The sequence below is a fragment of the Brevibacillus sp. FIR094 genome (genome assembly GCF_050477165.1).
Lineage (GTDB): Bacteria > Bacillota > Bacilli > Brevibacillales > Brevibacillaceae > Brevibacillus.
Window position 1 is genome coordinate 1 of record NZ_JBEAES010000017.1, and the last position, 115,343, is coordinate 115,343.

A 115,343-nucleotide genomic window follows, 5' to 3' on the forward strand; every position below is an offset into this window, starting at 1 on the left:
CCCACCGTTAGGTGGGCGGGCTTTTTACACTGTCTACTCAAAGGGGATATTATCAACCTAGCGAGGCTTTTATTTTTGGGGCTTACTCCACTTTGCCGCTCAGATGTTCATGAATGAGCTTCCATTCATCTGTCTCTGCTTTCGTAAAAATATTCGTAGCTCTGCCACTTCCCGTGACGAATTCCCCATTGTAATAGCCTTGATATTGATACGTATATACACAGCTAGCGGACCTTTGATCGACAGCAATCCATTGGACATCCGTAGCTGCATACACTTCATCCTTGATCAGATGCCATGCATTTTCAAAGTAAGCACGGATCTCAGTCATGGATGTACAAGTCTTGTCGGAAAAATAGTAAATGGCATTCGGATGAAGCACTTTTTCTACATTGGCAAAGTCATGTGTATTGGTAGCGTCAATATATTGCGCTAACGCCTGCTTATACCCTTCCACAAATGATCCCTCTCTCCGCTGGAAATGGTCTATTTATCCATATTTTATAGGATGGCGGCAAAGAAAAAAAGCCCGCCCGATGTAGAAGGGGGCTATTCGGGCGGAAATGGAGGACGTAATGTCCATCGTAGGGTCTGACACATTCATGATAGTTGTCTGATGTTAAGGAAGAGTAGAGAGAACATGAAGCATTTGTTAATTTTAGGTTTTTGTATAAATGCCGAGGGGCAAGCACCCGTTTTTTTCTTTTTAATCGCTGGGATAGACAGGCATCCATACAGGAGAGATGCGGTTGTCATAAGCTGAATGGAGTACCGATCCTTGCCAGCAGATCGGTGCTTCCATCTGACTTCAATGAGAGGAGAGGTAGATTATGGGTTGCGATCGCGGTGGTATCGGCTTTTTTGGTGGCGGGTTCATTTGGATTCTCATTATTATTTTTCTCGTGATTTGCTTCATTGATGACTAATGTAATCTTACAAAGAAAAGACTCTGTGCTCTTATACAAGAGACAGAGTCTTTTTTCAGGTCGCTACTTCAAATGCTGCAAAAACTGACGTGTGCGTTCCTCACGCGGCTTTGCGAACAAATTGGAAGGGGTGTCTCGCTCCACAATGACACCCTGGTCCATGAAAATAACTTCGTCGGCAACATCCCGGGCGAATCCCATCTCGTGCGTGACGACGATCATCGTCATCCCTTCCTGGGCAAGCTCCTTCATCACCTTCAACACTTCGCCAACGAGCTCCGGGTCGAGAGCGGAGGTAGGCTCGTCAAATAGCATGACTTGTGGGTCCATCGCCAGTGCTCGAGCAATCCCTACGCGCTGTTGCTGTCCGCCAGACAACTGTGCGGGAAAATGGTCCAGCTTGTCACCGAGCCCTACCTTTGTCAGGAGAGCAGCGGCTTTCGAACGCGCTTTTTCTTTGTCTTCTTTTTTGACAGTGACGGGTCCCTCCATCACATTTTCAACGGCTGTCATGTGCGGGAACAGATTGTAGTTTTGAAACACCATCCCGGTCTGCTTTCGCAGCTTCGGAATACTCGTTCTCTCTACTTTTTTGGAAAAGTCCAGCTTGACGTCGCCGATCTGGACGCTGCCGCTGGTCGGAACCTCAAGTGCATTCAGGCAGCGAAGCAAGGTTGTTTTCCCGGATCCAGAAGGACCGATGATAACGACTACCTTTCCTTTTTCCACCGAGAGGGAAATGCCTTTGAGTACATGTAAGGTATTGAATTGTTTATGCACATCCGTGATCGTAATCATGCGTTTTCACCTGCTTTTTAGACATAACGGTCCAGCTTGTTTTCGATGCGATCCTGGATAATAGAGAGTATGAAGCAAATCACCCAGTAGATAAGGGCCGCTTCCGCATAGACGAGCAGTGGCTCATATGTCGCTGCAACGACTTCTTGGGCTTTGCGAAACATCTCTGGTACCAGAACGACCGAAGCCAGGGAAGTATCCTTGACCAAACTAATAAACGAGTTGGACAAAGGAGGAATGGAGACGCGAGCTGCCTGTGGGAGCACGACTCTGCGCAGTGCTTGCCAGTAGGTCATTCCCAGGGAGTAGGCTGCTTCCCATTGTCCTTTGTGAATGGACAAGATCGCGGCACGTACTACCTCGGAGGAGTAAGCACCGACGCTCAGAGAGAAGCCGATGATTGCTGACGGTATCGGATCGATCATCAAGCCGATGCTCGGCAAGCCATAAAAAATGATAAACAATTGGACCAATAAAGGAGTGCCGCGAATGATCGATACATAAAAGCGGGCGATGGCAATCAGCGGCTTTATGCCGGATAGGCGTGCCAACGCAGTGAGAACCGCAATGATCAGACCAATGAAAAAGGAAACGATGGCGATTGTCAAAGAATAGAGCAAGGCTCCTTTCAACAGAGGAAGAAAGGAGCTTTGCGCGATATCGATCCATCGGTTCAGGCGTTCTGGGTTTTCAAAGAAGCTACTTAGAGACATCTGCACCAAACCATTTCTCTGATATTTTTGCGAGGGTACCATCTTTCGTCATGTCATCCAGTGCTTTGTTGAATGCATCAACCAGCTCTGTGCAGCTCTTGCGGAAGAGGAAACCGTTTTTCGCTACATTCGGATCTTTTGCGATAATTTTGATAGGAACATCAGGCTTTTGCTTCATGAAGTCCAATAGGGAAATCCCATCGTTAATCGTAATATCTACACGCTTGGAAACAAGCAAGTCGATCGCTTGGTTAAAGCCTTCCACACCGACGATTTCCGCTCCGTTTTTCTTCGCGATATCTGTGAGGTTGCTCGTCAATGTTTGGGCTGCTTTCAGACCTTTAATATCCTCGAAGCCTTTTACGGTCGTGTTGTCTTTATGGGTGACGAGGACCGCTGTGGATACGGTGTATGGATTGGAGAAATCGTATTTTTCCTCACGATCAGGGCGAATGCCTACCTGATTCGCTACGACATCAAAACGCTTGGAGTCGAGTCCAGCGAATATCGCATCCCATTGTGTTTCTTGAAAAACAGGCTCTACGCCGATGCGCTTCGCTACCTCTGTCACGACCTCCACATCATAACCCGTCAGCTTGCCAGACTGATCGTGGAACGTAAACGGCGCGTATGTGCCCTCGGTTCCGATCAGGATTTTCCCGTCGGCTTTTACTTTTTCCAACAAGTTTTGTTCTTTTTTCTCTTCTGTTGGGGCAGGAGCGGCACTATTTTGCGGTGGCTGTCCCGTTGAAGACGACCCGCAACCTGCCAGTGCGACTAACAGAGTGGAAGCGAGAAGGGAAAATAATAGTTTTTTCATAAATTAACCCCCACTAAACCGATGTGAATTCGAATAGGAACATACTAAAAGGGACAGACAATTTTGTCAACGCCTAAGAATTTATTTAAATTCTTAGGCGCATGAAAACTTACCGTATAAACGCGGTCGCTCCCCATGATTTTTCCACGATAAAGGTTTTCTTCACGCCTAATAATTACTTCGAGATATCCTCGCCGAACCATTTAACGGAAATCTTGGAAAGGGTGCCGTCCTGCTGCATCTCATCAAGCGCCTTGTTAACCGCGTCCGTCAGTTCTGTGCTTCCTTTACGGAACATGAAACCGGTTGGTTGGCCTTCTGCATTTTTCGCCACGACTTTGATTGGCGTATCAGGTTTTTGTTTCAGGAAATCAAGTACCGACAAATTATCGTTGAGCACAACGTCCACGCGTTTTTGTGCAATTAGGTCAATGGCTTGATTGAAGTTGTCTACACCGACGATTTCTGCCTCATTGGCGCGTGCGAGGTCAGCGTAGTTGCTGGTCATGGATTGTCCAGCTTTTAACCCTTTGATATCCTTGAAGTCTTTAACGGTGTCATTGTCCTTGTGAGTCACCAAAACCGCGCGGGAAATCGTATATGGCTTGGAGAAATCGTACTTTTCCTGACGATCAGGACGGATTCCTACCTGATTGGCAATGACGTCAAAGCGCTTGGAGTCGAGTCCCGCAAACATGGCATCCCACTGGGCTTCCTGGAACACAGGCTCTACACCGAGCCGCTTGGCTACTTCTGTGACAACCTCCACATCATAGCCGGTCAATTTTCCCGACTGATCATGGTACGTAAACGGAGAGTATGTACCTTCTGTGCCAATGACGAGTTTTTTCTCGGCTTTCACTTTTTCCAGCAAATTTTGCGAAGCTGCTTGATCAGCAGGCGGAGTCGTATTATTTGGTTGAGAAGGAGAACTGGAAGTGCTACAGCCGGCCATTCCCAGTAGCAGACAAGATAGTAAGGTAGACAGTATGACTTTCTTCATGTGGTAATCCCCTTTATGTTAATCGGATTTCATGGATTCATAGTAGTGGTCGTTCATGCCTTTGTCAATCTTTAAATTATTAAATCCTATTTGATTACTATGAATTAAAAGGAGCAATGTTCTATGTAGCTGCGGTGGGGAGAAGAATATTTCCTTCGGAGCTTGGTAGGACTCCACAAGTCGCTACGTCTGGAAATATTCTTCTCTGTCGTAACTAAATAGGTTCTTCTTTCTTTCACTTCTTTAAAAAAATGATGAACTCGGAAAGCTCATAGAGGAAACAGGAGAAAACAGCGAAGCTCTTTGGTACACCGACCGAGACGGAATGCCGAAAGCGAAACATGCTCTTAAGCGTCCACCTCTGAAATACGTCCTGAAATGACCACTTTGGACGCGGTTTCGCTTTTGGCATGGAGGCGGGCAGTCAATCCCACAGCGGGTGGGACAAGAAGCTGAGCGTTTTCTCCTGTTTCCTCCCCACCACTATAGTAACGTTTACACTTGTTATCTCTTTTAAGGATTCTCCAAACATGTGGGGGCTATGTGCATCAGACGAAAACTTGGCGCAGAAGTAGTGGTTGAGGTTCCTCGTCAAGAAGCGTACAATTAGTACGAATTGAAAGGCCCACAAGCAATTACGTGCTTGTTCTTCATAGGAGAGCGCACCGACAAAAGGAGTCACTCAACATGTTAAACGACTGGCGTATGTATACAGATGGAAGTGGAATGGAGCAAAAGCATGTAGCTTGGCATGAAGTGCTGAAGGAAATCGCTCAATTGGACGGAGTAACGCGCACGTTGGTACACGCAGCGTATGGAGACCATGTGGATTTGATCGTAGCAGGTGGGAACAACGGCAAAGTATTGGTGCAATGGAAAGAACACGAGCCTGTTGAGCAGCACTTTGTACTTGCGGCAGACAAGCAATCGGCGGTGATGTCCACGCTCGTCATCGAGGGTAGTGAAGTTGCTTTTCCCCTTTCCTGGTGTGTTCCGCTTGAGCAGGTTGTTCCTTTGTGCGGAGATTTGCTAAGATCATGTGAAAAAGGGGAGCCGACCGAACTCGAATGGCTTCCGGTAGAAATGTAGGCAGGAGGGCAGCATGGAACTTCAAACGTTGCAGCAGTCCATCCTCATCATGGCCGTCATCATTGGGATCGGTAGCTTAATCGGCTACCGGCAACCCTTGACTGCGGACTCCCGCCAACTCGTCATCACGATTATTGTAAATGTTGCCATGCCTTGCATTATTTTAGACGGGATCTTTCAGACAACCATTGATCAGCAAATTTTATACCAAATTTTTGCAATATTCTTCATTTCGATTATCCTGAACTGCCTGGGCATTTTTATCGGCTGGTTAGGTGCGCGTGCCCTTCCGCTTCCGGTGAAAAACGCCGAGAGATCGCGCTATTGTCCGGCTTGGGGAATACAGGCTTCATCGGCTTGCCGCTTTGTGCGGCATTGTTTGGACCAAAAGGAGCGCTTTTGGCGGCTATTTTCGACGCAGGCGTGGATGTTGTGCTATGGACAGTGGGTGTGATGATGCTCCAGGAAAAAGGAAGCTTCTCCTTGAAAGGGCTCAAGACACTCATCAACATCCCGATGATTGCAATCGTGTTTGGACTCGGTTCTGCCATCATCGGGTTTGTGCCACCTGAGCCTGTGAAGCAACTGTTTGGAACGCTGTCCAAGCTCGCCTCTCCGTTAGCCATGATGTACATTGGTATGCTCTTGCCTATGTTTTTGCGCAATAAACCGCAAGTGTCATTGAAGCTTTTGAGTATGCCACTCACGTTTAAATTAGTTGTTTTTCCGCTGATGACGGCGCTTCTTTTGTCCGTTTTTTCAATCGACAGCGATATCGTCAGCGTTTCCCTTGTGCAAGTAGCAATGCCCACCCTGACATTGGCCTCGATCTTGTTCGGGCGCTATGCGGCGGATGAGGAGATGGGTGCCATGACGACGGTTTGTTCCACCTTGCTGGCGCTCTTGTCCATCCCGGTTGTTCTGGTCATGGGAAATTGGCTCTTGCACTAATCTCTCGCCAATCTCAGTCATAGTGAAACGAATCAGAGGTAACCTATGTCTAACAAGTAAAGAATGACGAAAATGATGATCAGGGATGGGGGAACAACAATGAAAGGCAAATCGATTCTGGCTGTTGCACTGACACTCCAGGTGTTAGCGGCTTACCCTATGCAGGCGGTAGGGGCTAGCACAGCACAAACAGCGACAACTGCGATACTGGTAAACGGAGAACAATCTTCCTTGGCAAAAGCACCGATTCTCGTTCAGCAGCGTACGTATGTCTCCGCTGAGGATGCGAGTCGGATTTTAGAAGGTACTTGGAAACAAGACGCAACGAATGGAGAAATGAAGCTGGCAAAAGGCACGCTGACGTTTGAGCTCGCTACAGGAAAAGTAGCGTTGAATGGCAAGTCGCTGCAAGATGGGCAGGGCGCAATCGTGCGTGACAAGCAAGTGTATTTGCCGTTGAGATGGATGGCAGAGCAGGCCGGACATCAAATCACGTGGAATGCCGAGAAAAAGGCGGTGGAAATTATGATGGCCGGGGAAGAGAGTGGCTTTACGCTTGTCGATGTCGATAAGCTGACGGAACAGGAACGTACGTTTATTGACTCGGTAAAAGAACTGCAAGGCATTCACAAGCAGGGGGACCTATATGTCATCGCACGCGGGTCCTCGCCGAATCCTGGCTACGGACTGCAAGTAACCAAAGTCGAGCAGAGCTGGGAGCAGCTTTTTGTGTATGTCAAACAAACGCTGCCTGATTCGGGGAGAATGTACCCGCAAGTGATTTCCTATCCGTATTTGGCGGCAAAAGTGAAGCTGCCACCTTACACGACGATTTCCTTTTTGGATGCAGAGACGAAGAAGCCGCTGTTTGAAACAGATGGCAACGGAAGTCGATAAGAAAATCGGGCAAACGACGCAGAGGGTCTGCTATAGCAGGCCCTCTTGTTTTTGTGTGACTCCTGATGTAAGATATGGTTGTGATTTCCTATCCCTTGAGAAATGGAGGTGTATGTACGTGTTCGGAACTCTGCAAGCATGGTTTGTGGTAGAAACTTCCAGTATGACGCATGATTTTACATTCAACGGGACCAGTCTGTCCTTTTTTGCGCATACAACTGAACGGAGTTTCCATAGGCGTACCATGCATCGATCAGGGGCGGTTTGTTCTTGTCTATAATGGGTAACTGACGTAAGGTCGGTCCCTTTCACGATGCCGCAGGTAATGGCCTGCGGCTTTTTTGCGTCCACTCGCACGTGCGGGGTGGTCTCAAAATTGTGCCGGGGCCACCAGGAAATCCATTATTTTGAACCGTTTACCAACATTTCAAGGAGGAAACAATCATGATTATTGTCGCGACACAGCAATTGCAGAAATCGTACGGAGCAGATCCAGTTTTACAAGATATCACGCTGGAAATAAAGGCAGGAGAACGCGTTGGGATCGTCGGACCGAATGGAGCAGGCAAAACCACGTTGTTCAAGCTGCTGGCAGGTATAGAAGGCCCCGATTCTGGTGAGCTTTTTCGGGCAAAAGGAACGATATGGGCGTACCTGCCACAAACGCCGCAGTATCCGGCTGAGTGGACGGGGGCGGATGTTGTAGCCAGCGCGTTTGCCGATGTTATCAAGCTACAGGAGCAGATGCGCGAGCTCGAGCAACAGATGGGATTGCTTTACGAAAATGAACAAGAGCTAAACCGCCTCATGCTGCGCTATCAAAAGCTGCAAGATGAATTTGAACAACTGGATGGCTATCAGTGGGAGACGAAAATGGCCCAGGTGACTCAGGGCTTGGGCGTTCGTTCAGAACTGTTAGCGACACCTTTTGCCCAACTCAGCGGTGGGGAAAAGACGAAGGCTGGCCTTGCAAAGCTACTCTGCCAACAAAGCGATGTTTTGCTCCTGGATGAGCCGACCAACCATTTGGATGTGGAGTCGATGGAATGGCTAGAGGAGTTTTTGAAAAATTATCAGGGCACGATCCTGATCATCTCCCATGACCGGTATTTTTTGGATGCCGTCGTTACATCTGTCTATCATGTGGACGGAGGAGAAGCCGAATTCTATATTGGCAATTACAGCGCATTCGCTACGGAGCGTGAAGAACGTTTGCTGCGCCAGTTTGCCGCATATCAGGAACAGCAGAAGCAGATCAAGAAAATGAAAGAGACAATCAAACGGCTCAAGGAGTGGGGCAATCGTTCCAATCCGCCGAACGAGGCTTTTCACCGAAGGGCAAAAAGCATGGAAAAGGCGCTGGCGCGGATTGAGCGTATCGAGCGACCGAAAATGGAAGCGGATCGCATGGGCTTGCAGTTTATGAAAACCGACCGAAGCGGGCAGGATGTGCTGAAAGCGACGGGGGTACAGAAAACATTTGGCGGAAAGCAGTTGTTTACGGACGCTAGCTTTTTATTGCGCTTCGGGGAGCGCAAAGCGCTGCTTGGCCCAAATGGCTGCGGGAAATCTACGTTGATCCGCATGCTGCTGGGAGAGCTTGAGCCAGACGCAGGTACGCTCAAAATTGGCAGCAGCGTGAAGGTAGGCTACTTGTCACAGCAAGCTTTGGAAGGGGATCAAAACCAGCGGCTGATTGATGTTTTCCGTGAGGTTGCCAGAGTGACGGAGCCGGAAGCACGACATTTGCTGGCACGGTTTATGTTTTACGGCGAACAAGTTTTCAAGCGGATCGGGCAGTTGAGCGGCGGAGAGCGGATGCGACTGCGCTTAGCCCAAATGATGCATCAGGAAATCAACCTGCTCATATTGGATGAGCCGACCAATCATCTGGATATTGAAGCGCGAGAAACATTGGAGGAAGCGTTGGTGGATTTTCGCGGGTCGTTGTTTATCATCTCGCATGATCGCTATTTCCTGCAAAAGATGGCAGATGGTGTGTTTTGGGTAGAAAATAAACGGCTGGTTCACGATGTGGGTTCCTATGAGGAAGCGCGGGAAAAGCAAAAGCAGCGGATCGCAGCTCGTGCCAGTAAGCCGGAGGAAATAGAGCGAAAGCAGCCAGCAGTCAAGCAAGTCCAAGAGACGGCCGTGGCGAATGCGGCAGCCAAACGTCCGAATCCATACAAGCTAGCAGAGCTTGAGCAAAAAATAGCCTCGTTAGAAGAAAGAAAAGGTGAATTGACAGCCTTGCTCCAAAGTGAAGGAGCAGAATACGAGCAGTTAGTGGCTTGGCAACAATCGATCGATCAGGTGCAGCAGGAGATAGATGGAACCTTTTCGGCTTGGATGGAGCTACAGGAACAGTAGGATGCAATAAAAATAGCACCGCCAGCAAAGTGTTGAATGCTGGCGGTGCTTCATTTTCTGACTCATGATTGCACTTGTGTGCTTGGTTCTGGCAGGCGACGATAGCCGCTGACGAACCAGAGAAGGAGTAGTACCATCAAGACTCCTCCGAGGAAGAACGGACCGCTGTGGGAAACTTGGTAAACCGCTCCCCCAGCTAATGGGCCCAAGATGCGTCCAAGGCTGTCCATCGAGCTGATTGCCCCACTCGTCACGCCTTGTCCTTGCGTCGTCCGTTGGGTGATCATCGCTGTGGCTGTCGCTCTGATCATTCCTTGTCCCGCTCCGAATAACGAGAGGATCAGCGCTAGCACCCAAAAGTTACCTGACAGCGGAATGGCAAAAAATCCAATCCCGTAAAGAATCATCCCAATGACGAGGACGCTTGCTTCCCCTAGTTGCTTGACCATTCTTCCGATGAGCCCGCCTTGTACCGCGGCAGCGATCAAGCCCATGACGAGAAACATATAGCCGAGGTCTTTGGAGGTAAAACCGTACAAATCACTTATGTACAGGGCAAAAGTTGTTTCCAGTCCGGAAAAAGCAAAGGAGACAGTGAACAAAATACCGTACAGCAAGGACATGGAACCGAACAAAGAGACAAGCGGATTTTGCCGCTGTTCTTTTTGCAGATTCGCCCGTTTTTCTTTCGGTAAGCTCTCTGGCAAGGCAAACAGGATCAGGAAAAACGTAAGCAACGCCACGATACCCGAAGCGTAGAAGGGAACAGCAAAGCCAAATTCACTGAGCAGTCCACCAATTACTGGACCGAAAACAAAGCTTAGTCCAATCCCGGCGCCAATGATTCCCATCCCTTTTGCCCGTTCTTCTGAAGGGAAGAGATCCGCTACCATAGCGGTTACGGTTGGCAATGCTGCAGCAGAAACGATTCCACCCAAAATGCGATACAGGAGCATTTCTGTATAACTGTCAGCTAGTCCAAACAGGATAAAGGTGATGGAGAAGCCGAACAGCCCGAATGATATGAGTGGCTTTCGCCCGATTCTGTCTGAAAGTGCTCCCCAAATCGGTGCAAACACCAGCTGCATAATATTGTAGCTGGCAAAAAGCACGCCGATTTGAAACGAAGTCGCACCCAATTTTTCCGCGAAAAAGGGAAGAATGGGGATAATGATGCCAAAGCCGAGCATGATGAAAAAAGCAATAAAGAACAAGAGGGCAAGGTGCTTCTTATTCACTACGTCTACCTCTTTTCGCACAAAAATCTGTTCAAGCTGATTGTTTGCTTTTTCCACCTTACGTGAAGGAAAAGGCGAAGTCAAGCAAGTAGCATGGGCAGTTTTCGCGAGACGTGCTATAATAGAAAAGAAATAAGAATGGCTACTTATATTGTCAAGTATATATCCATGAGGTGTTTGTTACATGTCTACTGCGATGCTTTACTACCTGGCCTGGAATGAAGATGATTGGCTGGATGAAGTGCTCGATCGTTTTCCTGAGATCAATGCCCTTGTACCTTCGGTCAAAACGTTTGAGTTGCTGGCTAAACAAAGAGAGTCCGGAGAAGTTGAGCGAGCTGTCCTCGTTCTGAATGCGGCTGTCGAACAGGAAAGATGCAAGGAGTTTTTACGCTTGTGTCAGGAACACCCACAGCTGTCCGTGGCCCCTTTGTATATCGTCGGATTGAAACCGGAAGAGGAGGAGGCGTGGCAAGAAGCGTATCCACACGCGAAGATCATCGTCATTACCGGCTTTGCTGTCGAGTTTGATTACGATGCCGTCCTCGCCAGGATGGAAATCGATCTGGAGGGAGCTCATTGAAAATAAACCCGAATGAATTCGATTTGAAGGCGTTTCTGCACCGTTTCGGATTGGTTATTTATACAGGCGATCCTGAAGGGGATTTGCTGTTGATAGAAGATGAAATTCGGGAGCTTTATGAGCTGAATGTCATTGACAAGGAAGAGTTCATTGAAGCCATGTCAGCGTTGCGCAGCAAGCGCATGGCTGAGGGAAGAGAATAGAGAGTAAGAACGTGTTTGCCAAGCCGTGTGTGCGGTAGTGGTAAACACGTTTTTTTATTGTCGATACCCAATAGTGAAATGTAATTTCGCAACTTGCTACCTATTTTTTCTGATTAGTCCAGTGTCCGATATCTATTGTGTGGGCATTTTTTCCTTATTTATATATAAATTGGATTTCGGTCGTCATCTCTTAGCACAAGCATCTTCCATCTGTATAGGACCCTTACAGAGAGGAGGAGACTGTATGCCCAATATTGAAGGTATCTCTGTCCAGAAATCGAATGCGGAACGTAAGAGTTATGTGGTTGTTGGTGCCATTTTATCATGCAGCAGCGGAAGTCAGTTAAGTCGGCTGAAAATGCCGTTCAGTCATGGTGTTTTTGTAAAAGGGAAGCCGCAAATGAACATCATGGACTTCGTTCCCAACGTGAATATCATGCCATTTGGAAAGTGCAGCAGCCTAAAGAACCCCGCAGTAGCCTCAGCCACCGCTGCCAATAACGGTGTACTTACGCCAATGCCTTGCACACCTGTGATGACTATGCCGTGGATGGATGGAAAAACGGACAAAGTAGTCGGTGGGCACCCCGCATTACTGAACAAATCCACGAATATGTGTTTCCATTGCGGACTGATCAAGATTGAAGATGATGGGCAGGATTTAGGTGGTGTAACGATAGGGAATCGGTCATCAGCAAACAGTGGCCCTACAGATGTCAGTTTTGGACAAGGACCAGCTTGCGAGAAGCCACAGGAAAAGCCAACCATGTGGGACAACTTCGTCAAAGGAATATCAAAGCTGGGAGATGTTCCTGCTGCAATGCAAAAAGCGGCAAGTGAGCTGCCCGGAGCTTTGGAGAAAGCCGCAATTGATTTGCCGAAAGGTTTGCAAAAGGCGGCAGAGGATTTACCTAAGGGTGTTAACATGTTTGTGAGGGAAGGCTATATTGAGCCGATGCAGGAGGACTTGAATACGTTGCGGGATGATAAAATCAATCTCGCGGACGGACTTGCGGTTGGTGGGCTTGCTTTGCAAGCACTTACTTTTGGGAGAAGCAAAAACATCGGGAATTTACTCGATGCGGCTAAGAAAAAGAAGAAGGGAACTGGAAATGGTAATGGTAATGTATGGACAATGCCAAAAGTTAGGAATCCGTATGAATTTTTAGATAATACTACTGAACATATATTTAAGGGAGAAGTCAAAAACGCTAAAGCATCGGGATGGCACTATGCCGACGAAGTTTTCCCGCCAGGAAACGAGATTATTGAAATTGTTCGAGAGGCAGATAAATATGGAACATCAATAGCAAGAGTAAAAATTAATGGAGTAGAAAAAACGGAGTATTCATCTTTTTTCAGTAATAAATATACGCCAGATGAAGTAGTAGACAAGATTATGGAGGCTCATATGAATAAGAGTAGGCAATTAGATTCCTTAGGTAGACCGACTAATAGATATAGAGGACAAGCAGATAACGGAATGACCATTGAAATGTATTTGGCTGGTGATGGAACGAATATAAAAGATATAATTACTGCGTACCCATTGCATGAATCCTTATTACCTTAAATAGGAGGATATAATGAGCGCTCTTGAATTTTCGAAAATGAATTTAAAAGAAAAGATAAGTTGTAGTGAAAATGAGCAAATCATCTGCATAGACGAAAAAAACTTGAATTCTTCTAGGAATCTAAAACAATTGAAATTTATTGCGAATACAAATGGCTTATCGATTAAGATGTTGCTGAATATAGAGCAGTACGCAGAAGGAATCTATATTTCACCTGTATTTGAAAATATGTGTAAGGGCATGACTCTTGACTATGTTGGCATGGATAGCATCATTTTAAAGCTAAGTCAGACCACACAAATTATTAAAGAGAATCTGGAAGCGGATCCTGAAGTCCAAAAACAAATATTATCTAGAGGCCAGAAAATTTTACTTGATTCTTTGATTATTAACGATTTTGAATTGTATTCTAAAATGAAGGATAAACAGAACGTCAATGATTCGAAAGACACCATTATTAAAATTTACAGTCAATCAATTCCTACCAGCATAGAATTTATCAATTACAAAGAGGAGTTATTTTTATTCGGAGTCTCTGGATTTCATTTGGCAGAATTACTCAAAGAACTAAATATAGCAGATTATGAGTATGATAGAAGTGGCTTTTATATAAAATTTAAAGAAGAGTCAATGAAAAGGTCAAATGAAGCAACTAGCTTTTTAGCACATAAATTAGCGGAGGAAGGGTTCATTGCTTCTTCTCTGACGCTTGAATTAATGGATTATATGTGGAATGAGGGTTAATCATCCTGATTCCTCATTGAAGTGACTTGATAACCTTAAAAAGCTCATTCCATTTGGAGGAATGAGCTTTTTTGTGCATTTCGTAAGAAATTCTTCAGAAATCCTTATCCATTTCTTAAGGATTTCTGTCTTCTTTTGAAAGGTTTACCCGTTAGGATAGAGTGCAGAGAGAAAGGAGGCGGCACAGGTGGAGTTTACAGGGTATTACGAGCTATTCTGGGAGATGGTTACAGGCATGCTGGGAAAATTCATTCCTGATGAGATTACAGTCATGACCGTGGGGGCACAGATTGCCAATACAGGAGCGGATTTTTTTACAGCATTTGCAGTCATTTACCCCGTTTTTTTCCTTGTTTCTTGCGCGGGGTACTTACTGGGAGCGAAGGCATTTGGCTGGATGGCCCGGAATCTGGGCTTGCGTGCTGATTTACTGTCGGTGTTGCGCGGGTCAATGGGCTGGTTGCTTGTTTTTGGTATCTTTCTTCCGATTATTCGTCATATCGTGCCTATCCTTGCCGGTGCCAGCCGAATGCCGTTTCGGCAGTTCCTTCTATTCTTTTTGCCGAGCAGTATCGTTTGGACCTTCCATTACTTTGTCGTAGGCTATTGGTTCTCCGATCAACTGGAAATAATGGTTGCGGGAGTTTATCAATATAGCAAAATTACGTTGACGATCGCTTGTTTCGCAGGGTTTTCGTTCCTCATGATTCGCCAGTTGCAGCGCCTTGGTGGAATGAAAGAATCTCGGACGAGTAAGCAACCACCTGTTTCGTAATTTTTACGAATTCCTAGAGTACGGCGTCTACTATCCATGAACATTTCGGATGGCAGGCGCCTTTTTGTTATGTTCTGATATTTTTAAAAGTTTGCTAAAAAAGAAGTTTACATATGGTAATAATGGGGTAGATTACCAAATGTCGTCGTGTCATGAATTTCCATTTTTTCAATTTGTGTGATTGGAGGCTTTTGCATGAGGAGCATAAAAAATGTGCTGGTAACCATTTTGGCTGCCATCACCATCGGTATTTTTATTCTTCAACTAGTGTTTGGTTTTCTCCAGTTTGAGCAAATTATCTCGAATGAAGTAGAGGCAAAGCTACAAATGCAGGTAGCCAAAGAGGCGGCTTATCTGAATGGTATGCTGGACAAGACAGGCAAGCTCTCGGAAACACTCACTTATTCTGTCTCTCATGGCTCCAAAGAAACAATCAAGCATCTCGAAGGGACGCTGGTCGATGTCGTAGCGTCTGAGCCTTTGATTGTGGGCGGGGGATTCTGGATGGAACCATACAGCTTCGACAGCTCGCAAAAGCTGTACGGCAGGTACGCTATCCGCAATAACGACAAAGTAGAGCTCGATCCGGCATACAGCGACGGCAGCTATGATTATCTTGCGCAGGATTGGTACAAGGCGGGGATGGTTGACAAACGATACGTGTGGACTGAGCCGTATGCCGACCCGATTTCCAAAGTTCCTATGGTTACAGCCATTGCGCCCATTAAAGTGGGCGGAAAGATCAGCGGTACGACGACATTAGATATCGGGCTTACGGAGCTTAACAAAAGTATCGAAAATCTGAAGGTTGGCGAAACAGGTTACGGCTTTATCGTTTCCAAGTCGGGCATTTACGTTTCCCATCGCGATGCACAAAAGAACTTGCAAGTGAAAATGACGGACGAGTCTGAGGAGGGGCTTAAGGACATTGCTCAAAGTATTACCGAAGCAACCGCAACGGGGATGACCCAGGCTACCATAGGTGGTCAAAAGCAATACGTCACCTATGCTCCCATCGGGGAAACAGGTATGACGCTAGCTACTGTCATGCCCGCAGCAGAGATTAAGGGGCCGATTACCCAATATCTTTACGTCAGCCTAATTATTTTTGGTGTCTCCATCAGCATTTTCCTCGTGATCTTGTACTGGTTCATCAATCGACAGGTAGCACGTCCACTGTTGCAGCTGAAAGCAGGCATCGTCAATTTGGTGGAAAAAAAGGATTTAACCCAGACGATCCCAATCCGGCGCAAGGATGAGATTGGAGACGTAGCGACAGCGGTGAATGCATTCATTGAAGATCTGCACGGAATGATGAAAAATATTAGCGGCTATACAGGTCAAGTAGGAACAGTCTCGGAAACCTCTGCGATGAAGGCTCATGAAGCACGACTTGCCTTTGGTCAGGTGGCCTCGTCGTTCCAAGAGGTAGCAACCGGCACGGAGAATCAACAGCATAGTGCCGAAGAAAGTGCGCGGGCTATGGAAGAGATGGCGATCGGTATTCAGCGGATTGCCGAAGCCTCCTCCACGATGGCCGAATCATCGAAACATATGGCAAACGAAGCGGTGGCGGGCAACCAATCCGTAGAAAAGGTGTCAGGACAGATGGATTCGATCAACCGATCCGTAAACCATTCTGCTGATGTCGTTCGTTCGTTGGATAGCCGCTCAGCAGAAATCTCACAGATCGTGGAAGTAATCGCAAGCATCGCATCCCAGACGAACCTGTTGGCACTCAATGCGGCGATTGAAGCGGCGCGTGCAGGTGAACAGGGCAGAGGTTTCGCTGTGGTAGCGGATGAAGTGCGCAAGCTGGCAGAGCAGTCCAACGACTCGGCCAACCAAATTGCCAACCTGATTACCGAAATCCAACGGGAAACGACGTCAGCGGTTCAAGCTATGGATGAGGGAACGCGCGAGGTTGAAACGGGAATCCAGATCGTCCATGAAACAGGGGAAGCATTCCGCCGGATCATGGATTCTACCCAGGATGTAGCGGATCAGATTCAGGAAATTTCCTCGGTTGCAGAGCAAATGTCAGCGGCAACGGAACAGGTGACTGCATCTATTTTGCAGTTGTCCTCGATTGCAAAGGAATCTGCCGCAAGTGCATCGAATGTGGCTGCTTCAACGGAAGAACAGCGCATCTCGATGAACCAGCTCTCTACATCCGCAGAGCAGTTAAACCAGATGGCGAAGGAATTACAGCAAATGATCAACCGTTTCACACTCTAATCACTGTTTGCAAAAAAATGCAAAATGATGAACTGCTGCTGTCATGCGACGGGAGCAGTTCATTTATTGACAGAAAAATATAAGTCAGAATATAATGAATACTAAATAAAGCAAACAAAAGCAATGTTTTGCAAACAAAAATCCGAGGCTGGTGGAACAGAATGCAAAACCATAAGTACGACGTTGTGGTGATTGGTGGTGGAGTAGTCGGTACAGCCATTTTACGCGCCCTTTCGTTTTATCAACTGAAACTGCTTTTAATCGAGAAGCAGCCTGACGTTTGTGAAGGGACAAGCAAGGCGAACAGTGGGATTGTTCATACCGGGTTTGATGCAAAGCCAGGCACGGTTGAGGCAGAGTGCCTTCGCCGCTCCCGGAGCTTATGGCCGATGTTGGTTGAGAATCTGAAAATCCCATTCATTCCATGTGGCGCCGTAATGGTGGCGACAAACGAAGAAGAAAAGCAGATAATCGAAACCACCTATGTTCCCAATGCAAAGGCGAATGACGTAGATGTTCACTGGATGTCTGCTGAGGAGATTCTTGAGATGAATCCCGCTGTGACAGCCAAGGTAACAGGCGGATTGGCAGTACTAGGTGAATCAATCTGCGATCCATTCTGGGCCACCAGAGCCTTCGGAGAGATAGCAGTGCTAAACGGTGCGGAGGTTGTGCTTGGGCAAGGCGTCTCCTACATCGAGACTGTACCGGATGGAGAGGACTTGCGCCTTACGTTGGAAAATGGTGAAACGGTCACGACCCGATATGCGGTGAATGCTGCCGGATTATGGTCGGATGAAATTGCTCGGATGGTGGGAGATGAGAGCTTCTCGATATCACCGCGAAAAGGTCAGTTTATCCTGACAGAAGAGGCGATATCCATCTCTTCGATCATCCTGCCTGTTCCTACGAAAACCTCCAAGGGTGTGTTAGTTTCGCCAGTTGTGTTCGGTGGTTTTCTGCTTGGGCCAACGGCGGAGGATCAAGAGGACAAATGGGATCGTTCCACCTCACAGGCCGGCATGGAATCGGTACTGGCAGGCTGTGAGAAACTGGTTCCTGACTCACGGCAGTTATCCACGATTCGTCAGTTTGCCGGGGTCAGGGCCGTTTGCAGCGAAGGAGATTTTGTCATCCGTCCATCCGCAGTACAGCCCCGCATAATTCATGCCGCCGGGATTCGTTCCACCGGACTTTCTGCTTCCCCCGGCATAGCAGAGCTAGTAGCGGAAACTCTCCAGAAAGCCGGGCTTGAGCTGCAAGCAAACGAACAGGCACAGCATGCCCTGCCGGATCTCTTTTCAGAGGAGCAGGAAACAGGAGAAATCATTTGTCTGTGCCGCTCTATTACCCGGAGTGAGATCGTCAATTGTTTGAAGCGTCCACTCCCCCCGCAGACTATTGATGGAGTGAAGCGGCGGACGGGCGCTACCTTAGGAGAATGCCAAGGAAACTGCTGTATTCCCAAAATCATCGATGTTATGGCCGAGACCTATCCTGAACAGACCGGGAAGCAGCCTTTAAAAGGAGTTAGAAACTCTTATCTAGCTGTAACACAAGGAGAGAAGCAGGCATGATGTATGAATTGGTGATCATTGGAGCAGGAATCTCGGGATTGACGGCAGCCATTTCAGCGTGGGAGAGAGGAGTCAGCTCTGTTCTGATGATCGATTACCAGAAGAGAAGAGGTGGCTTCACCTTACCGTATTGGAGCTCTAATGAGTTTGCTCCAGAACGGGAACTGCTGGAAAAAGCTGCGTCGCTTCCCTACGAGATTCACGAACAATCAACTGTCGTCGGTTTTTTCCCAGGGGCAAACGGTCAGCTTCACCAGTTGTACGTCCAATCGCCAATGGGCACCTATTCTATTGAGGCAAAAAAGGTACTGATCGCCTCAGGCTCGCTGGAAAAACCGCGTGAGGCGCACAAAATTCCGGGGACACGTCCAGCAGGAGTCATGACGCCGATGATGGCGATGCAGCTGATCGAGCGAGGATATCAGCCGGGCCGCAAGATGGTGTTGATCGAGAATGGCAGAATCTCTCGCAGTACAGCAGGCCTTCTGGAAAAAGAGACGAGCAATCTGGTCAAATATACTGAGTCAGATTGGGAGCTTACCTCTATCAAGGGATTGTCCCGTGTAGAAGGAGTACAGCTGCGGAATCGGATGACGGATGAGATTGTCGAAGTGGCGTGCGATACGCTCATTTTTGCAAAAGGTCGGGTGCCCTGCACGTTTTTCTTGAAAGGAACGCCAATCGAGCGAGATCATCACGATGCCATTATCGTAGATGCCACGGGGAAAACGAATCTGCCAGATATTTATGCAGCGGGGAGCTGTACCTGCCTTGGCGACGATGATCACACCAATTCGATCGACTTGGCGAAAGAAACAGCCAAGCACCTCTTTTAAGCGATCATCAGAAGGGAGAGTTTATGATGAAGCTATCCGACTCGTTTACCATTCAGGCAAGCAAAGCGGATGTATGGTCCGTCTTTATGGATGTTGAAAAGCTGTCAGGCTGCGTACCAGGATGCAAAGAAGTAAAAATGAGCAGTCCCACTCGTTATGAAGCGAACATGGAAGTGAGAATACAGTTTATGACGATTCAATTCCGCGTCACGGGGGAATTAAAAGAAGCGGTAGAAGGAGAAGCGCTGCAAGTGGAAATGACCGGACAACCAGTAGCGCTGGCAGGACTGTTCCGCAATCAATTGCACCTTCAGCTTAAAGAGGAAGAGCCGGGAACCACACGGGTGCAATACGAGATGGATTTGCAAATGACAGGACGACTGGCATCATTAGGAGATATACTAATGAAAGGGACTGTGAAGAAAAAGGCAGAAGAATTTGCGACGAAGGTCCAGACCCTGTTCCAGTCTAGTCAGGAGATTTACAATTAAGAGAAGATGGTGATCATCCATGCTACAAGAAGAAAGACAGCAGCTGATCCTGCAAATGCTACAAGAAAATCAATCCGTTCGTATTGCAGAGCTATGCAGCCGATTAACGGTGACGCGCGAAACAATCAGGCGTGATTTGTATGAAATGGAGCAGCAGGGACTACTCAAGAAGGTGCATGGTGGCGCTATTCTGAATAAAACCAACGTGGAGCCTCCTTATGCTAAGCGGAGTGGATTAAACTTGGCGGAGAAGGAGGCGATTGCGGTCGCCGCAGCCTCCTTGGTGGAGGACGGCGACGCGATCTATATTGATTTGGGCACGACGACACAATTGTTCGCCAAACACCTTTATCATAAAAAAGGAATTACGGTGATAACCAATGCGCTACTGGTGGCATTGGAACTATCTCATCACCCGGATGCGAAGGTGATCATGAGTGGGGGTGAATTGCGCGCAGGGGATCTGGCCATGTCCGGTCCGATCGCCAGGAAAAGCCTCGAGGGTTTGTTTGTAGACAAAGCGTTTATTGGTGTGGGGGGATTGGCAGCAGAAACTGGTTTTACGGATTACCATGTGGGCGAGTCAGACATCAGGCAGCTGATGCTTACAAATGCCAAAGAAACATATGCACTGGTTGATCATTCCAAAATAAATGTAACCGCTTTTATGAAGGTGGCAGAGCTATTCGACATTGACGTAGTCATTACAGATGAGGAACTACCCCAATCTCTTGCTGGGCGACTTGCTCAGGAAGGATTGCAAGTCATCGTTGCTAAGACATCCGTGTAAAGCAAATGGTGAGGGAGGCAATCAATGGTGAAACAATCGGTACAAGCAAATGATTCGCAAGATATGCAAACGTATCATTATAAGCAAGAATTGAGACGGACATTAAAACTGTTCAGTTCGTTTGCCGTCGCGTTTTCTTTCATTTCCATTACCACAGGCATTTTTAGTAATTATGGATTTGTGCTTAGTACGGCAGGGCCAGCTGGTATCTGGACCTGGCCGATTGTAACCATTGGACATTTATTAGTTGCCATTATTTTTGCAGAGCTGGCTGGACGAATTCCACTGAGCGGTTATTCCTATCAATGGGTGACGCGTCTTGCCAACCCAGGGCTTGGTTGGTTTGCTGGCTGGATTGCCTTTTGCTTTCTCGTTATCGTGGTTCCAACCGTTGACTATGCATTGGCGCCCATCATTGCCGAGATGTTTGGCTGGGATACAGGCGCAAAGACGCTGGTCTGGATCGTGATGGGTACGCTAGTCGTACAAGCTTTATTAAACATTTATGGAGTGAAACTGGCTACTCGCATTAATGATATCGCCGTATACACTGAAGTGATCGGTATGGTTGGGATCGTTGTGGTGCTGGGGGCAGTTGTGATGTACAACGGGGCAAATTGGAGCATGCTGACCGATATCGGTACCGCTGCGACTCAATCAGACGGCTCGTACCTAGGGGCTTTCATCATGGCTGCCCTGATGGGTTCCTTTACATTGGTAGGTTTCGAGGCTGCTGCGAATCTCTCTGAGGAGACGATCAATGCGAAGAAAACGGTTCCTCGTGCCATGATATTATCCGTATTATTAAGTGGTGTGATCGGTTTCTTGCTGTTGATCGTCATTTCTGTTGCCATCACGGATCTGCCGACTGTACTCGGTGCAGCGAATCCGATTCCGTACATTTTGCAAACAAGTCTTGGCTCTGCTGTATCCAGCTTCTTTCTGGTGCTTTGCCTCATCTCCATCTTCGCGTGCGGCTTAATCATCATGGCTTCCGCTTCCCGACTCATCTATGCGTTGTCACGCGACAATGTATTCTTCGCTTCCTCCATCTTCAAGAAGGTATCACCTCAGACTTCCGTACCAACAAACGCAGTTTTACTGGTCTTAATGCTAGGTATTCTCGCTGTGTTATTCGCAGATTCCCTGACCCTTCTGGTAGGGGCCACCTCGGTTCTGCCAGCACTTCTCTATCTGACAACGATTGCTGCCTATGCATGGAAACGCAAGGAACTGCCTAAATCGAAGTACTTTGATCTGGGCAAGTGGCGCACACCGCTCACTTTCCTAGCAATCGCATGGTTGATCTTTGAAATTGGCATCTTGACCATCCCGGAAAATTTCCATAGCGTAGCGATCGTGGCAGCTACCTTGCTGGCAGTTGGCATCATTTTGTATCATTTACTGTTCCGCAAAGGGATTATGGAGGGCCGTATCGGAATTAAAGACAGAACATTCCGATTTGATGAAGAGAAAGAAGATCATTCAGCCTAGAATAATGAAAAAGGAGTCTGCTGTATGGAGAAGTATTTGCTGTCGATCGATCAGGGAACAACTGGGACCAAGGTGCTACTGGTAAATCACCATGGACGGGTTGCTGCCGAAAGCTATCAGAAGCACACGCAATATTATCCACAATCCGGATGGGTGGAGCATAACCCGGAGGAGATCTGGGAAAAGGTCTTGATGGGAGTTGCTGACGTGCTGCTCAAGGGACGTATCGAACCTGAGCAGGTAGAAGCGGTAGGCCTAGCTAATCAGGGGGAAACGGTCCTCTTCTGGGATTCGGTCAGCGGAGAGCCACTTTATCCGGCTGTCGTCTGGTCGTGCCGCCGCTCCGATCAAATCGCCGAGCGTTGGAAGGCGGATGGTGCGTGGGCACAGAAGGTAGCCGAGAAAACCGGACTTTTGATTGACCCGTATTTTTCTGCGACCAAGATTAGATGGATGATGGAGGAAGTGCCTCTGGTGCAAGAAAAGATCCGACAGCGGCAGGCTTATTGCAGCACGCTTGACTCTTGGCTGATCTGGCAGATGACAGGAGGTACCTCGTATGTAACCGATGCGTCCACCGCTGCCCGAACACTGTTGTTTGCCCATCGTCAGGGGAATTGGGATGAGGAAATATTACGGTATTTGGAGATAGAGGAAGACTGGCTGCCGCAGGTCCGTCCAACAGTTGGTTCGTTTGGTCGTACAGACCCGGTTACATTTTGCGGCATTCAAGCACCGATTCTCGTCAGCCAGGTGGATCAACCGGCCGCCCTGTACGGTCATCTCTGCATACAGCCGGGTATGTCCAAATGCACGTATGGCACGGGTTGCTTCGCTTACATGAACGTGGGAAACGAACCGCCTGCTACGAAAGAGAGCGGACTCTTGACGACGCTTGTCTGGAAACGCGGGGCGAAACATACTTATGCACTTGATGGTGCGATTTATGCGGCGGGGTCTGCAATCGAATGGGGTAAGGAGCAGCTTGGGCTGTATCAGGATATAGACGAGCTGCAACGATGGTCGGAGCAGTGGTATGAAGAAGTGCACAAGGGAGAAGCCCCAATCCATCTTTTATTTATCCCGGCATTGAATGGGATCGGCACGCCATACTGGAACTCGGAGGCGAGAGGGGCGTTTCTCGGACTCTCCCAGCATACTGATCGACCGTTGATGGCAAAAGCGATGCTGGAAGGGATCGCTCACCGTGTAGCGGATGTTTTTGTCACAATGGAACAGGCAATCGGACAAAAGATTTCGATCTTGCGTGTAGATGGCGGCTTGACGGACAATCCGTATTTGATGCAGTTTCAGGCAGACCTGCTGGGTGTTCCGGTTGAGGTGCCCCAGATCAATGAAACAACAGCGATGGGGATTGCGTTTCTGCTCGGGGAAGAGTGCGGCTGGTGGTCGGTGAACGATTTGGAAGCGCGAATGAAGGTAGGGCGTCGCTATGAGCCGCAGATGGACGAAGCGGTGAGGAAAAGACTGCGTGCTCGTTGGAACAAGGCAGTTCACCTCTTGTTACAAATAAGTGAAGGGTAACGTAAAAAAAAGAAACCAACTGCCAATGCGAGCGCAATGCTTTTGGCGGATTGGTTTCTTTTTTTATTTCTTCCACTCGAATGCAGGCTCCCAGCCAAAGCTGTCAAACCACTGCTTTCGTCTAAAGTTCGAGAGAGCTTGTCTCACATAAGGAATGACGTTCGGGGGTAATTTATCCATGTCCACCCATACGAGCTCATCGCATTTATTCGGCTCGGCATTGATAATTTCTCCGCGCCATTCAGTGGCAGCGACAAAAAAATCGATGCGCTCATCATTGGAGCGACGATGCATGACGCCTACCATCTCACAGCTGGCTGGATCGATGTCAATTCCGCATTCTTCTTTTGCCTCGCGGATCGCGGCTGTCTTCACTTCTTCATTCCCATCCAGATGTCCGGCGGGAACGCTGTAATTGCCGTCTTCGTAGCCGGTATTGTAGCGGCGTAATAACAAGACTTGCGTACCCCTCACCAGGAAAAGGTGAACGGCTACCTGCATCGCAAAGCGATCATTTTGCATGCGGATTCTCCTCTATTAATGATATTCTTCCGGGCGATGATTCTCGGCAGCCTGTCTACGGCGTTCCAGTCTGTTTTTTTTCAAAATAGGTGAGCTGGTCAAGCCCATAAGCAGCATAATAATTCCAGCAGCACCCAGGACGATTCCGATTATAAGATAAAGCCAATTCATTGAAAAAGACCTCCTTCATTCATGCAAAGCGAACATGATTCTAAATGGGAACTATGCTATAATGGCACAGTGTGTTTTTACCCGATACTCGGTAGTTATTTCTAGAAAACGCAGGGAGGATTTTGCGAGATGACTCAGCATACGTCTGTTGATCAGCTATCCATTAATACCATCCGCACGTTGGCGATTGATGCCATCGAGAAGGCGAATTCCGGTCACCCGGGAATGCCGATGGGTGCAGCCCCTATGGCACATGTACTGTGGAGCCGCTTTATGAAAGTAAATCCGAGCAATCCAAAATGGATTGACCGTGACCGTTTTGTCCTCTCAGCAGGACATGGCTCTATGCTATTATACTCGATGTTGCATCTGATGAAATACGATGTTTCACTGGAAGACCTACATAACTTCCGTCAATGGGGAAGCAAAACGCCTGGTCACCCTGAGTTTGGACACACGGCGGGTGTTGACGCGACAACGGGTCCTCTGGGACAAGGGATCGCGATGGCTGTCGGTATGGCGATGGCTGAAAAGCACATGGCAGCTGTTTACAACCGCGACAATTTTGACATCGTTGACCATTACACATACGTAATCTGCGGTGACGGTGACCTGATGGAGGGTGTATCCAGTGAGGCTTCTTCTCTGGCTGCTCACCTGAAACTGGGCAAAATGATCGTGCTCTACGATTCGAACGATATCTCTCTGGATGGCGAGCTTTCCCGTTCCTTCTCTGAAAACGTAGCGGGTCGCTACCAAGCGTATGGTTGGCAATACATTCGCGTAGAAGACGGCAATGATCTGGCTGCTATTGACGCGGCTATCGCAGAAGCGAAAAAAGATTTGGATCGTCCTACCTTGATCGAAGTAAAAACCGTCATTGGATACGGAAGCCCGAACAAAGGCGGCTCCAGCTCTTCTCACGGCGCTCCGCTTGGAAAAGACGAAGTGAAGCTGACAAAAGCAAACTACGAGTGGCACCATGAAGGTGAGTTCCACGTACCACAAGAAGTGACTGATTTCTATGCAGGCTTGGCTGATGCTGGCGAAAAAGTAGAAGCTGCTTGGCGCGACCAGTTTGCTGCTTACGCAAAAGCGTATCCGGAACTGGCGCTGCAATTCACGACTGCACAAGAAGGACACCTTCCTACTGGTTGGGACAACCATATGCCGACGTACGAAGCTGGCGCAAAGCTGGCGACACGCGTTGCTTCCGGTAATGCGATCAATGCATTGGCAAACAGCGTTCCGTTCTTCCTGGGCGGATCTGCTGACTTGGCACATTCCAACAACACGGTGATTAAAGAAGCGGGCAACTTCCTGCCAGGCTCTTACGATGGCCGCAACATTTGGTTTGGTGTTCGCGAATTCGCGATGGGTGCAGCCCTCAACGGTATGGCTCTCCACGGTGGCGTAAAAGTATACGGCGGTACGTTCTTCGTGTTCTCCGACTACGTGCGTCCGGCGATTCGCCTCTCTGCATTGATGAAGCAGCCAGTTGTCTACGTATTTACACATGACTCGATCGCAGTTGGTGAAGACGGACCGACGCATGAGCCGATTGAGCAGCTCGCTTCCTTGCGTGCGATGCCAGGCTTGACCATTCTTCGTCCGTCTGATGCAGTAGAAACGAACGAGGCTTGGAAATATGCTGTATCCCGCACAGATGAGCCAATTGTACTGGTGCTGACTCGTCAAAACCTGCCAGTCCTGCCTGAGACCATTGAGAAAGCGGCTGAAGGCGTGAGCAAAGGTGCGTATGTTCTCGCAGACGCGCCAAGCGGAAACCCGCAGCTCATCCTGTTGGCAACTGGTTCTGAGGTATCCCTCGTGATGCAAGCGCGTGAGCAACTCCTCGCGAAAGGTATTGAAACACGCGTTGTTTCCATGCCGAGCTGGAACCTATTCGAGCGTCAACCGAAAGAGTATCGCGACGCTGTGATTCCACCGGCTGTAAAAGCACGCGTGGCGGTAGAAATGGGCTCTCCAATGGGTTGGGAGCGTTACGCTGGTGATAGCGGCACAGTCATCGCAATCAATCAGTTTGGCGCATCTGCACCAGGCGAGCGCATCATGAAGGAATACGGCTTCACGGTAGAAAATGTTGTGGCTGAAGCAGAAAAATTGCTGAAATAAATCGTAAACCTTTAGGAAAAAGCCTATCTTCTGTTTCAGGAGATAGGCTTTTCCAGTGACAAACGGAATTTTGTATGGAATGATAGACTACAACCCAAAACAGAAACTTTTTTGAAATGGGACCGTCTATATAAGATGTGGGGGAGAGAGAGAAAACCAGGAGGTAAATAATGGCAGCAAAGGCCAAGAAGAAAGTCAGGAAGAAAAAGAACAACTTGCTGATGATTGCCGTATCGTTTGCAATATTCCTTTTCCTTAGTGTGATTGGGGGCTACTTCGCCCTGTTGTATGCGGGAGACCGGATGATTGAGCAAAACGTACAAAAGCTACAGGACTTAAAAGCAGAACCAACTGTCATATACGACAAAAATGGTAAAGAGATGACGAGTCTGATTCGTCAGAAGAACCGTATATACAAACCGATTAATGAAATGCCAAAGACTCTGATCGATGCTTTCCTCGCCGTAGAGGATAAGCGCTTTTATGAACACAAGGGCGTCGATATGGTCCGGATCGGTGGCGCCATCGTCAATGACATCAAAAAAGGATCGTTAGCTGAAGGGGGAAGTACCATTACCCAACAGCTGGCAAGAAACGTCTTTCTCACCCTAGACCAAACGTTCTGGCGTAAAACAAAAGAAATGAGTATCGCGATTGGCTTGGAGCGCAAGTATTCCAAGGATCAAATTTTAGAGATGTACTTGAACCGCGTTTATTTGGGCGAAGGGGAATTTGGGGTAGAGGATGCTGCCCAGTATTACTTCGGCAAATCGGTAAGCGATGACAAATTTACCGTTGCGGAAGCAGCGATGCTGGCGGCCATTCCAAAAGCACCGACCACTTATTCACCTTTTAACAATCCGGAAAAAGCGAAATTGCGTCGAGACACCGTTATTCGTCTGATGTATGAGCAAGGAATCATTACCGATGAGCAAAAAGAGGTAGCACAAGCAGAGCCGTTGCCGAAAGAACCGCATGAAGTAGCCGGCGCCAGCTTGAAAAAAGGCTATCGCGCATTTTTTGACAATATGGTGGAAGAATCCGAAGCCACGTTCGGCGTGACAGAAGAAGAACTGTACCGCGGAGGCTGGGACATTTACACGACCTTCGATCCGAAAGTACAGGATGCCATGATAGAGGAATATGCCAATGCCAAAAACTTCCCGAAAGACGGCGCCAAGCGCGGTGTAGAATCATCGATGATTGTCATCGACGCGAAAACGGGCGGAATTGCCGGGATGGTGGGCGGACGCAACTATGCGCCAAAAGGCTTTAACTATGCGACAGACATGAAGCGTCAGCCGGGCTCCAGCTTTAAGCCGATTGCCGTGTTCGCTCCAGCAGTCAATAAAGATATCAACAAATGGAACGCGAATTCGCAGCTGAGCAACAAAAGGCAGAGCTTCAATGGCTACGAGCCGCGCAACTACAATAACCGTTACACTGAAACGATGAACATGAATCGGGCGATGATCGACTCTGCAAATATCCCGCCAGTATGGTTATTAAATGAAATCGGCGTAGCAGAAAGCTTGGAATACCTCAAGAAAGTCGGCATTGAGCTGACTCCGAACGATCGAAACCTGGCAATTGCCCTCGGGGGCTTGAGTTTAGGTACATCCCCGCGGGAAATGGCTCAGGCGTACACGCCTTTTGTCAATGGAGGGGTAGTGTCTGAGACGCACTCGATTACGAAGGTGGAGAACAAGGACGAGGGTGTTGTCCGTGAGTACCAGCCAAAACAATCTGAGGCGCTGAAGCCGGAAGCAGCTTGGGAGATTCACACCATGCTGGAGAAAGCGGTTCAGGAAGGGACAGGGAAGGCAGCGCGTATCTCTGGCCGCCATGTTGCAGGTAAAACCGGTACGACCCAATCGATAGCAGGCGACAGCAAAGCAAACAAGGATGCTTGGTTCGTCGGATATACACCGGAATATGTCGGTGCAGTATGGATGGGCTTCGATCCGGAGGACAAACAGCATTTGATGCACCAAGGAAGTAGCATGACAGCGCAAATGTTCTCCAAAGTGTTGGCAACAGCCTTAAAAGGTGTGCCGTCATCGGACTTCGTTCGACCAGCAGGAGCGGTAGAACATAAAGAGGTGGAAGTAGAATCAGAGCTCCAATTGGCTGCAGACATGTCATTGGACCCAAGTACGAATAAATTGATGGTCGTGCTTAGCTGGATTGGTGGAGCTGACGGCGATACGTACGATCTGTACCGCATTAGCGAAAACGGCGAAAGACAGCTCATCTCTGCGGGTATGAAGGAAACCTCTTATGTAGATGTGCTGGATAGTCCGAAACAGTATCAGTATCAAGTCGTTCCAAGAAATGCACAAGGCGAGGAAGGTACACCTTCCAAACCAGTCCCAATAGACTCCAAGAAGCTTGAGAACCTGATTAATGGAGATCCAGGTCATAATGGGGACGGTAATGAGCAAGGACAAAATCCGGGTAGTACCGAAAATGGCAATGGTGAAATTCCACCTGACCAAGGTACCGGAGGAACTGGTGAGCATACAAATAATGGAGATGGTGGGCAATCGCCAAATCCGGGAACAGGTGAGGTTCCACCGGATATCGCGAATCCAGAACCGAGTCAGACAAATGGTTCCTCCAATGAAATCCAATTACCACCTCCTCCACAAGGGGATGGGCAGAACCAGTTCCCAGATGCATCAAACGGCTAAAGATTAGCCCAGCAAGAACGATTCAAAACCGATTCGACTATTTGCACAGCTTCTTTCGCGTGGTACAATACCAATAAATCGGGAGACAGGGGGGACAGTCCATGTCTGGCTACGCACAAAGAGATCTACCCACATTTTTCAAAGAACAGTTACGCCAAACCAAGGTGAATTTTGAGCGAGCTCTTGACTGTAAACACACCGATTTCGATGATCTTTACCCATACATGAACGAACAGCCACAGTTCTTCTGGTACAAACGTTACGTGGCTTGGTCAGAATTGCTGACCGTCGTACGTCTAGCTGAACAATTGGGTATTGAGTGGACAGAGGATTTCAGTGAGCAGCAGGTAGAATTCATTCAAGGTAAAGTTCTGCAAGGAAAAGTGCTCGATTATTGGAACCCAGAAGAAGAGCAAGAAGAATCGATGAGAGAATTGGAAGAAGAAAAATAGATGTGAAAGTAAAACATGGCGCGTTCCCACTTCCGGGAACGCGCTTTTTTGCGTGCACGACGTTCATATTCAAGGTGTCTAATATCCCATACATGTTTAAGAATTTTTGTAAAAAAATGTATACATTCTTATTCTTCTTTTCCGTTATATGCATTGGCACCATAATTGCAATTTTAAGAGCGTGTATTTGTTTCCATTCCAAATGGAGAGAAGGTGAATCTGCACAAAACAAAATACGGCTTCCTCGCAACAAATGAACATACGGTTACCATTCAAAGGAGGTTTACTCATTCATGAAGAAAAAATGCCACACAGTACACACAAGCCGCATGATGGCTGGTGTCCTTCTCTCGACATCATTTCTATTGGGGACGGTTGGTAGTCCTGTCCAAGCCTTGGCAGTCAAAGATTATGCAAGTACGATTGGTAGGGATGGGAGTCAAAACGTTCCGCCTTCAGGAAAATATGCGGAGAGAAGGCTGGACCCGATTACCTCGTTTCAGCATCAATCCAGTGACGAAGCAGGAGGATATCCGCATCCAGTGGAGCCAACCTGGAGTGTAGAGGAGCAAGAGTCTTCTAACGAACAGCCTCGGAGTATGAAGGCAAATATCGAAAAGTACGCGATGTCCGATTTGAACAAGCTCAGCTACGACGAATTAGTCAATGTACTGGTGACGATCAACTGGGAGCAGATTCCTGAATTGTTTGATTTTACATCTGATTCGTATGCCTTTTATAACGATCGTCAGCGCGTTCAAGCCATCATTGACGCATTGCAAGTCAGAGGCACACAATACTCCAGCAGCGATTCCAAAGGAATTGACACTTTGGTTGAGGTGCTTCGCTCTGGATACTACCTCGGCTACTACCATCAGGAATTATCCTATCTCAATCAGAGAAGTGAGCATCAAAAAGTGTTCCCTGCTCTGCAAGCCATTGCAGATAATCCGAATTTCAAATTAGGGACAGATGCTCAAAATGAGGTAATAGGTGCATTTGGTGGACTTATCGGAAATACTTTTGTAAGCGCTTCCCTCGTAGAGAAAGCTGCACCGATCATCCGTCAATACGAAGAACAAATGGATACGTTTATTACGCAGCGGAGTGCGGGTGATGCTGTTTTCCGTATCATGAGCCAGTTTAGCTATATTCTGATGTGGAGAGTGGATGAACCAACCAAGCAACAGGAGTTTTACGGCAAAATAGATACGTATCTGAACGAGTTGGGAAATCTCGCCTTGCATGGCGATACAGATGAAGCGAAAGAATGGGTCCTCGACAATGGTTTTTATCACAGTGCTTATTTGGGAAAATACCATTCCAATCCGAATAAGGGCAACGAGGTCCTCACAGAAGCGTTAGAGCTTTATCCGTATGTGGGACTTCAGTATATGCAGGTAGCGAAGCTGATCCAGACGGTCTATGGCGGAAAAGATGCGCAAGGAAGGGACATCCAGTTCAACAAGATTCGTGAGGATGCCATGGAAAAATATCTGCCTAAAGAATATACGTTTGATGACGGAAGCATCGTCATGAAAACAGGCGGAGACGTCACAGAAGAAAAGGTGAAGCGGTTATATTGGGCGGCAAAAGAGGTAAAAGCTCAGTTTCATCGGATGGGAGGACGAGATGAACCGATGGAAGAAGGGAACCCCGACGATATTTTGACCATTGTCCTTTACAATAGTCCATCCGAGTACAAGATGAACAACCCTCTGTATGGCTATGAAACGGACAACGGGGGTATGTATATCGAGGGAAAAGGAACTTTCTTCACCTACGAACGAACACCGCAGCAGAGTACGTACACACTGGAAGAATTGTTCCGTCATGAATTCACGCACTATTTACAAGGGCGCTACGCTATACCTGGCTTGTGGAATGAAGGCCCGATTTACAGAGAAGAGAGACTGTCGTGGTTTGAAGAAGGAGGAGCGGAACTCTTTGCAGGCTCCACACGAACAACAGGTGTTCTGCCTCGAAAATCCATGGTCAACAATCTGATTCGCTTTGGACAAAATAATTGGTACACGGCGTCTCAAACGTTGCATGCACGCTACGGCACGTGGGACTTTTATACGTATTCATACGCCTTGCAGTATCACATGATGAAAGAGAACTGGAACAAGCTCGATGATATCATGGATTACATAGAGGCCAATAACGTAGACGGTTATGACCAGTTAATCCGTACGCTCAGCAATGATTCAGAGCTAAATCGGGAGTACCACCGTACCATGGAATCGTTGGTAGACAGCTATCCTGATCTGACCGTGCCGCTGGTGTCGGATGATTATCTGGTAACGCCGGACCCGAAAGCAAGTGCAGAAATCTTCCAGGAAATTGAAGATGTCACCGGATTGCAAAATGCGTCTACCAAAAGGCACGATTCAGAGTTCTTCCAAACCTTTACGTTAACAGGGACGTACACGGGTACGCAGGCAGAAGGAGAGAAGGAAGACTGGAAAACGATGAGTCGCATCACAGACGAGTTTCTAACCACGCTTACTTCCCATCCATGGAACGGCTACAAAACCGTAACCGCCTACTTTACCAACTACAGAGTAAATGCATCCAATCAGTTTGAATATGATGTCACGTTCCACGGGGTACTTCCAGAACAAGGAGATGGAGAAAACCAGCCGCCAGTTATTGTCATGAACGGCCCGACAAAAGCAGCCGTAAACAAGGAGGTTGCGTTTAGTAGTAACGGAAGCTCCGATCCGGATGGTAGCATCGTATCTTATCTGTGGGAATTTGGAGATGGCACAAGCAGCAGTGATGCCAATCCTACGCATGTCTACGAAAATCAGGGAGAATATACCGTGAAACTGCGAGTAACGGATGACAAAGGAGCGGTTACTGCGAAATCGATTACTATCACGATCGAGAAGCAGGGTGGAGAAATGGAGGAAAAGGAACAAGAGCCAAACAACAGCTTTTCAGAGGCAAATCTGTTGAAAAGCAATGTGGAGTTGAGTGGTCAAACAAGCAAACAAGACGACAAGGACATTTTTGCCTTGAAAGTACTGGGCAACGGAACAGTGAAAATCAACGTAACGAGTGAGCATGATACTGGTTTGAACTGGGTCGTTCACCACGAGGATGATCTGAATGAATATGTCGCTTACCCCAATACCTCAGGAAAAATGCTCTCCGGTGAGTTTGAAGCATCTCCGGGTACGTATTATTTGTCCGTGTACAACTTTAACGGTGAAACCATTCCATACAAAGTAACCGCGGAGTTGCCAGAAGAAGAATCAGAACCAACCGAAACGGAGCCGAACAATTCATTCGATGAGGCTAATGCGCTACAGTTGGGCGAAGAGATAAGGGGTCAAACCGATCGTACAGATGACAAGGACACGTACATTATTCAGGTTGAAGAGGAAGGAATCGTTCACGTTACGGTAAGTAGCGAGAAGGACGAAGGCTTAAACTGGGTGGTGTTCCATGAAGATGATCTCGATACGTATTTCGCCTACCCAAAAAACGTAGGTAAGAAATTGACTGGAGAATTTGAGGCAAAACCAGGGAAGTATTACTTGTTAGTCTACAACACGAACAACACAACAATTCCGTACACAGTTATCGTAAAGGCAGAGTAATCCCCCATTCATAGGAAAACAAGCCCTCTCTACCCTTTTTTTAAAAGGAATAGAAGGGCTTGTTTCGTTTGATAAGCGTCTGGTAAAAATCAGCGCGTAACGGGATAGCGTTCCGAACGTCTTTTCTTTACGTAGCCTGAGAATCAATGGAGCCAATTGTAAATGACTTGTGGCGTCTCTTCCTCAGGTCCAGCCGGGAGAACGAATGGAACAGGGTTGCTCCAAGGCTGGGCAGGGGACGGAGCATTAGAGATAATGAATTCTGTCCCCAATGAAACAAAGCTGTACAGCTCCTCGACAGCGGCATTGTACAAGCGAACACATCCGAGCGAAACAGATGAGCCGATGCTCTCGGGATGGTTTGTCCCGTGGAGGGCATACCCGTTCTCCTGAAAGACCATGCCCCTCGTTCCATAAATATTGTCATGTCCACGGGGCTGATTGATTTTTTGTTGAATGGTATAGTAGCCTTCGGGTGTAGAGCCGTTTTTGCCTATGGCGACGGGATAGCTGCGTACCAGATGGGAACCGCTGATGAGCTTCATCGTATGTGTCGAGGTAGACAAGTGAAGCTGTAACGGTTCGAAAGGCGCCACAGGCTCCGGATAGCCGGGAAGCGGAAGCACATTGCGCAAGCTGTCCCATGCGGACTCTGGCAAGAAGGCTTTGGGATGATACGGATAGCTTTTTAACAAAAGTCGCTTTGGCGGCACTGGTATTTGCGGCAAATAATTGCCTGGATAAGCGCCAGCCAGATCAGACAGCTGGGTAGGCAACGTACCCGTTTGCTGATAATAGCGATATAAGGCGTTTCGCAAGATCAGCACATGCTGGAGGGTTAGCTGCTCATCCGTGAGTTCTGCTTTACCTGTGGCAAGTGTCGGTTCTTGTTCCAACTGCACAGGTTTATCCCACCATTTTTCACTGAGAACAGTCCGACTCGTCGGATTGTAACGCAAGATGCCTCGGACTTCGCGCGGCTGATAAAACAGCAAGGGACGAAACAACGGCGAACCAGGTACTTCTGGGACAACCATCACTGTAAAAGGCTGCGTAAGAGCAGGACGCCGGGACTCTACATAGCGCCGGACCTGTTCAGATAGCTCACGGGCGCTGAGTGTAGGAGGAACTGCGATGACCTCGACATGTGGCTGCGTTTGTGCTGCTGTCGGTACGGGCTGTTTGGCAGCCTGTGGCGTTGTCTTGGTTGACGCATCCCTCAACAGTCCTGGAGAAAAAGCGAATTGAAAATAGAGAAACAAGAGTGAAGCCAAGAGTAAACGTGTTCGTTGGCCAAACGTATTGCGCTGTCGCTCCCGTAGTAGTCGTTGATAAGCGTCACGCGTCTCGCTGTAGTACGAGCCTTGCTTGGATACCAGACCACGCCTGTACGCTTCGAGAGCCTGTTCCGAGTTTCCTTGTGCCTCCCGTTCTTGGCCAAGGTGAAACCAGCCGATGGCTTCGTTTGGATACTGAGTCGTATACCACCGGTAAAAGGCGAGGTCGCTCTGATCCGGGTATTTCATATGAAATGTACTTTTTTCCTGAAGAAAGGAAACCTTGTCCACGGATACTTCTCCTCCAAATAAATGAGCGTTCAAAAGGCGCCCTTATAAGGATGTATCGGCGGGTGTTGGGAAAATAATGAGAGTGGAGGACAAAAATGGTCTATTTGCGAACGATCAAGCTGCTGCGAGAAAACTTTCCCAACACGAAGGAATATCCGTTTCACTTGCCCTCCTTGCGCAAGCTGGAAGCAATCGAGCTTGAGAGCAGTGTCACTTTTTTTGTAGGAGAGAATGGCTCAGGCAAATCGACCTTACTGGAGTCGATTGCCTATCAATGCGGTTTTAACACGGCTGGCGGATCGCGTCACAACTTTTATGAGGTGCATCGCTCGGAGGCGATTCTGGGTGACTACATACGCCTTTCCTGGCTGCCCAAAATAACGAATGGCTTTTTCCTGCGAGCGGAGAGCTTCTATCAGTTTGCCAGTCATATCGACGAGATGGGCCCTAAAAGCTATCAAAACTACGGCGGACGCTCGCTGCATGAACAGTCGCACGGAGAATCTTTTTTCTCGTTGTTTGCCAATCGCTTCAACGGCAGGGGAATCTACTTGCTGGATGAGCCCGAGGCTGCTCTTTCACCGAAACGCCAGATCGCTTTTTTGTACATGATGCGCGATTTGATTGAGGACGGGGCGCAATTTATTATTGCGACGCACTCGCCGATTCTGTTGGGTTATCCCGGAGCGACTATCCTCAATTTTGACGAATCGCCCGCTCAAGAGGTGAATTATCGCGATACGGAGCACTATCAATTGACGCGCCGTTTCCTGGAGAAGCCCGATCTATTTTTAGATGAAAAATAATTTTCATTCTTCCTGTCACAAAAATCGCCTTGGCGGTTTCTATTAGATGAACGAAGCAGTAGAGGCATTCGTCAATGGCGCACGCAGGAAGGAGGAATCCAGTGGGGGTGCAAGCAAACCTGGTGATGAACCATGCTCGAGTAGAGGATCAAGCAGATACCTTTCAAGAATTGTTTACGACCTATTATCCGTTTGTGGTCAGACAGATCATGCGAATTGTGAAAGATCAACAAACGGCAGAAGATATTGCACAGGATGTATTTCTCTCCTTTTACCATACGGATCGCACGGTAATCGAACATATCCCGGCATGGCTGTCCAAGTCCGCGCTCTATGCAGCGTACAATTATCTTCGTTCAGAAAAACGCAGGTACGCAAGACAAGAGCGGAGTGCATCCGAGCAAGAGCACGTCAGCCCTTCTACAGAAGAGATGTGGCTTGCAAAAGAGTCCCAGAGTATCGTCCGCGATGTGCTAGAGGAGCTAGATGAGCGAGAACGAACCTTGCTGGTCATGAAATATTCCGGATTTCCTTATGCGGAGTTGGCTAAAGCGACTGGGACGCCGATCAGCTCGGTGGGAACACTCCTTGCGAGAGCGAAAAGTAAATTTCGTACCATCTATGGCCGGATGAGGGGGGAAGAGGAATGAAATGTGCTGATACAGGCTTTATCCAGGCGTTCTTGGACGGTGAATGCAGCTCAAAAGAAAGTGAGCAATTCCTGCTTCATCTGGAGAACTGTGAAACCTGCCGCACACAGCTGGACGAACTGTCCGCGTTGGATAGCTGGACGCGTGAAAAGATGGAAGAACATGCTTTTTCCGAGACAAACGATGTGAATGTCAATACGGAAGCAGCGTGGCAGCGATTTTCGCAAACAATCAAGAAAACGACTGACACATATGCACAAGATCGACAAGCGATAACCAATCGAGCAACAATCAGAAGGAGCTGGAATCAGATGAACAAGCAAACTAAAAGATGGGTGACAGGCGCTTCGGCAGCAGCAGTATTGGCTGTATCCCTGTCTTTCCCCCAAGTACAAGCAGCAGCGAACGATTTTCTGTCCATTTTCCGCATGGATAAAGTAGAGTTTGTCAAAGTGACGCAACAGGATTTGCAAGAGATCGAACAATGGATCGCTAACGGCAATGTGGGCGAGATGGAACTGAACGGGATCGGAAAAATTTGGATTGATGAAAACGATCAAGAGAAACTTGAGCAAAGAAGCTACTATTACAACAACAAGGAATCCGCTGAAAAGGCTGGAGTGAAGCTGCCACAGCTGCCGAAGGACGTCACGGTGGATAGCGTAAACATCCAATCTCCTTACACCATGCACATGGAGATCGATGCCGAGCGTGCAAACAAACTGTTGGCTCAATTGCAGGTAGAGGCGCGCTTTGACGAGAAGCTGAGTGGCAAACGCTTCTCCTTGAAGATTCCACAGATGCAGAACATCTGGATGACCGCAGGAAAAGAAAACTTTGGCTACTCAGTCATAGACGCACCTGAGCTAACTGCTCCAGAGGGAGTCGATCTGGCACAGCTTCGCGAGACACTCTTGGCCCTGCCGTTCATTCCAGATCAAGTGAAAAAGCAGATGATTAGCATCGAAGACTGGCAGCATACGCTCCCTGTGCCATACATGGCAGACGGCGATAGCAAGATGAAGGAAGTAAAAGTGAACGGTCAAAACGGAATGCTGATCACAAATAAATACAATACACATCTGATGTGGCAGCAGGATGGACAGATTCACATGCTGCAAGGCAGCGATAAGAACGCTGATGGGCTGTTGGATTTTGCAAAACAATTGAAATAAGTAAACAAATAGTGGGGCATTGGCAGAGTTTTCCTGAAGGGGGAGGGCTCTGCTTTGTCCCGTTTGCAATGGAGAAAGTGAGGTAAGCGATGTCAGATTATGTGATAGAGACCTGGGAGTTGACCAAGCAATATAACGGTAAAGCTGGCTGCAAAAATATTACGCTACAAGTACCGCGCGGCTCCGTATTTGGTTTCCTTGGTCAAAATGGAGCGGGTAAAAGTACCTTTGTCAGGACGATGCTCGGGTTATTGCACCCAACGAATGGCAAAGCGGTTATGCTTGGGCAGCCGATTGGCAGTGTAGAATCGCGAAGAAAGGTAGGGTACTTGCCAGAGCTGTTCCGCTATCCTGATTGGTTGACGGGCCAACAGCTCTTGGAGCATCATGCCGAGTTGTGTGGATTAACACATCGCGAGAGCAAATCAGTGATAAAAAATGTCGTCGAGCTGGTCGGAATGGCTGGACGCGAGCGTGAACGCATCCGGGGCTATTCCAAAGGCATGCAGCAGCGTATCGGGATTGCCTGCGCACTCTTATCCGATCCAGAGCTGATCTTCCTCGATGAGCCGACCTCCGCACTGGACCCAATCGGGCGAAAGGAAGTACGTGAGCTGATCGCGCGGCTGCGTGACCAAGGAAAGACGGTTTTTCTCAACAGTCATCTACTGAGTGAAATGGAGAGCGTGTGCAACTACGTCGGGATCATTCACCGTAGTGAGCTGGTCGTACAAGGCGACTGGCGCAAGCTGAGCACCGTCCAACCACAAATTGAATTGACAGTGGACAAGGATAGCGCGGGCTTTCATAATGGGCTTCCTTCCTTCGTCACAGAGAGTCGTCTCGTAAGACAAGAGGAAAACCGTGATATATGGTTAATGACGCTGGATCAGGACAATCGGGTACCCACTCTGTTGCAACAGGTGATTGCTTCAGGGGCTGGAGTACATGAAGTCGTGCGCAAGCAGCAATCACTGGAAGACGTATTCCTGTACTGGGTGCAGAGAAAGGAGGGGGAACGACATGTGGCCGATCATCAAAATCACATATAGAGAAATGATCTCCAAGCGTATTTTCACGATTACGCTGATCATGTCGCTGGCCTTCCTGCTGCTGTTTGGACTTGCAACAGGCTATGCGATCAAGGAAATGAAGGAATCGTTCGGGGGCTTAAGTCCAGAAGCTTTGCTGCAAAAAAACTTCTTTTCCACGCAGCTCTTGGGGATGGGCTTGTACTTTGGCTCCGTCATTACGGCACTTTTGGCGATTTTGAGCAGTGTCGGGAGCATTGCCTCTGAAATCGAGAGCCATCAGATCGATACGTGGCTGGCACGCGCACTTCCTCGCTACAAGTATGTACTGGGGAAATTTTTCGGGTTGGCAAGTATGTTGGGGCTGTACGCACTCCTGATGTTCTTCGGGTTATTGGGGATCAACCAATGGGTGGGTGAAGGTATGCTGGCTGTTCAGGTAGATGCTGGTCAAATCCTGAAAGCAGCTGCCTTCTTCGTAAGTATGCCGATCATCCTTGTTTGTGTAGCGATGTTCTTAAGCAGCATGACCACTACAGTGACGGGTGGTATTATCCTGATCATTCTGTATGGGATCAGCTTCGTTGGCGGCTTTATTGAGCAGCTCGGTGCGGTCTTTAGCAATAGCTCGCTTACCAACATTGGGATTATTTCCAGTCTGCTCTTTCCGGCAGATTCACTGTTCAGGCAAGCGACGCTTTCGCTATTTGATTCTGCTGACGATCCGCTGTCTTTTGCTTCGCAAGGCATTTTCGGCACGACTTCTCCTCCGAGTACTGCCATGCTCATCTACACCATTTTCTATGGCATCGTGGCGTTGGGGCTGTCCATTCGGGTGTTTCAAAAGCGAGATGTATAAGAGAAACAAAAGAACGGCTGATTCGTGCCGTTCTTTTTCTTTTCGAATGCTGGGTCTATCGTTCCCCGTTAGTTCCATGCTATAAATCTGTTCCTATGCCAATTGTTTCGCAATCTCCCAGGCATGTCCTGCCGGATCGATGAATGAAGCCGTTCGTACTCCCCACGGCCGTTCGATCGGCCCGTTCAGTAGAGCAACCCCACGTTTTTTCAAGTCTTCACAGACCTCATCCACGTCATCGACCCAAATGGTGAGCAGGAAACGCAATCCGGATTCACGTGTTGCGACTGTTCCCGGTTTCATCAATTCGTGTGACTCGGAAATATCCAAAAGGTTCACGCTCATATTCCCGAAATTAAACACCGACGAAACCTGGTCTTCATATACGGCTTGAAATCCGAATACCTCCTGATAGAATGCCTTCACCTTCTGAAAATCCTCAACAAACAGCGTAATGACATCCACATTCCTAGATCCTAAACTCTTCATATGAACACCCTGCTTTCTGCTTGTAAATTGTTGTCATTCATTCAATCATAGCAAATATGAAAATTGATATTTCTTATGAATTGCTTTCTTTTCACTGTTTATAATTTATTTTTCTAATTTTAATACGCTATTTATTCGAACATTTGCAATTGAATTCGGTTCAGCAAATTCCAATATTGTTCAACCATGACCGATGTCGGATACGGCATCGAATGGGTAATCCACCATTCCAATACACCCACTCCCGCTGAAATGAAAAATTGCACCGTAATATCCTTGTTCAATTTCCGATCGAGATTGATCGAATCCAGATGCTGGCTCAGACTTTGCCGGAACATTGTCTCCATTTGGTTTCGGAAAACCGCGTTACCCTTGCTCTTCAGCATTATGGAATAGAAAGATGCATGCTGCTCCAAATATTCAAACGTGCGCTGTAGCGCGGTTTTGGAAGTGAGATGAACCATGCCCTCTTCAGGCATACAATTGCGCAGTAACTGGTTAATTTGATCTTCCATACATTGATCGAGTAGATCGTACTTATCAGCGAAATGCAAATACACCGTTCCTCGATTGACATTCGCTTCCTCCGCAATTTGATTGACCGTCATGCTCTCGAAGTCCTTTTCTGACATCAGCCTCATAAAAGCATTCATAATCGCTTGCCTCGATTTTTGAATACGTCTGTCCATATCGTTCTCCCCTTAATCCTATATAAAATGAACATATTGAAGCCCTCTGTTGAAAAATCAACAACCGGGCTTGTTTTAACCATTGAACATCATCTATCGCTCTGATACGTTTTTACTATATAAACCACATGTTGAAAATTCAACTTATGTTCAATTTAAGAGGAGGCATAATCATGAAAGCTATTGCTTTGACAAGCTTTGGAATCCCCGAAGTACTAGAGGAACTGGAAGTGCCAGTTCCCACACTCACCGATACACAAGTTCTAGTCGAAATGCGTGCCTCCTCCATTAATCCTGCGGATATTTTAATGCGCAGCGGCGCGATTCTTCAGAGTCCGATGGCTGATAAATTTCCGGCTCAACTGCCGATCGTTCTTGGTTTTGATGTAGCCGGCATCGTAAAAGAGGTTGGCGAAAAAGTGCGTCATTTCAAGTCGGGGGATCGTGTCATGGGCTTGGTTCCGATGGGTTCCTACATGGACTACGTTGCGGTGGAGGAAGATCATCTTGCTGTTATCCCGGAGAGTCTTTCCTTCGAAGAGGCAGGCGCTGCGCCTGCGGTTGCCCTGACAGCTTGGCAAGCGCTGTTTGAGCATGGCCGTCTCCAACCGAGACAACGCATCCTTGTTCATGCCGGTGCCGGAGGTGTGGGACATGCGGCGGTCCAGTTGGCCAAGCAACATGGAGCATATGTTATCGCAACTGCGAGGGACTATAATCATGATTTCGTCAAAGGACTCGGTGCGGACGAAGTGTTAGACTACACGAAAGTCGAATTTGCCGCCAAAATAACCGATCCTATCGATATCGTGGTTGATTCCGCTATGGACCCATCCACAATCGGTACCGGGCTACCAGGAGATCGGGGAGAGAAAAACTACTCGGTCATCAAGGATGGCGGCTCCTATATTTCAGTGGCGGCATTTACGATCAATCAATATCCAAAGGTCCGGGGCATTGACGCGCATTTCTTCCATGCAAGACCCAACCGTACCGATTTTGATTCTATTGTTCGCCATATGCAAAAGAACAAGTTGAGTATCCACATCAATGAGACCTATCCCTTTACTGCTCAGGGTCTGCTTCAGGCGTACCGCAAAAGCGAAGAGCTGCCGAAACGGGGGAAAATCGTCATATCGAAAAGCATGGGGTAAACATCTTGCTTAGTGAAATGGCTAATTTCTGAACTAGTGATACCCGTTACTTCAATGATCAATTTGGAAAGGTCGACTCAGAAAGTAAGTCTGGTTCAAGCTTCCAAATATTCATTCCCTTTTTCGTCTCAACAAACGACCATTTCGAGTTCATATAATAATTATTGAACTCAAGATTTGATGGGCATGCGGAGAATACCGGGTAACCAATTTGTGATAGTAAATATCTCATGAGATTCTTATGACGATACTGTTCCTCTACGGCAAACTGATAAAGAGAGATTGTGCCGTTTTTCTTTAGGTAGATTCTTGCTGCTGCGATAATGATGTCTTCTATATTCATAACAACAACAGATCGTCTTTTTACGGCCGCTCGAAGTCCTAATGGGCAAAGAAACTCCTCATTGTACACTGCCTTATTCTCGCGAGTGATATGTTTTGAAAAAAATGACTCAAGTTGTTTAATATCCTCAACAACGGCAAATCTTACGTTCAATTTTTAACCACTTCCCCGAACAGCTTACTTTCCAATCCATACGAAAATATCTCCATCAGGAATTTCCATTACAGCAACATACCCGGATTTTCCAATCGTCTCCAAAAAAGCATGGATGAGAGTTTGCGGAGCAGTACGTACCATTTCCGATGTAAGATAACATGTATTTTTCCCTCTTTCTAAAAATAATAGTTTTCATATTATTGACTTCGGCGAACCTCTTTTTCTGACAGATCATATTTGATCTGTTGTTGAAATCTAAAAAAAGAGGTGATTATTAACGTCTTCCATCTTACTAATTTGCCCGTTAGCGCAGATCGGCTGCCGATCTATACCGGCAGCCGCGTTTTAGTTATTTATTAAGCTATCGAACCTGTTAGCTTAATGAGTCTCATCTAAATTCAAGAGTTAAACCCACTCCAACCTCCAATACATTCGCCACATCTGATAATGCAATTTTCGATTTCAAATCTGTACAATGACATGCATGTAAATATTTCGGTTTGACAGTCTGAAAATATTCCACAGTTTTATTCATCTGATATTCTCCAGGGTTTAGCAGATGAAATCCTCCGATTATATCGAGAATCCTATCGTCTCCACAAACTTTTTTGGCATATTCAATAGTATTGCAGATTCCTGAGTGTGAACATGCAACAATGATGACAAGTCCGTTTTCAGCTTTATAAACCAGTGCAGAATCATCCAGCAGGTAGTCCTCTGAGATTTCGCCATCTCTTGCCAGTTGTCCAATAGCGTTATCCGCTTCAAAAGACATAGTCCTTTCAATTTCACCTAGGAAGACCAACTTCTCCGTCAGCCACACCGGCTTTTTGGTGTATTCCAATTTAAAGTGCCTACTGATTTTCTCAGCAGTTAGCAAACTCCCTATTTCTTCACCATTCAAGAGTTTGCTGTAGAATACATCGGGATGAGCAATAATGGTTGGAAGTCTGAATTCTAATTGTTCAAGTTTCGCTTCAGAAAACATTCGAATGAGCGGATCTAGTCCCCAGGTATGATCGTTATGTCCATGTGACAGCGCAAAGTAATCAAGTTTTCTCAAATCAATTCTCATCTTTTCTGAATTGCGAATGAACACATCTGAGTATCCTACGTCGAACAGTATCCTCTTATCTTCATCTTCGATTAAATAAGAAACAGCTGGCTCACCAACAAAGTAGCGGTCGATGTAAGTATTATTATCAACCAGCACAGTTAATTTCATTGAGATATCCTCCTTATCATGTCGTAAGACCTAATGTCCCTCCACAAAACCAAGCAATTATATTATACCGAAATTTCTGTCACTAAATTTCATTCAAAACAAAATACCTTATCCCAATTGCCACGTGGATTATATTTCCAAACTATCTTATCAGGAACTGTTACTCGTGGTAGAATGCTGTCAGACAGCGCCTTGTGGACGAAACAGGCGCAGAGGGGGAATGATTCAGTGAAGCCTTGTCCTTCTTGTGGAGCACAAATCGAGGCAAACGAAGGATATCTGTTTTGGTGTGAACACTGTGACTGGAATGTAGCCGTCCTATCGAAAGAACGCCAAGGCAAAGCTTGGGAACGCCTTGAGAGGAAAATGCGTGATACATACGGCCAAGCCTTGTTCAAAGAGCTAAAGGGCCGCACCGAGCTCGTAACCAAACAGGGGGTAAGCGAGAGAGTGGCATCCGCGTACTCACTTGTCGTTATCGGATGTTCCGTTGCAGCCTTTCTCTTTTCTTTGTACGGACTTGTCGCCTGGTATAGCAGCCCCTTTATCCTCATAAGCTGTCTGCTAGTCCTCCTGTTCGCATGGTTGTCGCGGCCTCGAGCCCATCCGTTTCCGAAAATGGCCATTCTTTTGAATGCTGATGAACACCCAACCACCATGAAGATATTTGAAACCGTAGCACAAAAGATGGGGGTCGAAAAAAGAATACAGTTCGCGCTCTCTCCTTACTATGAGGCGTATACCACTGAATATGGATGGCGCAGAAGGAGGGTGGTTGTCATCGGTTATCCACTATTGTTTGCGTGCACACCGGGAGAGTTGACCGCACTGCTTGCCCATGAGCTGGCTCATTGCCGTAACAATGACATTAGGCGGAGTGCTCTGGTATCGCATGCACAGCGTATTCTCCTGAATTGGTGCGACTTGCTTGACCCAATCCAAGACGAGGATGATGAATACCATTTTTCATTCATCGCCACGTTCAGCAGGGGGATCATGCGGCTTCTATTTTGGATTCCCTATCGTTTGCTGGCTGTTCTTATTCATCTTTATTGGAATCAGAGTCAACGTGCTGAATATGAGGCGGATCGTATGGCGGCTCAGCTTGCAGGCAGTCAGCATCTCATTTCCCTGTTGCAGATCATCCACATGAACGATGTGGTGGAGCCACTGATCGCGAGACATTCCTTGCAGAAGCAAAGTATGACACTGGGTCAGCATTTGCATGAGACTTTTTCTAAACTGCCTGGAAAGGAAAAAATGCGCATAGTGCGCATCCTGGAAAGAAGTCAACAAAGCATGGACACGACACACCCTGCGACTCATATGCGGATCGCCATGCTGCTGCATAAAGATGCTCCTCCTGCTTATCAGATATCGGATTGGGAATACAACCGGATATGCCAGGAAATGACCGACCACCTACAGGAAAAAATGGAGCATCGAATCATAGATGACTATCGCGCCAAGCTCGCTTAATTTGGCGGACGTAAGGCTTCTCTATTATTATTTCTGTCCAAATTGATTCTCCTTATGGTTGTAATGTGATTGTTGGTTGTTCGGATGCAAAACGCTAAATGGACGAAAAGGCCTTGCCTGGGAGCTCTTCTCTCTCAGGTGGGGCCTTTTCTGAGGAGTCTGCTTCTTCGTTTTCAAATTCTGTTTTAAAATTCAGGCAGACTGACTCTACCAATCAAAACAGCGGTAGAACTATCGATCCCGTTAGTTTTGCGAACTTTTTACACTGTCTACTCAAAGGGGATATTATCAAGTGCGAGGGCTTATTCCTAATTATTAATAGTCTGTGTATACGAAGACATAGTAACCATCTGTTTCGCCATTAGATGTTTTTTTAGGAGACAATATACATTCATGCTCCGATCACCATATGCGCATGTCATGATTTTTATGATGTTAATAGAGCAAATGCGGTTAAAACAGTTTATGCGCATATTCTATTCGGATTTTTACGAACATTGTTATAATGACAGCACAATATGAAAGCGCATTCGTTATGGTTACTACAACATCATTGTAAGCGCATTCTTGCAAGGGGGAACTAGCGTATGCTGGCATTACTTGGATTTCTCATGGTAGCCGTTTTCATGTACTTGATTATGTCGAGACGGCTTTCGGCATTGGTTGCTTTGATTGTTGTTCCTGTTGTTTTTGCGTTGATTAGCGGATTTGGTTCTACAGAAATTGGCGACATGATGCTTTCAGGTATCAAGAAAATTGCTCCTACAGGAATTATGCTGTTGTTCGCCATTCTATACTTTGGAGTTATGATGGACGCGGGTCTGTTTGATCCATTAATTAAGAAAATCGTGAAAATTGTGAAGGGTGACCCACTGAAGGTGATTGTAGGTACAGCGATTCTCGCTACCTTGGTCGCACTGGATGGAGATGGAACCACGACGTATATGATTACCGTTACCGCGATGCTGCCTTTGTATCGCAAGCTGGGAATTAGACCGATGATTTTGGCAGTCGTGCCGATGCTCGCACTCGGTGTCATGAACATGACACCTTGGGGTGGACCGACAGCACGTGTCATGAGTGTACTGCATATGGATGTTTCCGAGATTTTCGTCCCTGTTATTCCTGCGATGATTGGTGGAATTGCGTGGGTTATGATCGTAGCCTGTATTTTGGGCAAACAAGAGCGTAAGCGTCTGGGGATTATTGAGATAGCAGATGAAGATTTGCAATCGCTTGCAGGACAAGAAGTAGCGGCGACAGATGATACTGCTGCAATGAAACGTCCGCGCCTGATCTGGTTCAATCTGTTGTTGACAGTAGCTCTGATGGTCGGTCTGATTACGAGCTTCTTGCCACTGCCGACGATGTTCATGCTCGCTTTTGCCATTGCCCTGTTTATTAACTACCCGAAAATGCAAGATCAGAAAGAGCGGATTGCAGCCCACGCAGCTAACGCACTGGCTACGGTATCCATGGTATTCGCTGCGGGAATATTTACAGGCATCCTGACTGAAACGAAAATGATCGATGCGATGGCGAGCACACTCGTTTCCTGGATTCCGGATTCACTTGGTTCTCATATGCCTCTACTCGTAGCGCTGACAAGCATGCCATTCACGTATTTCATGTCTAACGATGCGTATTACTTCGGGATCGTTCCCATCCTGGCAAATGCAGCAGCAGCTTACGGAATCGATCCGGCGGAAATTGGTCGCGCTTCCATCCTGGGTCAACCGCTGCATGTACTCAGCCCATTGTTTGCAGCACAGTACCTGTTGATCGGAATGGTTGGGGTCGATTATGCGGAAAGCCAAAAGTTCATCCTGAAATGGGCGTTTGGAACATCGATCGTGATGATTGCGCTTGCTCTTCTTACCGGAGTTATCTCATTCTAGTCAACTATAAGAAGTAAGAAATAAAAAGAGGCCTGTTTATGGCCTCTTTTTTCGTCATCGAGCGAAATGAGATACAATGAGAAGAAGAGGAGGGAACGATGTGCGTTTTCACAGCAAGCTGATGTTGATTATTTGCTCGCTCCTTTTTGGTGTGACTGTCATACTCGGTACGATGTTTGAACAGATGCTGGCGGGCGTATTGGAGCATGAGATCGGGACACGCGCACTGCATACCGCCAAGACCGTCGCGCAGATGTCCGAGATTAAACAGGCGTTTGACGCAGAAGATCCTGCCAAGATTATCAATCCAATCGTGGAAAAAATACGCGTGGACACGAATGCGGCTTTTATCACAGTGGGAAATTTGCAAAGCATCCGCTATTCCCATCCTGATCCAGAGCAGATTGGCAAAAAGATGGTGGGAGGCGACAATGAGGCAGTATTTGAGGGGCAATCCATCATCACTGAGACAGTCGGTTCGCTTGGCCCTGGACTCAGAGGAAAGACACCGATCTATGATGAGGAAGGAAAGGTGATGGGGGTCGTTTCTGTCGGCTTTTTATTTGAGGATATAAATGAAACGATCGAATCGTATCGCAATCGAATCTTCGTCATCGGCATCGTCACCTTGCTCTTGGGTGTAGTGGCTACGCTTATTCTTTCACAGAATGTAAAGAAAGCGATATTTGGTTTGGAGCCTGAACAAATCGGGCGATTGTATCAGGAAAATCAAGCCGTGCTGGAATCGATTCGCGAAGGCATTGTGGCGATCAATAAGGAAGGGGCGATCACGCTCGCTAACCAGACCGCTCTCCATATGCTGGGGCAAACGAAGGATAAAGACAGAATCATGGACAAACAGGACGAGCTGGTTCGTTCACTGGGCCTTCATGAGGTCATTGAGACAGGGAAAGCCGAATTTGACCGCGAAACGAATGTGGACGAGCACGTATTAGTCGTGAACCGCGTCCCCATTATCGATAAGGAGCGCCATGTTATGGGGGCGGTAGCAAGCTTTCGCAATCGGTCCGAGCTGTTCGAGGTCACACAGGAGCTGTCACGTGTGAAGGAGTACGCAGAAGTCCTTCGTTCCCAGACACACGAGTATTCTAACAAACTGCATCTCATATCAGGACTCATCCAGCTTGAATCGTATCAGGAAGCCATTGAAACGATCTCTTCTGAGCTAAATGTGCATGTCCACAATACGACGTTTATTATGCAAGAAGTCCCCGACCCATTGATAGGTGGCTTGTTGCTCGGGAAGCTGAATCAAGCCAACGAACGCAAAGTGGAATTGAAAATTGATCCAGAAAGCAACTTCCGTGACATTCCTACCTCGATTGATCGCTCACAGCTCATTGTTATTCTCGGCAATTTGATAGATAATGCGATGGACGCTGTAAAAGCTCCAGATGCATTTGCACCAGAAATCACGATCTTTTTGCTCAATATGGAAGAGGTCTTGCTCATAGAGGTAGAGGACCGAGGGCCAGGCATCTCCGAAGAACATGCTGAACGAATCTTTGAGCTGGGCTTCTCTACCAAGCAACAGCCGAATCATGGCTATGGACTGCACTTAGTCAAACAAGCTGTTTTACATGTACACGGCAATATTACGCATACGGGAAATCCGGTAGGCGGAACGATTTTTACTGTGACGATACCAAAGGATGCACGCACGGCAGAACGGAAGGAGGCCGTTATAGATGATACGGGTACTCATTATTGAAGACGACCTGAGAATCGCAGAGGTAAACCGACGCTTCGTGGAAAAAGTGGAGGGGTACGAGGTGATTGGCATTGCCACGAATGGGCAAGAGGCCAAGGACCAAATGGAAATTTTGCAGCCTGATCTCGTGTTGCTCGACATTTATTTTCCGGATATGGACGGCCTCGATTTTTTGTCGATCATAAAGGAGCAGTTCCCTACAACGGATGTCATCATGCTGACAGCAGCCAAAGAAGTGGATGCGGTTGTAGAGGCGATCCGCTATGGTGTATTCGATTTTATTACCAAGCCACTTATCTTTGCCCGCCTGCAACAAACGTTACGGAATTATCAGGAGTTCAGGCAAAAGGTGAGTGATTGGAAAAAAGACACCGATCAGATCAGTCAAGCCCAAATCGATGAGCTCATTTCTCGGACAGGCCAAAAGAAGACAACTGAGCCAAGGGCAGTCAAAGGCATTGATCAAATTACGTTGGACAAGATTTCAGGCTTTCTCATGCAAACGCAGGAGGCTACGACGGATTTGGTCAGCAAAGAAACAGGCATCAGCCGTTCAACAGCAAGGCGATACCTAGAATATTTAGTAGCCAAAGGAGACGCCATCGCAGACCTTTCGTACGGTGTCGTCGGACGTCCAGAGCGCGTATACAAGAGCGTCGGGCGGCAAAAAGAATAATAAAAAACCCTCCGTGCCCACAAGTAAGCTTCAAAACCTACTTGAGAGTGCGGAGGGTCTTTTTGTATTAAATAGGCATTTAAAAAGTACCGATGAACCAACAAAGCTGGCGAGAAGAAAAAGCTGCTGGCGTGTCAGAGTCGAAGAGAGCTGTGCTTTTTCTTCTCCTCCCCTATGTTGACTCAAACCAGGGTCTACTTAATCACACAGCTCGCTTCCACCCGATAAATGCGCTGCCCACGAGAAGAAAAGCGCTCCTCGTACTCCGTCATCACATTATCTACCGCCAGCTTGGACTGATGCAGGTCAAAGGTGATATTGCGCATCTGGAAGCGCTCCGCAGCGAATTGGTTGAGTGAAAACTCAAAAAGGTTCTCATTGTCTGTCTTCATATGAATCTCGCCGTCTGCCACAAGTACCTGACGATACGTGTTCAAGAAGCTCTTGTAAGTAAGACGGCGTTTCGCATGACGGGTTTTTGGCCACGGATCACTAAAGTTCAGATAGATGCAAGAAATTTCGTGATCGGCAAACAACTCGGTCAACTTAGAAGCGTCGTACTGGACAAAGGCCAGATTCGGAACAGCTTTGTACTCTGTACGCTGGACAGCGCGCAGAACGACCTCCGCCTTCAGTTCAACCGCAATGAAATTGATGTCAGGGTGACGCTCGGCCAGTGTATTAATGAAACGTCCTTTTCCACAGCCGATCTCCACATGAATCGGATTGTTATTCCCGAAGCGTTCCTTCCAATTTCCTTTATAGGAAAGGGGATTGTCTACGAACGTCGGATATTCTCTCAGGGCCGCTTCGGCACCTGGAATGTTACGCAGTCGCATATGTGCCTCCTTCAAAACGAACTCCTATCTACTTTACGATGACTCCCTGCTAGTTGCAAGTAGAGAGAAGAAAGGAAAGAGAGATTCCAGAGGCAGAGTACGTGAAAAAGGAGGGAAAAGGGGTTTTTTGTAAAAGGAACTAGGACAAAAGTCACGTGTGACGCGGGTTTTAATAAATGGGCGCTGGATAAATTTTGCCAATTTAAGAGGGACATTATGGTAAGAAAATAGACTGGAAATTTGAGGAGCGCCTGTTAAATCAAGCGTGAAAGCGTCAAGCGGTAATCGTATCCAGTTGAAAAAATAGTTTTTGGTAAGTTTTTGGTAATTTCATAGAGGGTGGGCTTTGGTAAAGTAGAGAACAAGTGAGAAGTCAGCCAAACTTTGCATAAAATGGTCCCTTGTTGAGCAGGGATCTTTTTCAAAAGAAAAGGGAGGATGAACAGCATGAAATTACATAAAGCCCTCATAGGAATCGTAATGGGAGTAGCATTAGGAGTCACATCGATTGTCGCTCCACTGCCAGGAGAGCAAAATGTAGCCGAGGCTGCATGGACCCAATCCAAGGCGGACAAGGTCATTGCCACGGGAAGAAAGTATATGGGTACTCCTTATAAATTCGGTGCAAGCAGTAATACCACAGCCGTATTTGATTGCTCTTCCTTTACCCAGCGCGTATTGAAAGTAGCAGTCGGCAAGAGCATACCACGTTCTTCTCGCGATCAAGCCAAGGTAGGAACGAGTGTGTCCAAGTCGAACCTGAAAAAAGGAGACCTGGTGTTCTTCAAGGCGAGTACAACGACGACGTCCAAACGGATTACACACGTGGCGATTTATGCAGGCAACAACAAACTCTTACATACATATGGAAAACCAGGAGTGACGTATTCGACCTTTAAGGGCACGTCCTGGGAAAAGCGCTTCGTTTCGGCACGGCGAGTCTTGTAATCTACTCGTCTGGCTCTCTACTTACTAATACGCCTCGCACACTGTAAAGTTGCGATGCGTGAATATGCAAGTTTTGTAAATACGATAGAGAAGAGGGATGATCCTTTGCAGATCATCCCTTTTTGCTTTCGCGCAAAACTCAATCGGATCTCTTTGCAGGCCGAGCGTACTTTTGCCGCCAATAAAAGAAACAGGATGCAAGGAAGAGGGGGATGGAGGCAAGCAACATCACTTCCTTTGCCGTCAGTCCGAATGCGATCAAAAGACTCGTCAGCGCCTGTGAAATCGGCTGCAAACCTAAAGAGGAGAGCGAGACCAAACTCATGACTTTCCCCAACGAGGCTTGTGGTACCTTTTCCTGAACAAAAGAGAGAATCGGAATATTAATGAGAGAAAACGTGACGCCAAGCGTAAAAAGAATAAGCAAGCTTAGCCAGAACTGTTGAGTGAGACTAAAAGCAAAGAAGACAAGCGCTTGCATCATCATGAAAAGAAAGGCGATCTGCAACCTGTTTTGACCCAGTGTCGTGAGTGCGAGCACGATTGCACCGGCAAGCATGCCAAAGGCGAGTGCCCCTTCCAAAAAGCTGTACTGCAGGGTAGAACCAGACAACACTTGATCTACAAAAATCGGCAAGCCGATGTATAAGGGGCCCATCAAAAATACGTTCAGGCAGATGATGGAGGTTAATAGCAAGGGAAGGAAATCTGATTGTCTGACATAATAGAAGCTTTCCTTTATCGATTCCCTGAGCCTTTGCTCTGGTTTTGAAAGAACGGCTGGTTCCTGTTTCGGCATGCACCATGCGGATACACTTGCAACCAGAAGAAGCAGCCCAACAAAGCCGTATAAAAAGGGGTAACTTCCCCACTCAATCACAAAGCCGGCAAGAACAGGTCCGAGGAGCTGTGAGGTTTGGTTTGTCGTTTGCAGCACCGAATTCGCACGCAAAAGGGAAGAAGAGGGTACGATTGACGGCATAAACGAATTTTGAGCTGGCCAATAAAAGGCATCAATGGTACCGAAGAAGAAAGCGAACCAAACAAACAGCGCAAGCGAGGAATACCCCCACCAGATGATTCCTCCAAGCAACAGCATCAAAAATGCTTTCAACATGCTGGAGATCGCTAGAATTCTCTTTTTGCTCATCCGATCAGCGAGCGTTCCGCCTATGAGCATGAAGACGATCCTGGGAATGGTTGCCGCCATAAATACGATGCCTAATGAGGCCTCCTGAGATAAAACCTGGATGATATACCAGGTTTGCGAGAAAAGAAAGAGTGAGATACTGAGTCCAGAACAAAGAGCAGACAACCAAAGAAGGGTAAAAGGTTTCGTAAACAAGCGGGGTGTATCCGCCGAGGGAAGGCTAGATTGCTTGGGGACAGCTTCCATAGAAATCAACTCTCCTTATTTTTAACTGGTTAAAAAATATTAACCGTATGTCCGAAAGAAAAACCTACTCGAATAGGTTTTTCATACACATGTAGAATTATCGTATTACATGTTCCTTTGTTACTCCTGTCCATCCTTTTAAAAAGGGGTTCATCAATTTGAAATCCCGTAATCATCAGGTAGTAATCCTGCTTTGAAGATGGGTCATCCAGGGAGCTTTGCTGCAATTCGTGGAGCAGGTTCCGGTATTTTGCAAAAGGATACAAACGCCTGCTCGCTGACTCTGACTTCAGACTGTAGGGAGATGCGTGGCCATTTCTCGACTTCCGTTGACGTCAGCGCAAAGGCTTCTTCAGGAGCACTGAGCGCTCTTGTTTTCGCCCGTTGCAAGACTTCGACGTAGGATTGCCTGGTAGCCTCTTTCGACTCCGTATACGTGAGCAAATGATCAGCGGGTATGAAGCCTCTTGCCACCGCCTGATAGTATTTCAGAATGTTGCCACCCTTTTCTTCTTTTTTAACCAACTGGATGATGCCGTGCTTCTCCAGCTCACGCAGGTGGTAGAGAATCTTCGCGCGGGAAAGTCCAAAAAGTTGTGAGAGCTGTTGCCCCGTGTGCGGCTTTTCCACCAGACGCATCAGCATTTTCGTACGTAACGGGTCACTGATTACTTTTAGCTGATCGTAGTTTTCGATGATAAAAATCGACTTTTGCTCCAACATATATCACAATCCTTTTAACCAGTTAAATTTTATTAACTTGATTGTAGAAGGGAATCGCTGGAAAAGTCAATACAAAAACCCTTCCTGAGTGACGGTGATTCACAGAGGAAGGGTTTTGCCTTTACTGCAACACTAGATTTTTAAAATACCACCCATGCTCGCATTCGTTACCAGCTTGGAGTAACGAGCCAGATAGCCAGTTTTTACTTTCGGCTCGAATTCTTTCCAGTCTTCTTTGCGGCGAGCCAGCTCGGCTTCATCCACGAGCAGTTGCATCGTGCGCTCCTCGAGGTCAATCGAGATGATATCTCCGTCTTGTACGAAGGCAATTGGACCGCCTTCGGCGGCTTCTGGAGACACGTGACCGATACTGATCCCGCGAGAAGCACCGGAGAAGCGTCCGTCTGTAACGAGAGCGACTTCTTTTCCGAGGCCCATACCCACGATTTGTGAGGTAGGAGCCAGCATTTCTGGCATACCTGGGCCGCCTTTAGGTCCCTCGTAGCGGATGACGACAACGTGACCGGATTTAATTTTGCCAGCAGCGATTCCTGCCAGAGCATCCTCTTGGGAGTCGAAGCAGATCGCTGGACCTTCGTGCTTTTTAATAGAAGGATCGACACCGCCTGTTTTGATGATCGAGCCTTGCTCAGCCAGGTTGCCGAACAGAACAGCGAGACCGCCGGAAGCGCTGTACGGGTTGTCCAGGCGACGAATGACTTGATCGTTTTTGATTTCAGCGTCAGCGAAGTTTTCACCGAGGGTTTTGCCCGTTACGGTGATGCGATCTGGATGGATCGCGCCTGCTTTTTTCGCGATTTCATTCAGAACTGCTGATACGCCGCCTGCCTCGTGGCAATCCTCGATATGGTAGTCAGAGGAAGGTGCCAGCTTGCAAATATGCGGAATGCGCTTCGCTACTTCGTTGATGCGCTCGATCGGGTATTCGATGCCTGCTTCTTGTGCGATAGCCAGTGTATGGAGAACTGTATTGGTTGACCCACCCATCGCCATGTCGAGTGCGAATGCATCGTCGATTGCCTCGAGTGTCACGATGTCGCGTGGCTTAATGTCGCGTTCAATCAGATTTTTCAGTTTTTCAGCAGATGCTTGTACCAGCTCGCGACGTTCAGGAGAGACAGCGAGTACGGTACCGTTTCCAGGTAAAGCCAATCCGATGGCTTCGAGCAGACAGTTCATTGAGTTCGCTGTAAACATACCAGAACAGGAACCGCAAGTCGGGCATCCATATTGCTCCAGCTCTTCGAGTTGCTGGTCGTTGATCAAGCCTGCTTGGTGCGCTCCCACACCCTCGAATACGGAGGAAAGTGAGATGGAGCGACCATCACTCGTTTTTCCGGCTTTCATAGGACCACCGGTTACAAATACGGTTGGAATGTTGACACGAAGGGCGCCCATGATCATCCCAGGTGTGATCTTGTCACAGTTTGGAATACAGATCATGCCGTCAAACCAGTGAGCAGCGACAACGGTTTCCAAACTGTCTGCGATGATCTCGCGGCTCGGGAGGGAGTAGCGCATCCCGATATGTCCCATAGCAATTCCATCGTCAACACCAATCGTATTGAATTCGAATGGAACCATGCCAGCAGCACGAACGGCTTCTTTGACCAGTTTTCCAAACTCCTGCAAGTGTACGTGACCTGGAATAATGTCGATGTACGAGTTGCAAATGGCGATAAACGGTTTATCGAAATCCTCATCCTTTACACCTGCTGCACGAAGCAAGCTACGGTGGGGTGCGCGGTCGAATCCTTTTTTGATCATGTCACTTCGTTGTCTGGCCAATTTAAAAAACTCCCTTCCCATACGGATAATGCCTGTCTTATGTTTTGAACTATCTTATCAATTTTTAATAACAGAAACAACCGTAAAAGTCTGAACATTTGCTCAGTCTCGAATGGTTCGGACAGCAGATCTCGATTGGCATAAGCGTAGGAATCATAGCGAAATCAGCTTGTTTGGGATAAAATAGAAGAATCGATTCTATTTCGGTTGGAGTGAACAAAATGTTAGATGAGTTGAAAAACATCTGGTCGGACGGGAATGAAGAAGAGCGCCGCATTCTCGAGCTGGCTGTTGCTGCCATTCATCAGAAGCGGGAACGGAATAGCGCGTTTATCTCTGGGTTTCTTGGATTAAAGGGAGAGTTCATCGACGAAGAAAGACAGTCGTATCGCTTCGAATTGCCTCTGACCCCATTTATGCATAATTCAGGTCGAGTTGTTCATGGAGGAATTCTCGCGACTTTGATCGATTCAACGATGGGCTCCTTGATCAATCGGTCCTTGCCACCCAATCAATATGCAGTGACCACAGAGCTGAAGATCAATTATTTGCTTCCAGGAATAGGGGAGCGGCTACGCGCAGAAGCGAGCTTTTTGCATCGTGGAAACACGTTGGTCGTCATGGAGGGCAGTGTCTACGATGATCGGGATAGGCGGATCGCCCATGGTACAGGAACGTTCATTGTGCTATCCGGAAATGATGGGAAATAAAAAGCCCTCGCTCCACACCAAAAAGGCGAGGGTCAAGGGTGTTATTTGATGACAACGAGACCACTGTATTCCGAAATATAAGTGAGCATTTTGGTGGAAAGCGGCACGATAAACTCCATGTTTTCTTTTTCGAGGATACCGGATCGCGAAACAATCCGCGCCCATTTGGCTGTCAGCTTGTAGTAATCGGAACCAAATGAGGCATGAACCGTCTCACTCTGATGCCGAAACGTGATAGGGCTAGCGTCCAGCTTCATCGGGACCATGCTGATGATATCCTGCAAAAATAAATGGTAGGTCATATGTGGCTTGAAAAAAACGAGCTCCTTTGTGGTGACAGAGAAGCCGTAGCTATTGTTCATTTGGGTGAATTTGAGTTCACCTTCCATATTTTTCAGCCGAATGAAGTCGGTGTTCATGTTTATCCCCCTCCTTCGGGTGTCTTTCTATGATAGTAATCTTTCCTGTACAAGTGCAAGTGGAAGGTTGTTCAAAAAGTCGTCTTTTGATCACGAAGTAGTCCAGAAAGCGAATTCTTCTTGGTGCTGAAAAGCCGACTTATTGAACTCTTATTTGGAAGGTTGTTCAAAACAGAAAAAGGAGCAAAATGTCATGATCGAAATTGCAAAAGAAGCAGCAAGTGTCGCAGGTGCGTTTTTGAAGGAACGTTTTCTCGAACAGCTCGTGCCCGATGAGGAATTGCATAACGACGTGAAGCTGCCAGAGGATAAAGGCAGTGAAAGGTGCATCATTGAGGTACTGCATCGCCACTTCCCGACACATACCATTTTTTCTGAAGAGGTCGGAATGGTTTCCCGCGAGGAAGAGTATCTGTGGATTATCGGTCCTTTAGATGGAACGAATAACTATTTTATCGGCTATCCGTATTTCTCGATCTCGATTGCGTTGCAGCACAAGGGCGAGCTCGTGCTGGGCGTCGTCTACAATCCGGTAGCGGGTCAAATGTTTTGGGCGGAAAAAGGAAAAGGAGCCTATTTGAACGGAAAACGTTTGAACGTCAATAACCGTCAAGACCTCACACGTGCAGTCGGTACGTACATCCGTGGACGCGACACGGTAACGAAGGAAGAAGAGAGGGCTTTTACGGAACCGTTTGTCTTCCAGACCAAGCGTCTCATGCGAAATATTGCGCCTGCACTGGACTGGTGCTTGTTGGCAAACGGATGGCTCGATTATATCGTGATGCAACGCTCCAATATTATGGATGTGGCCGCCGGAATTGTTATTGCCCAGGAAGCGGGTGCAACGATAACGGATTGGGCTGGAAAACCGTATGAGCATGAGCCATTCCAACAAGATCACACTCCTTCATTCGTGGCGAGCAACGGACCTTTGCATGAAACCATTCGCGCTATGATTCGACAGTAACGGGAACAAAAGAAGCAGGACTTATGTAGTGGTTTATGGCTCTGCTGGATTTCTTTTCATTTATTGGCAACCAAATGTTTCGGCGCACGTATAAAATTGTTGCGAATGATTTGCTATTCTGTGATAGGTAAAAGAGGTGAGAAAAATGGCACGAATGGAATATCGGCTGCTGGATGAGGCGAGGGGATACCCTGTTCTGTTTTACTACGATAACGTGAACAAAGATGAGGTTTCCTTACGTTTCGCTTGCGATTATTTGGTGAAGGGGCATGGCGTTTATGAAAAGACGTCCTGTGCAATCGAAAACGGCACGTATGTCATTTACGTCAAGCGCTCAACAGAAGAGCAAGCTGTCGATTACGCGGAGGCTGTGTCTGCACGCTGGGGCAGCATCCAGATCGAAATGCGTGAATATCAAGAAAATGCACGCGTTTATCCACTCGTACACACGTTTTATTTCAAGGACGATGACGATGCTCTCTTACATTTGCAAAGCGACTATTTGTACGTAAATGGACGGGAATGGGAGAAGACATCAGCCGAGGTGGATGAAGATCGGCAAGTTTATATTTACTACGCGAAGCCAGTGTAGGAGGAAGAAAAATGGCACAAACGAAATCGAAGAAAGTAGTCGGTCTGTTCGTCGCAGCTGCACTTGCGATCAGCGGTTGTTCTTCCGGGGACGACTATGATGATGATTGCTACGATAATGACAATGACGGCTATTGTGACGATAGCAGCAGTGGGGGATCGAGCTCTACTTACAGGTCTTACAAGAGCAAATCCGGAGTATCGAGCGGGATAAGCACGAGCAGCTCCAAGGGCGGTATCGGCAGCTCGGGCTATTCCAGCTCCGGGTGAGGTGATGAAAGTGGAAGACCATAACCGACGAGAACGAGAGGCGCTGTATGGTCCTATGCGGAAAGAGGGCGTATTTACCTGGGATTGGATGTATGGCGAGGAATATGCGCTTTATGATATCCACCTGATCTCTCCCTCCTTTCGAGAGGAAATCGCGATGGCAACCGAGCGGCTTGGGCAAATCTTTACCAAGGTCGTTCCGATATTGCAGCGTGCAGAGGACTCCCTGTTGTTGGAACTAGGAGTACCAAAGCAGGCTTTGCAAGCAGTCAGGATCGTCGTTTCCCAAACAGTGCCGACTGTGATTGGACGCTTTGATTTTGCCCAGACGACAGAAGGATTGAAGATGCTTGAGTGCAACAGCGATACCCCTACAGGAATCGTCGAGGCTTTTTATGTGAACGGTCGTGCTTGTCGCCATTTCCTGCGCGAGGATCCGAATGAAGGGATGGAGCAGCAGTTGCGTTCGGCATTCTGCAAGGTGGTCGACGCGTATCGGGCACAGGGCTATGATACGGATTCTATCTGGTTTAGCTCGCTCGACTGGCATGAGGAAGACAAGGGAACGACATTGTACTTATTGAACCAATCGGGTCTGTCTGCCCGGTTTGCTGCTTTGGAGCATTTGCGTGTTTGGCAAGATCGCCTCTATGTAAAGGAGAATGAGGAGCTACTGCCAGTCGATGTGCTATACCGTCTGCATGCTTTGGAAAAGCTGGCGGTAGAACAGGATGAAGATGGCTACCCGACTGGTGAGCATGTGCTTTCGTTGATTGCCCGCAAAAAACTCGCCATTATTAATCCTCCTTCTGCGTTTCTCATTCAGACGAAGGCTTTGCAGGCACTCATCTGGAACTTGCATGAAGCGAATGAGTTTTTTACAGAAGAGGAACACGCGATCATCGAAGCTTATATGCTGCCGACTTATTTTGAAAATCGGTTTGCAGGCAGGGATGACTACGTCACGAAGCCGATTTTTGGGCGGGAAGGTGGCGGTGTCATGCTGTTTGCATCAGATGGTACGCTGCAAGAGAAGGATCAGGAAGAGTTTTACTGGGAGCAGCCGATGATTTATCAGAAACGGGTAGAGCTTCCACAGATAACGGTTCAGACGATGAAGGGAGCTTATGCTGGGCGGCTACTCTGGGGGTCCTTTTGGATCGGCACAGAGGCATCAGCAATTGTAGCCCGTGTCGGGGGACCGATTACAAACAACTTATCCTATTATTTGCCGGTCGGCTTAGACAAGTAGCGAAAGGAGAGAACAATTTACATGTTGGGACAATTGGATTACGTATTGAATTTTTTAGCGTATTTGGCAGTGACCATTCCGATATTGGCTGTGGGGATTTTTGTGTTTACAATTACGACTCCTTACAAGGAGTTTGATCTGATCAAGCAGGGAGCACAGACTGACGATCCGAAGAAAATGGCAGCGGCAAAAGCGGCCTCGCACGATTTGGGAGGGAAAATCATCGGTTTGGCAATCGTCCTCGCTTCGGCTGTATACCACTCCGTTAACTTGTGGGATTTAGTCATCTGGGGTATTGTAGGAATGGTATTTCAAGTCATCATTTTTTATTTGTTCGAATGGATCACACCATTTAAAGTCGTGTCTGAAATTCCGAACGGGAACGTATCCGTCGGTATTTTCGCTTCGCGGTTGAGTATTGCAGCGGGCTTGTTGATGGCTGCGCTGATCAGCTACTAAGCATGGAAAGAGGCGTTCACCTCCGAAGTCTGGTGCTCGTGTAGGTTCTCTACATTTGGCTCCTCCCGCTTCAGGTTCTCGCCTCTTTTTCGATGCGGAACAGATCATATTTGGAGCAAGCACTTATGAGCACAGGGAGGAGTCTTTTTGTTCTGGCGCGTCATGTATGAGATTTTTATCATTATGTTAGTGATTACGTATGCGATCTTGTTGTTCGCAGACTTCTCTAATCACCCTCTGTTGACTGATGAACTGATGCACAAGGTAGACAATGGGCTGATCATCATGCTGATTGTCGAGTATTTGTTCCGGCTATGGAGGGCGAAAGACAAACGAAAATTCGTAATTGCCAACTGGTTCGATCTGATCGCAATGATTCCATTGGACTCTTATTTGTATTTAGCCAGAATCATGCGTGTGCTTCGGCTGGTACGTATCGTGCGTGCTTCACCGTTTTTGTTGGGAATCATTCGATCAGGCCCGATGCGTCAAGTAGTTGGTGTCGTCACGATCATCATGCTGTGGAGCTCGACTGCTATTTATTTGCTCGAATACGGTGTAAACGAGAACATCAAAAGCTTCCCGGATGCGTTGTGGTGGTCGATTGTGACAACCACGACAGTCGGCTACGGTGATATTTCGCCTGTGACGGCAGGAGGAAGGATCATGGCGACGATCTTGATGATAACGGGGATCGGAATGCTTGGAGCTTTGACGGCGAATTTTGCTACGCATTGGACAGAGACACATGAAAGCAAAGGACCGGATGAGAAAGATCGCTTGACCGAAGAGATCAAAAAGCAAACGATCGCAAATATCCAACAGATCGAAAACTTGACCGAGCACGAGTATGAGACGCTCAAAGAAAGTATGGATTTGCTGTATCGTCGAACGAGGAAAAAGAGTGAAGAATAAGGGAGGAGCTGTCAGGGATTAGGCCTGGCAGCTTTTTTGTTGAGATTACTGTTTTGCTTGAACGTAATACTGCACCACGAATTCGCGAAAAGCCTGTGCAGCAAGTGACAAGTAGTGTTTTTCATGCCATACCAAATGAGGAGTCCAGTGGCAAACAGGCTCCTCAATATGAAGGAGCGTAAGCGGTGGCAATTCTATTTTGGCGGCGATTGGTAAAAAAGCAACACCAAGGCCAGTGCGTACCAAGCCGCTGATGGCTGCCGGTTCGTCCCCTTCACATACGATATTGGGTATAAAACCAGCCTCTCGACAGAAATTATCGGTGATTTCGCGGAAGCTGTAGCCTGGTTTTAGACTAATGAACGGATCATTTGCTACTTCACTGAGGTGGATACGCTGGCGGCCTGCGAGACGATGCGCACTTGGCACTGCCAGTACGATCTCTTCTGTCAATAAGGGCAGATTACAGATTCCCGGCCGATCAATCGAGGAAGTAGCGAGGCAAAAGTCGATTTCACCTTTTTCGAGCAGTTGAACCTTCAATTCGTCTGTAGTTGCTTGGGTTATGCGAAAGTTAATGTGAGGATATAAGGATAGAAAAGGTGCCAGTAATTCAGATACCCGATTCAAGGTTGTTGTAGCTAACAGAACACTTCCACGTTCCAATCCAGCGAGGTCTGAAATTTCGCGTTTCCCATCTTCTAATGCCCCAAGAGCGATATCCACCTTTTTGAGAAAAGCTTTTCCGAAAACATTCAGGCGGATTTGTCGCCCGACCCGATCAAATAAAGGTACCCCCAATGCTTCCTCCAAACGTGCGATGGTAACACTGAGAGCTGGTTGGGCTATGCGGAGTTCCTGTGCTGCTTTTGTCATATGTTCCGTACGAGCAACTGTCTGAAAATACTTGAGTTGGAGCAATTCCATCTTACGTTTCCACCTCATATTGATATATTCAAGGTTATTAATATGATAATTAAATATATATTTTTATTTATCAATGATCAATCTTACAATGTAAGTACGAATCAAAACATTACAAACAATTAAGTGTATAAATGGAGGTAAAAGATAGATGGACACGCAAAAATATTTAGAACGTATTCAGGCAAAGAGGCAGAGTGAGCTGAATGTCGCGTATTTGTCCCATCTTCAAAAACAGCATGTACTCAACGTTCACTTTGAAAATCTCGACATTCTTGCAAGTAAACCTCTCTCTTTGCGTGAAGGGGATCTTTATCAAAAAATTGTCCATGCAGAGAAGGGCGGAGTGTGCTACGAGTTAAACGGAATCTTTTATTTTTTGCTAAAGGAATTGGGTTTTGAGCCATATCTGATGGCAGGAACCGTATATGTAGGAAATGGAGTCTGGGCTCTTGAAAACGCCCATATGTTCAACATCGTACCGCTAGATAACATGCCATACTTGGTGGATGTAGGATTTGGCGGAAATTCACCACGGCTTCCTGTTCCACTGAGTGGAGATGAGGTTGTTGATAGTGATGGTATTTACCGTGTCTATAAGGATGAAGCTGAATCGCTCTACTACATGCAAAAGAAGAGCGATGAAGAGTGGGAAACTCAATATCGTTTTGAGGAACCTTCCAATCAGTGGAACTTTGAAAATATCCATCCAATCTGTGTGCTAACGGAAACATCCCCTGAGTCCATGTTCAACAAAGTGTATTTCCTTTCGAGAGTGACGGAAACGGGGCGTATCACCTTGTTGGGAAACACATTGATCATCGTCAACGGAAAAGAGAAAACAAAAGAAAAACTGGAAGAACATGAGATAGAGGAAACAGTTCGTCGCTACTTTCACTTCTCCATTTGATGAGAGGAGCCATAGTCTAAGAAGATACAATTAGATACAACAGCCATCCGCGAAATAGGGTGGCTGTTGTTTTACCCATTCAAAAGATTTTGTTATTGACGAGGCAATCCATCCCAATTATAATTCCGAGTAAACATATATGAATTACAAAATAAGTTTTGATAAGGGGATTATCCGATGGCGAAAACAGCGGTTTTGGTAATTGCTCACGGTTCACCTGATCCTGACTGGTTGGCGTTGGTGGAATCAGCCGTTTGGCAGTGCCGCACTGATTTGCCAATTCGGGTAGCTTACTTGGGAGGAGTGGAAGGACGAAGCATCAGCGATGAAGTGAAACGTCTGGAAGCATCAGGAGCGACAACGATTGTCGTCGTTCCCCTATTCGCTACGGCAGGAAGCAATCACGTAGGAGAAATCCGCGCGATGCTTGGACTAGACCCGTGGCCGACAGGAGAGGCAGACCTGATTCGCATTCCGGTTCAGGCAAGAATTCTCTGGTGTCCGCCATTGGAGGATCACGGAAACGTTGAGCAGATCGTGGCAGAGCGAATCGCAAGTCTATCACGCTTGCCTAGTCAGGAGGCTTTGTTGCTCGTCGGGCACGGCAGTGACTTGCCTGGATGTCATGAGCGCTGGGAAAAGCTACTCTTGCGTCTGACATTCCGTTTGCAAAACCGCTATGCATTTGCCGCTGCCGGATATGCGACACTAAGGCCCGATACACTGTACGATCAAGCCTGTACACTTGCACAAAAAGGGGATGTCCTCGTGCTTCCACTGTTCGTCAGCCAGGGCTATTTCACGCGACAAGCAATCCCGAAACGGCTTGCAGGCTTGGCTTATCGCTATGAGGGCAGCGCGTACTTGCCCCACCCCCTGATTGCAGACTGGATGAGCCAATCGATTCGAATGGCATTGGTATCTGACATCTTCACACAAAGGAGCATGTACGAGCATGGCAGAGAGAAAGCAGTGGAAGTGGGCTGCTGATCCATCCCTCAACAAAATGGAGTTTACGAAGCTGGAAAAAGACGGACTGGATGTCATCGAAACGATCGTAAACACCTATTCCAAAGAAGGCTTCGCATCGATTGAATCTTCTGAGATGGATCGATTTAAATGGGCAGGAGTCTATCAGCAGCGACCAAAGGACGGCCACTTCATGATGCGCGTACGCATACCTGGAGGCATTTTGGGCAGCGAACAAGCTCGGGTGCTCGCCAATATCGCGGAAGATTATGGACGTGATCTGGTGGATGTGACCACACGTCAGGCCGTGCAATTTCACTGGCTCACGGTCGAATCGCTTGCTGACATTTTTGATCGGCTCGCATCAGTGGGACTATCCTCTTTTGAAGCATGTGGAGACTGCCCGCGGCAAATCATGGGGAACCCACTGGCAGGGATTGATCCGAATGAAGTGCTGGATACGCGACCTATCGTAGCGGAGCTGGAAAATTTTTCTTGCTCAATCGTGACTTCTCCAATCTGCCACGCAAGTACAAAATATCGGTTTCTGCCAATCTTCATAATGCCGCGCATGCGCAAATCAACGACCTAGCTTTCACTCCGGCCAAAAAAGTCATGGCTGGCGAGGAAGTAATCGGCTTTCATGTATGGGTAGGTGGAGGCTTGTCAGCGAAGCCATACTTGGCGAAGCAACTGGATGTGTTCGTGCGACCAGAAGAGGTCGTCAAAGTGGCGGCAGGAGTTACGACTCTGTTCCGCGATTTCGGCTACCGTCAAAAACGTACCCATGCACGTCTTAAGTTCTTGGTCGCTGACTGGGGACCGGAAAAGTTCAAGGAGCAATTAATGGAGCTGGTTGGCGAGCTTGAGCCGGGTGGTATCGATTTAACCTCGGGCTGGAATGGTGGATATTTTTACGGCATTCACGAGCAGCGCCAAGCAGGACTATACTACGCAGGCTTGTCTGTTCCCGTTGGGCGGATGAATGCAGGGGAGCTAGATGAACTTGCCCGTCTGGCGGACGAATATGGCGATGGAACGATTGGCACCTGTAACACGCAAAATGTCTTGATTCGCAACATTCCCGAAGCGAAGGTCGTAGCTTTCCGCAATGAGTCGATGATTGTGAACCGTTTCAAATTGCAGCCCAATACGTTTGTTGGGTATGCCGTATCGTGCACAGGTACGGAATATTGCAATCTGGCTATTGTGGAGACCAAGGAGCGGATGCGTTCGCTGGCTCACTATTTGGATGATACGGTCGTCCTCGAAACGCCGCTGCGCATTCATATGATCGGTTGCCCGAATTCTTGCGGTCAGCGCCAAATTGCGGATATCGGCCTGCAAGGTGCATTGGTCAAGACACCGAACGGGATGGTAGAGGCGTTTGACATCTACGTTGGCGGAACACTGGAGGAGCCGCAATTCAACCGCAAGCTCAATGCGCGGATTACTGTGGACAGACTCGGTCCTTTCCTTGCCCAATTGATCACGCTGTACATGGCGGATCGTCAGGAAGGCGAACCATACTGGCGCTATGTGGAGCGGGTAGGACTTTCCCATATCCAAGCACAGGTTGACTCCATTCTGCAACCAGCGTAATGCTTGTGCGGGTATAGCCAGGGTAGGGGGGAATTGTCATGGGAGAGGAACAAACAGAGAGCTACCTTTACAAGCTGGAAGCCGTGCTAGAGGAAGGGCGGATACTGACGGTTGTGGTCATCGCCAAAACGGATGAGCAAGCCTTCTCTTCTGCTGAGAACAATCTTTTGCGACATACGATAGTGCCACCTCGTATCAAAGAGCTGAGCCTGGTGGAAAAGAAGCCGCTCGGACGCCAAGGAGTCGGGTACGTAGTGGAAACCTCTACGTTTGTATAAATACGGCGAGGGCTCTTCCTGTGAAGGAACCAAGCAGCAAGGAGGACGGATTCGTAATGAACACAGGCAGGGTCGTTTTTGTCGGAGCAGGTCCTGGTGACCCCAAGCTGCTGACGATTCGCGGCATGGAGTCGCTTCGTCTTGCGGATGTGATTGTGTACGATCGCCTAGCAAGCCCGCAGCTTCTCTCGTACGCAAAAAAGGGAGCCAATCTCATCTATTGCGGGAAAGAGGCCGATCATCATACATTGCCGCAAGCAGAGATCAACCTCCTGCTCATCCGGGAAGCTCAAAAGGGGAAATATGTCGTTCGACTGAAGGGCGGGGATCCGAGCATGTTTGGGCGGGTAGGAGAGGAAGCGCAGATGTGCCGTGACCATTCTATTCCGTTTGAGATCGTCCCAGGGATTACTTCCGGGATGGCGGCTCCGCTCTATGCGGGTATTCCGCTGACTCATCGTGACTACAACTCTTCCGTTGCATTTGTCACCGGACATTTGTGTGAAAAAAATACGGGAAAGGAACCGGACTGGGCAGCCCTCGCCTCGATGGAAACGTTGGTCATCTACATGGGTGTGAAAAATCTCCCTCGCATCAGGGAGCGCCTGCTTGCGCATGGAAAAGACGTCCATACGCCCGTTGCTCTCGTGCGCTGGGGGACGGTGCGTGAGCAGGAGACGTTGATCGGCAAGCTTGGGACGATAGATAAGGAAGTCGAGCAGGCTCGCTTTGCCGCACCCGCTATCATTATCATAGGTGAGGTCGTTCGTTTGCGGGAATCGCTGAATTGGTACGAATCACGCCCCTTGTTCGGACAACGGGTAGCCGTTGCAGGTCGAGCAAACGATGAAGGAAATAGCGAGCTTGTGATTGCCTTGGAGCAGTTGGGCGCCGAAGTTCTACCGATTTCTTTGATCGAGCGTTGCACGTTTGACACACCATTGACAGAGCTTGCCACTTATCGTTGGCTCGTCTTCGAAAATGAACAGCAAGTATCCTTTTTTACTTCTGCCTTGCGACAACAGCGTTATGATGTACGACGCTTGACGAGCAAGCTGGCTGTATGTGGACAACGGGCTTTTGAGGCTTTCGAGAAACGGGGGATATATCCGGACTTGGTGCTGGATGAAAACACATCACTGCTCGCATTCCCTGACCTGCTTGCCTTGGAAAAAGAAGAGCAGGTGCTTTACGTAGGGGCAAGGAAGCCGAAAAGAATTACGCTGGGCCACGGCAAAGTGATTCAAGTGATCCAAGCGGGCACGGTGGAATGGGATGAGAAGCACCGCGGTGCGAAAAAGGCAGGATTGTCATTTGATTGGCTAGCGACGGATGACGCTCATACGCTGTCAGCTCTGGCGCAATTCGCCGGCGATGCTTGGTCAAAGACACCGATCGTATGTATCGGGAAGGAAACAACAGATGCAGCGAGAGAAATGGGCTGGCAAATTGTGAGCAGCCATGCAGAAAATGCGATCCAAATAAATAAGCTCATGGCGTGGCGCGACCATGTCAAGCGTGGGCAGACTCTTGTCTTGTCGACGACCGGTTCGCAGGAAGGATCGTACGCTGAATGATCAAGGAGGGGGCACATGAGCCAGCTGAATTTTGCGTCAGCTACAGAGGAACAACTCGCTTCCATCAATAGTAGTCTCGAAAAGGGCGACACCATAGATGTAATTAAATGGGCCTACAAAATGTTTTCAGATGATTTGATTTATTCTTGTAGCTTTGGGGCCGAGGCCATGGTGCTGCTCGATATGATCAGCGATGTGAAAAAGGATGCCAAGGTCACTTTTTTGGATACCAATCTCCACTTTTCCGAGACGTACAGCTTAATTGAGCAGGTGAGAGCGAGGTATCCGGCGTTGCAGATAACGGTCAAGCAGCCGGACATCACGCTGGCACAGCAGGCAGACCTCCATGGCGAAGCATTGTGGAGCAGGCAGCCGGATATGTGCTGCCATATCCGCAAAGTACAGCCGATGGAACGTGTGCTGACCGGAGCGGTTGCATGGTTGTCAGGACTACGCAGAGAGCAGTCGGCCACGAGAGCGAATGTCGCGTTTATCAATCGCGATGAAAAATTCCAGTCGCTAAAAATTTGTCCGCTCATTCATTGGAAGTCGGAGGAAGTGTGGCAGTACATTCGGGCATTTGAATTGCCGTACAACTCTCTTCATGACCAGAGCTATCCGAGCATCGGCTGCGCTCCTTGTACTCGTCCTGTAAAAGAGGGCGAGGATTCGAGAGCAGGACGCTGGGCACAAGCAGGGAAAACGGAATGTGGCTTGCATCTCGCAAGGTAACTAGAAAGAGAAGAACAAACCAAGGATAGGAGGGCTTTTGTATGAGTGGGAAACCTCACGGACGAGAGCTGGTAAACCGTTTTGACCCACAGGCAGACTTGTCGGTGACTACGCATGAGGTAGAGGTAGATGCATTTGCACTCGCAGATCTGGAGTTAATCGGGATTGGGGGCTACAGTCCGCTTGAGGGATTTTTGAATCGGGCGGATTATATTTCTGTCGTAGAGCAGATGCGACTGGCAGATGGTACGGTTTGGAGCATTCCGATTACACTCCCGGTCTCGACCACTGTCGCAGGAGCCTTACAGATCGGAGACAAGGTGCGGTTGAGCCATCAAGGTTCGGTCTATGGCATTCTTGCGATCACCGATATTTATTCACCTGACAAGGAGCGAGAAGCCCGGCTTGTCTATGGCACCGACGATACGAATCATCCTGGGGTGAAAAAGCTGCTGGAGCGTCCCGCCGTTTATTTGGCTGGCCCCATTACGTTGGTAAAGCGCACCGAAAAAGGTCGCTTTGGTAGCTATCACTTCGATCCTGCACAAACGAGAGAAAGATTTGCCGAGAAGGGCTGGAAAACGATTGTTGGCTTTCAGACACGCAACCCAGTCCACCGCGCGCATGAATACATTCAGAAGTCAGCTCTCGAAATCGTCGATGGTCTCTTTTTGAATCCTCTCGTGGGCGAAACGAAGGCAGATGACATCCCTGCTGATGTGCGGATGAACAGTTATCAGGTATTGCTGGAAAAATACTATCCGGCTACCCGGGTAGAGTTGGCCGTGTTCCCAGCCGCCATGCGTTATGCAGGACCGCGGGAAGCGATTTTTCACGCATTGGTGAGGAAGAATTACGGCTGCACTCATTTTATTGTAGGTCGGGACCACGCCGGTGTTGGCAACTATTACGGGACATACGATGCCCAGCATATTTTCCGCCAGTTCCAGCCAGAGGAACTAGGGATTACGCCATTATTTTTCGAGAACAGCTTTTATTGCAAGAGCTGCGAAAACATGGCCTCTACCAAAACATGCCCGCATGATAGTGAGCATCATGTCGCGCTGTCCGGGACAAAGGTGAGGGAAATGCTGGCGCGCGGCGAGGCTCCACCGCCTCAATTTAGCCGTCCTGAGGTCGCACAGGTATTGATCGAAGGGCTGCGACCGGTGTCCGTATAATCGGCTAGAAGAAAGTGGTTGTAAGAGAGGAGAGAGAAGATGAGTAGAGAGGGCACCGCGAATATCGTATGGCATCCGACGACGGTAACCAAACATGACCGTCAAAAGCGTATAGGCCACAAAAGCTGTGTCTTATGGTTTACAGGGCTGTCTGGTGCTGGTAAATCGACGTTGGCCAATGCAGTCGAACACGAACTGCATCAAAGAGGACTAGCCAGTTACGTACTGGATGGTGACAATATACGTCACGGCTTAAACCGCGGATTGGGGTTTGGGGCAGAGGACAGACGGGAAAATATTCGCCGAATTGGCGAGGTCACGAAGCTGTTCGTAGATGCAGGCGTGATTACCTTGACGGCATTTATCTCTCCCTATCGGGAAGACCGGGAGCTTGCGCGTAATCTGGTAGAGGCGGGAGAATTCATCGAGGTGTATGTAAAATGTTCATTGGGTGAGTGTGAGCGCCGGGATGTAAAAGGATTATACCAAAAAGTGAGAAGCGGAGAGATTGGTCAGTTTACGGGGATTTCAGCACCGTATGAAGAGCCGATTCAAGCGGAACTGGTCATTGAGAGCGACAAGCAGACGATTGAAGAATCTGTCCAGATTGTCCTTACATACCTGGAAGAGCACAAGATTCTCTAGTTTGATGGAGATGTAAAAAAAGCACGACGCGAGAGGCGCCGTGCTTTTTTCGTGAGGAAAAATATTACTTCGTAGTGGTCGCTGCTTCTTCAACTTCCAGATCCTCAGCCAATTCTTCCATCCATTTTTGTTGATCAACCATGCTTTCAGCGATTGGACGAACAAAGCCTTTGTCGCTAAAGCTGTTGATTGCTTTTTCATCTTTCACCAGCTGTTCTACAGTCAGACCAGCATCTTTTGCTGGTGCATTGAACTTGGTTGCTTTTCCGAAGTTGTATGCATATTGATCAGCAGCCAGACCGATTGTCACTGCTTGCTTCATTTCAGGAGCTTGGAAAGTTACGCTCAGATCGCTTGTTTGTTTCACAGGCATTTTGTTGCTGTCGATGTAGAAGTCGAGGTTCCAAGCGAGCTTGTGGAAGCCTTCTTTTTTCATTTCTTCTACGATTTTTTCAGGTGTGTATACTTTACCTGTTTCATCCAACCATTTTTTCGCTTCAGCCATGCTCTCGTTGATCATTGCTTCTGCATTTGCACGCTTTTCAGCTTCTGTAGTTTTCTTGCCCAGTTCTGGATACAGATCTTCTGTCATGGAAGTGGTCAGTACCATCATATCGATCGCAAAATTTTTCACTTCTTTGCTAGCTACTGCATCGTTAGCTGTGAAGAAGAACATTTTCACGAGTTCTTTTGCGTCGATTTTTACAGTTACGTGAGTCGCTTCTACTTTTTCACCGTTCGGCAATGTAACGGATTGTTTGCCATGGTTTTTCGCGTCTGTCAATGTATAGCCATATTTACTTACATACTTTTTAACAAAGTTGAAAGTAAGGTCGTTCATTTTGTCTTGGTAGTCTTTCAGCTTCGCAGCGTTAGCAGCATCAGAGCCGCCAAATTCAGCCATGAAAGGATTGGATGAGCTCGAATCGATTACCAAGTACTTGCTGTCCAGTGGAGACTTCACGTAGACTTTATCTTCGTCAACGATCGTTTCAACAGATGCTTTTTTGTCGCCTGCCCAGAGCTTGTTGTCGCGCAGGAGTTTGTCGTCTTTTACTTCTACTTCAAACTTCACAGTGTCCAGATCCAGTTGGGAGCCTTTTACTGTTACGCCTGCTTTCAAAGCGGACAACAACGCCGTTCCTTCTTTGTCAGCCGTTTCTCCGAATGCTTCAGGCAATTTCTCAACGTCGCCTGTCAGCTTCAAGGAGCCTTCAAAATCATAGTTTGGCTTGTCAATTGTTGCTACGATAGAATCACGCACCAGGGATGCCTCGCCAGCACAACCGGTTAGCAATACAGTACCTGCCACCAGAAGGGCGCTTCCTTTTTTCCACATGATGTGTTCCTCCCCTATGTATATTATTTTTTTATTCCCCTCTTCTTCTACGCACAAATAGAGAAAAGGTTTCGCAAAAACGGAAAAAAATCACAATCCAGCTAATTCTGCCCCATTTTCGTGGTAAGATGAAGGGGAAAAGATGGTTAGTGAAGAAAGGGCGTTGCAACATGTGGTCGTGGCTTCAAAAGCTGATGAACTTTTTTCAGGGAGAAAGAGAAGAAATAGAGGAAGAAGGTCGTCCAGCAGGTACTGGTAACCCAACAGGTAATCCCGTTCCCCGTCAGCCTCAGCCTCAGGCGAAAACAAAAAGCATCTACCCAAAAGAACGGGTAAGCAATCGAGATATAGAAGACAATGTGCGTCAAAGAAGAGAGCGTCAATTTCGTTTCCCAGTTGTCCCGGATGACTATTTGGACAAGAAGCGTAATCATAGCGTAAATCCTGCCGAATCGAATGAACGCAGTCGCCAGCAGGCACCTCGTGAACGATATGAGCCCAAGCGTGAAACCGTGCGGCCAGCAAATGAACGTGTGCTAGAAACAAAGACAGAGCCTGTTTTCGAGAAAAAGAAACCTGAGCTTATCAAAAACAACATCGAGATACCGCAACGTCCAAACCGTACGCTGCAAAAAGAACCGGAAAAAGTAACGAGACCCGTTTTTTCTACAGAAGAAAAGCGTGCCTACCAGCCGTCTGAAATCGTTTCCCCTGTTTATGGGAAGATAACCTCGGCGACGCGCGAGGCAGAGCATCGGATTCATACGACTGCGGGAATCATTTATCCGCGTCAGGAGCAAGAAGAGCATTTGCAGCAGATGAAGCAATGGGAACAAGAGATGAGCGAGCGGTATTTTCCAGAGGAGCAAGAGTCTACTTCTTTTGAGCAAAATGAACCGCAACATGTTGTTGTTGGAGATGAATCTGTACATAACGAAAGAGAAGAGACTGCTTCGGAGTCTGCTGTGGCAGAAGCTCTTGATTCAGAACGAGAGGTTGTTGCTTCCGTACAAATAGAAGAGACGGTAGCAGAAGAAATAGCAGGAAAAATGGTAGATACGGAGTCGCAAGCTACGGATCTGCAAGATTCTGATTCTGATGCTTTTGAGCCAAAAGTCGAAGAGACTGTAGCTCGGGAGAATGCGGAAGAAGAGGTATCGGTGGCTATTGGGCAATCAGAATCGACAGACTACTCTCAAACGATGGAAGAACAGCTAGCCCACGAGGAAGCCGAGCATAAACTGATCACTACACGCAGTGCGGTTGTGCAGGTGGAGAGCGAGAATGATGGCGATCACGTGGAGTCTCCTTCTGTTGGGGAGGAGAATCAACAAGTCGACACAGAGCTAGAAAGCGATGGCGTCGAAGAGCCTGCCTATGCATCTGCAATTAGCCGTTTGCTAGAAAGAGCAGAAGTAGATTCACCACAGGAGCTCAGTTCAGCAGAAGTGGGTTCGGTTTCCGAAGATACGTCAGAGCAAACAGAGCAAACAGAAACTACTGAGCCAACTGAACCTGAATCTATTGATCAGCAAATTGTGGAACCAGTTGTGGAATCTGTGGAACCGATTGTAGAACCAGTTGCAGAAACGATACCAGAATCCGTTCCAGTCCCTGTCCCTGCTTCATCCGCTGCACAGACGGTGAACATGTCTCATACATCCCTGACGAAGCAACCTGCGTCAGCTTCGGTAAAAGAATCGTCAAATGAAGCAGACCAAGGAGTAGAGTCAGCACAGCCGCCATACGCCTTGCCGGATTTGGGACTGCTGAATCCGAGCCCGCCGGTTAGCGATGACGACGATGAGCATACCCAAATTCAAAAGCTGTTATTGGAAGAGACGCTCGCCAATTTCAATGTCAGCGCTCAAGTAGTAGGGATTGTCAAAGGCCCATCCGTGACGCGCTTTGAGCTGCAACCGGCTCCTGGCGTAAAAGTGAACAAGATTACGGGTTTGACTGACGATATCAAGCTGAATTTGGCTGCCAAAGATATTCGAATTGAGGCACCGATTCCAGGTCGCAATGCCATCGGAATCGAAGTCCCAAATATGTCCAGCCAGCCTGTATTAATCGAAAAGATCATCAGCTCAGACAAGTTTCAGGAGCATTCCTCTCCGATGGCGGTCGCACTCGGTATGGACATCGGCGGAGAGCCGATTATTGCGGATATTAAAAAGATGCCGCACGGTTTGATTGCCGGCTCGACCGGCTCGGGTAAAAGTGTCTGCATCAACTCTATCATCGTCAGTCTGCTGTACAAGGCGACTCCTGAGCAGGTGCGATTGCTCTTGATCGATCCGAAAATGGTGGAGCTCGCCCCTTACAATCATTTGCCTCATCTGGTTACGCCTGTCGTGACAGAGGCCAAGCAAGCAACGGCTTCTCTCAAGTGGGCCGTGGAAGAAATGGAGAAGCGCTATGCGCTATTCGTAGATGCGGGTGTTCGCGATATTGACCGCTACAATCAGACGACAGATGATCAGCTGCCTTATATCGTGATTATCATCGATGAGTTGGCTGACTTGATGATGGTCTCGCCGCAGGATGTGGAGGATTGCATTATCCGGATCGCTCAGAAGGCACGTGCTTGCGGTATTCATTTGCTTCTGGCGACACAGCGCCCATCCGTAGATGTTATTACCGGAAACATCAAGGCAAACGTACCGACTCGTCTTGCTTTTGCCGTGTTCTCCCAAGTTGACTCGCGCACGATTCTCGATCAGTCTGGGGCAGAACGCCTGTTGGGTAGAGGGGACATGCTGTTCCTTGAGAGCGGCACGACTCCGGTTCGTCTGCAAGGGAACTTCGTTTCAGATGACGAGATCGAGCGAATCACACATATGATCAAAAAGCAAAGAAAGCCTGCGTACATTTTCAGCAAAGAAGATTTGGAGCAGCAGGTTGCATCGTTTGACAGTGGAGATGATCCGTTGTATCTGGAAGCACTCGTGTTCGTGGCCGATCAGGGACAAGCTTCTGCATCTGGATTGCAACGCCGTTTCCGCGTCGGATATAACCGTGCTGCCCGTCTCATCGAAATGATGGAGGCAGATGGGTACGTGGCAGGACAAAGCGGCGGTAAGGCTCGCGCTGTCCTTATTTCCAAGGAGGACGCACAAGCCGTAGTAGAGGGATCGACACTCCTGTAATAATCAAGGGTCTTGCATGGAGCAAGGCCCTTTCTACACGGATGAGTTGCCTAAATATTCAGTAAGGTAGTATGCTATAGGATAGATGTGAGATGGAAAGGACCGATGACGATGAATCCGCTGGCGAAAAAGTATCAGGAGATTGACGACAAAATTGTCTTGTTCAATGAAGAGTATTATTTGAGCGTGGAAAAAATCGACATTGCCGCAATGACGCTGGAAAAAAGGGAGTCGCTCTTTAACCAGCTGTACGATTTCGACAGTTCGGACATGGAACTGGAGATCGATGTCTCCGAGGAAGAAAAGGGCGTTTGGTATCTGCAATTGCTCGTACCACATGTATTGACACTGCCTGAGGCTGCCAAAAGACGCATCGAAAATGGAACCAATCAACTCACCCAGCATTTGAGTGAACAGATAGATGAGCTCGTGAGAACGCAATTGCTTGGGGAAGAAATTTATACCTATGTGAAACGCTACAATCCGGATCTGGAGCGTATTGCCTAAATAACAAACATCCATCTATCCCACAACGAGGGGCAAGATGGATGTTTTTCATTCCCCTTAGCTTTTGGCCGTTTTGGTCGATAGCCAGGTGCAGGCAGTCTTATTTGTCGTAGTCGCAATCCATTCGCATGGTTGATTGTTTACAGGAGTGATCAAGCGTAGTGTATCTCCTTTGAGACCGCCGTATTTGACGGAGGCGCTGGGGGCTGCTGCGACATACACCACACGTTCGTTGATAGAAACAGTTGGGATATAGGTAGAGTTTTCGGATTTGTAGCCGCTAGTGAGGGAAACAGGAACAGGGAGGTTTTTCATGGAGAGGGTTATTTTATCCGAAGACTTGTGATAAAACATTTTTCCAGTAACCTGGCTGAAGTCGCCATCATCCACGGTGACTACCAGTGGGTACGTTCCAGTGCCGTAGAGCATGATCGCGTGATCGGAACCAGAATAACGGTTGTTTACGAGGGAGACATTTCCGCAGCGATTCAACGAAATGTTTTGGGTCAGCCGGGGGTCAAACGAACAGTTTCTCACGGTAATTTGTCTCTCGGCGAGTACATCCCATGGCTCCAAGCTCAAGGCATAGCCGCCTATGGAAGTCGCCGTATCATTGGCCTCGAAGCTACAGCCATCAAATACAAGACCTACATCCGAATAATCCACGGTCAGGCCGGTACCAACTGTCTTTGTACTTCCTTGTTCGATCGTATGCAATACCCAGCGACAGTTACTGAAGGTCATGTTTTTCATAAAGTTCACCCGATTTTTCTGATCAGGTGCCGTATAGAAAACCGAGGAGCTGATACAGCCTGTCATGCCAGTGAGACTGAAGCTGGCGAGCGAAACAAGGTGACTAGCTTGCACGACCATCGGGGAGGACAGATCTCCCTCCAAGTCGAGCTGTTGACGGCAAGAGATATTGCTCAGGTTTACGAACATGGGTGTGGCTCCGTCGAATCCTGCATTGAGCTCGACCTCAAAACGATCACACGCTACATTCGCTGCATTCAGACGTTCCAGGCCACCCGTCACCGTAATATCTGAGCGTGTACGCTTGCGGTTGTCACTGTAAAAATCGGTAATTTGCACAGTGCGGACATAGGAGTTCGTTTCGCCGGCAAAGTAAAAATGGTCGGCGATTCCATCCGTACACCAAACTTGTCGTAGCGCTACGTAATTGATATAGCTGCTAGGACCGGCACCACGAATGTAGAAATCGGCGCTATGCTCGTAATCGTAAGGATCGGGAGGTAGCGGGTTTGCTCTGGCATTGGAATCAATCTTCAAGTTGGTGACTACAAAAGAATCCGCATCACCATCTATCGAAGTAATCGAGAAGAGCCAGCGCCAATCTGCTGCAGTTGAATTGGCTTTCCTTTTTAACACGGAATAAGGACCGATTCCCAGCATCACTAGGCTTTTTCCTGTTCCTAGGATGACCTCCAGCTTGTTTGGTTCTATGATGTAGGTGCCAGCAGGGAAAAATAATGGAATCTGCAGGTTCAGAGCAGCAGTCAAGGCAGCCTGGATTGATTGGGTATCGTCGGTCACTCCATCCCCCTTTGCTCCGTACGTTTTTACATCAATCCACATAAAAGCATTCTCCTCCAAAAAATGGGTAGACAAGATTGTCTTCTTTTCATTTCATTCAACCATTTCTCAAATGTTGACAACCATTTAGTAAAAAGGGCATGGACTACATAAAAAATGTGTTCCATAAACTTCGTTCAGCCACTGGCATATTTGTCCTAGAACCTCCGTATGAATAAGCAAAGAGGTGGATAGTATGTCGATTTTGGTGACAGGCGCAGCTGGATTTATCGGTTTTCATGTAACACGACGGCTTTTGGAACAAGGACAGACGGTGTGGGGGGTAGATAATTGCAATGAGTATTACGACCCGGTCTTGAAGAGCAAACGACTGGAAATCCTCCAAGCGTATCCATCATTTCGTTTTATCAAAGCGGATATTGCAGATCAGAGCAAAATGGACGAGTTGTTCCGAGAAATGGAGCCGGAGATTGTCATTCACTTGGCCGCTCAAGCGGGCGTCAGGTACAGTCTGGAAAATCCTCATGCTTATACGACCTCCAATATCACCGGGTTTCTGAACATGTTGGAAGGGTGCCGACGGTCGAGAGTCAGGCATTTGCTCTATGCATCCTCAAGCTCCGTCTACGGAGGGAATACAAAGCTACCATTTGCTGAGTATGATCCCGTAGATGAGCCGGTCAGCTTGTACGCAGCAACGAAAAAAGCCAATGAACTGATGGCCTATACCTATAGTCATTTATATGGTCTGCCTGCGACGGGTCTTCGCTTCTTTACGGTATATGGGCCTTGGGGACGACCCGATATGGCGCTCTATACGTTTACCAAGGCGATTTTGTCGGGAGAGCCTGTCCGCATTTTCAACTACGGCAACATGACAAGAGACTTTACGTATGTGGACGATATTGTCGAAGGGATGCTGCGACTGATGAATCGAATTCCCCAAAGCGAGGGAGATAAGGCCCCGCATGAGGTGTTCAACATCGGGAATCACCAGCCGATCGATTTGCTTACGTTTCTCTCGATTCTGGAAGAGAAGCTGGGTAAAAAGGCTGTTCGCGACTATTTGCCCATCCAGCCGGGGGATGTTCCTGCTACCTATGCGTCAGTGGAAGCTCTGTATGAGGCGACAGGCTTTCGACCGAAAACACCAGTCGATGTGGGGATATCTCGCTTTGTAGATTGGTACTTCAGCTATTATGGTGTGGCTCATGCGTAAAAAAGTAGGAGTAGTAGGTCTTGGATATGTAGGACTGCCTGTCGCGATTGCTTTTGGGCAAGTGCTCCCAGTAGTTGGTTTTGACATAGACGAAAGACGCATACGCAGTCTGGAAAGCGGAATGGATGAAACGGGAGAGATGTCGACGGATGAGCTAGAGCGAGCTAACATCACGTATACAGATGACCCCGCAACTCTCGCAGCGTGCGATTTTATCATCATCACGGTACCCACTCCTGTCGATTCTGCGAAACGGCCCGATATGCGGGCGCTCATTCTCGCGTCTGAAAGCGTTGGGCAACATCTGACTTCCGGGACCATCGTCGTCTATGAATCGACAGTTTATCCAGGGGCAACAGAAGAAATTTGTATTCCTGTGTTGGAAGAAGCGTCTGGAAAGCTGGCGGGGATTGATTTTTTCGTCGGCTACTCACCTGAACGAATTAATCCGGGAGATCGGGAACGGAGATTATCCCAGATCGTCAAGGTCGTTTCCGGGCAAGATCGCCAGACGTGTGAAACGATTGCTGAGATGTATGAGTTGATTGTAGAGGCGGGTATTCACAAAGCACCTTCGATTCAGGTGGCTGAGTCAGCCAAGGTGATTGAGAACACGCAACGTGACATCAATATCGCCTTGATCAATGAGCTCTCGATTATTTTTGACCGTTTGGGCATTTCTACGGCAGATGTACTAGAAGCAGCACGGACTAAATGGAACTTCCTTCCGTTCTCTCCAGGACTCGTCGGTGGTCATTGCATTGGCGTCGATCCGTACTATTTGACATATAAGGCGGAGAGTGTCGGTTATCATCCGCAGGTCATACTGGCAGGCCGACGGATCAATGACGGAATGGGCAAGTTCGTTGCGACTTCACTCGTGAAACAAATGATCTGGCAAAATATTGCGATTCAAGGCTCGCGGATTACGATCATGGGTATCACCTTCAAAGAAAACGTGTCGGACATTCGCAATAGCCGGGTCATCGACATTGTTCAGGAACTAAAGGAGTTCGGAGTAGAGGTCCAAGTGACAGATGAATTGGCTTGTCCAGAGCGGACGAGAGAGGAGTACGGTATTCAATTGCGAGAATGGGAAGACCTGCAGCCTGCCCACGGAATCGTATTGGCCGTACCTCATGAGCGATATCTGCACCTGGGATGGGAGGAGCTTGCCGGGCTCTTGCATCAGGGGCAAGGTGTCATCGCAGACGTGAAAAGCGTGCTAAATCGCGAAACATGCCCGGCAGAAATTAGCCTGTGGCGTTTATGATGACCATTCTTTGGATAACGATCACCTGGAGCGGATGAATATGAGCTACCGGAAGAGAAGATTCTGGTTAAGCTTATCGGACGCAGGAATTATCAGCTTGGCTGTCTGGTTGGCATGCCTGGTTCGATTTGATTTTTCTTTCACGGAGATAAGCGAATATCAACCTGTGTATTTGATGATGGGCCACGTACTGTTCGTCGTGACAGGCATGCACTTTGCTCAACTCTATCGACCTGTTTTCCGCTATGTCAGTGTTCGCGAACTGGTCTCGATCATTTTAGCTACGAGCTTTTCCGTTTTGGCTCTCTACCTGGTACTGAAAATGACGTTCCTGCTTGGTTGGTCCATCCGATTTCCCACCTCACTCTTTCTCATGACGCTAGCCTTTGTCTTGTTTGGGATCACAGGCTCCCGGTTTGTATGGAAGTGGTGGTATGAAGAGCGGGAGAAAAGAACCCAGGATCGCAGGCGCACATTAATTATCGGGGCAGGTAGCGCAGGTGTGCTCGTAGCCAGAGAGATGAAAACCTCGCCTTTGTCGGAGCTGCGTCCAGTTGCCTTTATCGATGATGAGCCCAGCAAACAAAATCTGCGCGTGTACGGCCTGCCAGTTGTAGGGAATCGGGCTGATATCGCCCGCGTGGTGCAACGACTTTCCATATCAGACATCGTGATTGCCATGCCATCCGCTTCCCGACAGACGATTAAGGATATTTTCGATATTTGCAAAACGACGAGAGCGAGCGTCAAAATTTTGCCGCACGTTGCAGACATCATCAGCGGAAAAATCACGATGAACATGATTCGGGATGTAGCGCTGGAGGATTTATTGGGAAGGGAGCCTGTTCAAGTCAATCTGGAAGAGATTACGGGGTACTTGCGGCAGCAAGTCGTACTAGTGACAGGAGCGGGCGGCTCGATTGGGTCCGAGCTTTGTAGACAAATAGCTAGATTTGGTCCAAGGAAACTTCTTCTCTTGGGGAATGAAGAGAACGGCATTTTTGAAATGAGCCTGGAGCTCTCGCGTTTGTTTCCTGAGCAGGAGACGGTCAGCCTGATTGCAGATATTCGTGACAGACAAAGAATTGCTTCGATTATGCATGAGTATCGTCCCGCCGTTGTTTTTCATGCGGCAGCTCACAAGCATGTGCCGTTAATGGAGAACAACCCGTGTGAGGCATTAAAAAATAACATTCTGGGTACGAAAAACGTTGCGGAATGCGCGTTGGAAACCAGCGTCTCTCATTTTATCCTGATCTCGACGGACAAGGCAGTGAATCCAACCAGTGTGATGGGCGCCACGAAAAGGATCGCTGAGCTTCTGATCCAGGGTTATAACCATGTCGGACTTACCCGGTTTGCGGCTGTTCGTTTTGGAAATGTCCTGGGGAGCAGGGGAAGTGTCGTTCCTGTTTTTCTCAATCAAATCCGGGCAGGTGGACCGATTACTATTACGCATCCAGATATGGAGAGATTCTTTATGACCATTCCTGAGGCTGCCCAGCTCGTCATCCAGGCGGGAGCACTCGCTCAGGGAGGGGAAATATTCATTCTCGATATGGGGAAACCGGTCAAAATTGTCGATATGGCCCTCGACTTGATTCGCTTGGCAGGCTTGGAGCCTGGGAAGGATATTCCGGTCGTATTCACGGGAGTTCGTTCGGGTGAGAAGCTGTACGAAGAAATTTTGACGGCGGAAGAAGGCTTGTCGTCTACTTGCCATAATCGCATCTTCATTGGGAAGCCACTCGATTTTTCCTGGAATGAGCTATTGGCAGGGATCGCCCGGTTAGAGCAAATTGCAGACAAGGGAGCGACGATGGAGGACAAACAATCCATTATCGAAATTTTGCAAGGGATCGTTCCTGGCTATCAATCCACTTCTTACGTGAAGGAAGAGTCTACCCCAGTCCCTTATCAAGTGGCGATCGGATGAGCGTCAGCAAATGGAAGGAAAAGATTGCCACGATAAAGTGGAAGCGGCTGCTTGTATGGGGGGGATTGATTTGTCTCATCAGCTTGAGTGGTTATGGTGTGTATGTCTATCTGTCGGTAAAAGAAACGGCCAGCAAAATGTACCTCCCTATCCGCACGCAGAAATCTGTCGAGGTACCATTAGCGACTGAACCAGCAACTGTGAGGCAATCGCCGACCGTGAATTCCCAAGAAGCAACTACAACGCCTGCGGCTGAAGTGGAGAACTCCGCTATCTTGCCCAAAGAACCGATCACCCTGCTGCTTCTTGGTGTTGATGAACGAGAGAATGACAAGGGGCGCTCTGATGTCATCCTCGTACTCTCCGTTAACCCGAAAACGAAATCTGCGTTGCTCATCAGCATACCGCGTGATACGCGAACCGCTATGCCTCACAAAGGTACTCAGGATAAGATCAATCACGCATATGCATTCGGTGGGGTGCAGCAGGCAGTAGACACCGTCGAACAGTTTCTCCAAGTTCCCATTGATTACGTGGTGACCGCGAATATGGAAGGATTCGCAGGTGTGATCGATGCGCTGGGAGGAGTGGAAGTCAACAACAAGCTTGCCTTTACTTATGCGGATTACACCTTTCCAATAGGTCCCATCCAGTTAGACGGGAAGCAAGCCTTAGTCTACGCTCGCATGCGCTACGAAGATCCGAGAGGCGACCTCGGGCGCAACGAAAGACAGCAGGAAATCATCAAGGCATTGCTGGACAAAGGTGTAACCCTTGCAGCGCCTACCCGATTGAATGGCGTCCTTGCGACGATGGAGAAATACGTGAAAACGAACATGACCTTTGATGTGATGAAACAGCTTGCCCTAAGCTACAGTACGGCAGTCACCTCCGTCGAGACGATTCGTTTGGAAGGAAAGGGTCAAATGATCAATGGAATCTACTACTATATCGTCAGCCCGCAAGAGCGTGAGAGGTTGACCGAGAGTCTTTCAACTTTTCAAAAACAAATCGAACCTCCCGTACAATTGCCGAAAGAAGGAAGCGACAGCATGGCGGGGCAAAGGGGGAAGCAGGATGAATGAGGAGCTTAATCTTCGTGAAATACTCCTGATGTTGTTGAAGCGATGGAAGCTGATCCTTTTGATTACCTCTTTGTGCACCATCGGAACAGCGCTCGTGAGCTTCTATTTACTGACACCGATTTATCAGGCGAAGACGGAAATATTAGTGAATCGCTCACTGGATTCAACCGTAGAGAGCGTGCTATCTGTCGCGGAAATTGATTCCAATCTGAAATTAATTGAGACCTATCGTGTGATTATCGAAAGTCCGCGGGTGATGGAACGCGTACTCGAAGTGATCGGGGCCGGCGCTACGATGGAGGATCTGCTGCTTCAAACGAAGGTGGAGCCAGTCAAGGACTCGCAGGTCATTTCCATTACAGTAGAAGACCCAGATCAGGGCAGAGCTGTGCTCATCGCCAATACAATCGCGACGACCTTTCAGGAACAAGTCGTCAAAATGCTTAGCATGAACAACGTGCATATTTTAGCGGAAGCCCGAAACAATCCGTTGGCCATTCCAGTGAGCCCAAAACCGATCCTCAATTCGGTGATCGCCTTTGTCCTCGGGTTGGCAACGTCTATGGTCGTCGTTTTCTTGCTTGTGCAGATGGATACCCGACTTCAATCGGAAAAAGAAGTGGAGGAGTATTTAGGCTTACCTGTACTGGCAACGATTGCGGTGATTGACAAAAAAACGCGGAAGGCATTTCGCAAGCCCAAGGTGGAGGAAGTGAGGAATGAGTATGAGAAGGCAGAAGCCTGATGATCGTTACCAAAAGCTGATCGCCCATTGGGAGCCGCTGTCTCCACTGGTAGAGGGCTACCGTACCCTTCGCTTAAACATTCAGTTTTCCGTGGGCGACAAGCTGATGCAAACGATTTTAGTCACCAGTCCAGGGGCTTCTGAGGGGAAAACGATCACTGCTGCCAACCTGTCCTTGATGATGGCAAAGGATCACAAAAAAACGGTGTTGCTTGATTTTGACTTGCGCAATCCGCGGGTACATTTCACCTTTGATATGCCGAATCTGTATGGAATCAGTTCTTACTTTTCGGATATGTGCCAGATTGCCGATATTATTCAACCGTCTGGGGTTTCAGAGCTGTCGATCATTACGGCAGGGCCAATCCCGCATAATCCAGCGGAAATGCTCGGGACGACACGGCTCTTGGAATTGATGGACTATCTGCGCCAAAACTTTGATTTTGTGATTGTCGACAGCCCGCCCTTAATCGTAAGCGATGCAATGGTGCTGGCGAGGGAAATGGACGGCTGTGTCATGGTGGTGGATGCAAGCAAGACGAAGCGGGATTCTGCTGTCAAAGCGGTAGAGCAGTTAAAAGCGGCAGGAGCCAATCTGCTCGGTGTTGTTCTCAACAACAAAAAGGTAGGGAAGAGAGAAGGCTACTACGGATATGGGTACAACGCATAGCAGAAAGCGGGGCGTTTGTAGGCATGCATGCCCTCAAATTAGCTTGGCAACGACAATGGAACCGTCTGCATAAAGATCGCGATGTTCACGAAGTGATACGTGGCTCGGCCTTCACGTTTTTGTTTCGGCTCCTTGGCTTCGTGCTGCTCTATCTCTTGCAGTTCTACATTGCCAGAGAGTATGGAGCCGAGAGCCTGGGCATCTATTCGCTGACGATCACCCTGATGAACATTGGAATGGTGCTGGCCGTTTTGGGGACGGATACAGCCATCATCCGCTTTCTCTCGGAGTTTCGTGCGAAAGGCTCGCTTTATCAGATTTCCGAAGTATTCAACAAAGTAGTGCTGTGGGCGACGTTGATTTCGATTGTACTTGGTGTACTTTTGCATGTGTTCTCAGAGCAGGTGTCCGCCTACGTGTTTGCAGGGGAGCTGCCAGCAGACGCACTGCGAGTCGTCGCGTGGATGCTTCCGTTTGTGTCGCTCGCAAGGCTGTATGCATCTGCGTTTCGGGCACTACATCGGGTTGTCATCTCGATCACTGTCGATATCGTCGGTATGCGTTTTCTGCACTTGGCGTTTCTTTTCATCGCCATTCCTTTTTTCGAACCCAGTACGATGCTCTTGATTCAACTGCTCGCAGCTGCTGTTATCTTGAATGCCATCTATGGGATGGGGCAGTGGTATGCGACGAGCCGAGGATTCCGTAACGGTATACAGCCGACTACGCGAGAACCTGGGGTTGGCTTGAGGGAAATTATTGCAGTCGCACTGCCCATGTATCTCAGTGCGTCGATGGAATTAATTATGACGTGGACAGATATGATCATGCTGGGCATTTTTACGGATGCAAAAACAGTCGGGGTATACAGTGTGGTCATTCGTCTGGCAATGGTGACGGGCTTTGCGCTGATTTCCATCAATACGATCCTCTCTCCCAAGTTCTCTGAGCTGTACGCACGTAATGATATGGACGGCTTGAAAAAGATGATTGCGTTTGCCAATCGGCTCATATTCTACACCTCTGCTCCTCTTAATCTGCTCGTGGCGATATTTGCCGTTCCGTTGCTCACTTTTTTTGGTGAAGAGTTTGCGAGTGAGAGCCTCGTCCTTGTGATTTTGTGCATGGGGCAGTTCGTCAATTTTTGCACAGGCAGTGTCATCCCCTTATTGACGATGACCGGGCATCAAAAAACGGCCCGCAATATTCTTGTTTGTTCAGCTGCGCTAAACATAATCGGAAATGCTTGTCTCATTCCGCTGTATGGAATTATCGGGGCCGCCATTGCTACTTCGATCAGTCTGATCTGTCGAGATCTTTGTGCTTCGTATTGGGCATCCAAATTTTTTGGTTTTCGCACGTGGTATATCCCGTTTTTATCCGAAAAATATTCCGTCTCGCTCTCGGAGACGAGGTCATGAAGAAGGTGGCTTACCGTGAAGGATGAGCTGTACCCGTCTATGTTTTGGGATAGTGAAGAGATTCGCCATTGTCGTGTGCAGGTGCAGAAGCCGTGGAGCAGGGAGGAATTTTGGTCGTACTACTTCACACGTCGCATCTCCATCTATGTGAGCTTATTGCTGACCCGAAAAACACAAATATCACCCAACGCGATTACAATGGGGGGGATTGTCGCCGGACTCCTTAGCGCTGCGGCATTTATGTACGGAACGGCGGCATCCTTTCTGCTCGGCTGCTTCTTCTGTCAGGTGTGCTACTTGGCGGATTGCGTCGACGGGGAAGTAGCCCGCATGCGCAACCAGAAGAGCAAGGGAGGAGAATGGCTGGACATCGGGCTCAACTATGCACTCTACTTGGTGTCATTCGGTGTGATATACGGCATCACGGATCATCACGCGATGTTGGACCCGTGGCTACTCTATTTGATTTTGCTCTCGATTTTTGCAGAAATTTTGGCGACCAATGGTTCCGATCTCGTTTTTATTCAAGGGAAAATCTCTCACGAAACAGTCTCTATGAGAAAGCGCAGCAAATGGATCGATGCTTTTGTCTTCCTTTTTCTTACCCAAACGGGCTATCAGTTGGGCGTGTTGGTTACCGCATTTCTGTGGGCAATCAGCGGTCAGATGCTATTTCTGCTCCTATGGACCTTCTACCACCTGTTCGTCGGGCTGGCCAGATCGATGTACAAGCTGAAGCTGAACATCAAATACGTCATGCCATCTCTGAAAGAAGGAGGGGAGTCGGATGAAGGCACTGCTCATGGCAGCAGGTCTCGGGTCACGAATCAACGAGCAAATTGACGGAATTCCCAAGTGTACAGTGGATATCGGAAGCCAAGCGCTCATTGAAAATACGATAGCGGAGTTAAGGCGCCACGGAATTGAAGAGATCGCGATGGTGGTGGGCTATCAAGCTAACGTGATAACCGAGTTACTCAGAGATGAACCTATTCGTTTTTATCACAATCCTTTTTACGATCGGACGAATAGTATGGTGTCCCTCTGGTTCGCCCGCGAGTTTTTGCAAGGAAGCGACTGCTTGCTGTTGAACGCTGACGTTTACTTTGAATCGAAGGTGCTGGAAGTCGTGTTGCAAGAGACCCCGTGTCCCGTCATGTTTGCTGATCCAGTCCGTTGCTATGAGGGAGATTATAAATTTGGCTATGAAAACGGACTGCTGCTTCGCCATGGGAAGGAGCTCTCGCTGGAAGAGACAACTGGCGAATACGTTGGAATTGCCAAACTTCAAGAGAGTTTTCTGCCGATATTTTTGCGTCGATTACAAAGGTTGATTCAGGAGAAACAGTATCATTTGTGGTGGGAAAATGTCCTCTATTCTTTTTTGGGCGAAAGGAATGTGTATGTCGCACAAATACCACCGGGGTTGTTTTGGGCAGAGGTTGATACGTGGGAGGATTATCGGCGAATCCTGCAATTCACCAACCATCTGGCGCACAGGTAAATGATGATCAAGGAGAAGCTCTCACCGGACAAGATCCTACTTTTGCTATATGTAGTGTTCAAGCCCTTCTACTTCTTCCCAAGTGGCAATCCGCAAATCGCCGATTTTATTATGCTCATCTTGATCGCCTACAGCTTCTTGTTTCGCCTGGGTCGCATCAACCACAGACTCGGACTTTTTCTCTTCTTTACCCTTCTGTTTTTGTACGACATTATGATGGTGAATGGCATATGGGCGATTGCACTCGGCGGGGAAATGGATGTATTCAGCTCGACCAAGTGGTATTTGTACAACGGAGCCGTGATGATTGCCCTGGTTATTTTGTTCAGGCGCAACCCTCAAGAGTACGTCAAATGGGTCTTCCTGGCTACGTCCACTTCCTTGCTCATTCAGGCATTCATTCTCGTGTCAGGACTGTCACCGGATAGCGACGAGTTCAGGCAATCGTTGTTCTTCAACAATCCGAACCAGCTCGGCTATTTTGGACTTTTGTGCATGGGGATATGCCTGCTGTGTGCTCGCTTCGTATCTGTGAAGACCATTCCTCTCTTTATTGCGATTGGCACGGCGTTCAGTATCATTGCAGCGTCTTTGTCGAAAGCAGCGATCATTAGTGCGGTAGGGATGTACCTCGTTTTTTTGCTCCTCTCCATCAAAGAACGAACGGGCTTGTTTTGGATGAATCTGCTTTGTGTGCTCGTCTCGTCCTTCACTGTCTTCTTCATCTATTTGTACACCAACGAAAACGTATTGAGCGATGCATCTATTTACACACAAATCGAAGAGCGAATGGTATCCCTCGGGGAAGATTCGGATGACAATTTGGCGGCGCGGGGCTATGACCGGATTGCTAACCATCCGGAGTACATTTTATTCGGAGCTGGGGAAGGGATGTACGATCGATTTAACAGCAGCATTTCATTGGAACTCCATTCGACCTTAGCCAATCTATTCTTCTCCTACGGTGTAGTGGGTACGGTGTTGTTTATTCTCTTGATTTATGGGGCGGTCCGTGGGCATCGATTGGTTGCCTGGTATCCAATTGTCTTCCAAATTTTGTACGGACTCACTCATAACGGAATTCGCGAAACGTTTTTCTGGATCATGCTCGCGCTGTATTTCGTGACAGCCGAAATCAATACGCGTCAGATCAAAAATGGCGGTGATCTGCTTGAAAAAAATCTTGCAAGTATGCGCAATTGACCGCTCTGTAGAAAGCTTGCTGTTTCCCCTGATTGAAAAGCTGATGGGTGAAGGCTACGAGGTGCATACTGCGTGTTCGGATACGGGGCGCTTTGATGCACTAACAGCAAAGGGATTAACGCTCAGAAGTATCCCCATTAAGCGAAAGATCGACCCGATTTCCAATTTGGCAACGATTGGGGCATTGTATCGGCTGATGAAAAGGGAGAAGTATGATGTCGTGCATGTCCATACGCCGATTGCCGCTGTTCTCGGGCGCGTGGCAGCAAGGCTGGCAGGAGTGCCGCATGTCATTTACACAGCGCACGGCTACTTCTTTCATGAGGGCATGAGCAAAAGTACGTATCAGATGTACTACACGCTGGAAAAATGGTTTGCCCGGCATATGACTGACTATCTTTTACTTCAGAGTCGAGAGGATTACGAGTTGAGCGTGAAGGATAGCTTCTCCTCCCAGACGGAGCGGATCATGCACATTGGCAACGGCGTTGATCTCACAGAACGCTTTCACCCGCGATATATAACGAGAGAAAAGGTCCAGTCTATCAAGTCCTCTCTCGGGCTGCGGGATGATCATGTGGTGATCACCTATGTAGGACGTATGGTCTCGGAGAAAGGGATTTTTGAGCTGTTGGAAGCCTTTCGCAAGCTGGCGGGTGAATTTCCGCGCCTGCGTCTCTTGTTGGTGGGGGATGTGTCTTCCAGTGAACGCGATCAGCGAGGTCAAGACTTCGTAGGGCTTTGCCGTCAGCATCCGCAAATCATTTTGGCTGGATTCCGCACAGACATCCCGGAGCTGATGGCCGCCAGCGATATATTTGTTCTTCCCTCTCATCGAGAAGGACTGCCTCGATCCATCATTGAGGCGATGGCGATGGCGAAACCGATCGTCGCCACGAATATCCGTGGATGTCGGGAAGAAGTCAGGGACGGTGTCAACGGATTTTTAGTAGAACCGAAACAAGTGTGTCCCTTGTATGCAGCCTTAAAAAAGCTCGTCGTTGATTCCAGACTCAGAGAAGCATTCGGGCAGAATAGCCGCTGCATTGCGGTTGAGCACTTCGATGAGCGAACAGTCCTTGCGAAACAGGCAGCGCTTTTTGCCCAACTGACTGGTCAGCAACGAGAAGAAAGAGGGCAGGAGAAAGGAGGCAGCGGAGAAGATTGGACAAGACGGGAGCATTCGTCATTTCCCTAGACTTTGAACTTTACTGGGGCGTCCGAGACAAGAGAACCATTCAGTCATATGAGCAAAATTTGTTAGGTGTTCGTCAAGTGATCCCCGCACTTTTGGAGCTGTTTGCCAAGTATGAAATGCATGTCACCTGGGCTACTGTCGGTTTTTTGTTTTGTGAGTCGCGCAAAGAGCTAGCAGGCGTCATCCCACGGCATCTCCCGGCGTATTCCGATGATAAGCTGTCACCCTATCCCTATTTGGAAACAGATGCGATCGGTGAACATGAGCAGGTCGATCCGTATCACTTTGCTCCTTCCTTGATCAAGTTGATATCCTCTTATCCGCATCAGTTCATCGGAAGCCACACTCTTTCCCACTATTATTGTCTAGAGCCAGGACAGACTCCCAAAGCTTTTGCTGCTGACCTTGATTCTTTTCAGAGAGTGACTCGCAAAAAAGGGTACTCATCTTCCAGCATCGTTTTTCCGCGAAATCAGGTGCAGCCTGCCTATTTATCTTTGTGCAAGAAAAAGGGGTTCCGTTCCTATCGCGGCAACGAGCAGTCTTGGATGTATCACACAAGAGGGGCTGCCGAAGAGACATTGTTCAAACGAGCCATGCGACTGATGGATGCGTATGTAAATCTCTCCGGTCATAACAACTATGAATCATTGCAGCGTAGTCCAGAGGGAATGGTCGATGTTCCATCCAGTCGGTTTTTGCGTCCTTATTCTCCGCGCCTACAGAGGTTGGAAAAATGGCGCATGAATAGAATCAAATGCGACCTGACTCATACGGCGGAGCACAAGCGCTTGTACCATCTGTGGTGGCATCCGGAGAACTTTGGGAGTCACATCGAAGAGAATCTGTCCTTTTTGGAGGAAATCCTCCAGCATTACGCCATGTTGCGCGAGAGGTACGGCATGCAGAGCCTCAGCATGGAGGAAGCGGCAGCGAAGTGGAATCAACAGGAGGTGCGGCATGAAGTCCTTGTTTGATCGTTGCGTTTCCTTCCTGATGCTCGTCATTCTGTCCCCCCTGATTTTGTTAGTGAGTCTGCTCATCCGCTGGAAGCTGGGCTCTCCGGTTTTGTTTGTACAAGAGCGACCAGGTTTGCACGGAAAACCATTTTTCATCTATAAATTTCGCACGATGACCAATGAACGCGATGAGAGTGGAGAGCTTCTCTCTGACGAGCAGCGACTGGGATCATTCGGAACGCTTTTGCGCAAGTATAGCTTGGATGAACTGCCGCAACTATGGAACGTGCTTCGTGGTGAAATGAGCCTCGTAGGACCGAGACCGCTACTGATGGAGTACCTACCCCTGTACACGACGCGGCAGTTGAAGCGACACGACGTAAAGCCGGGGATTACAGGCTGGGCACAGGTCAATGGGAGAAATGCGATTGACTGGGAGCAAAAGTTCGAGTTGGACGTCTGGTATGTAGAAAATGGCAGCTTTTTTCTGGATATGCGGATCATCGGTCTGACAATCAAACGCGTTTTTCAATCGACAGGCATAAATCAGCAGGGCAGCGTCACGGTAGCAGACTTCAGAGGGAGTGAAAACACAGAGCGCGCTGGGAGGGGAGCATGTGAGCCTGATCGTACTTTCGGAACTGGATGATTGGACCGAATATTTGCGACGGTTTTTAAAATTAGACGTGTCCTACACGAAAGAATACGTACAGCTGTATGCCAAAATGGAGCAGGGCACGCCAGAAGCTGTTTTTTTCAAGAGTGGGGAGAACGAGGTTTTCTACCCGTATTTGGTCAGACGTCTGGATGCGTGGATTCCTGGCTATGCCGATTTAGTTTCGATTGGATACGGAGGGCCATTCGTCGTGGGGGGACAGACGGCTGCTCGATTGTTCCAGGAGCAATTCCACGTCTACTGTCGGTACAAAAACTACCTGACGGAAACAGTTCGCTTTCATCCGCTGCTGGGAAATGCGGAATTGTTCGCGGGTCAAATGCGACTGGATCTGGTGAGGATGGTAACGGCGGTCGATTTGCGCCCCACACTTGCATACATTCGTGCCCACTATACACAAAATGTCGGACGAAATATGAGAAAGGCCGCAGCAAATGACGTCCGGGTTACATTGGGCGGAACCGATTGGCTTCCTTCTTTTATCCAGCTGCATCGGGAGACGATGGACCGCAATCAAGCCGAGGCGATCTACTACTATGCTCCGGAGTTTTTTTTAGGACTCATGAAAAAAACAACACTGTGCAAGCCGCGGCTTCTGTTTGCTATGCATGAGGATCGGCCGGTGGCGGGAGTGCTTTTGCTCAGCGGAAATCAATTCGCCCATTATCAGCTAGGGGCATCACATACCGAAGACATGGCGCTTGGCATCAACCACCTCCTCTTCGACGCCATGATCCAACAGGCAAAGCTGGATGGAGCGGAGCTGCTTCTCCTTGGAGGAGGAAATCTGGATGGAGATGGCTTGTTCCGTTTCAAGTCCTCGTTTGCAAATGGCAATCATTTTGCTTATTGGATGGGTAAGAAAGTTCACGATGAGGAAGTGTATTTGGCTTTGTGCCAAAAACTACAGGTCGATCAGGCTGGCGAGCAAGATTTTTTTCCTGCCTATCGCAATGGGGGGACTTCGAAATGAGTGTGCAGCAGCGGATCTTTTTATCACCGCCACATTTGGGGGAGGATGAGCGGGACTTGGTGGCAAACGCCTTTGCCTCCAATTGGATCGCTCCGTTGGGGGAACACGTCGATGCTTTTGAACGAGAGATTGCCCAGTATGTGGGCGTAAAAGCTGCACTGGCATTGTCCTCTGGTACGGCTGCTATTCATCTCGGGCTTAGGCTAGCAGGCGTCGCTCCGGGTGATACGGTATTTTGCTCCAGCCTCACCTTCGTCGCCAGTGCCAATCCGATTCTGTACCAGGGAGCAACTCCGGTATTTATTGATTCCGAGGATGAGTCTTGGAATATGTCGCCGCAGGCATTAGAGCGAGCCTTGCAGGAGGCGGCAGCCGCGGACAAGTTGCCCAAGGCGGTCGTCATCGTTAATTTATATGGGCAGAGCGCAGATATGGGGCCTTTGATTGCGCTTTGTGAGCAGTATGGGGTGTGCGTGGTGGAAGATGCCGCGGAATCGTTAGGGGCTGTATATAAAGGGAGAATGAGCGGTGTCTTTGGTCATGTTGGGACCTTTTCATTTAATGGCAATAAAATCATGACGACTTCAGGTGGTGGAATGCTCGTCTCCGATGACGTTGAGGCGATCGAAAAAGCGCGCTTCTGGTCGACGCAGGCGAAGGAGCCAGCCAGGCATTATCAGCATGAAGAGATGGGCTACAACTATCGGTTGAGCAACATACTGGCGGCAATTGGCCGGGGGCAACTGCGCGTTTTGGAGGAGCGAATCGAGGCAAGGCGAGGGATTTACAAGCGTTATGAACAAGCCCTCGGACAATTGTCTGGTATTTCGTTCATGCCAGAGCCGGCGACAGGTCGATCCACACGATGGCTGACGGTGATGACACTGAATCCAGCGGACACAACCCTCTCTGCTGCACAACTGATCGATGCATTGGGCAAAGAAAATATCGAAGCCCGTCCCGTATGGAAGCCGATGCATCTGCAACCGTTGTTCGCGCAGTGCCAATACTATCCGCACCAACCTGATGTGAGTGTATCCGATCGGCTATTTTCCGAAGGTGTTTGCTTGCCGTCCGGTTCCAGCTTGACCGCTGAACAGCAGGAGCGAGTCATCGGTGTTATCACGAACTGCCTCCTGAACCAGGAACAGGGGGTGCGCCATGTATAGTTATGAGCAGCTGGAAAAATGGCGTAGTCTCTGCTCGTCTTCTTTTTACGTACTGGACACAGTGAAGCTTTCTGAGAACTATCGTCGCTTCCAACGGGCTTTTACTCGACGCTATGAGCATGTGGTCGTCGCGTATTCGTATAAGACCAATTACTTGCCGTTTTTATGCCAAAAGCTGCATCAGTTAGGTGCCCATGCGGAAGTCGTCTCTCGACTGGAGTACGAATTGGCACGGAAGCTCGGCGTCGATCCTGCGTCCATCATTTTTAACGGCCCGCTCAAGACGGAAGAGGACATTCACCTTGCCCTGGAGCAGGGGAGCCTGATCAATTTGGATTCTTTTTCGGAAATTCCGTGGGTGGTGGCCTACGCCAAGCAGTATCCCGAGAAGACGTTTCGGATTGGGCTACGGATTAATGTGGATTTGGCCAGGGGTGGAGTGAGTCCTCTGCAAAATGGGTACGAAGTCAGCCGATTTGGTTTTTGCATCGAAAACGGCAATTTGGAAAAAGCCCTGAGCCAATTGACTGTCGCCCCGAATGTGCATGTAGTCGGGTTGCATGGACACTTTTCCACCAATCGCAGTGTGGGTGTGTATCGCCAAATTACGCGCCATCTATGCCGTTTGGGGAAGCAGCTTCTGGGCGAGCGGCTTGCTTTTATTGATATGGGAGGCGGATTCTATGGCGAGCTCCCGACCTCGTTCGGGATGACGGCTGCACCAACCTTTGAGGAGTACGCCGAAGCGATCACGTCAGTTATGAAGGAGGAGCTGGCTGAGCTGGATCATGCGCCGTTGCTGATTTTGGAGCCAGGTATATCACTCGTGGCAGATGCCCTTGATTTCGTTTGCCAAGTCATCGATGTAAAAGAAAACAGAGGAGAGCGGTTTGTTCTCGTGGATGGAAGCATTCACAATGTCAAGCCGACGATGCACGCGCACCTCTTGCCAGCCCGACTTGTGTGCAACCGCAAGTCAGTTCCCGAAGCGAGCTATCATGTTGTTGGGTATACGTGCATGGAAAAAGATTACTTGCTGCAAGGCTACACGGGGCCTTTGCCTGATATTGGGGATTATTTTGTCTTCGGACACGTAGGGGCGTATACGCTTGTCTTTAATCCACCTTTTATTCGGGAGAGGCCGCCGGTTCTCGCCATCGACGGACAAGAAGTGGTCATTGTCAGGGGAAAAGAGACTCTCCAACAATTCATTCCCGAATCCGTTTATCGTTTTCACGTTGACAAGCAGGGGGTCGTGAACTGAATGAACGTACTTGTGACCAGTGTAGGCAGGCGAGTCAAGCTGCTCCACTATTTTGTACGCGAATGGGGTGACACTGGCAAAATCATCGCAGTCGACTGCGATCCGACGGCCCCAGCCCTGTACGCTGCCCATTATCATGAGCAGGTGCCGCGTATCGATGATCCTGGTTACCTCGATGCCGTGCTACATATTTGCCAACGGTACGAGATCAAGGCAATCCTCTCGTTAATTGACCCTGAGCTGACACTGTTGGCTGCGCATGCAGATCGGTTCTACATGCAGGGCATCGAGGTGATCGTGTCCAGCCGGGATGTAATCGAGATGTGCTTGGATAAGATGGCAACGTATGATTTTTTGTCCGCGCACCAGATTCCCGCCATTCCCACCTTTACAAAAATGGACGAGGTACAAGCAGCGCTTTCAGCAGGGCAGATTACGTATCCATTGATCGTCAAGCCACGGTATGGAAGTGCCAGTTTGGGCATCACACGTGTGGAGAATGAGCAAGAATGGTCCGTGCTCATGGAAAATACGGAGGATGTCGTCATTCAACCATTCTTACAGGCAGAGGAGTACGGAGTGGATGGCTATGTGGATCTGATCTCGGGGGAGCTGGTGACACTTTTCACCCGCAAAAAGCTGCGAATGCGGGCAGGGGAAACGGATCGCTCCCTTGCGGTAAAAGATCCGCTTCTGCTGTCACTAGCGAAGGAACTCATACGTGTCCTAGAGCCGCGTGGGCCAATTGACATCGATTGTTTTTTAGTAGGGGATCAGTACGTTGTGTCGGAGATCAATCCCCGTTTTGGCGGCGGATATCCGCATGCTCACGAAAGCGGAGTGAACATCGTGCGTGCGCTTCTCCAAAACATAAAGGGTCTGGTGAATGTGCCAAAAATGGGGGAGTACAAGGAAGGAAGCATCATGATGAAATACGATGAGGTCATGCTCCTGGAGTGAAGGGAAAAAATTCCTTCCAGGAGCGGGAATGGGCAGGGAAGCTAAAAACAAGACAAAGACTGCATACCTGCCCCATATTGTATAATGCCTGTTCTATTACTGAAATGTGCTACAATTGTAGTTGAGCGTCCAAGTGATGCCTACTTAATCAAAGTGCAGGAGTGTTACAGACTATGATCATCCAGTTCATTCGCCTTCGGTAATGTGAGGTACAGATCAACGTAATCCCGCATTTTTGAAAATGCTTGGGGTTTATTTGACTGTGCCTTTTTTCATTCACCGAAATACGAATGAATGGGGTGCTTTTTGTTATGTCTACAGCTATCTCCCAGCATGTGGAGATTTTTCGTTGTCCAATTTGCCAGGCGGCTATGCGCAACGTTCCTGCAACCAGCTTAGTATGCAACAATCATCATTGCTTTGATTTATCCAAGCACGGCTATGTTCACTTGGCTGCACGAACCTACAAAACAAAGTACGACAAGCAAATGTTTGCAGCGAGAAGGGCGATAATGGAGCAAGGGTTTTTTGATCCATTGTATAACGTGTTAAGCGAAGTCATCCTGCAAGCGACAGAACCTGAGGAAAGCCAGAGGTACGTACTGGATGCAGGATGTGGCGAAGGCTATCATCTGTCGCAAGTTAGGCAGAGAGTGATGCAAACAAGTGAAGTCCCATTTATCGGAGTGGGTGTCGATCTCGCCAAAGAGGGAGTTATGCTCGCAGCGAAGAGCGATCCAGAAGTAGTTTGGTGCGTTGGCGATTTGACGAAGGCGCCGTTTGCGGACAGACAGTTTCCGTACATTTTTAATCTGTTATCTCCATCCAATTCGGATGAGTTTCATAGACTCCTGGCTGATGATGGACGGATGATCAAAGTCATTCCCGAGGCCAACTATTTGCGAGAACTACGAGAAGTCTTGTATCAAGAGACACCGAAAACAAAATATGCGAATCATCGTACGATCGATCACTTCAAAGCCAGCTTCCAGCTAATCGGCAAAGAACGGATTCAGTATCAGTTCCGCCTGGAGGAAGGGAGTCTTTCTTCCCTGCTCCAGATGACTCCGTTGGCCTGGGGGGCGACACCTAAGCAGTTGGAACGGGTGTCTGACTTGGCAGGAGTGGACATGACGATAGATTTGGTTGTGTTGATTGGCAGGAAATAACGTAGCGACTGTCCTGAGTGGGGAAAATCCGTTCTGGACGGTCGTTTTCTTTTGTTTGACAGCGATCCTAATTTTATTGAAAATGAGTATGAATAGTCAGAAAAATTCCAGAGGGATAGTATGGGCGCGGATCAGGATGAGGCTTCCTTTTGGCGTGTTCCTTGCAGAAGGCTCCAACAGAGAACAATGCTTGGATCGATCATTGCAAGAAAGGAAAGGCGAATGATCATCCCGTCATGTTTGACGAAGCGATCTATCTGCATCAGTTCACTGTATCCGATGCGTTTGTGCAGATAGAGGTGTTCGAGCAATTTTTGGATGCCTCTCGTGCGGGGGGATGCCTATGCGATTTGTCAAACATACCTGCGCCTTTCCGAACAGGGAGTGCGCATGGAAAAGGTTTGGGTAGCAGGCGATCGCCTGTTCTTTTCGGTTCGTGACCCGGATGGACACTTGCTGCATTTTTTTCAGAGATGGTAGAGGTACCCGTTTCTTTTTGTTGGTTTCTTTCGTTCATGAGGGTGAAAGTACATATTTGAAATAAAGGAGCGAATACAAATGAGTATCCATGTGCGTAATTTTGCGGTTGTACAGTTGCCTGTCAAAAACTTGGAGGTATCCATAAAGTGGTATCGGGATGTGCTCGGCATTCCGTTTACTTTCGAATTTTCACCTGGAGACAATGAGGCTTGGTTGAACGTAGGCGGAGTAGGTCTCGGACTCATCCGCTGTCCGGAAGTTCCGCGTCTGGACTTTCCTGATATGGCGGGACAAGCCCAGCCGATCATCTCCTTGCAGGTAGATCAAATCCATGAGGTTTATGAGGAGTTGAAAAGCAAAGGAATTGAAGTAAGTGAAATGACGTACAAACGAGGCGGAGGCTACAGTTTTAGATTTCGTGATCCGGATGGGCATTTGAACCACCTCTGGGGTGGATGGCCTTCTGCTGAGGATGAGGAGAGAAACGCATAGAGGTACCCGTCTCTATAAATGCCACCTTTGAATAAAGTGTTCCATGCAAAAAACGCGGAAGGGGCTGCTCAATGCTAGCTCCTCTCGCGTTTTTGATAGGCCCGTTAAGAACCGTACTTTTGACGGATGCCACTACCAAAACAACTAGGCTTGCTCCTGAAGTGGCATCCAAAACCATTTTCCCTTTTACCGTACAGCACTTGTACGTCATTACTACTTCAAGTTCTGAAGGTCTACAGCTTTTTCGCTCATCAGGTAGGAAACAATCTCCTCCTCATTGGACACTTCGTCCATAAACGTGACTTTGAAACAAATGTCATTTTCTCTCCAGAAATAGGAGATGAGAGTTGGATCCTCTGCTTTGCTCGACTCACCGAAACGCTTGTATTTCTCCGTTTTGAACACTTCGTTTCCAGAGATTTCCAGCTTGTTTACCTTAACTATGTTCTTATCGTCCATACCGAGGTGAAAGGCTACATTTCCATTCCTTTTCATATCTTCGTATATTTTCGTGTCTTTGATTTGATCAAATGTGATTCTATTTTCCCCGCTCAACCTTTTGTTTTTCTCAGCAACATCGTAGTAAATCCCAAGGTACATGGTCGTATAATCTTCCTCATTTGCCGGCATGCTGAAATTTACTTTTGAGCTTATATCTGCTGCTGTACCTTTGAACTGTCCTGGCAGCTCCAAAGGAAATTTAGGAGTAAACCCTATTGCTTTTGAGCCATGCTGCACATCTTCCGTATCATATAAGCCCATGACGTAACTGGAATAGCCTACATAGCTTTCTTTCATCGTTTGATCCGGGTATTTCACATACGAGATCATTTTCACAATGTCTTCTTGAGGATCGCTAGCGAAACTACTAAGGTTATACTGTATTCCGTTATCTTGCCATAGATAGTAAACGTAGTTAATGTCGTTTTTTTCAGTGGAGTATTGGCTAATAAAAGTAACTTTCCTTACATCTAGCCCTTGGACTTTCAAATTTTGCTCCTCTATTTTTTGTTCCCCATATCCATTTTTTTGTTCATCCACGATTATTTTGTAAGCCGCCTCCAATCCATTTAGTCCGCTACTTGCAGAAAAACGCACATTTTTAGATGATGGACCTTTTTTGCGAAATTCAATATAAACGTGAGTTTCTTTATTGGTCCGCAACTTTTTCTGATCGATATACATCCCTCTAAACTCATAGTTCATAGCAAGTACATCAGGAACTTTAAAGGCAAAACCAGTTGTCTGTATTCCTTTTGACAAACGGTCGTATGTTCGCTCATCCGAGTCAAACAAAAATCTAGCCTCTTGCTCTGTATTAGCCTTGTCGGAAGCGACTGCCTTGACGGTACTCTCTACCTTCACCGCGGCATTCGTAAGGGTCACCGAACTCATCAAAGCTACGCACAAAACGGCAGCAACGGAAAGCTTGTAAGATCCTGCTTTAAAGCTTTTTATCATCTGAATTCTCCTTATCATTTGATTCTTGTTATTTGCTTCGTTAAAGTGAAGCAAGTGAAGCTGCTGGCGATTGGTAGAAAAACGCTGCAAAAATTGAATAATGGTCATCCCGTAGGGCACAGACTCAGCTTCACCCAAAACGTTCAACACATAAGCGTCACACGCAAGCTCCCGGTCGGCCTTCATCTGTTTTACACACAACCAAACAAAAGGGTTCATCCAGTGAATGGCCAGTGCAAGTAGACTCAGCAGGTTCCACGCGATGTCTTTTCTTTTGTAGTGGGCAAGCTCGTGGGAGAAGACGTGGGTAAGCTGAGAGGCGTTCGATTCCTTGCATATCTCTTCGGGACAGTAAATCCATGGATGGATCAACCCGGAGATATGCGGGCTTTTTCTATAACTTCCTGAATAGATAGGGATTGGTTTTGTGATGCCAAATCTTTTTCGGCAATCATCTAGGATGGAAATGACTTGCGGGTCGGTTGCGATTTTGAGGCTGCTCATTTTGCTTCTGGTCCGCAACATGTAGGCACACATAAATCCAAGCAGGGAAATACAGCCCATAAGCCAGACGATGGCTGCTATTTTTACGCCAAGGGTGTGATTGTCCTCGATAGGGTCTGGATCGATTTTGATTGGGTGGGATATGGAGGGATCCAGAAGTTTTTGATTTTCTGGCTGTTTTGTCTTATCATTTTGAGGTGAGTTTGTTTGTTTGCTGTTTTGCTCTATCTCTTTTTGTGATGCGTCATTCGCAACAGGGGAGTGGGGGGAAACAGCATTTTTTATGCTGTCTACACCTAGTTGCCAGATATTGAGGATGCTTACCGGACTGTTAGGGAGAAAAGGGAACAGAAGCCGTATTAACACAATCAGCCAAAGCGCGTGGTGAAGCCGAGCGCTTATTCGGTGATGAAAGATTTTCTTGATGGCTATCACCATTAAAGCGACGAGGCTAGCTCCAATAGTGGCATCAAAAACCCATAAAAAAATATCACATAGCATATCCATGCTTTCTACCTCTTTACAGTAAGATCTGCTGCTTTGTCATTTTTCTCATCTGTCATCGCCTCTGCTGTCCATGTCTCTCTGCTTTTCATTCAGAATCTTTTGGAGATGCTCGATGTCCTTATGGGACAACTTGACGTCTTCTAAAAAATTGGTCATCATCATGTCTGCCGCCCCGCTAAAGACTCTTTTCAAAAACGACTGGCTCTCTGCCCGGATGCATTCTTTTTCGGAAATCAATGGAAAATACTTATAGCCCCTTCCCGATTTTTCAAAACCGATCGCCTTTTTTTTCAAAAGTCTGTTGATGAAGGTACGAACGGTTTGATCGGTCCACTCGATTTCATCAGGCAAGAGGAGTGCGATATTCTCAGCGTTTATAGGGTTGTTCTTCCAAATAATCTTCATGATTTCCCACTCTGCTTCAGAAATTTTCGGGAGATTGTGCATGTACTCACCTCCTAATCCATCTTTTGATTTACAGATGTAAATATAATCTGTTGGGATAATATTACAAATGTAAATGAAGTGTGTCAAGAGTTCCTTTCTATTTTTAACCATGTGTTGCTGTTTACGTACGACGGCTCAGTTGCGGTTCAATAAAAGTGCTTAGCTACATCTTCAGTTTCGTCTATGTCGGCATCTACTGGAACAACCATCATCATCTGCTGCACATGATTCGAACAATGAACGGAAATGCAACGAACTCAAAAATGGCCATCCCGCAAAGGATGGCCGTACAACTTGCTATGAACTTTCCTTCATTTCATTTAGTAATCGCGTGCTGCGTCGAACCAGCGTTGAGCTGTCTCCTCCGTTATAGGCTGGCCGATTTGGTGGTCAGACTGGCTTAGTTGCCATACAGCTTCACCAAGGTCTTCTCGTTCAATGGTTTCGATACCTTTGAGGGTGTTGAAACGCACGGTGAAGGCGGTAATGGCTGCCTCCGCATCAGCAAGGGTGCGGGCTTGGGCCAAGGCCGCTTGTGCAACGTCATAGGCTTCATTAGCCAGCTTGGCTAGACGTTTCGACCAGGACGAAAATGGGCGGCCAAACTCGGTTGTCCACCACTCAGGCTTCCGTAATTGGCTCACCGAAGCGTAACTCGTCCACGGGCGGGTGTTAGCTCGCGCTTTCATTTGCTGTCTCAGCCGCTTGCCCGTAATCTCCTCCACGTTATAGGCGATAAACCTGTCAAGCAACGGCCACACATTTATTGGCGGCAAGTCACCCAGCTCAGGCATGAAGCGCAACTCCAAACACGTTAACTGGGTATGACGAGCTAGCAGCTCCAAATCGCAGAAATTCCCCCACAAACTCAGTGATGTAAGATTCTGAAATCGATCTAGACACTCCAGCGAGATAGGCTGCGCCAGCGGTTCGTTTCGAAGCGTCAGGCTCGTGACCTGGTACAGCTCGCCTAGATCGGGTAGCAAGAAGGGACCATTATTCTTGCGGCGGCTGGTGCCCGGCTTCAGTGTCAGAGAGTATGGCGTGTCGCCATCGACAGAGAAACGTGATAGATCGCCAGCTACACTCAGACGGAAATATTCAAAGACCTGGGTCTTCGGGAGCTTCAGATGCAAACGGCTATCAAACTGGTCCAGTTCGATATGCAAGTCGTGCAATTTGGACTGGCTGGCGTCCACGACTATGTCTTTAGGCAGGATCGGAACCCACGACATTCGTTCAATGGGGCGTTCTTTGGCCCAGTCGAAGAAGTCCACGTCGCTACCAGTGTAGTGCAGAACTCGCGGCCAGGGCGAGCCAGCTGGTGTGGCAAAGGAATCGAATACGTTCCAATTGATGGGCGTATAGGGATCGACGTGCAGGTCTGCTTTATTGCCCAATTGTGACGGTCCAATGGAGAGGCTACCTACACCGGGCTTGAGAACAAGTGTATGGCTGTGAGGGCCAGTCAGGTCGATGGGATAACGATCATCTTCTCTTATAGAACCAGCAGGAGAACGAGATTGCTTATGTATTGGCATTTCCTTCATCCTTCCTTACTTAACTCCTGATTTCTGCGCTATGTATCAACCATCTTAATACCTTGGAGCTTAATAAAAATATAGCATATAAAAGCCAAGCCGATCTTGTCGTTGCTGCAGTAGGGAGAAGAATATTTCCAGTCTACGCTCCGGGCTACGTCCTGCTAGGAAGTGGGGACTGTCCGCTTCGCAGCTGGGGTGGACTTCGAAAGTCGCTAGGACTGGAAATATTCTTCTCTGGCGTGGCTAATGATTTTACTTCAAAGCATATCTGAAAACCAACAGCTCGTAAGGAAACAGGAGAAATAAGCGAAGATCTTTGGGGCACCCACCGAGGCGCAATGGCAAAAGCGAAACACGCCTTTAAGCGTCCACCTCTGAAAAGCATCTCTGAGCCTCTACTTTGGATGCGGTTTCGCTTTTTCCATGGAGCCGTGCAGTCAATCCTCCTAGCTGGTGACCCAAGAAGCTGGAGCGTTTTCTCCTGTTTCCTCCCACCACAGCAGCTGGAATGCTGAGTGTCAAAACGAGACTTAAAGTATCAAAATGATACAAACGAATCTCATTTTGACACGATTACCACGTAAATAATAAGCCATCCACGCCTCAGACCGTTGGCACGATCCTTGCTCTATCAAAGTAGGATGAAACCACCCGAGGAGGAACCCATCGATGGATAAACGCCTACCAATCTACGTTGTGAAAAATAAGAGAAAAAATAGCGAGAGTTCTCGCATTCCTACCTATTTGACCGAAAAAGAAACCCGTTTTGCCAAAGCTTTTCACCAATCTCTCGCAAACTACGAGCCGACTCCCCTCGTTTCATTGCCTGCGCTAGCACGTGAGCTGGAAGTAGATCAGGTACTAGTAAAAGATGAGTCCAAACGATTTGGGCTCAATGCCTTCAAGGTTCTGGGAGCTTCTTATGCGATGGCTCGTTTCTTATGCGAAAAGCTGGGGAAATCGACAGAAGAGATGACCTTTGAAGCATTATGTTCCCCAGAAATGAGAGACCAAATCGGAGAAGTCACCTTCGTCACTGCGACAGATGGCAATCACGGACGGGCAGTTGCCTGGGCTGCTAAGGCGCTCGGACAGCATGCCGTTGTTTATTTGCCCAAAGGCTCCGCTCAGCAACGGGTAGATGCGATACGGGAGGCGGGTGCACATGCCCACGTCATCAATGGAAACTACGATGAAGCCGTGCGTCTCTCAGAACAAATGGCGAAGGAACGTGGTTGGCAAGTGATTCAAGATACGGCATGGGAAGGCTACACGACCATTCCCACGTGGATCATGCAAGGCTATACGACGATGGCGGCAGAGGCCATGGAACAACTCACAGCCCTCACCGACGACAAACAGCCGACGCATCTATTCTTGCAGGCAGGTGTCGGTTCCATGGCCGCCGCAGTTTTAGGACATTTTGTAGCAGCGCAAGCAAACAAAGACCTAACGACCGTGATCGTCGAGCCGCATAGCGCCAATTGCATGGTCCTCTCAGCAGAAGAGAACGACGGACAACCACATGCAGCTACGGGCGAGCTCGGAACCATCATGGCAGGTCTAGCATGTGGTGAGCCGAATCCGATGGCATGGGAGATCTTGAAGGGGCATGCAGACTTCTTCGTCAGCTGCGCCGATTACGTGGCGGCAAACGGCATGCGTATACTGGCGGCACCCACTGGAGACGATCCAACCATTGTGAGTGGGGAAAGTGGAGCAGTCGGGGTAGGGCTTCTTGCTACCTTGATGAGCAAGCCCATGTATTATCAACAGCGTGAGCAGCTTGGCTTGAATGAAAATTCCATTATTCTGTGCTTTAGTACGGAAGGTGATACAGATCGGGATATCTACAGACGCATCATCTGGGAAGGCGCCTGCCGAGAAGCGGAGGATAGGACAAAATGAACGTGACGATCAATCGAGACGAATTGATTTCATTGGTGCAGGATTTGATTCGGATTGATTCGGTGAACCCGTACCTTGATGAGGATGGACCGGGCGAGAAAGCGATCGCCGCATTTATTCGAGAGCGTTTGGAGGTGGCAGGACTGGAGGTTCATGTCATGCCTATTAACGACACCGCGGTCAATGTCGTCGGGATCCTACGGGGAGCAGGCGGAGGCAAATCCCTGATGCTCAACGGACATCTGGATACGGTAAGCGCCAAGCGCATGGAGATTCCGGCGTTTGAGCCTACCCTTGTGGACAACAAAATTTACGGCAGAGGCAGTCAGGACATGAAGGGAAGTCTGGGGGCTATGATCGCCGCAGTAGTGGCGATTGCACAAGCAAAGGTTCCGTTGGCAGGAGATGTCATTTTGACTTTTGTCGCTGACGAGGAGTATAAAAGCATTGGCACAGAGGAGCTGGTAAAAGCGTACAAAGCAGATGCGGCGATATGCTGTGAGCCTTCCGATTTGGCGATTGGCGTCGTTCACAGAGGATTTGCCTGGGTCACATGCGAGGTGTTGGGCAAGGCAGCTCACGGAAGTCGTCCAGCAGAAGGGATTGATGCAATCGTTCGTGCGGGCAGGGTCTTGCAAGAGCTGGAGCGTCTTTCAGATAGATTGGCTCAAGGCCCGGCTCATCCGATACTCGGTGCGGCATCTGTCCATGCTTCACTCATTCAGGGCGGAACAGAGCTTTCCACCTACCCAGATTATTGCCGCATCGATTGGGAGAGAAGGACGTTGCCGGGCGAGACAGAGGCAGACGTGGCCAATGAAATAGAAGCAATCCTACAGAAGCTGCGCGCTGAAGATGAGACGTTCCAAGCAAGCGCCGAGCTGTCATTTTTGCGAGAGCCGTTTGAAGTCGGGCTGGATGAGACTGTGTATATCGCCCTTCAGGCAGCGTGTAAGAGCGTGATGGGAAAAACACCCGAAGTATGCGGATTCTCGGGATGGACGGATGCGGCATTATTGCAGGAAGCGGGAATTCCTACTGTCTTGTTCGGACCAGTGGGAGCGGGTCTGCATGCGGCAGTCGAATATGTAGAGGTGGATAGCTTGGTAGACATGAGTGCCATCTTGGTGGAGACGATTTGCGATTTTTGCCGGTAAAAAAATGCATAAAGGCGGGCTTCTCCTGTGATGCGCTATAATGGAGGCAAGAGATTGACGGGAGGATAAGCCAGATGCCCTTGCGAGATATTCAAGAAAGTGTGCAACAGATTGCTTCGGCAGTTGCATCCGTTCTGCGCGTAGAGGTAGAGATTGCGGACAGTCAGTTTTTGCGGATTGCAGGGACGGGAAAGAATGAGGCTGGCGTTTTGCGGACGATGGCAGGAGAGGATCATATATACCGGGAGTCGTTGCTCGCTGGGCATCCTGTTGTGATTAAGCATCCAGGGCAGGATGAGCGGTGTCGTCCCTGTATGCATTATGGAAATTGCACGGAGACGGGAGAGATTTGCTGCCCGATTCAATTAGATAATGAAAATATAGGTGTGATCGGCCTTCTCGCTTTCGATGAGGAGCAGCGTGAGCGGTTGTTTGCGGATGTGGATGCGATATTGACCTATTTGCAAAAAATGGCCGAGCTGATCGCCATTAAGTTAAAAGAGCACTACTTGTACGTCGAGCAGTTGCATACGGTAGAAAAGCTGCGTGTCGTCATGGATGAAATGGACAAAGCCATGTTTCTCGTCGATCAAGACAATCGGATCATTCAGGCGAACCAGCGCGCCCGTCAGTATTTGCACCTCGATCATGACGACAGTCAAACGCCAGAATGGATAGATGCTATTCGCCATGCAGATGCTGCGCAGTCTGCGCCAAAGCAGGTCGTTTTGTCCATCGGGCAGGAAGACAAGACATTTTTGTTTGCCATCAAGCCCATTCTACTGGCAGAAACAGTCAAAGAATGGGTGATTACGCTAGATGACATACAGGAAGTCGTGCAAATCGCAAGGCAGGTGAGTGGATACACGGAGCCCGACCCTTTTCGGATGATCGGTGGAAACAGTCCTGCGATTGTACAGGCAAAGGAAGTGGCAAGACGCGTAGCACCCAGCGATTCAACTGTCTTGCTCCAAGGTGAAAGTGGAACCGGAAAGGAGCTCTTTGCTAAAGCCATTCATCAGGCAAGCCCGCGCCGTGACGAGCCGTTCCTTTCGATAAATTGCGCCGCAATCCCTGAGCATTTGATGGAAAGCGAGTTGTTCGGTTACGAGGAAGGCTCATTCACAGGAGCGCGAAAAGGTGGAAAACCGGGCTTGTTTGAGGTCGCAGGAAAAGGCACCCTGTTTCTCGATGAAATCGGGGAGATGCCCATGCATTTACAGAGCAAGTTGCTACGCGTGTTGCAAGAAAAGGAACTGTATCGAATTGGAGGTAACGGCAAGCCCATACGCTTAGCGGCAAGGATCATTGCAGCAACCCATCTGGATTTGCAGGAGCGGGTAGACGCGGGGCTGTTTCGGTTGGACCTGTACTATCGATTGCATGTGATTCCCATTCACTTGCCCTCGCTTCGAGAACGTAGAGAGGATATACTTCCTTTGGCGAACGATATCCTTTTGGCGCATGCGAATCGGGTAGGGAAGAAGTTGCACGGTTTTTCCCAAGAAACGCAAAACGTCCTGTTTCATCACGACTGGAGAGGAAATGTCCGAGAGCTGGAAAATGTAATCGAGTACGCGGTTAATATGGAAGTAAACTCTTGGGTTCAGCCTTCGAGCTTGCCCATTCGAACGGGAATGCTGCGTGAATCTCCCCCCCATTCCGTAAAAGGAAGTTCGGGGCCATTCGACTGGCAAAAGCAAGGACTTATGCTGAAAGAACTGGAACGAGCAGCAATCGATATCGCGATGCAACAAATCCGGGATAGAAACGGACGAAAAGAAGAAGCAGCTGCTCTATTAGGCATAAGCCGGGCAACGCTGTTTCGGAAACTGCGCGAGTACGGTCTCACCTGATCTTTGCTTCTGGCTGATTTTTTGGGATTGAGCGGATAATGTGGTATGATGGTTTCGAAGCATGAAAGAGAGAATGGAATGAAGGAAGGAGTGCCAAAAGAAAATGAGAGAAGTATTGGGATGGATTCGATCGATAACTTTTGCTGTCGTTTTCGCTCTTGTCCTCGGAATTTTTGTATTTCAACCGTTCAAGGTTGATGGGCATTCCATGGACCCTACCTTACAAAACGAACAGCGCATATATGTGTCTAAACTATCACACACGTTTTCTTACTTGCCAGATTACGGCGAGATTGTCGTGATCGACAGTCGGGTAGAACGAGACCGTACATTGATGGACGATATCGTGGGGCATCCCTTGGTGTCGCTGGTCACAGGTCAAGGCGATGATCACACGATGTATGTTAAACGGGTCATTGGAAGACCAGGCGACGTACTAGAGTTCAAAGACAACAAGGTGTATCGAAACGGTGAGGCATTGAACGAACCATATATCAAAGAAACAATGGAATATGTAGCAGACGGAAAGATCACGGTTCCAGCCGATCATGTTTTTGTCATGGGAGATAACCGGAATCACAGCACAGATTCCCGCGATATTGGCTTTATTCCGCTGGATCATGTGATGGGAACCATGATCGAAAATCCTCTCAAGAAGTAAGAACGTGAGTGAGAAAAGGTTGTCCAATTATGGGCAACCTTTGTTTCGTAGAAAAAGATGTCCCACTCTTCTGATAGCTCTAAAAAGGAGGACGGCTTATGCCCAGCATTTTGATAGCGGATCGAGACCCGAACGAACGAATCGGAATCGGATGGCTCGTCACCAGCTATGCCATTCCGTATGACAAGGTGCATAGTGCCGGGACCATGGAAGACGTGTTCGAATTGATGGAAGCGCATACACCGGAAGTGATCTGTATTGAACTGGACATGATTGGGCGCGGGCAGTGGGACCGGCTGAAGCTTCTGGTAGATCAGTATCGTCCGACTGTTGTGGTGACCACATCAGAGGCGACATTCGAGCGTGCGATGCAGGGGATTGGTCTTTTAGCACGCGATCTATGGCTGAAGCCACAGACACCGGAATACATCAGGAGAATCCTGACGAGATGGTGCAAGAGCGTTTGGATCGGAAGCGAATAAACGATAAGAAGGGAACGGGATTGGACAATGACAGGGATGTCTCGTATCTTGACTTGTTTTTCCCGGGGCATGCACAAGCCAAGTCTTTTTCGCTCATGCTGGCTCAATTGGAGGATCCGAAGCGACATCCGGAACTGCTGCGCTTTTTTGAAGAATATCCGTTTCGCGACAAACCCGATCTTTTGCCGCTAGGGGAGACCATTGTGGGGGTTTTTCCAATGGATGCTGTGGTCTCGCCTTCTACGCTCCACCAAATGGGCAAGCGTTTGCTGATGGACTGGGAAGCAAACAATGATGCGCCGCTCTTTTTGGTCATGTATGACGCAAGCAACCATGAACAGAGTTTGAACGAAACGTATGCGGAAGCGAGCCAAGCGCTGCAAGTCCGCTTTTTCAAAGGATATCGGCAAGTGACGGTCATTGATCATCGTGTGAATTGGACGATGATTGACCCATTTTTGACCCCTGCCGAACAGCGCGCGTGGGTTGAAATGTTGGATGAAGGCAATCGGGAGGAGTTGAAGCAGTGGCTGTATACACACTTCTTTTACAAGGAAGAGCCTTATCCGGAGCCGGGACTGTTGCGAATTCGGCTGACGAGTATTTTGGCCCAAGTCAGGCGCTACATGAAATCGCGTGGTCTTGACTCCGCACCGTTGGAAGAGGAGTATCACCGGGTTTTCGAAACGATTCTTTACTCGCCGATCTTGTATCGGATCGTAGTGGAACTGCTGCTGTTCATCAATCAGCTTCTTGATGCCGCTCATCATCCCATCGACGAGTCCCGTGCAGATGTCGTGGAACAGGCGATTCGTTATATAGAAGGCCGCTACACCGATCCGGCACTGCGATTGGAGGAAGTCGCACGTTATATCGACCGCAGTCCTTCCTATTTCAGTACGCTGCTTGCGCAAAAGCAAGGAAACTCTTTTCGCCAGATACTCACATCGTTGCGGGTAAAAGAAGCACGCCGATTACTTCTCGAGACATCTTTGTCTGTCCAAGAGGTGGCAGAGCGATGTGGATTCATTAACGCGAATTATTTCAGTAAAATTTTTAAGGAAAAAACAGGGACAACTCCACGTTTGTTACGAAATCAGAAAAAAAGATAGAAATCGAAAGAAAAGACAGATTTTTTCGTCAAACCATGAATGCGGTTGCATCTGAATCGAAAATAGAGGCACCAAATCGAAAGTGCGGTGTCTTTTTTGTCTTTCCTTGCTTTTTTACAATGGAGCTAAGAAATACATCCTTTTAGAAAAGCAGGTGGAAATGATGACGACGACACAATCCGTTGAGCAATTGATCCAAGCCTTTTCAGGTACCCAATTACATACAAAGGGATGGGTGCAAGAAGCAGCGTTGCGCATGCTTTTGAACAACCTCAATCCTGATGTAGCTGAGCGTACAGAGGATCTGGTCGTATACGGCGGAATTGGCAAGGCGGCACGGAACTGGGAATGCTTCGATGCGATTGTCAAAACATTGCAAACGTTAGAGAGCGATGAAACACTCCTCATCCAGTCAGGAAAGCCGGTTGCTGTATTCAAATCGCATACCGATGCGCCGCGTGTGTTGCTGGCAAACTCGAATCTGGTGCCAGCTTGGGCGAATTGGGAGCATTTCCACGAGCTAGACAAAAAGGGTTTGATGATGTACGGACAAATGACAGCGGGAAGCTGGATTTACATTGGCAGCCAGGGCATCGTGCAAGGGACGTACGAGACGTTTGCAGAACTGGCACGCCAGCATTTTGAAGGCACGCTGACCGGAACGATTACCTTGACAGCAGGCTTGGGCGGCATGGGTGGTGCACAACCGTTGGCCGTATCGCTCAATGGTGGCGTCAGCATCAATATCGAGGTGGACCCGACCCGGATCCACCGAAGACTGGACACGAAATACCTGGATGTGATGACAGAGAGTCTGGACGAAGCGATCCGTTTGGCGGAAGAAGCGAAACGCGACAAAAAAGGAATTTCCATCGGGCTGTTAGGCAATGCACCCGAAGTGCTGAATGCCATGCTGGCTCGCGACTTTATCCCAGATGTGCTGACGGACCAGACCTCCTCGCATGATCCACTCAACGGCTACATTCCCATCGGGATGTCACTGGAAGAAGCAGCCGAACTGCGGACACGCGATCCGAAAGCGTACGAATCCCGCGCAAAAGAAAGCATCGCTGAACACGTTCGCGCCATGCTCGCCATGCAGGAAAAAGGAGCAGTCACTTTCGACTATGGCAATAACATCAGGCAGGTGGCAAAAAACGAGGGTGTGGAGGATGCATTCCGTTTCCCTGGCTTTGTGCCAGCCTACATTCGTCCGCAGTTTTGTGAGGGCAAGGGGCCGTTCCGCTGGGTAGCTCTATCCGGCGATCCTGAGGATATTTACAAGACAGACGAAGTCATTCTTCGCGAGTTTTCCTACAACACGCATCTGTGCAACTGGATTCGCATGGCGCAGGAGCGTATTCAGTTCCAGGGACTGCCTTCCCGCATTTGCTGGTTAGGCTATGGCGAGCGTGCGCGTTTTGGTCAAATCATCAATGAGATGGTAGCGCGAGGTGAGCTTTCGGCTCCTATCGTCATTGGGCGTGACCATCTGGACTCCGGTTCTGTCGCTTCTCCAAACCGTGAGACGGAAGCAATGAAGGATGGCAGTGACGCGGTTGCAGACTGGCCGATTCTCAATGCCATGATCAATGCAGTAGGTGGAGCGAGCTGGGTATCTGTGCACCACGGAGGCGGCGTTGGCATGGGCTACTCTCTCCACGCTGGAATGGTCATCGTGGCTGACGGAACACCAGAAGCAGCACGTCGTCTGGAGCGCGTCCTCACGACCGATCCAGGCATGGGCATCGTCCGACATGTCGATGCAGGGTACGACCTCGCGATTCAAACAGCCAAGGAAAAAGGTGTCCACATTCCGATGATGAAGGAGTAAGAGCCATGACTAAACCTGTATGGATTCGCCACGCCAGTCAGCTTGCCACGCTGGCTGGGGGCTCCTCTTCCCCGGTAGTAGGAGCACAAATGAATGAGCTGTCGATCATTGAGGACGGAAGCATCTGGCTGGAGGGCGGCGTTATTCAGCGGGTGGGAACAGATGAAGAGCTGGAGCTTCACTATCGAAACCGTGCGCATGAGGCGCAAATCATCGATGCTTCGGGCAAGCTGGTCACACCAGGGCTGATCGATCCGCATACACATCTGGTGCACGCGGGCAGTCGGCAAAACGAGTTTAACATGCGGCTAAACGGTGCAACGTATATGGAGATTATGAACAATGGCGGCGGAATTCACTCGACAACCGCAGCGACGCGCGCAGCTACCCACGAAGAGCTGTTTGCCCAGAGCAAGCAGCGTCTTGAACAATTTCTGTTGCATGGGGTCACCACCGTCGAGGCGAAAAGCGGCTACGGCCTGACATTGGAAGATGAGCTGAAGCAGCTAGAGGTCGCCAAGCAGTTGCACGAGGATCATCCCATCGACATCGTCAGTACCTTCATGGGTGCACATGCGGTGCCGCGCGAATATAAGGAAAATCCGGATGCATTTGTAGATGTGGTTATCGAGGAAATGATCCCGGAGGTCGCTCGTCGCAAGCTGGCTGTTTTTAACGATGTATTTTGCGAAAGAGGTGTGTTCACCCCTGAGCAGTCCCGACGCATTCTCGAAGCAGGGGTCCGTCATGGGTTGCTGCCGAAGATTCATGCGGACGAAATCGAACCGTATGAAGGGGCAGAGCTGGCAGCTTCAGTTGGAGCGGTATCAGCAGATCATTTGCTGCGCGCCTCTGACAAGGGGATTGAACAGATGGCAGAAGCGGGTGTCATCGCTGTGTTACTGCCCGGTACGGCGTTTTTCCTGATGGCAGAGTCAGCAAATGGCAGGAAAATGATTGATCGTGGCGTGGCTGTCGCGATTTCGACGGATTGCAACCCGGGCTCGTCTCCAACGGTTTCGCTCCCACTCATCATGAATCTGGGGTGCCTGAAAATGGGGATGACGCCAGCTGAGGTGCTGACAGCAGCTACCATCAATGCTGCTCACGCAATCCGCTGCGCGCATGAAGTCGGCAGCCTTGAGGTCGGGAAAAAAGCAGACGTCACGATTTTTGACGTCCCTGATTTCATGACCTTGCAATATCGTTACGGAATCAACCACGTAAACACGGTAATCAAAAACGGAATGATTGTCGTTGCTGGGGGCAGACTGGCGTAATACAAAAGAGAGCAAAGAAAAACGGATAGAAGTGGGGGAGACCGGCTTGTCTTTGAAATGGGGGGACATGTATGGGCAATATTTCGAACAGCAATCTTGCACCTCATCCTGGTCAGCAAGCCGTATCAACCACACCTGCTTGGAAGTTTTTTGTTTTTAGCCTCATTGGTATTTTCGTCTTTTTTATCCCTGTTACGATTCAAGACACGAGCTCGATTATGCTAGATCATATCGTGACATGGGTTCGGCAAATCATGCCGGGTGCGATACCGATATATGCTTTGCTTGTGATTGTGCTGGGGGCCATTTATCCGTTTGTGACGGGCGGTTGGAAGCGGAGCAAAGTAAACCTCGTTTTTTCTGCGCTAAAAGTACTGGGTGTGCCTATCGCTCTGTTGATCTATTTTCAGGCGGGTCCTGTATGGTTGCTGGACAAGAATATGGGTCCGTTTCTCTTCGAAAAGCTGGTGATTCCAGTAGGCATGGTGGTCCCGATCGGTTCCGTGTTCTTGGCGTTGCTAGTCGGTTACGGCTTATTGGAATTTATCGGCGTATTGGTGCAGCCGATTATGCGCCCAATTTGGAAAACACCAGGCCGCTCAGCGGTAGATGCGGTGGCGTCTTTTGTGGGAAGCTATTCGATCGGTCTTTTGATCACGAACCGGGTATTCAAAGAAGGTAAATATACGATCAAGGAAGCAGCTATTATCGCAACAGGCTTTTCCACCGTATCTGCGACATTTATGATCGTCATCGCGAAAACATTGGATTTGATGAATTACTGGAATCTCTACTTTTGGGTTTCGCTTGTGGTGACGTTTCTCGTAACGGCAGTGACGGTGCGGATTTGGCCGCTGTCCAACATGAGCGATACGTATTACCAAGACAATGGTGATCCTGAGAAAGTGATCAAGGAAAAACGGTTGCATCAGGCGTGGACGGAAGCAATGGAAGCTGCGGGAAAAGCGCTGCCACTTACGCGAAACATTTGGGAGAACTTACGGGATGGTTTCATTATGACCATGAGTATTCTTCCTTCCATCATGTCGGTCGGTTTGCTTGGATTGGTGCTGGCCGAATTTACCCCTTTGTTTGACTGGCTGGGCTACTTGTTTTATCCGATTACATGGCTCTTGCAAATTCCAGAGCCGATGCTGGCAGCAAAAGCGTCAGCGATAGAGATTGCCGAGATGTTTTTGCCTGCTCTGCTTGTGGTAAAAGCTCCGCTCGTCACCAAGTTTGTGATTGCAGTTGTTTCGGTTTCTTCCATCCTGTTCTTTTCCGCGACGATTCCTTGCATTTTGTCCACGGAGATTCCGATTAGTATTCCAAAGCTGCTGGTGATTTGGGTGGAGCGTACGATCCTAACCCTGCTGCTGGTGACCCCTCTAGCTTTCCTGCTTCTGCCATAAGCATGAAAAGAAAATGGACAAATATGGTATGATGATGGCAGGTTCGAACAAGCAGAGGAAAGAGGGGGTAGTCATGTCAGGATTCGGAATATTCTGTGACGTGGTCACGTCAGAGCAGCAACTGCGCGAAATGGTCGGAGAGCCAAGTCGTCTCGTACAGAACAAGGTGATAACCCAACTGGATGACCATAGCCGCAATTATATTGCCCAATCGCCATTTCTCATCATTGCCACAGCAGACAAAGATGGTCATTGTGATGCTTCGCCACGCGGAGATGGGCCTGGCTTTGTTCATGTCATCGATGATCACCATCTCGTCATCCCTGAGCGCCCAGGAAACAAGCGGATGGACACCATCACGAACATTTTGGTCAACCCGCATATTGGGCTTATCTTTTTGATTCCTTCGCTGGAAGAGACGTTCCGCGTGAATGGCAAGGCTTGCATTATTCGCGATGAAGAAATACTGGCGAAGATGGCGGTAAACGGGAAGGTGCCTACGCTTGGGATCGGTGTGAAGGTAGAGGAGTGCTTCGTCCACTGTGCGAAGGCATTTATGCGCTCTGGTTTATGGAAGCCGGAGTCATGGCCGGCAGAGGGGACGACTCCTAATGTCGCACAAATGCTGGCGGACCATGTGAAGCTTCCAGGTGTGACGGCAAAAGAGGTGGCAGAGGGCTTGCAAGACAGCTATACGAAACGATTGTACTAAACTAATAACGTCGAAAGAGAAACGGTAGCCATCCATTCAGCGTGGCTGCCGTTTCGTCATGTTATTCGCGAACAGGATCATCTACCAGCCACCCTGCACCGACTTCACCCCAGTAGTAACACTCCAACGAATACGATTGCATATTCGAATAGCGGATGTGTTCCGGGATAATGAATGCGGGATTTACGCCACCTGTTCCGCCTGTGGGCGTTCCTTTGGTGATTCCGCGGAAAATGACCTTGATATTATAGGTGGGCAGATTGGTCATGCTCCTCAGTCTATTAATAACTCGTTCCTTGAGATCGCCTAGTTCGGTAGCCGCATTGTTTTCCGCTTTTGTGTAAGGCCAAGGATTCTCCGAATGATACTTTTGAATGACGATGACGTATTCATCATATTGACCAGTGTCGCGCCGTTTGTCCAATTGGCCGATCGCTTCATGAATGCGGGCGTTAATTTGTAAATCATCATGCGAGCTGATCGTCTTGATCTCCATCGCAACGCGTTTATTTACTTCTAAAACGTTGGAATGTTCCTCGTCGTCGTCCATCATGTGGACTCTCGCATCGTTGTCGATTTCCTGCTTTTCCAAAAAGTTGTAATCGATGTCAGGATCGTTGTCCTTATCTTGACCGAAATAGGGCGTGATCTCACTTCCAAAAAGACGCTGTGCTTCTTCTAATTCTGTATAGTTCCCACCTGTAACCGAGAAAATGTCCGAAATTTTGGAGTGCAGACTGTAGCTGTACTTCACTTTGTTAAAGTACGACAAGTAGTTTGTCTCGTCAAAAAGTTCATTGATTGTTCCTTCATGCAAATCATTGGTTTTCGCCACATGCTTATTCCACATTCTGCGTGCATCTAACAAGGCTTCATCCCACGTTCCTTGTATGATTGGGGATGATACAGAACTTGTTCCGTTATAATCTGTGTTGTCCAGCTTGGTACCAGCAGCCGCAACAGATCCGTAGTGATCAGCTTCCGCTTCGAGAGCAGGATCGTCATTGATCGGCAGGCTGGTATCCGGAACGTTCGCTTTTACCCGTCCTTGTCGTTGCTGAACCACATGTGTCAGCTCGTGGCCCAGCAGCTGTTGACCGCTTTGCGTCTCCGGCTGATAGGTGCCGGGAGCAAAGTGAATGTCATTCCCTTGGGCGAAGGCAACAGCCCCGATTTGGGAGGCGACAGACGATTCAGGGTGAATCTGTACATCTGAAAAATCAGTGCGAAAAGCCTTCTCCATTTTGGCTTGGACGGAATCGGGGAGTGAGCGACCGCTGCCAGAAGAGAGATTCTCCGATTTTTGCAAGGGAGTCCTCGATAACATGCGCTGCACAGCCTGATTGCCAAGAGTCTTTTGCAGAGAAAGGATGTGGGAAGAGTGACTCTGCTTTCTTTGGACCTGGCTCGGCTGGAGCATGGGCCTGGAAACAGGTGCTTTCGTTTTTTCATGAGTCGCATCCATAGATGGCTTGCTAGATTCATAGCGTCGCATGATTACACCTCCTCTGCTTTTGTCACGTCCAATTGAACGGGTTCCTTTTGCTGTGCTTGATAAAAATAGAGATACAGATACGGATCGACCAAATAACTCGTGATAGCTCCAGTACGGTTAGAATACGTGGTGGACGTCTTGGGTAAAATCGCAGATTTGCTGTCGAGCTCGTTCCGATCTTCTTTGACGATAGAGATGACCTGTGGGTGATATACGTGGACGGCCGTGACAATCTGCTTGCTAGGATGTCCTGATGCTAGTTCAAGTGTAAAAGCCATGTTCAGGTCACGATAGGTAAGTTTTTGAGACGATAAGGTGGCCTCATTTGCTGGTGGAGCTTCGGGTACTTTTTGATCGGTGGTAGGAGTGCCAGCTTCTTCTACTTCCTTCGGCGCGTCGTCGTCGGGCTTGCCCATAATCTCTTCCAGCTTGCTTTTGGAGATGCCGATGAATCCCGGCAAATAAATACGTCCTTCGCGGAAATACCCCTTGTACAACGGCAAGTCTTCCTTGTCGTAGAGCACCCCGATGCCGTCGTAGGCACCTACCCGAAATTGCCCTTGATACAACAGAGCGTCTTCGGCAGAACGAAGCTCTCCCGTTCCGTGATAATGCCCTTCGGCAAAGCCGCCTTTATACAGCGTTACGCCACTAGCATCACGAAGCTCGCCCTGCCCGTGATACACACCCAGCAAAAAATCACCTTGATAGATGATGCTGCCACTGGTGGAGAA

General features: G+C 48.3%; 102 protein-coding genes and 4 pseudogenes (1 of these 106 running past the window's edge). 80 read left to right on the plus strand and 26 right to left on the minus strand.

The window, feature by feature from the left end:
* Positions 1-82: 82 nt before the first annotated feature.
* The 5 genes from ACQ5DJ_RS16520 to ACQ5DJ_RS16540 form a co-directional block, all read right to left on the minus strand.
* Positions 83-457, minus strand: a complete 375-nt coding sequence (locus ACQ5DJ_RS16520) for a YybH family protein (protein ID WP_429843435.1) — start codon at positions 455-457, stop codon at positions 83-85.
* A 532-nt stretch (positions 458-989) separates the two neighbouring features.
* A complete protein-coding gene (locus ACQ5DJ_RS16525; RefSeq protein ID WP_429843436.1) occupies positions 990-1,724 on the minus strand; it encodes an amino acid ABC transporter ATP-binding protein in 735 nt (244 codons plus the stop codon).
* 17 nt (positions 1,725-1,741) lie between these two features.
* Complete coding sequence (locus ACQ5DJ_RS16530; RefSeq protein WP_144613248.1) at positions 1,742-2,437, minus strand: amino acid ABC transporter permease; 696 nt, start codon at positions 2,435-2,437, stop codon at positions 1,742-1,744.
* Positions 2,424-3,257, minus strand: a complete 834-nt coding sequence (locus ACQ5DJ_RS16535; RefSeq protein WP_429843437.1) for an amino acid ABC transporter substrate-binding protein — start codon at positions 3,255-3,257, stop codon at positions 2,424-2,426. Before ACQ5DJ_RS16535 ends, ACQ5DJ_RS16530 begins: the two co-directional genes overlap by 14 nt.
* A 175-nt stretch (positions 3,258-3,432) precedes the next feature.
* Positions 3,433-4,260 carry an amino acid ABC transporter substrate-binding protein gene (locus ACQ5DJ_RS16540; protein ID WP_429843438.1) on the minus strand — a complete coding sequence of 276 codons (828 nt, stop codon included), beginning with the start codon at positions 4,258-4,260 and terminating at the stop codon, positions 3,433-3,435.
* Between the two features lie 687 nt (positions 4,261-4,947).
* Here ACQ5DJ_RS16540 and ACQ5DJ_RS16545 point away from each other — a divergent pair.
* From ACQ5DJ_RS16545 to abc-f, 4 genes and pseudogenes are all read left to right on the plus strand, one after another.
* Positions 4,948-5,349, plus strand: a complete 402-nt coding sequence (locus tag ACQ5DJ_RS16545) for a hypothetical protein (protein WP_429843439.1) — start codon at positions 4,948-4,950, stop codon at positions 5,347-5,349.
* 13 nt (positions 5,350-5,362) lie between these two features.
* Positions 5,363-6,300 (plus strand): annotated as a pseudogene (locus ACQ5DJ_RS16550) (AEC family transporter).
* Positions 6,301-6,399: 99 nt separating this feature from the next.
* Positions 6,400-7,197, plus strand: coding sequence for a stalk domain-containing protein (locus ACQ5DJ_RS16555; RefSeq protein ID WP_429843440.1), 798 nt, complete (start codon positions 6,400-6,402; stop codon positions 7,195-7,197).
* Between the two features lie 444 nt (positions 7,198-7,641).
* Positions 7,642-9,567: a ribosomal protection-like ABC-F family protein gene (gene abc-f, locus ACQ5DJ_RS16560; RefSeq protein ID WP_429843441.1), complete on the plus strand. Its 1,926-nt coding sequence runs from the start codon at positions 7,642-7,644 to the stop codon at positions 9,565-9,567.
* 62 nt (positions 9,568-9,629) lie between these two features.
* On the opposite strand, the gene ACQ5DJ_RS16565 is transcribed toward abc-f, so the two are convergent.
* Positions 9,630-10,967: an MFS transporter gene (locus tag ACQ5DJ_RS16565; protein WP_429843543.1), complete on the minus strand. Its 1,338-nt coding sequence runs from the start codon at positions 10,965-10,967 to the stop codon at positions 9,630-9,632.
* A gap of 22 nt (positions 10,968-10,989) precedes the next feature.
* On the opposite strand from ACQ5DJ_RS16565, the gene ACQ5DJ_RS16570 reads away from it, so the two are divergent.
* The 13 genes and pseudogenes from ACQ5DJ_RS16570 to ACQ5DJ_RS16630 all read left to right on the plus strand — a co-directional run bounded on the left by ACQ5DJ_RS16570 (position 10,990) and on the right by ACQ5DJ_RS16630 (position 23,655).
* Positions 10,990-11,388 carry a hypothetical protein gene (locus ACQ5DJ_RS16570; RefSeq protein WP_429843442.1) on the plus strand — a complete coding sequence of 133 codons (399 nt, stop codon included), beginning with the start codon at positions 10,990-10,992 and terminating at the stop codon, positions 11,386-11,388.
* A complete protein-coding gene (locus tag ACQ5DJ_RS16575) occupies positions 11,385-11,591 on the plus strand; it encodes a YqgQ family protein (RefSeq protein WP_429843443.1) in 207 nt (68 codons plus the stop codon). Before ACQ5DJ_RS16570 ends, ACQ5DJ_RS16575 begins: the two co-directional genes overlap by 4 nt.
* Positions 11,592-11,835: 244 nt before the next feature.
* Positions 11,836-12,255 (plus strand): annotated as a pseudogene (locus ACQ5DJ_RS16580) (DUF4280 domain-containing protein); the annotation flags it as partial.
* A 12-nt stretch (positions 12,256-12,267) separates the two neighbouring features.
* Positions 12,268-13,164 carry an EndoU domain-containing protein gene (locus ACQ5DJ_RS16585; RefSeq protein WP_429843544.1) on the plus strand — a complete coding sequence of 299 codons (897 nt, stop codon included), beginning with the start codon at positions 12,268-12,270 and terminating at the stop codon, positions 13,162-13,164.
* Positions 13,165-13,177: 13 nt separating this feature from the next.
* Complete coding sequence (locus tag ACQ5DJ_RS16590) at positions 13,178-13,909, plus strand: hypothetical protein (protein WP_429843444.1); 732 nt, start codon at positions 13,178-13,180, stop codon at positions 13,907-13,909.
* 187 nt (positions 13,910-14,096) lie between these two features.
* On the plus strand, positions 14,097-14,684 hold the full coding sequence (locus tag ACQ5DJ_RS16595) for a DedA family protein (RefSeq protein WP_429843445.1): 588 nt from the start codon (positions 14,097-14,099) through the stop codon (positions 14,682-14,684).
* Positions 14,685-14,879: 195 nt separating this feature from the next.
* Positions 14,880-16,922, plus strand: coding sequence for a methyl-accepting chemotaxis protein (locus ACQ5DJ_RS16600; protein ID WP_429843446.1), 2,043 nt, complete (start codon positions 14,880-14,882; stop codon positions 16,920-16,922).
* Between the two features lie 161 nt (positions 16,923-17,083).
* Positions 17,084-18,499, plus strand: coding sequence for an NAD(P)/FAD-dependent oxidoreductase (locus tag ACQ5DJ_RS16605; RefSeq protein ID WP_429843447.1), 1,416 nt, complete (start codon positions 17,084-17,086; stop codon positions 18,497-18,499).
* The gene (locus ACQ5DJ_RS16610; RefSeq protein WP_429843448.1) at positions 18,496-19,335 is read left to right on the plus strand and encodes an NAD(P)/FAD-dependent oxidoreductase; all 840 of its coding nucleotides are present in this window, start codon (positions 18,496-18,498) and stop codon (positions 19,333-19,335) included. The genes ACQ5DJ_RS16605 and ACQ5DJ_RS16610 overlap by 4 nt, the downstream gene beginning before the upstream one ends.
* A 23-nt stretch (positions 19,336-19,358) precedes the next feature.
* Positions 19,359-19,826 (plus strand): CoxG family protein, encoded by a 468-nt coding sequence (locus ACQ5DJ_RS16615; RefSeq protein ID WP_429843449.1) that lies wholly within the window; start codon positions 19,359-19,361, stop codon positions 19,824-19,826.
* Positions 19,827-19,845: 19 nt separating this feature from the next.
* Positions 19,846-20,616 (plus strand): DeoR/GlpR family DNA-binding transcription regulator, encoded by a 771-nt coding sequence (locus ACQ5DJ_RS16620; RefSeq protein WP_429843450.1) that lies wholly within the window; start codon positions 19,846-19,848, stop codon positions 20,614-20,616.
* A 24-nt stretch (positions 20,617-20,640) separates the two neighbouring features.
* On the plus strand, positions 20,641-22,110 hold the full coding sequence (locus tag ACQ5DJ_RS16625) for an amino acid permease (RefSeq protein WP_429843451.1): 1,470 nt from the start codon (positions 20,641-20,643) through the stop codon (positions 22,108-22,110).
* 24 nt (positions 22,111-22,134) lie between these two features.
* On the plus strand, positions 22,135-23,655 hold the full coding sequence (locus tag ACQ5DJ_RS16630; RefSeq protein ID WP_429843452.1) for an FGGY family carbohydrate kinase: 1,521 nt from the start codon (positions 22,135-22,137) through the stop codon (positions 23,653-23,655).
* 63 nt (positions 23,656-23,718) lie between these two features.
* On the opposite strand, the gene ACQ5DJ_RS16635 is transcribed toward ACQ5DJ_RS16630, so the two are convergent.
* The gene (locus tag ACQ5DJ_RS16635; RefSeq protein ID WP_429843453.1) at positions 23,719-24,177 is read right to left on the minus strand and encodes an NUDIX hydrolase; all 459 of its coding nucleotides are present in this window, start codon (positions 24,175-24,177) and stop codon (positions 23,719-23,721) included.
* Between the two features lie 15 nt (positions 24,178-24,192).
* Positions 24,193-24,348, minus strand: a complete 156-nt coding sequence (locus ACQ5DJ_RS16640; protein WP_167403233.1) for a hypothetical protein — start codon at positions 24,346-24,348, stop codon at positions 24,193-24,195.
* Positions 24,349-24,477: 129 nt separating this feature from the next.
* Here ACQ5DJ_RS16640 and tkt point away from each other — a divergent pair, with 129 nt between their 5' ends.
* The 4 genes from tkt to ACQ5DJ_RS16660 all read left to right on the plus strand — a co-directional run bounded on the left by tkt (position 24,478) and on the right by ACQ5DJ_RS16660 (position 33,240).
* Positions 24,478-26,484, plus strand: a complete 2,007-nt coding sequence (gene tkt, locus ACQ5DJ_RS16645) for a transketolase (protein WP_429843454.1) — start codon at positions 24,478-24,480, stop codon at positions 26,482-26,484.
* A 170-nt stretch (positions 26,485-26,654) separates the two neighbouring features.
* Positions 26,655-29,177, plus strand: a complete 2,523-nt coding sequence (locus ACQ5DJ_RS16650) for a PBP1A family penicillin-binding protein (protein WP_429843455.1) — start codon at positions 26,655-26,657, stop codon at positions 29,175-29,177.
* 101 nt (positions 29,178-29,278) lie between these two features.
* Positions 29,279-29,629, plus strand: coding sequence for a hypothetical protein (locus ACQ5DJ_RS16655; RefSeq protein ID WP_007721499.1), 351 nt, complete (start codon positions 29,279-29,281; stop codon positions 29,627-29,629).
* Between the two features lie 293 nt (positions 29,630-29,922).
* Positions 29,923-33,240, plus strand: a complete 3,318-nt coding sequence (locus ACQ5DJ_RS16660; RefSeq protein WP_429843456.1) for a collagenase — start codon at positions 29,923-29,925, stop codon at positions 33,238-33,240.
* 143 nt (positions 33,241-33,383) lie between these two features.
* Here the strand turns inward: ACQ5DJ_RS16660 and ACQ5DJ_RS16665 are convergent, their stop codons facing one another.
* Entirely contained in the window at positions 33,384-34,808 is a 1,425-nt protein-coding gene (locus tag ACQ5DJ_RS16665; protein WP_429843457.1) for a L,D-transpeptidase family protein, read from the minus strand.
* Between the two features lie 95 nt (positions 34,809-34,903).
* Here ACQ5DJ_RS16665 and ACQ5DJ_RS16670 point away from each other — a divergent pair, with 95 nt between their 5' ends.
* The 5 genes from ACQ5DJ_RS16670 (at position 34,904) to ACQ5DJ_RS16690 (ending at position 39,329) form a co-directional block, all read left to right on the plus strand.
* Entirely contained in the window at positions 34,904-35,614 is a 711-nt protein-coding gene (locus ACQ5DJ_RS16670) for an AAA family ATPase (protein WP_429843458.1), read from the plus strand.
* Between the two features lie 101 nt (positions 35,615-35,715).
* Positions 35,716-36,264, plus strand: a complete 549-nt coding sequence (locus tag ACQ5DJ_RS16675; RefSeq protein WP_429843459.1) for an RNA polymerase sigma factor SigX — start codon at positions 35,716-35,718, stop codon at positions 36,262-36,264.
* A complete protein-coding gene (locus ACQ5DJ_RS16680; protein WP_429843460.1) occupies positions 36,261-37,439 on the plus strand; it encodes an anti-sigma factor family protein in 1,179 nt (392 codons plus the stop codon). Before ACQ5DJ_RS16675 ends, ACQ5DJ_RS16680 begins: the two co-directional genes overlap by 4 nt.
* Before the next feature lie 89 nt (positions 37,440-37,528).
* Positions 37,529-38,491 carry an ABC transporter ATP-binding protein gene (locus ACQ5DJ_RS16685; protein ID WP_429843461.1) on the plus strand — a complete coding sequence of 321 codons (963 nt, stop codon included), beginning with the start codon at positions 37,529-37,531 and terminating at the stop codon, positions 38,489-38,491.
* Positions 38,463-39,329, plus strand: a complete 867-nt coding sequence (locus ACQ5DJ_RS16690) for an ABC transporter permease subunit (RefSeq protein ID WP_429843462.1) — start codon at positions 38,463-38,465, stop codon at positions 39,327-39,329. Before ACQ5DJ_RS16685 ends, ACQ5DJ_RS16690 begins: the two co-directional genes overlap by 29 nt.
* A gap of 93 nt (positions 39,330-39,422) precedes the next feature.
* Here ACQ5DJ_RS16690 and ACQ5DJ_RS16695 read toward each other — a convergent pair whose 3' ends face one another.
* Both ACQ5DJ_RS16695 and ACQ5DJ_RS16700 read right to left on the minus strand, forming a co-directional pair.
* On the minus strand, positions 39,423-39,818 hold the full coding sequence (locus ACQ5DJ_RS16695) for a VOC family protein (RefSeq protein ID WP_429843463.1): 396 nt from the start codon (positions 39,816-39,818) through the stop codon (positions 39,423-39,425).
* A 131-nt stretch (positions 39,819-39,949) separates the two neighbouring features.
* Positions 39,950-40,507, minus strand: coding sequence for a TetR/AcrR family transcriptional regulator (locus ACQ5DJ_RS16700; RefSeq protein ID WP_429843464.1), 558 nt, complete (start codon positions 40,505-40,507; stop codon positions 39,950-39,952).
* A 173-nt stretch (positions 40,508-40,680) separates the two neighbouring features.
* On the opposite strand from ACQ5DJ_RS16700, the gene ACQ5DJ_RS16705 reads away from it, so the two are divergent.
* A complete protein-coding gene (locus ACQ5DJ_RS16705) occupies positions 40,681-41,661 on the plus strand; it encodes an NADP-dependent oxidoreductase (RefSeq protein WP_429843465.1) in 981 nt (326 codons plus the stop codon).
* A 58-nt stretch (positions 41,662-41,719) separates the two neighbouring features.
* On the opposite strand, the gene ACQ5DJ_RS16710 is transcribed toward ACQ5DJ_RS16705, so the two are convergent.
* Positions 41,720-42,157, minus strand: a complete 438-nt coding sequence (locus ACQ5DJ_RS16710; RefSeq protein WP_429843466.1) for an N-acetyltransferase — start codon at positions 42,155-42,157, stop codon at positions 41,720-41,722.
* 391 nt (positions 42,158-42,548) lie between these two features.
* Entirely contained in the window at positions 42,549-43,385 is an 837-nt protein-coding gene (locus tag ACQ5DJ_RS16715; protein WP_429843467.1) for an MBL fold metallo-hydrolase, read from the minus strand.
* A 228-nt stretch (positions 43,386-43,613) separates the two neighbouring features.
* Here ACQ5DJ_RS16715 and ACQ5DJ_RS16720 point away from each other — a divergent pair, with 228 nt between their 5' ends.
* From ACQ5DJ_RS16720 to ACQ5DJ_RS16735, 4 genes are all read left to right on the plus strand, one after another.
* Positions 43,614-44,864, plus strand: coding sequence for a M48 family metallopeptidase (locus tag ACQ5DJ_RS16720; RefSeq protein ID WP_429843468.1), 1,251 nt, complete (start codon positions 43,614-43,616; stop codon positions 44,862-44,864).
* A 587-nt stretch (positions 44,865-45,451) separates the two neighbouring features.
* Complete coding sequence (locus ACQ5DJ_RS16725; protein WP_429843469.1) at positions 45,452-46,762, plus strand: CitMHS family transporter; 1,311 nt, start codon at positions 45,452-45,454, stop codon at positions 46,760-46,762.
* Between the two features lie 100 nt (positions 46,763-46,862).
* Positions 46,863-48,494, plus strand: a complete 1,632-nt coding sequence (locus tag ACQ5DJ_RS16730; RefSeq protein WP_429843470.1) for an ATP-binding protein — start codon at positions 46,863-46,865, stop codon at positions 48,492-48,494.
* Entirely contained in the window at positions 48,472-49,170 is a 699-nt protein-coding gene (locus ACQ5DJ_RS16735) for a DUF977 family protein (protein ID WP_429843471.1), read from the plus strand. The genes ACQ5DJ_RS16730 and ACQ5DJ_RS16735 overlap by 23 nt, the downstream gene beginning before the upstream one ends.
* A 194-nt stretch (positions 49,171-49,364) precedes the next feature.
* Here ACQ5DJ_RS16735 and trmB read toward each other — a convergent pair whose 3' ends face one another.
* Positions 49,365-50,009: a tRNA (guanosine(46)-N7)-methyltransferase TrmB gene (gene trmB, locus ACQ5DJ_RS16740; RefSeq protein WP_429843472.1), complete on the minus strand. Its 645-nt coding sequence runs from the start codon at positions 50,007-50,009 to the stop codon at positions 49,365-49,367.
* 447 nt (positions 50,010-50,456) lie between these two features.
* Between trmB and ACQ5DJ_RS16745 the strand changes: the two genes are divergently transcribed.
* Positions 50,457-50,957, plus strand: a complete 501-nt coding sequence (locus tag ACQ5DJ_RS16745; RefSeq protein WP_429843473.1) for a C40 family peptidase — start codon at positions 50,457-50,459, stop codon at positions 50,955-50,957.
* Between the two features lie 139 nt (positions 50,958-51,096).
* Here the strand turns inward: ACQ5DJ_RS16745 and ACQ5DJ_RS16750 are convergent, their stop codons facing one another.
* The 3 genes from ACQ5DJ_RS16750 to ilvD all read right to left on the minus strand — a co-directional run bounded on the left by ACQ5DJ_RS16750 (position 51,097) and on the right by ilvD (position 54,885).
* Positions 51,097-52,353: an MFS transporter gene (locus ACQ5DJ_RS16750; RefSeq protein WP_429843474.1), complete on the minus strand. Its 1,257-nt coding sequence runs from the start codon at positions 52,351-52,353 to the stop codon at positions 51,097-51,099.
* A gap of 204 nt (positions 52,354-52,557) precedes the next feature.
* Positions 52,558-53,076, minus strand: coding sequence for an ArsR/SmtB family transcription factor (locus ACQ5DJ_RS16755; protein WP_429843475.1), 519 nt, complete (start codon positions 53,074-53,076; stop codon positions 52,558-52,560).
* 132 nt (positions 53,077-53,208) lie between these two features.
* Complete coding sequence (gene ilvD, locus ACQ5DJ_RS16760) at positions 53,209-54,885, minus strand: dihydroxy-acid dehydratase (protein ID WP_144613338.1); 1,677 nt, start codon at positions 54,883-54,885, stop codon at positions 53,209-53,211.
* 221 nt (positions 54,886-55,106) lie between these two features.
* On the opposite strand from ilvD, the gene ACQ5DJ_RS16765 reads away from it, so the two are divergent.
* Positions 55,107-55,595 carry a PaaI family thioesterase gene (locus ACQ5DJ_RS16765; RefSeq protein ID WP_429843476.1) on the plus strand — a complete coding sequence of 163 codons (489 nt, stop codon included), beginning with the start codon at positions 55,107-55,109 and terminating at the stop codon, positions 55,593-55,595.
* A 41-nt stretch (positions 55,596-55,636) separates the two neighbouring features.
* On the opposite strand, the gene ACQ5DJ_RS16770 is transcribed toward ACQ5DJ_RS16765, so the two are convergent.
* Positions 55,637-56,014 carry a hypothetical protein gene (locus tag ACQ5DJ_RS16770; protein ID WP_429843477.1) on the minus strand — a complete coding sequence of 126 codons (378 nt, stop codon included), beginning with the start codon at positions 56,012-56,014 and terminating at the stop codon, positions 55,637-55,639.
* Between the two features lie 193 nt (positions 56,015-56,207).
* Here ACQ5DJ_RS16770 and ACQ5DJ_RS16775 point away from each other — a divergent pair, with 193 nt between their 5' ends.
* From ACQ5DJ_RS16775 to ACQ5DJ_RS16800, 6 genes are all read left to right on the plus strand, one after another.
* Entirely contained in the window at positions 56,208-56,984 is a 777-nt protein-coding gene (locus ACQ5DJ_RS16775) for an inositol monophosphatase family protein (RefSeq protein WP_429843478.1), read from the plus strand.
* Positions 56,985-57,129: 145 nt separating this feature from the next.
* Positions 57,130-57,576: a hypothetical protein gene (locus tag ACQ5DJ_RS16780; protein ID WP_429843479.1), complete on the plus strand. Its 447-nt coding sequence runs from the start codon at positions 57,130-57,132 to the stop codon at positions 57,574-57,576.
* Positions 57,577-57,587: 11 nt separating this feature from the next.
* Complete coding sequence (locus ACQ5DJ_RS16785) at positions 57,588-57,845, plus strand: hypothetical protein (RefSeq protein WP_069847752.1); 258 nt, start codon at positions 57,588-57,590, stop codon at positions 57,843-57,845.
* Between the two features lie 4 nt (positions 57,846-57,849).
* Positions 57,850-59,097: a glutathionylspermidine synthase family protein gene (locus ACQ5DJ_RS16790; RefSeq protein WP_429843480.1), complete on the plus strand. Its 1,248-nt coding sequence runs from the start codon at positions 57,850-57,852 to the stop codon at positions 59,095-59,097.
* 21 nt (positions 59,098-59,118) lie between these two features.
* Complete coding sequence (locus tag ACQ5DJ_RS16795; protein WP_429843481.1) at positions 59,119-59,556, plus strand: DUF350 domain-containing protein; 438 nt, start codon at positions 59,119-59,121, stop codon at positions 59,554-59,556.
* A 147-nt stretch (positions 59,557-59,703) separates the two neighbouring features.
* Complete coding sequence (locus tag ACQ5DJ_RS16800) at positions 59,704-60,471, plus strand: potassium channel family protein (RefSeq protein WP_429843482.1); 768 nt, start codon at positions 59,704-59,706, stop codon at positions 60,469-60,471.
* Positions 60,472-60,516: 45 nt separating this feature from the next.
* On the opposite strand, the gene ACQ5DJ_RS16805 is transcribed toward ACQ5DJ_RS16800, so the two are convergent.
* The gene (locus tag ACQ5DJ_RS16805) at positions 60,517-61,398 is read right to left on the minus strand and encodes a LysR family transcriptional regulator (protein WP_429843483.1); all 882 of its coding nucleotides are present in this window, start codon (positions 61,396-61,398) and stop codon (positions 60,517-60,519) included.
* A 148-nt stretch (positions 61,399-61,546) separates the two neighbouring features.
* Between ACQ5DJ_RS16805 and ACQ5DJ_RS16810 the strand changes: the two genes are divergently transcribed.
* The 8 genes and pseudogenes from ACQ5DJ_RS16810 (at position 61,547) to cysC (ending at position 69,289) form a co-directional block, all read left to right on the plus strand.
* A complete protein-coding gene (locus ACQ5DJ_RS16810) occupies positions 61,547-62,305 on the plus strand; it encodes an arylamine N-acetyltransferase family protein (RefSeq protein ID WP_429843484.1) in 759 nt (252 codons plus the stop codon).
* A 177-nt stretch (positions 62,306-62,482) separates the two neighbouring features.
* Positions 62,483-63,295: a sirohydrochlorin chelatase gene (locus tag ACQ5DJ_RS16815; protein WP_429843485.1), complete on the plus strand. Its 813-nt coding sequence runs from the start codon at positions 62,483-62,485 to the stop codon at positions 63,293-63,295.
* Positions 63,261-64,876, plus strand: a pseudogene (locus tag ACQ5DJ_RS16820) (nitrite/sulfite reductase). The gene ACQ5DJ_RS16815 and the pseudogene ACQ5DJ_RS16820 overlap by 35 nt, the downstream one beginning before the upstream one ends.
* 38 nt (positions 64,877-64,914) lie before the next feature.
* Entirely contained in the window at positions 64,915-65,154 is a 240-nt protein-coding gene (locus ACQ5DJ_RS16825) for a DUF3906 family protein (protein WP_429843486.1), read from the plus strand.
* A 56-nt stretch (positions 65,155-65,210) separates the two neighbouring features.
* The gene (cobA, locus tag ACQ5DJ_RS16830; RefSeq protein WP_429843487.1) at positions 65,211-66,731 is read left to right on the plus strand and encodes a uroporphyrinogen-III C-methyltransferase; all 1,521 of its coding nucleotides are present in this window, start codon (positions 65,211-65,213) and stop codon (positions 66,729-66,731) included.
* Between the two features lie 15 nt (positions 66,732-66,746).
* Positions 66,747-67,463, plus strand: coding sequence for a phosphoadenylyl-sulfate reductase (locus ACQ5DJ_RS16835; protein WP_429843488.1), 717 nt, complete (start codon positions 66,747-66,749; stop codon positions 67,461-67,463).
* Between the two features lie 41 nt (positions 67,464-67,504).
* Positions 67,505-68,644 (plus strand): sulfate adenylyltransferase, encoded by a 1,140-nt coding sequence (gene sat / locus ACQ5DJ_RS16840; RefSeq protein ID WP_429843489.1) that lies wholly within the window; start codon positions 67,505-67,507, stop codon positions 68,642-68,644.
* Positions 68,645-68,683: 39 nt separating this feature from the next.
* A complete protein-coding gene (gene cysC / locus ACQ5DJ_RS16845) occupies positions 68,684-69,289 on the plus strand; it encodes an adenylyl-sulfate kinase (RefSeq protein ID WP_429843490.1) in 606 nt (201 codons plus the stop codon).
* Between the two features lie 64 nt (positions 69,290-69,353).
* Here the strand turns inward: cysC and ACQ5DJ_RS16850 are convergent, their stop codons facing one another.
* Positions 69,354-70,628, minus strand: a complete 1,275-nt coding sequence (locus tag ACQ5DJ_RS16850; RefSeq protein WP_429843491.1) for a hypothetical protein — start codon at positions 70,626-70,628, stop codon at positions 69,354-69,356.
* Between the two features lie 170 nt (positions 70,629-70,798).
* Here ACQ5DJ_RS16850 and ACQ5DJ_RS16855 point away from each other — a divergent pair, with 170 nt between their 5' ends.
* Positions 70,799-73,780, plus strand: a complete 2,982-nt coding sequence (locus tag ACQ5DJ_RS16855; RefSeq protein WP_429843492.1) for a DNA translocase FtsK — start codon at positions 70,799-70,801, stop codon at positions 73,778-73,780.
* Between the two features lie 111 nt (positions 73,781-73,891).
* Entirely contained in the window at positions 73,892-74,287 is a 396-nt protein-coding gene (locus tag ACQ5DJ_RS16860; protein WP_429843545.1) for a hypothetical protein, read from the plus strand.
* 57 nt (positions 74,288-74,344) lie between these two features.
* Here the strand turns inward: ACQ5DJ_RS16860 and ACQ5DJ_RS16865 are convergent, their stop codons facing one another.
* On the minus strand, positions 74,345-75,883 hold the full coding sequence (locus ACQ5DJ_RS16865) for a glycosyl hydrolase family 28-related protein (protein WP_429843493.1): 1,539 nt from the start codon (positions 75,881-75,883) through the stop codon (positions 74,345-74,347).
* A gap of 193 nt (positions 75,884-76,076) precedes the next feature.
* Between ACQ5DJ_RS16865 and ACQ5DJ_RS16870 the strand changes: the two genes are divergently transcribed.
* From ACQ5DJ_RS16870 to ACQ5DJ_RS16965, 20 genes are all read left to right on the plus strand, one after another.
* Positions 76,077-77,060, plus strand: a complete 984-nt coding sequence (locus tag ACQ5DJ_RS16870) for an NAD-dependent epimerase (RefSeq protein ID WP_429843494.1) — start codon at positions 76,077-76,079, stop codon at positions 77,058-77,060.
* Positions 77,053-78,333 carry a nucleotide sugar dehydrogenase gene (locus tag ACQ5DJ_RS16875; protein WP_429843495.1) on the plus strand — a complete coding sequence of 427 codons (1,281 nt, stop codon included), beginning with the start codon at positions 77,053-77,055 and terminating at the stop codon, positions 78,331-78,333. Before ACQ5DJ_RS16870 ends, ACQ5DJ_RS16875 begins: the two co-directional genes overlap by 8 nt.
* Positions 78,334-78,373: 40 nt before the next feature.
* Positions 78,374-80,269, plus strand: a complete 1,896-nt coding sequence (locus ACQ5DJ_RS16880) for a polysaccharide biosynthesis protein (protein ID WP_429843496.1) — start codon at positions 78,374-78,376, stop codon at positions 80,267-80,269.
* The gene (locus ACQ5DJ_RS16885) at positions 80,266-81,354 is read left to right on the plus strand and encodes an LCP family protein (RefSeq protein WP_429843497.1); all 1,089 of its coding nucleotides are present in this window, start codon (positions 80,266-80,268) and stop codon (positions 81,352-81,354) included. Before ACQ5DJ_RS16880 ends, ACQ5DJ_RS16885 begins: the two co-directional genes overlap by 4 nt.
* Complete coding sequence (locus tag ACQ5DJ_RS16890) at positions 81,347-82,099, plus strand: YveK family protein (protein ID WP_429843498.1); 753 nt, start codon at positions 81,347-81,349, stop codon at positions 82,097-82,099. The genes ACQ5DJ_RS16885 and ACQ5DJ_RS16890 overlap by 8 nt, the downstream gene beginning before the upstream one ends.
* Positions 82,074-82,769: a CpsD/CapB family tyrosine-protein kinase gene (locus ACQ5DJ_RS16895; protein WP_429843499.1), complete on the plus strand. Its 696-nt coding sequence runs from the start codon at positions 82,074-82,076 to the stop codon at positions 82,767-82,769. Before ACQ5DJ_RS16890 ends, ACQ5DJ_RS16895 begins: the two co-directional genes overlap by 26 nt.
* Before the next feature lie 23 nt (positions 82,770-82,792).
* Complete coding sequence (locus ACQ5DJ_RS16900; protein ID WP_429843500.1) at positions 82,793-84,190, plus strand: flippase; 1,398 nt, start codon at positions 82,793-82,795, stop codon at positions 84,188-84,190.
* A gap of 15 nt (positions 84,191-84,205) precedes the next feature.
* Positions 84,206-85,033: a CDP-alcohol phosphatidyltransferase family protein gene (locus ACQ5DJ_RS16905; protein WP_429843501.1), complete on the plus strand. Its 828-nt coding sequence runs from the start codon at positions 84,206-84,208 to the stop codon at positions 85,031-85,033.
* Complete coding sequence (locus ACQ5DJ_RS16910) at positions 84,978-85,694, plus strand: NTP transferase domain-containing protein (protein ID WP_429843502.1); 717 nt, start codon at positions 84,978-84,980, stop codon at positions 85,692-85,694. The genes ACQ5DJ_RS16905 and ACQ5DJ_RS16910 overlap by 56 nt, the downstream gene beginning before the upstream one ends.
* Positions 85,695-86,897: an O-antigen ligase family protein gene (locus tag ACQ5DJ_RS16915; protein WP_429843503.1), complete on the plus strand. Its 1,203-nt coding sequence runs from the start codon at positions 85,695-85,697 to the stop codon at positions 86,895-86,897.
* Complete coding sequence (locus tag ACQ5DJ_RS16920; protein ID WP_429843546.1) at positions 86,857-88,095, plus strand: glycosyltransferase family 4 protein; 1,239 nt, start codon at positions 86,857-86,859, stop codon at positions 88,093-88,095. The genes ACQ5DJ_RS16915 and ACQ5DJ_RS16920 overlap by 41 nt, the downstream gene beginning before the upstream one ends.
* Positions 88,062-89,072 carry a polysaccharide deacetylase family protein gene (locus ACQ5DJ_RS16925; protein WP_429843504.1) on the plus strand — a complete coding sequence of 337 codons (1,011 nt, stop codon included), beginning with the start codon at positions 88,062-88,064 and terminating at the stop codon, positions 89,070-89,072. Before ACQ5DJ_RS16920 ends, ACQ5DJ_RS16925 begins: the two co-directional genes overlap by 34 nt.
* Positions 89,056-89,703: a sugar transferase gene (locus ACQ5DJ_RS16930; protein ID WP_429843505.1), complete on the plus strand. Its 648-nt coding sequence runs from the start codon at positions 89,056-89,058 to the stop codon at positions 89,701-89,703. Before ACQ5DJ_RS16925 ends, ACQ5DJ_RS16930 begins: the two co-directional genes overlap by 17 nt.
* Positions 89,672-90,703, plus strand: a complete 1,032-nt coding sequence (locus ACQ5DJ_RS16935) for a GNAT family N-acetyltransferase (RefSeq protein ID WP_429843506.1) — start codon at positions 89,672-89,674, stop codon at positions 90,701-90,703. The genes ACQ5DJ_RS16930 and ACQ5DJ_RS16935 overlap by 32 nt, the downstream gene beginning before the upstream one ends.
* Positions 90,700-91,872 (plus strand): DegT/DnrJ/EryC1/StrS family aminotransferase, encoded by a 1,173-nt coding sequence (locus tag ACQ5DJ_RS16940; protein WP_429843507.1) that lies wholly within the window; start codon positions 90,700-90,702, stop codon positions 91,870-91,872. Before ACQ5DJ_RS16935 ends, ACQ5DJ_RS16940 begins: the two co-directional genes overlap by 4 nt.
* Positions 91,865-93,136: a diaminopimelate decarboxylase gene (locus tag ACQ5DJ_RS16945; protein ID WP_429843508.1), complete on the plus strand. Its 1,272-nt coding sequence runs from the start codon at positions 91,865-91,867 to the stop codon at positions 93,134-93,136. Before ACQ5DJ_RS16940 ends, ACQ5DJ_RS16945 begins: the two co-directional genes overlap by 8 nt.
* Positions 93,137-94,096: an ATP-grasp domain-containing protein gene (locus ACQ5DJ_RS16950; RefSeq protein WP_429843509.1), complete on the plus strand. Its 960-nt coding sequence runs from the start codon at positions 93,137-93,139 to the stop codon at positions 94,094-94,096.
* Positions 94,097-94,407: 311 nt separating this feature from the next.
* Entirely contained in the window at positions 94,408-95,265 is an 858-nt protein-coding gene (locus ACQ5DJ_RS16955) for a putative RNA methyltransferase (RefSeq protein ID WP_429843510.1), read from the plus strand.
* A 149-nt stretch (positions 95,266-95,414) separates the two neighbouring features.
* Positions 95,415-95,705, plus strand: coding sequence for a hypothetical protein (locus tag ACQ5DJ_RS16960; RefSeq protein ID WP_429843511.1), 291 nt, complete (start codon positions 95,415-95,417; stop codon positions 95,703-95,705).
* Positions 95,706-95,823: 118 nt separating this feature from the next.
* Positions 95,824-96,237, plus strand: a complete 414-nt coding sequence (locus ACQ5DJ_RS16965; RefSeq protein ID WP_429843512.1) for a VOC family protein — start codon at positions 95,824-95,826, stop codon at positions 96,235-96,237.
* A 213-nt stretch (positions 96,238-96,450) separates the two neighbouring features.
* Here ACQ5DJ_RS16965 and ACQ5DJ_RS16970 read toward each other — a convergent pair whose 3' ends face one another.
* On the minus strand, positions 96,451-98,709 hold the full coding sequence (locus ACQ5DJ_RS16970) for a M56 family metallopeptidase (protein WP_429843513.1): 2,259 nt from the start codon (positions 98,707-98,709) through the stop codon (positions 96,451-96,453).
* Between the two features lie 45 nt (positions 98,710-98,754).
* Positions 98,755-99,156 carry a BlaI/MecI/CopY family transcriptional regulator gene (locus ACQ5DJ_RS16975; RefSeq protein ID WP_429843514.1) on the minus strand — a complete coding sequence of 134 codons (402 nt, stop codon included), beginning with the start codon at positions 99,154-99,156 and terminating at the stop codon, positions 98,755-98,757.
* 152 nt (positions 99,157-99,308) lie between these two features.
* On the opposite strand from ACQ5DJ_RS16975, the pseudogene ACQ5DJ_RS16980 reads away from it, so the two are divergent.
* Positions 99,309-99,560 (plus strand): annotated as a pseudogene (locus ACQ5DJ_RS16980) (TMEM175 family protein); the annotation flags it as partial.
* Here the strand turns inward: ACQ5DJ_RS16980 and ACQ5DJ_RS16985 are convergent.
* Positions 99,477-100,697, minus strand: a complete 1,221-nt coding sequence (locus tag ACQ5DJ_RS16985; RefSeq protein ID WP_429843547.1) for a hypothetical protein — start codon at positions 100,695-100,697, stop codon at positions 99,477-99,479. The pseudogene ACQ5DJ_RS16980 and the gene ACQ5DJ_RS16985 overlap by 84 nt on opposite strands.
* A gap of 672 nt (positions 100,698-101,369) precedes the next feature.
* On the opposite strand from ACQ5DJ_RS16985, the gene dpaL reads away from it, so the two are divergent.
* From dpaL to ACQ5DJ_RS17035, 10 genes are all read left to right on the plus strand, one after another.
* Positions 101,370-102,608 carry a diaminopropionate ammonia-lyase gene (dpaL, locus tag ACQ5DJ_RS16990; protein ID WP_429843515.1) on the plus strand — a complete coding sequence of 413 codons (1,239 nt, stop codon included), beginning with the start codon at positions 101,370-101,372 and terminating at the stop codon, positions 102,606-102,608.
* On the plus strand, positions 102,605-103,765 hold the full coding sequence (locus ACQ5DJ_RS16995) for an ArgE/DapE family deacylase (RefSeq protein ID WP_429843516.1): 1,161 nt from the start codon (positions 102,605-102,607) through the stop codon (positions 103,763-103,765). The genes dpaL and ACQ5DJ_RS16995 overlap by 4 nt, the downstream gene beginning before the upstream one ends.
* Positions 103,766-103,839: 74 nt before the next feature.
* A complete protein-coding gene (locus ACQ5DJ_RS17000) occupies positions 103,840-105,621 on the plus strand; it encodes a sigma-54-dependent Fis family transcriptional regulator (protein ID WP_429843517.1) in 1,782 nt (593 codons plus the stop codon).
* 103 nt (positions 105,622-105,724) lie between these two features.
* A complete protein-coding gene (lepB, locus tag ACQ5DJ_RS17005; RefSeq protein WP_429843518.1) occupies positions 105,725-106,282 on the plus strand; it encodes a signal peptidase I in 558 nt (185 codons plus the stop codon).
* Between the two features lie 98 nt (positions 106,283-106,380).
* Positions 106,381-106,764 (plus strand): response regulator transcription factor, encoded by a 384-nt coding sequence (locus ACQ5DJ_RS17010; protein WP_429843519.1) that lies wholly within the window; start codon positions 106,381-106,383, stop codon positions 106,762-106,764.
* A complete protein-coding gene (locus tag ACQ5DJ_RS17015; RefSeq protein WP_429843520.1) occupies positions 106,731-107,876 on the plus strand; it encodes a helix-turn-helix transcriptional regulator in 1,146 nt (381 codons plus the stop codon). Before ACQ5DJ_RS17010 ends, ACQ5DJ_RS17015 begins: the two co-directional genes overlap by 34 nt.
* Before the next feature lie 163 nt (positions 107,877-108,039).
* Positions 108,040-109,710 carry a urocanate hydratase gene (gene hutU / locus ACQ5DJ_RS17020; RefSeq protein WP_429843548.1) on the plus strand — a complete coding sequence of 557 codons (1,671 nt, stop codon included), beginning with the start codon at positions 108,040-108,042 and terminating at the stop codon, positions 109,708-109,710.
* Positions 109,711-109,715: 5 nt separating this feature from the next.
* Positions 109,716-110,990, plus strand: a complete 1,275-nt coding sequence (gene hutI, locus ACQ5DJ_RS17025) for an imidazolonepropionase (RefSeq protein ID WP_429843521.1) — start codon at positions 109,716-109,718, stop codon at positions 110,988-110,990.
* A 71-nt stretch (positions 110,991-111,061) separates the two neighbouring features.
* The gene (locus ACQ5DJ_RS17030; RefSeq protein ID WP_429843522.1) at positions 111,062-112,402 is read left to right on the plus strand and encodes a YjiH family protein; all 1,341 of its coding nucleotides are present in this window, start codon (positions 111,062-111,064) and stop codon (positions 112,400-112,402) included.
* 73 nt (positions 112,403-112,475) lie between these two features.
* A complete protein-coding gene (locus tag ACQ5DJ_RS17035) occupies positions 112,476-113,114 on the plus strand; it encodes a pyridoxamine 5'-phosphate oxidase family protein (protein WP_429843523.1) in 639 nt (212 codons plus the stop codon).
* A gap of 61 nt (positions 113,115-113,175) precedes the next feature.
* Here ACQ5DJ_RS17035 and ACQ5DJ_RS17040 read toward each other — a convergent pair whose 3' ends face one another.
* Positions 113,176-114,609: a DUF4157 domain-containing protein gene (locus ACQ5DJ_RS17040; RefSeq protein WP_429843524.1), complete on the minus strand. Its 1,434-nt coding sequence runs from the start codon at positions 114,607-114,609 to the stop codon at positions 113,176-113,178.
* Between the two features lie 2 nt (positions 114,610-114,611).
* On the minus strand, positions 114,612-115,343 hold the 3' end of the coding sequence (locus ACQ5DJ_RS17045; protein WP_429843525.1) for an MORN repeat-containing protein. 942 nt of this gene lie beyond the right edge of the window; 732 of the gene's 1,674 nt are visible here — the last part of the coding sequence; the start codon falls outside the window, past its right edge — the gene reads right to left on this strand; it ends in the stop codon at positions 114,612-114,614.

Bases quoted from the DNA above. Each gene is read 5' to 3' on its own strand.
- ACQ5DJ_RS16525 (WP_429843436.1), bottom strand. From the start codon at position 1,724: ATGATTACGATCACGGATGTGCATAAACAATTCAATACCTTACATGTA.
- ACQ5DJ_RS16530 (WP_144613248.1), bottom strand. From the start codon at position 2,437: ATGTCTCTAAGTAGCTTCTTTGAAAACCCAGAACGCCTGAACCGATGG.
- ACQ5DJ_RS16535 (WP_429843437.1), bottom strand. From the start codon at position 3,257: ATGAAAAAACTATTATTTTCCCTTCTCGCTTCCACTCTGTTAGTCGCA.
- ACQ5DJ_RS16540 (WP_429843438.1), bottom strand. From the start codon at position 4,260: ATGAAGAAAGTCATACTGTCTACCTTACTATCTTGTCTGCTACTGGGA.
- ACQ5DJ_RS16545 (WP_429843439.1), top strand. From the start codon at position 4,948: ATGTTAAACGACTGGCGTATGTATACAGATGGAAGTGGAATGGAGCAA.
- ACQ5DJ_RS16555 (WP_429843440.1), top strand. From the start codon at position 6,400: ATGAAAGGCAAATCGATTCTGGCTGTTGCACTGACACTCCAGGTGTTA.
- abc-f (WP_429843441.1), top strand. From the start codon at position 7,642: ATGATTATTGTCGCGACACAGCAATTGCAGAAATCGTACGGAGCAGAT.
- ACQ5DJ_RS16570 (WP_429843442.1), top strand. From the start codon at position 10,990: ATGTCTACTGCGATGCTTTACTACCTGGCCTGGAATGAAGATGATTGG.
- ACQ5DJ_RS16590 (WP_429843444.1), top strand. From the start codon at position 13,178: ATGAGCGCTCTTGAATTTTCGAAAATGAATTTAAAAGAAAAGATAAGT.
- ACQ5DJ_RS16600 (WP_429843446.1), top strand. From the start codon at position 14,880: ATGAGGAGCATAAAAAATGTGCTGGTAACCATTTTGGCTGCCATCACC.
- ACQ5DJ_RS16605 (WP_429843447.1), top strand. From the start codon at position 17,084: ATGCAAAACCATAAGTACGACGTTGTGGTGATTGGTGGTGGAGTAGTC.
- ACQ5DJ_RS16610 (WP_429843448.1), top strand. From the start codon at position 18,496: ATGATGTATGAATTGGTGATCATTGGAGCAGGAATCTCGGGATTGACG.
- ACQ5DJ_RS16615 (WP_429843449.1), top strand. From the start codon at position 19,359: ATGATGAAGCTATCCGACTCGTTTACCATTCAGGCAAGCAAAGCGGAT.
- ACQ5DJ_RS16620 (WP_429843450.1), top strand. From the start codon at position 19,846: ATGCTACAAGAAGAAAGACAGCAGCTGATCCTGCAAATGCTACAAGAA.
- ACQ5DJ_RS16625 (WP_429843451.1), top strand. From the start codon at position 20,641: ATGGTGAAACAATCGGTACAAGCAAATGATTCGCAAGATATGCAAACG.
- ACQ5DJ_RS16630 (WP_429843452.1), top strand. From the start codon at position 22,135: ATGGAGAAGTATTTGCTGTCGATCGATCAGGGAACAACTGGGACCAAG.
- ACQ5DJ_RS16635 (WP_429843453.1), bottom strand. From the start codon at position 24,177: ATGCAAAATGATCGCTTTGCGATGCAGGTAGCCGTTCACCTTTTCCTG.
- ACQ5DJ_RS16640 (WP_167403233.1), bottom strand. From the start codon at position 24,348: ATGAATTGGCTTTATCTTATAATCGGAATCGTCCTGGGTGCTGCTGGA.
- tkt (WP_429843454.1), top strand. From the start codon at position 24,478: ATGACTCAGCATACGTCTGTTGATCAGCTATCCATTAATACCATCCGC.
- ACQ5DJ_RS16650 (WP_429843455.1), top strand. From the start codon at position 26,655: ATGGCAGCAAAGGCCAAGAAGAAAGTCAGGAAGAAAAAGAACAACTTG.
- ACQ5DJ_RS16655 (WP_007721499.1), top strand. From the start codon at position 29,279: ATGTCTGGCTACGCACAAAGAGATCTACCCACATTTTTCAAAGAACAG.
- ACQ5DJ_RS16660 (WP_429843456.1), top strand. From the start codon at position 29,923: ATGAAGAAAAAATGCCACACAGTACACACAAGCCGCATGATGGCTGGT.
- ACQ5DJ_RS16670 (WP_429843458.1), top strand. From the start codon at position 34,904: ATGGTCTATTTGCGAACGATCAAGCTGCTGCGAGAAAACTTTCCCAAC.
- ACQ5DJ_RS16680 (WP_429843460.1), top strand. From the start codon at position 36,261: ATGAAATGTGCTGATACAGGCTTTATCCAGGCGTTCTTGGACGGTGAA.
- ACQ5DJ_RS16685 (WP_429843461.1), top strand. From the start codon at position 37,529: ATGTCAGATTATGTGATAGAGACCTGGGAGTTGACCAAGCAATATAAC.
- ACQ5DJ_RS16690 (WP_429843462.1), top strand. From the start codon at position 38,463: ATGTGGCCGATCATCAAAATCACATATAGAGAAATGATCTCCAAGCGT.
- ACQ5DJ_RS16695 (WP_429843463.1), bottom strand. From the start codon at position 39,818: ATGAAGAGTTTAGGATCTAGGAATGTGGATGTCATTACGCTGTTTGTT.
- ACQ5DJ_RS16700 (WP_429843464.1), bottom strand. From the start codon at position 40,507: ATGGACAGACGTATTCAAAAATCGAGGCAAGCGATTATGAATGCTTTT.
- ACQ5DJ_RS16705 (WP_429843465.1), top strand. From the start codon at position 40,681: ATGAAAGCTATTGCTTTGACAAGCTTTGGAATCCCCGAAGTACTAGAG.
- ACQ5DJ_RS16715 (WP_429843467.1), bottom strand. From the start codon at position 43,385: ATGAAATTAACTGTGCTGGTTGATAATAATACTTACATCGACCGCTAC.
- ACQ5DJ_RS16725 (WP_429843469.1), top strand. From the start codon at position 45,452: ATGCTGGCATTACTTGGATTTCTCATGGTAGCCGTTTTCATGTACTTG.
- ACQ5DJ_RS16735 (WP_429843471.1), top strand. From the start codon at position 48,472: ATGATACGGGTACTCATTATTGAAGACGACCTGAGAATCGCAGAGGTA.
- trmB (WP_429843472.1), bottom strand. From the start codon at position 50,009: ATGCGACTGCGTAACATTCCAGGTGCCGAAGCGGCCCTGAGAGAATAT.
- ACQ5DJ_RS16745 (WP_429843473.1), top strand. From the start codon at position 50,457: ATGAAATTACATAAAGCCCTCATAGGAATCGTAATGGGAGTAGCATTA.
- ACQ5DJ_RS16750 (WP_429843474.1), bottom strand. From the start codon at position 52,353: ATGGAAGCTGTCCCCAAGCAATCTAGCCTTCCCTCGGCGGATACACCC.
- ACQ5DJ_RS16755 (WP_429843475.1), bottom strand. From the start codon at position 53,076: ATGTTGGAGCAAAAGTCGATTTTTATCATCGAAAACTACGATCAGCTA.
- ACQ5DJ_RS16765 (WP_429843476.1), top strand. From the start codon at position 55,107: ATGTTAGATGAGTTGAAAAACATCTGGTCGGACGGGAATGAAGAAGAG.
- ACQ5DJ_RS16770 (WP_429843477.1), bottom strand. From the start codon at position 56,014: ATGAACACCGACTTCATTCGGCTGAAAAATATGGAAGGTGAACTCAAA.
- ACQ5DJ_RS16775 (WP_429843478.1), top strand. From the start codon at position 56,208: ATGATCGAAATTGCAAAAGAAGCAGCAAGTGTCGCAGGTGCGTTTTTG.
- ACQ5DJ_RS16780 (WP_429843479.1), top strand. From the start codon at position 57,130: ATGGCACGAATGGAATATCGGCTGCTGGATGAGGCGAGGGGATACCCT.
- ACQ5DJ_RS16785 (WP_069847752.1), top strand. From the start codon at position 57,588: ATGGCACAAACGAAATCGAAGAAAGTAGTCGGTCTGTTCGTCGCAGCT.
- ACQ5DJ_RS16790 (WP_429843480.1), top strand. From the start codon at position 57,850: ATGAAAGTGGAAGACCATAACCGACGAGAACGAGAGGCGCTGTATGGT.
- ACQ5DJ_RS16795 (WP_429843481.1), top strand. From the start codon at position 59,119: ATGTTGGGACAATTGGATTACGTATTGAATTTTTTAGCGTATTTGGCA.
- ACQ5DJ_RS16805 (WP_429843483.1), bottom strand. From the start codon at position 61,398: ATGGAATTGCTCCAACTCAAGTATTTTCAGACAGTTGCTCGTACGGAA.
- ACQ5DJ_RS16810 (WP_429843484.1), top strand. From the start codon at position 61,547: ATGGACACGCAAAAATATTTAGAACGTATTCAGGCAAAGAGGCAGAGT.
- ACQ5DJ_RS16815 (WP_429843485.1), top strand. From the start codon at position 62,483: ATGGCGAAAACAGCGGTTTTGGTAATTGCTCACGGTTCACCTGATCCT.
- ACQ5DJ_RS16825 (WP_429843486.1), top strand. From the start codon at position 64,915: ATGGGAGAGGAACAAACAGAGAGCTACCTTTACAAGCTGGAAGCCGTG.
- cobA (WP_429843487.1), top strand. From the start codon at position 65,211: ATGAACACAGGCAGGGTCGTTTTTGTCGGAGCAGGTCCTGGTGACCCC.
- ACQ5DJ_RS16835 (WP_429843488.1), top strand. From the start codon at position 66,747: ATGAGCCAGCTGAATTTTGCGTCAGCTACAGAGGAACAACTCGCTTCC.
- sat (WP_429843489.1), top strand. From the start codon at position 67,505: ATGAGTGGGAAACCTCACGGACGAGAGCTGGTAAACCGTTTTGACCCA.
- cysC (WP_429843490.1), top strand. From the start codon at position 68,684: ATGAGTAGAGAGGGCACCGCGAATATCGTATGGCATCCGACGACGGTA.
- ACQ5DJ_RS16850 (WP_429843491.1), bottom strand. From the start codon at position 70,628: ATGTGGAAAAAAGGAAGCGCCCTTCTGGTGGCAGGTACTGTATTGCTA.
- ACQ5DJ_RS16855 (WP_429843492.1), top strand. From the start codon at position 70,799: ATGTGGTCGTGGCTTCAAAAGCTGATGAACTTTTTTCAGGGAGAAAGA.
- ACQ5DJ_RS16860 (WP_429843545.1), top strand. From the start codon at position 73,892: ATGAATCCGCTGGCGAAAAAGTATCAGGAGATTGACGACAAAATTGTC.
- ACQ5DJ_RS16865 (WP_429843493.1), bottom strand. From the start codon at position 75,883: ATGTGGATTGATGTAAAAACGTACGGAGCAAAGGGGGATGGAGTGACC.
- ACQ5DJ_RS16870 (WP_429843494.1), top strand. From the start codon at position 76,077: ATGTCGATTTTGGTGACAGGCGCAGCTGGATTTATCGGTTTTCATGTA.
- ACQ5DJ_RS16875 (WP_429843495.1), top strand. From the start codon at position 77,053: ATGCGTAAAAAAGTAGGAGTAGTAGGTCTTGGATATGTAGGACTGCCT.
- ACQ5DJ_RS16880 (WP_429843496.1), top strand. From the start codon at position 78,374: ATGAGCTACCGGAAGAGAAGATTCTGGTTAAGCTTATCGGACGCAGGA.
- ACQ5DJ_RS16885 (WP_429843497.1), top strand. From the start codon at position 80,266: ATGAGCGTCAGCAAATGGAAGGAAAAGATTGCCACGATAAAGTGGAAG.
- ACQ5DJ_RS16890 (WP_429843498.1), top strand. From the start codon at position 81,347: ATGAATGAGGAGCTTAATCTTCGTGAAATACTCCTGATGTTGTTGAAG.
- ACQ5DJ_RS16895 (WP_429843499.1), top strand. From the start codon at position 82,074: ATGAGTATGAGAAGGCAGAAGCCTGATGATCGTTACCAAAAGCTGATC.
- ACQ5DJ_RS16900 (WP_429843500.1), top strand. From the start codon at position 82,793: ATGCATGCCCTCAAATTAGCTTGGCAACGACAATGGAACCGTCTGCAT.
- ACQ5DJ_RS16910 (WP_429843502.1), top strand. From the start codon at position 84,978: ATGAAGGCACTGCTCATGGCAGCAGGTCTCGGGTCACGAATCAACGAG.
- ACQ5DJ_RS16915 (WP_429843503.1), top strand. From the start codon at position 85,695: ATGATGATCAAGGAGAAGCTCTCACCGGACAAGATCCTACTTTTGCTA.
- ACQ5DJ_RS16930 (WP_429843505.1), top strand. From the start codon at position 89,056: ATGAAGTCCTTGTTTGATCGTTGCGTTTCCTTCCTGATGCTCGTCATT.
- ACQ5DJ_RS16940 (WP_429843507.1), top strand. From the start codon at position 90,700: ATGAGTGTGCAGCAGCGGATCTTTTTATCACCGCCACATTTGGGGGAG.
- ACQ5DJ_RS16945 (WP_429843508.1), top strand. From the start codon at position 91,865: ATGTATAGTTATGAGCAGCTGGAAAAATGGCGTAGTCTCTGCTCGTCT.
- ACQ5DJ_RS16950 (WP_429843509.1), top strand. From the start codon at position 93,137: ATGAACGTACTTGTGACCAGTGTAGGCAGGCGAGTCAAGCTGCTCCAC.
- ACQ5DJ_RS16955 (WP_429843510.1), top strand. From the start codon at position 94,408: ATGTCTACAGCTATCTCCCAGCATGTGGAGATTTTTCGTTGTCCAATT.
- ACQ5DJ_RS16965 (WP_429843512.1), top strand. From the start codon at position 95,824: ATGAGTATCCATGTGCGTAATTTTGCGGTTGTACAGTTGCCTGTCAAA.
- ACQ5DJ_RS16970 (WP_429843513.1), bottom strand. From the start codon at position 98,709: ATGGATATGCTATGTGATATTTTTTTATGGGTTTTTGATGCCACTATT.
- ACQ5DJ_RS16975 (WP_429843514.1), bottom strand. From the start codon at position 99,156: ATGCACAATCTCCCGAAAATTTCTGAAGCAGAGTGGGAAATCATGAAG.
- ACQ5DJ_RS16985 (WP_429843547.1), bottom strand. From the start codon at position 100,697: ATGCCAATACATAAGCAATCTCGTTCTCCTGCTGGTTCTATAAGAGAA.
- dpaL (WP_429843515.1), top strand. From the start codon at position 101,370: ATGGATAAACGCCTACCAATCTACGTTGTGAAAAATAAGAGAAAAAAT.
- ACQ5DJ_RS16995 (WP_429843516.1), top strand. From the start codon at position 102,605: ATGAACGTGACGATCAATCGAGACGAATTGATTTCATTGGTGCAGGAT.
- ACQ5DJ_RS17000 (WP_429843517.1), top strand. From the start codon at position 103,840: ATGCCCTTGCGAGATATTCAAGAAAGTGTGCAACAGATTGCTTCGGCA.
- lepB (WP_429843518.1), top strand. From the start codon at position 105,725: ATGAGAGAAGTATTGGGATGGATTCGATCGATAACTTTTGCTGTCGTT.
- ACQ5DJ_RS17010 (WP_429843519.1), top strand. From the start codon at position 106,381: ATGCCCAGCATTTTGATAGCGGATCGAGACCCGAACGAACGAATCGGA.
- ACQ5DJ_RS17015 (WP_429843520.1), top strand. From the start codon at position 106,731: ATGGTGCAAGAGCGTTTGGATCGGAAGCGAATAAACGATAAGAAGGGA.
- hutU (WP_429843548.1), top strand. From the start codon at position 108,040: ATGACGACGACACAATCCGTTGAGCAATTGATCCAAGCCTTTTCAGGT.
- hutI (WP_429843521.1), top strand. From the start codon at position 109,716: ATGACTAAACCTGTATGGATTCGCCACGCCAGTCAGCTTGCCACGCTG.
- ACQ5DJ_RS17030 (WP_429843522.1), top strand. From the start codon at position 111,062: ATGGGCAATATTTCGAACAGCAATCTTGCACCTCATCCTGGTCAGCAA.
- ACQ5DJ_RS17035 (WP_429843523.1), top strand. From the start codon at position 112,476: ATGTCAGGATTCGGAATATTCTGTGACGTGGTCACGTCAGAGCAGCAA.
- ACQ5DJ_RS17040 (WP_429843524.1), bottom strand. From the start codon at position 114,609: ATGCGACGCTATGAATCTAGCAAGCCATCTATGGATGCGACTCATGAA.